The sequence below is a fragment of the Pontibacter chinhatensis genome, from assembly GCF_900113285.1.
GTDB classification, from domain to species: Bacteria; Bacteroidota; Bacteroidia; order Cytophagales; family Hymenobacteraceae; genus Pontibacter; species Pontibacter chinhatensis.
On record NZ_FOOT01000007.1, the window covers coordinates 1 to 115,343 of the forward strand.

Below are 115,343 nucleotides of genomic sequence, written 5' to 3' on the forward strand. Positions count from 1 at the left end.
CCGAACAGAGCCGTTAAGCCCGGGAGCGCCGATGGTACTGGGTTCACCCCCGGGAGAGTAGGTGGCCGCCAACCCCAACACACAAGGGGCAGCAGACAAACGTCCGCTGCCCCTTTTTTTGTGCCCCTGCCCTGAGCGCCGCCAACCCAAAGGCGCCTGCTACACTTGGCTGCTCTTTATCCACGGTTGCCAATCCTTCAACATCAATGCCTCCTTTATACTTTGGAGCTGGGTATCAACGCAAGCTTTCTATCGCACCTGTAACTGGCTGACCTTAGAAGTAGCAAGCTAGGTATGCATGTCGGAGTTCATCACCTGTAAATTCTATGATACTCAATTCGTACAAATACTTGATTCTTGCCATTGGAATGTTCTTAACTGCCTTTCTTCGCCAACACTGAGCAGGAAATGTTAGTATAGCTTTGGAGCTTATTGTTTTTTCTTCTGCTCCTCTTTAAATTGAGCTATGGCGTTTCTCTACCCTTCCTTCCTGTTTGCTCTTGCGGCTGTGGCAGTGCCCATCATACTTCATCTGGTGCAGCTAAGGCGTGCCAAAAGGGTGATGTTTAGTAATGTCAGGTTTATACAGGCCTCCAAGGATCTAACTGCCAGCCAGCGCAACCTAAAGGAACTCCTGATTCTGCTTTGCCGGATACTCTTCATCGTTTTTCTTGTGCTGGCATTTGCGCAGCCCTTCTTACCAGCAGCAGATGTTGCCGCTCCCGGTGATAGTTCGGATGTAGCTATAGTCGTGGATAACTCCTATAGTATGCAGAACCTCCAGGCTAATGAGAACCTGGCGCTGCTGAATGTAGCGACAGATAAAGCCAAAGCCATCACTGGCCTTTTTCCGGCTTCTACCTCATTTAGATTACAAACTTCTGATAACTTGAATCATGGAGCACCTGTCGAGAAAGGGGAGGTTGCGGCTATACTTGACGGAATAGATATGTCAGCAAAAAGCTTTGCACCAGGCGCGGCCTTCCGGGTACAGCCATCGCATTTGTTTATACTTTCTGATTTTCAGAAGAATAATTTCTCACCCGCAGTACTAGATGCTGCTGACTCCGCCACCCAAGTACACTTAGTGCCCTTGGAGGCTGCCAGCACATCCAATATCACTATAGACTCGGTTTATCTAGAAGATGAATTCCTGCGGCCCGGCGCGGAGAACAGGTTGTTTGTGCTACTTTCGAACACAGGGGACGAGGCAGTGGAGGACGTGCCCGTAAAATTGTATCTGCAGGATCAACAGGCAGCCGCCTTAAGTATAGATTTACCTGCAAATCAGGCTACACAGGCCGTAATGACATTCAAAATAACAGGTAGCAGCACGGTAAACGCGTATGTGCAGGTGGAGGATTACCCTGTAGACTTTGACAACACCTACTACTTTGTCCTGGCACCCTCTTCTCCCATCAGCATTGTAGAAGTTACTGATAATCCCCAGTCAGAATTAAGGCAGCTTTATCAGAGCGAACCCTTTTTCAAGTTTACCGCCTTCCGTACCAACTCCATTGATTATGCCTCTTTTGCCGCTGCCGATATCGTTATTTTGAACGGTATTCAATCCATGCCTGCGGCTTTAGCAGCAACAGCGGCTAACTATGTGAAGGAGGGAGGCACCTTAACCGTCATTCCACCCAATGGTAACGAAATCGGCGCCTATACCACACTATTCCAAAACCTGAATATACCTGCCTCCTTCACTGGTGCGGGTAAAAGCGGGGCTAAAACAACACTAGCCACACCCGATCCCAACAATCCTTTTTTCAGAAGTATCTTCTCTGATTTTAATGCGGAGATGCAAATGCCTGCCGCCTCCAGAAGTATAACCTGGAGCAGGGCTTCGGATGATATTTTAAAGTATAGAGGCGGCGCGCCTTTTCTCTCACGCTTTGACAGAGGGAGTGGAGCTGTTTTCCTGATGGCCGCTCCCCTGAACGAAGATTATAGCACGCTGCCAAATCACGCCCTGTTCGTGCCCGTTATGTATAGGTTGGCCATTGGAAGCTACAAACAGGTGCAGCAGCTAGCCTATACATTAGGCGGCGGAACGGTGCAGTTGCCCGCGCCAGCACATGTTAAGCGCGAAGGGGTGTATGAACTGGAAAAAGATACCATGGCCTTTATTCCGGAGCAGCAGGTGAGAGGGGGCCGTCTATACTTCAATGTACCGCCAGACATGAACGAGGCAGGGTTTTATACTTTGCAGCGGCAGGATTCAGTTCTGACGACGCTCGCCTTCAACTATGACAAGCAAGAATCCTACCTGCAGCAGTACAGCCCGGATGAGTTGCGCAGCCTGGTTGGGAAAGACCGATCAAACGTGCATGTTTATGACTACGGGGACGCTTTTTCTGTGAAGGGGGAGTTCGAAAAACGATATTTTGGCGTCAAGCTTTGGAAATATTGCCTAATATTGTGTCTGTTTTTCCTGATGGCCGAAATAGCACTTATTAGATTCCTCTAACATGAAAGTTCTTCTTCAAGCAGCAACCATTTACAACCTCAACTCTGAGTATCACCTTCAGCAACAGAACATCCTCATCGAGCAGGGCATAATTACCTACATTGGCCCGGAGGCAAAGGAAGCAGACAAAACTGTAGCCGCAAACGGGCTTTGCGTGTCAGCGGGGTGGGTAGATTTGCAGGCATTTTCCGGTGAGCCCGGCTTGGAGCACAAAGAAGATCTGGAGAGCCTGGCATTGGCAGCGGCAGCGGGTGGTTTTACAGAGGTATTGCTGTTGCCTAACACCGAGCCTGTCGTGCAGACGAAAGGAGCTATCAACTACATTAAAAGCAAAAGCCACGCCCTGCCTGTCACGCTGCTGCCTGCCGCCGCCATCACGGTGAACGCAGAAGGCAAAGACCTGACCGAAATGATTGACCTGCACCAGTCCGGGGCGGTTGCTTTTACGGATGGCACGAGCCCTTTGCAGGGAGCAGACGTGCTGCTGAAGGCGCTGCAGTACATGCAGCCTTTTAACGCTCTGCTGCTGAACCGCCCGGAGCACAAGCGCCTTACCGAGAATGGGCAGATGCACGAAGGCGAGGCCAGTACCCGTTTGGGCATGAAGGGCATTCCGGCACTGGCAGAGGAAGTGACCGTAGTGCGTGACCTGCAGCTGCTGCGCTATGCGGGTGGCAAAATGCACTTCTCGCTTATCTCTACCGCCGCTGCTGTGGAGGCTATCCGGAAAGCGAAGGCCGAAGGATTGCAGGTGACCTGTGATGTGGCCAGTTACCAGGTGGCGTTTACCGACGAAACCATCGAGCCGTTCGACACCAACTATAAAGTAACACCGCCCTTCCGTAGCGAGGCCGATGCGGTGGCCATAAAAGAGGGCTTGCTGGACGGCACCATTGATGCCATGGTATCAGCACACATGCCCCAAGACGTAGAAGCCAAGAAACTGGAGTTTGATCTGGCCGAGTTTGGCATTATCAACCTGGAAACAGCCTTTGCTGTGGCAAATACAAGTATGCAGCTGCCCCTGGAAACGCTTATCGAAAAGTTAACGACTAACCCACGGCGTATACTCGGTTTGCCGGAGGCTACCCTTAAGGTAGGGGAGGCCGCAAAACTTACCCTTTTCGCTCCGGAGCAAGTATGGGTGCCTGCAGTGGAGCAAAGCAAATCGAAGTCGCATAACAGCCCTTTCTTTGGGCGCGAGCTAAAGGGCAAGGTGCTGGGAACAATTCATAAGGGGCAGCTGGTTCTCAACGATTAATTTTAATATATTTATACTTATATTAGAAGGCTTAAAAGCAGGTTTGGCCCGGAAGCGAAGACTATGTTTAATCAAACTATTGTGCGGATAGGGGTACGCTATGGCGTACTGGGCGGGCTTGTTTGCTTTGCTTTGGTAGCCATCTTATACTTTGTGGGCTACAATCCTTTCGGGGATGTGGGGCGCATTTCTTACCTGCCTATCCCGTTCTTCGTCTTTATGGCTATCCGAAACTACAAAAAGTATGTGGAGTCGGATCTTACCTTTGGCAAGGGGTTTAGGGTGGGGCTGGCCGTGGCGTTTTATACAGCGCTGACCTCGGCCTTGCTGGTGCTGGCCCTTATCTACCTGATTGGTCCGGAGATACTGCAGAACCATATTGCCGAGATGCGGGCTATCCTGGAGGAGACGCGCGAGCAGCAGGTACAGATATTAGGTGAGAAGTCATACAACCAGGTGTATGAGGGACTTGGCGAATTAACCCCGACGTGGCAGGCAGCAGATTTCTTTTTGTGGAGGTTGATAGTGGGTAGCATTTTTGCGCTGGTGGCAGCCGTATTTTTCAGAAAATAACTACAACTAAACTCATATGACAACCATGACTGAAAAACAACCTTCCGTAGGAGCTGCTGCCTTAAAGTGGGGCTTCATCTTTGGCCTTATTGGCGTCGTGTATACACTGGTGCTGATGGTGGCAGACCTGATGATGAACCCGTGGCTCTCCAGCCTGACGTACCTTATAGTTGCTGCGGGCATTGCAGTGGCCATGAAGAACTACAGGGAAGAGAACAATGGTTTTATGTCCTATGGGCAGGGTTTGGGTATCGGCGCTATCGTGTCGTTTCTATTTGGCCTGGTGACAGGGATATTCTCCTGGGTGTACACCAACTTTATTGACACGGAGTACATGAGCCGTATGATGGAGAAACAGCGCGTGCAGATGCTGGAGCAGGGCCTGACCGACGAGCAGATCGACGCAGCCATGGCCCTTACTGAAAACTTCAAGGGACCACTTACGGCGATATTCGGCTCAGCGATCGTTATGCTGATTATTGGTTTTATCTTGTCGCTGATTATCGCTGCCATCATGAAGCGAACACGACCGGAGTTTGAATAAATAGATGCAATACGCTTATGATATTTCGGTAGTAGTTCCCCTCTTTAACGAGGAGGAGTCGCTGCCAGAGCTCGTGCGCTGGATCAGAAGGGTGATGCATGCGCACGAGTTTTCTTATGAGGTTATACTGGTGGACGACGGCAGCACCGACCGCTCCTGGGACGTGATAAACGACCTGAGCGAGGAGGACAAGGCCGTAAAGGGCATCAGCTTTAACAGAAATTACGGCAAGTCTGCCGCGCTGAACGAGGGCTTCCGCCGCTGCGAGGGCGAGGTGGTGATTACCATGGACGCCGACCTGCAGGACAGCCCGGAGGAGATTCCGGCGCTCTACGACATGATCAAGAACCAGAAGTATGACCTGGTGAGCGGCTGGAAAAAGAAGCGCTTCGATCCTCTGAGCAAAACCATCCCCACAAAGTTATTTAATGCTGCCACGCGCAAGCTGTCGGGCATACAGCTGCACGACTTTAACTGCGGCCTGAAAGCTTACCGGCAACTGCTGGTGAAAAGTATAGAAGTGCACGGCGAGATGCACCGCTACATACCCGTTATCGCCAAGTGGAACGGGTTCACCAGAATTGGCGAGAAGGTGGTGCAGCACCAGGAGCGCAAGTATGGCACCACCAAGTTTGGGCTGGAGCGCTTTGTCTACGGCTTCCTGGACTTGCTTTCGATTACCTTTGTGTCCCGCTTTAAAAAGCGCCCGATGCACTTCTTTGGCTCCTTTGGCACGCTTATGTTCGTGGTGGGTTTGGGCATCACCCTGTGGCTGATTGTGCAGAAACTATTTGGCCTCTACTCCGGAGGCCGTGTGCGCGACATCGTGGACCAGCCGCTGTTTTTCCTGGCGCTGGTGGCCGTTATATTGGGGGTGCAGCTCTTTTTGGCCGGGTTCCTGGCCGAGATGATTTCCATTTCCTCCAGCAGGCGCAACGAATACCTCATTCGGGACAGGGTAGGGGCTATCAAAAAGTAAATGGCAAAGCGGGTAACCATAGTGGGGCCAGCGCACCCCTTGCGGGGCGGAGGCATGGCTACCTTTAACGAGCGGTTGGCCTACGCCTTTCAGGAGGCTGGCTGTGAGGTGGAGATCGTTACTTTTAGCCTGCAATACCCCTCTTTCCTTTTTCCTGGCAAGAGCCAGTATACTTCGGAGCCCGCGCCTCCTGGCCTTAGTATAAAAGTGCTCATCAACTCTGTTAACCCGCTGAGTTGGTGGCGCACCGGCTGGTACATCAAAAAACAGAAGCCAGACCTGGTGGTGTTCCGCTATTGGCTGCCCTTTATGGGGCCGGCGCTGGGTACCATTGCCCGCATCATCCGCCGCAACAAGTATAGCCGCCTCCTGGCTATTACCGATAATGTGGTGCCGCACGAGAAACGCCCCGGCGATGTGCCCTTCACCAGGTATTTCCTCGCCTCCTGCCACGGCTTCGTCACCATGTCGCGTTCGGTGCAGCAGGACCTGGAGCGCTTTGAGCCCGCCAAACCCAGCGAGTACCTGCCGCACCCGCTGTATGATAATTTCGGAGAGGCCGAGACGAAGGCAGCTGCCTGTACTGCCCTGGGGCTTGATCCAACGTATAACTACCTCCTCTTTTTCGGCTTCATCCGCGCTTACAAAGGGCTGGATTTGCTCTTACAGGCCATGGCCGACCCACAGGTGCAGGAGCTGCAAAACCTGAAGCTGATTGTGGCAGGGGAGTTTTACGAAGACGCTTCGCCCTACCTTCAGCGCATCAAAGAACTGCAGCTGCAGGACAAACTCATCCTTCGCACCGAGTTTATACCTAACGCGGAGGTGCGCCACTACTTCTGCGCTGCCGACCTGGTGGTGCAGCCTTACAAGCACGCGACCCAGAGCGGGGTAACACAGGTGGCCTATCATTTTAACAAGCCGATGGTGGTAACGCGGGTAGGCGGCCTGTCGGAGCTTGTGCCTGACAGGGAGGTAGGCTATGTGGTAGAACCGCAGCCACAGGCCATCGCCGCGGCCATACAGCAGTTTTACACTTCCGGGCAGGCAGCCATACTTTCAGAGAACATCACCAAGTATAAAAAGCGCTTCAGCTGGGACCGTTTTGTGAAGGCCATTTGGGAGCTGGCAGAGAAAGTGAAAGTATAAGTATAGCTTTCCGCTTTTCTGCTGACAAAGTATAACGCCGGCTTCTCTGCAAGCCAAAGTATAGCGTGTAGATTGGGCGCTCTTATAAATAGGGATAACTGAAGAGGAAGTATGAAAAATGTGTTGGACGAAAATTGTCTAAACATTAAATATTACCTATTTTTATTTTTTATTGTGCCTGCTGACCTATGCCAAAAATCTTACTCCCATACTTTCTTTCCATATGCCTTATCGTTTGCGCCCCGGTGGCCAGGGCACAAACAGTAAAACAGGACAGCAGTTTTGTGCAGCAGGCAGTCGCTGAGTTGGCGCAAGTATACCAGGACAGTATCGGGCTGCAGAGCCACCTCTACTCAGGCGCCGAGTACACCAGCCTGGCCAAGCATTACATGGAGGGCCATCCATACTTTAAGACCAAATCCTTCGAGCCAGGGACCGTGCACTACGACGGCGTTGAGCTGCGTGACGTGCGCCTGATGTATGACGTGGAGCAGGATGAGTTGGCTATTATCTATCCCGGCACCGGCTATATCATTAAGCTTGTGAAACAGTTGGTAACCGGCTTTGAGTTAGGGGGCGAAACGTTTCAGAAGCTGGCACTAGATAGTACGGCTTCGCCCTCCAAGGCAACATATTACAGCGTGCTGCACGATGGGCAGGTAAAGGTGCTCGCGCATCGCCGCAAAGTAGGGCAGGAGCGCGTGACGTCGAAAGGATTTGAAGGGGAGTACCGCGTGGAGGACAGGCATTACCTCTTTAAAGACGGAGCCTACCACACCATCAGCCGGAAACGCTCTCTGTTAGGCCTGCTGCAGGATGAGAGAAAGCAGCTAAACACCTTTATCCGGGAGAACAAACTCAAGTTCAGAAAGCAGCATAAAGAAGCCTCGTTTGTAAAGGTCGCCCGGCACTACGACTCCCTGAAACGATGATGTGTTTGGCCGCGCCTTTGATTCACCCTCACCCACGAACAGCTATGCCCCGGTTTTACGCTAAGTTTATACTTCTTTTCCTACTCCTGGCTGGGGCTATACTTCCCGGCCTTGCGCAAGAGCATAGGGAGCCAACCGTCACAGGAAATTATACCAACTCGCCTTTTCAGGATTTTGTGGAGGACCTGGAAAAGCAGACAGCCTATACTTTCTTCTTTGATCCTGTGGCGGTAGATAGTATCACCGTGACGCTACAGGTGCAGGGGCAAGCTCTGAGCAAGGTGCTGCGGCAGGCCTTGCAGGGCACGCAGCTGCATGCGGCCGTTACAGCGCAGCGGCAGGTATTCATTACCCGCGAACGGCCCATACTCACGAGCCTGCCGGACAATTTCTTTAACCAGGGCAGCAACCAAGTTGAGGCAGAAGCACCGCAACTGGCTGAGGCATACCTCCCGCAACAGGTAAACCGCAGACAGGCAGCCTCCGAGCTGAAGCTGTACGAGATCGGTACACCGGGCGGCAAGGCTGGCAGGGCGAACCTGGCCGGCACCGTGCGCGATGCCAAAACCGGGGAAGCCATCATCGGGGCTTACGTCTATGTCGAGTCTCCCACAATTGGAACAGCCACCGACCAGTACGGCTACTACTCGCTGACCTTGCCTGTGGGCCGCCATGAACTGAAGCTGCGCGGCATTGGCCTGAAAAACACCCGTCGGCAGGTGCTGCTGCACAGCGATGGCAAGCTGGACATAGAGATGGAGGAAGAGGTGCGCACACTGAAGGAAGTGCTGGTGGAAGCCGAGAAAGACCGCAACGTTTCGGGCCTGCAGATGGGCCTGGAGCGCCTCGATATCCGCACCATCAAGCAGGTGCCCACAGCCTTTGGCGAGGCGGATATTCTGCGCGTGGTGCTCACGCTGCCGGGTGTAAAATCAGTGGGAGAGGGAAGCACAGGTATGAACGTGCGCGGCGGCTCCACCGACCAGAACCTGATCCTGCTCAACGATGCCACCATCTACAACCCCTCGCACCTGTTCGGCTTTTTCTCGGCCTTTAACCCGGATGTCATAAAATCGGTGGAGCTGTACAAGAGCGCGGTGCCGGCTAAGTATGGCGGGCGCCTTTCTTCGGTGCTGGAGGTAGCCACCCGCGAGGGCAACAAGAAAGAGTTCTCCGGCTCCGGCGGCATCGGCCTGCTTACCAGCCGGTTCACGTTGGAAGGGCCTATCGTAAAAGACAAAACTTCTTTCCTGATTGGGGGCCGCACCACCTACTCTGACTGGATCCTGAAACAGCTGCCGGACAAGTCGTTTAAGAAAAGCGAGGCCTCGTTTTATGACGTAAACGGCCACATCAGCCACGAGATAGATAACAAGAACAGTTTATACTTTACCGGCTACCTGAGCAAAGATCGTTTTAAGTTGGCGGCCGATACCCTCTACCGCTACCAAAACCAGAATGCCAGCATCAAATGGAAGCACAACTTCCACAACAAACTCTATAGCGTGCTTACCGGCACGCACAGCCACTACAGCTACGATATCTCCAACGAGGAGAACGCGGTGAACGCCTCGCGCCTTGCCTTTGGCATCGACCAGTCGGGGTTGCAGCTGGACTTTAACTTCTTCCCCAATTCCAAACACACGGTGGATTTTGGAGCCAGCTCCATTCTCTACCACGTTACGCCAGGCTCCCTAACGCCTAACAGCAGCGAGTCGATGATTAGGCCAGACAAGGTGCAGCGGGAGCAAGCCTTGGAAAGCGCGATCTATATTTCTGACAGGTACGATGTGAGCCAGCGCCTGTCGCTCTCCTTTGGGCTGCGTTACTCGATGTTTAATGCGCTGGGGCCAAGGGAAGTATACAGCTATGCGCCCGGCCTTCCGAAAACGCTTTCTACCATCACCGATACCCTCTCGTATAGTGGGGGCAAATCCGTAGCCACCTACCATGGGCCGGAGTTCCGGTTCTCGGCAAGGTATAGCCTGACGGACAACTCCTCGGTAAAGGCTAGCTACAACCGGCTGCGCCAGTACCTGCACATGCTTTCCAACACCGCCTCCATGTCGCCGACCGATACTTGGAAGCTGAGCGACCCCAACATAAAACCGCAGGTGGGCGACCAGGTGGCGCTGGGCTACTACCGGAACTTCCGGGCCAACACAATTGAGTTCTCAGTGGAGGGATACTACAAGTGGATGCAAGATTTCCTCGACTACAGAAGCGGGGCCTCCATCATCATGAACCACCACATTGAAACGGATGTGGCCAATGCCGAGGGGAAAGCCTACGGTGTGGAGGTGATGCTGAAGAAAGCGACAGGCAAACTGAACGGTTGGGTAAGCTATACTTACTCCCGCACAATGGCGCGTCTCAACGATCCGGCCACCTCTGAGGTGATCAACGGCGGCAACTGGTACCCGAGCAACTACGACAAGCCGCACGACTTTACCCTGATCAGCAACTACCGCTTTAGCCAGCGTTTCAGCACCTCGCTGAACTTTACCTACAGCACCGGACGGCCCATTACCCTGCCCATGGCCAAGTACTACGACGGCACAAGCTACCGCATCCTGTACTCCGATAGGAACGAGTACCGCATCCCGGACTACTACCGGGTGGACTTGGCCATGAACATTGAGGGCAACCACAAGGTACAGAAACTGGCCCACAGCTCCTGGACGCTGGCCGTGTATAACCTGACCGGGCGCAAAAACCCTTACTCGGTATACTTTAAGTCCGAGAACGGCAGGATAAGAGGGTATAAAATGTCGGTTTTCGGGCAGCCGATCCCGACCATTACCTACAACTTTAAGTTTTAATCGCATGAAATTCCGTTACTGGAACGCTATACTTGGTTGGCTGCTGCTGCTCGCGGGCGGTTGCGTGGAGCCTTATACGCCTGAGGTGCTAGAGGCCCCGAACAGCTTCCTGGTGGTCAATGGCTTTATTAACGCCAACGGGCCTACCACCATCCAACTTCTCCGGACTCAGAACCTGAGCGAGGAAACCATGCCACCTGCCGAAGCCCGGGCCTTGGTGAGAATCGAGTCTGACAACGGAGAAGGCTATACCCTACAGGAAACCGGCATTGGCAGCTACACCATCGGGGCGATGAACCTTAGCCCGCTGCAGCAATACAGGCTGTATATCCGGACCTCCAACGGGAAAGAGTATGCCTCCGACTTTGTGGAGGTGAAGCAAACCCCGGCTATTGATGAGGTAACATGGGCTCCGGTAGACAACGAAGTACAGATCTACGTGAGCTCGCACGACCCCAACAACAACACCTGGTATTACCGCTGGGAGTTTGAGAACACCTGGCAGTTCAGGTCGGCTCTTTTCTCCAACTTTAAGTATGCCAACGATACGGTGGAGTTTCGCACCGATGCCGATCCGCCCATCTATCATTGCTGGAAATCGGCAAACTCCACTTCTATCCAGCTCAGCAACTCTGTCAGACTGAGCCAGGATGTGATCAGCAAGTATAGACTACTTTCCATCCCTTCTGGTGCTGAGCAGTTGGGAATAAAGTATAGCATTCTGGTAAAGCAGTATGCCCTCACGCGCGATGCCTATGAATACTGGGAAACGCTCAAGAAGAACACCGAAAGTATGGGCACCCTGTTTGACCCGCTGCCCTCGCAGCTAAAGGGAAATATCCGCAGCCTGACTGACCCGAATGAGCCAGTGGTAGGGTTTGTATCGGCGTCTACTACGCAGGAGAAAAGGATATTTATCAACAGCAGGGACCTGCCGCGGGAATGGCGGCTTTTTAACCCTATCTGCCAGCCCGATACCTTCCTCTTCTCCAGAGACAAGGTGGCTGACTATTTCAGTGGTGGGAGGCTGATACCACTGGATGAGGTGTATCCGGAAGGTTCTCCTTTCCCCGTCGGGTATACTTACAGCAACCTGAACTGTGTCGACTGCAGAACCCGGGGTACGAATGTAAAACCAGCTTATTGGGAATAAATGATGAACCTCAGACAAGAACCACGGGAGCATCGTCATCCCGCCGGTAAGCCGTTTTACCTGCCGGCCATACTTGCGCTTATACTTTGCCTGAGCGTTAGCGGCAAGGTAGCAGCGCAGGCAAACGGCATTACAAGTATAACCCAGGACCTTGACGCCCACCGTAGGAAAGCACCTCAGGAAAAGCTGTTCCTGCACCTCGACAGGCCGGTGTACGCCTGCGGCGAAACCATGTGGTTTAAAGTATACAGCGTGGATGGCACACTGCACCGGCCACTGGATTTAAGCAAGGTAGCCTACGTGGAGGTGCTGGATGCAGGGCAGCGGCCCGTGCTGCAGGCCAAGGTAGCGCTGAACGACGGTACGGGTAATAGCTCCTTTATACTTCCAGCCAGCCTATCTTCCGGTAACTATACCGTGAGGGCCTACACGAACTGGATGAAGAACGCCGGCCCGGACTTCTTTTTTGAGCAACCGGTCACCATTGTCAATACGTTCAGGCAGTTAGAGGCACCCGGCACCCCGCAAGCGCCAGGCTACGCGGTTCAGTTTTTCCCGGAGGGCGGCCATTTGGTGGCTGGTATCCCTGGTAAAGTAGCCTTCAAGGCCGTGGAAAAAATCTCTGGCAAAGGAGTAGCCTTTACAGGAGAATTGCAGGACCAAAGCGGCGGGGTTATCGCCACGTTTGAGCCGCACAAGTTCGGCATGGGGCACTTCACCTTCACCCCGGAAAAGGGGATGGACTACACGGCTGTTATCACGCTGGGCAACGGGAAAACCATCCGGCAAGCGCTGCCCGCTGTGCAGGACCGGGGCTACGCCATGCAACTGGAGGAGGCAGATGCTGGCAGCTTGAAAATCACCGTTAGCCAGGCAGGCGTGCAGGGAGCGCGGGTATACTTGCTGGGCCACGCCCGGCAGCAGGTGGCTGTGGCCGAGGAGGCCGTAGTAAACGAGGGGAAAGCCATTTTCCTGGTAGAAGAAGATAAACTGGCGGATGGCATTACCCACTTCACCGTTTTTACGCCGGAGAGGCAGCCGGTGTGCGAGCGGCTATACTTCAAGCGGCCCACGCAAGCGCTGCAGCTGGAGCTTACGGCTAACAAGTCTACCTACGGCACACGCGATAAGGTGGCGCTGGACCTGATGGCACAGACAGCAGCAGGAACAGCATCCAAAGCGAACCTGTCTATGGCTGTATACAGGCTCGACTCGCTGCAGCAAAGTATAACCGGAGACATTGAAAGCTACCTCTGGCTCACCTCCGATTTGAAGGGCTCAGTTGAAAACCCTGGCTACTACTTCTCCGCGGCAGGCACCAACGATCGCCAGGCCATGGATAACCTGATGCTGACCCATGGGTGGAGTCGATTTAAGTGGGAAGACATGATTGGAAAGCAGCCAACGCCGCTGCAGTACCTGACCGAGTATAACAGCCACCTGATACAAGGTCGGGTCACGCACAGAACCAACGGAGCACCCGCCCCGGGCATCGCCACCTACCTTTCCTCGCCGGGCAAACATATCCGTTTGTACAACACGATTAGCGGCACCGATGGCCGGGTAACCTTCGAGGCAGTTAATTTCTTTGGCGAGCGGGACATCGTGGTGCAGAGCGACTTTACCAAAGACAGCACCTACCATTTTGAGATCTTTAGTCCCTTCTCCGATACCTATAGTGCCCGTAAACTTCCGGCGCTTAACCTGACCGAGCAGCTGGTGCAGGAGCTTACACTGCGGCACGTACAGACGCAGGTGCAGCATGCCTTTGTGGGCAGCCGCGCAAACGGAGTAATGGCAGCTTCCTCAGATCCCACCACCTTCTACGGCACTCCTGACGAACGCTACTTTCTGGACGATTACAAGCGCTTCAGGGTGATGGAGGAAGTAATGCGGGAGTATGTGCCAGGCGTGTTAGTGCGCAGGCAGAGTGGCAGGTTCCGGTTTATGGTGATGAACAGGCCCTTCCGAAGCGTTTTCCAGAACAACCCGATGGTGCTGCTGGATGGCGTGCCGGTGTTTGACATTGATAAGATCATGGCTTTCGACCCGCTCCAGGTGCAGCGCCTGGACGTGGTGACAAGTCGCTTCCTCAACAGAGGGCAGGTGTATGAGGGCGTGGTGAGCTACACCACCTACAAAGGTGATTTGGGAGGCTTTGAGCTAAATCCGAAAGCATTGCTGCAGGCCTACGAGGGGCTGCAACTGCAGCGGGAGTTTTATGCCCCCACCTACGAAACACCGGAGCAGAAGCAAAGCCGCCTGGCCGATCTGCGCAACCTGCTGCACTGGGAACCTGAGCTACAACTGGAGATAGGCCAGCAGCAGCAAACGCATTTTTATACTTCCGACCAAACCGGAACCTACCTGGTAGTCGTGCAGGGCCTGACCGAAGACGGCCATATCGGAAGTAAGGTGCTTACCTTAAGAGTAGTCCAGCCATTGGTAAGAAAGTAACATGTCGTTGTAGATGATCATCACAGAAAAGTATAGCCAGCTGGCGCCCGAGGTTAAAAGTATACTGAGCCGGCTGGTAGAGGAGGAGTTTGGCCATGTAGCCTTTGTGCAGGAGCGTGTGTGGGCCCAACCGGATTGGGTGCTCATCCAATATGACAACGAGGAAATTGCCACCTTCTGCCATATCGTAGTGCGCGAGGTAAGTATGGACGGCACCACGTATACAGTAGCTGGCCTCAACAACGTCATCACGCCCAAAACACACCGGGGCAAAGGCTATGCAAGTGAGGTGGTGCGCGAGGCAGGTAAATTTGCTCTTCAGGAGTTAAAATGTTCCTATGGACTGTTGCTTTGCGCCGACGCCCTGCTGCCGTTCTATAACCGCCTGGGCTGGTACAGCGTGGAGGGCGGTGAGCTATACTATAGCCAGCCTTCCGGCGAGCAGCGCTACGACTCCAACTCCATGTTGCTGCCGCTAACGGGCCAGCCAAACTTCCATCCCATACACATCAACCTGAACGGGTTACCTTGGTAATTTCTGTTTTTAACAATTTGTTGCTGCCGCCTGTTCTGCGGGTGTTTATACTTTGGAAGCCAATGCTTTACTTTGCACGGCAAGTATAAACACGAACTAAAACTATGGAAAAAGAACACTACACCTTGGTGCTGGGCGCCGGGGGAAACATAGGAGGCAAAGTGGCCCGCGCGCTGCTGCAGCAAAAGGCTAAGGTAGGCGTGGTGGGGCGCAGCCGTAACCGCCTGGCGGATTTTGAGGGCGAGGCCGAGCTGCTGGAAGGCGACTTTAACGATGACTCGTTTCTGCGGCATGCATTCCAAAAAGCCAATAGCCTGTTTCTAACCGTGCCGGACGAGGCTTTTGCCGACGTTTCGGCCACGGCCCGTCGGCTGGCCAGGTTGCTAGCGGGTACGCCAGTGACGCATATTGTGAACATCAGCAACAGCATTGTCCGGAAGGCGGGCCAATCTACCCGGCTGGTCGCGCTGGAGCAGGAACTGAACGCACACCTGCCACAGCACCTGCTGCACCTGCGCTGCGGCAACTTTTTCGAGAACCTGAACTGGGGACTGCACACACCTTATGCCCCTGACCTGAAACTGCCTTACATTTCCTCTTACGAAGTAGCCTACGAGGCCGCCAGTCACCTGCTGCAGCAGGGCTTCTCGGGCAGGCAGGTAAAAGCCTTGCTCGGCGAACGCGACTATAGCATGAAAGAGCTGGCCGCTGCAGCTGGCGTAACCTACCAGCAGTTGCCCTATACTTCAGGGAACATCCACTTTTACCAACCCTTTAACGAGGGGAATTTTGAGGTGGAGCCACGAACGGAGAAGTATAGAACAGGCAGAGACGCACGTTTTACATTAGCCTACTTTTTGGAACATGACCTGCAGTTAAGCCAGGTATAATCCCCTTATGGATTCAGTTATGTGCAACGGAACTACTTACCAAGTAGTGTAAACTCCCCTCCTTGGAGGGGGTAGGGGTAGGTTTGAAAGCAAAATGATGGCACATTTGCACAACTACCAGATAGTGGTATAAGGCCTTCCCAGAGCATAAAAAGCATCGCCCCGGCAGTTTCAGCTACCGGGGCGATGCTTTTTACTACATATAGTTCAGGCTCAGATCAGTTGCTCTACGCCAGTATAGTTAAACGGAGAGATTTTCTTTAGCTCGGCTTTCACCTCATCGCTCACCTGCAGCGTGTCGATGAACGTATGGATGCGCTCCTCGGTCATCTTCTCGTTTTTGCGGGTCAGCTCTTTCAGGGCCTCATAGGGTTGCGGGTAGCCCTCGCGGCGCAGCACCGTCTGGATGCCCTCGGCCACTACAGCCCAGTTATCCTCCAGGTGCGCGTTCAGGGCGGCCTCGCTCAGTTCCAGCTTGCCAATACCCTTCTCCAGCGACTTCAGGGCGATGAGCGTATGCGCCAGCGGCACGCCCACGTTGCGCAGCACCGTAGAGTCCGTCAGGTCACGTTGCAGGCGTGAGATAGGCAGCTTGGCCGACAGGTGCTCTAGCACGGCGTTGGCGATGCCCAGGTTACCCTCAGCGTTCTCAAAATCAATGGGGTTTACCTTATGCGGCATGGCTGAAGATCCAACCTCTCCGGCTTTAATCTTCTGCTTAAAGTAGCCCATGGAGATATACTGCCACACGTCGCGGGAGAAGTCGAGCAGAATCGTGTTCAGGCGCTTCAGTCCGTCGAAGTAGGCGGCCAGGTTGTCGTAGTGCTCAATCTGGGTCGTGTACTGGCTGCGGGTCAGGCCCAGCACGTCCTGCACAAAACGGTTACCAAACTCAGGCCAATCTATACCTGGGTAGGCCACATAGTGCGCGTTGAAGTTGCCGGTAGCGCCCCCAAACTTGGCTGAGAACGGTACTTGGGCCAGCAGGTTGAACTGGCGCTGCAGGCGCTCGGCAAATACCATAATTTCCTTACCTAAGCGGGTAGGGGAGGCCGGCTGCCCGTGCGTGTGCGCCAGCATCGGCACATCCTTCCATGTATGGGCCAGTCCCTCCAGCGTCTGAAGTATGGCCTGGTAGGTTGGCAGCAGCACCCTTTCATGCGCCTCGCGCAGCGAGAGCGGAATAGCAGTGTTATTAACATCCTGAGAGGTAAGTCCAAAATGAATAAACTCCTTGTGCTCGCTCAGCCCCAGCGCGTCAAACTTCTCTTTCAGGAAATATTCTACCGCCTTCACATCGTGGTTGGTGGTTTTCTCTGTCTCCTTAATAGTCAGGGCATCCTGCTCCGTAAAATTGTGATAGATAGCGCGCAGGTCCGGGAAGAGGCTGTGGTTTACCTCCTGCAGCTGTGGTAGCGGCAGCTCGCAAAGCGCGATAAAGTACTCCACCTCTACCAGCACACGGTAGCGGATCAGGCCAAATTCTGAAAAATAGGGGGCAAGGTCGCTGGTGTGGCGGCGGTAACGACCATCCACCGGCGATATAGCAGTGAGTGTTGTAAGATTCATAGTTCGGGATGTGGTTCTCCTCTTCAAAGATACGCAGCTTTCTACACGTAGCCAATTATGGCGCGGCTGTTTATACTTCTCTCCAAGTATAAATTCCGGCAACTACGTCTCCAGATGCAATAAATCGGCTTTCGGGAGGGTTAAAGACTTGTGCTGCAACTATTTTGGCATCAAGGTTGTGGCTAAGTACCTGTCCTGCACATCCTATCGCTGCCGGAACCGTAATAGGGGTTGTGGCGGTATATAGTTCAATTTAGGGATGACTATATAGAAAACAGCTTTATTTAAAAGCACTGCCTTTTTACAGATCTTATTCTTTAATTCGCACTGGATTATACCTTGGACCATCGTTTGAAAAATAAAATACTGATTTGGGCCGGCGGCGTGCTGGCCTTCTTTGCACTCCTGTTCATCCTTCTTTTCGCCTTCAGGAGCAAACTCTTAAGTTATACCGTAGACCGCGTCATCACCAAGGTGGAAAACCGCTATCCGGTGGACATGCACATCAACAAGGCTGAATTTGTAGACTGGAACTCGGTGGTGCTGAGCGATATCAGCCTGGTGCCGCACAACCGCGACACCCTCTTCACCACCGACAGCGTGTACGCCACAGTCGGGTTCCGCTCCCTATTAAAGGGCCGTATCGTGTTCAAGCGTCTGGAGGTGAGCAACGGCTACCTGACTGCCGTGAAACGTGGCGATGAGACGAACTTTGACTTCCTGTTGAAGAAGGACGAAAAGACACCTGAGCAGCCTAAGGATAGCACCGCCGCCGGCCGTAACTATGGCCAGTTGCTCAACCGCCTCATTGAAACTGCCTTCGATAACGTGCCGGACCAGGTTGACTTTAAGAACCTGAACGCCTCCTACGCCTCCACCAGCCGCAACATCGACATCAGGATGCCTTACCTGCTTATCGACAAAGGCAACATCGAGTCGGATGTGTACATTAAAACCGACTCGCTGGTAAACAGCATGCACGTGAAAGGCACCATCGACCCACGTGATTACAACATCTCCGCCAGCCTATATGCCACGGATACGGCCGGAATACGCCTGCCCTATGTTAAAGAGCGCTTCGATGCCACAGTGGCCTTCGATACGCTGCACCTGAGCCTGACGGATAAAAAATACCGCAACGACAACCTGACCGTTCGGGGCAATGCCATGGTGAACAACCTGGTGGTGAATCAGCCAAAGATTGCCTCAGAGGATGTGCACGTAGCGGAGGGCGAGGTGGATTACGTGGTAACCATTGGGCCAAACCTGTATGTGGTGGACAGCCTGACGGAGGTGCGCGTGAACAAAGCCAAGGCCAAAGTATACGCGGCGTACCAGAACCGGCCTTCCCGCATCATCGACCTGAAAGTGAAGAGCGATGAGATACAGGGAACCGATTTCTTTGCCTCGCTGCCTACAGGGCTTTTCGAAAACCTGGAGGGGATACAGGCCGAGGGCTGGCTGCAGTACGACCTGAACTTTCACGTGGACCTGGACAGCCTGGGGCAGGTGGTGTTCGACTCTGACCTGGATGCCTCCGAAGACTTTAAGATTGTGAAGTGGGGCAACACCAACATCGAGAAGATAAACGGCTCGTTCACGCACACCATGTACGAGTATGGCAAGCCAATCCGCACCTTCACGGTGGGCCCGGCCAATCCGTTTTACGCGCCACTGCATACCATATCGCCCTACTTGCGCAATGCCATCCTTACCGCCGAGGATGCCGGCTTCTACAGCCACAACGGCTTCCACGAGGAGGCTTTCCGGCAGGCTATCATCAAAAACCTGAAGGAGGGCGACTTTGCCCGCGGGGGCAGCACCATCTCCATGCAGCTGGTGAAAAACGTGTTCCTGACGCGCCAGAAAACCGTTGCCCGAAAGGTGGAGGAGGCCATTATCGTGTGGCTTATCGAGAACCTGGACCTGGTGTCGAAGAACCGGATGTTTGAAGTATACCTCAACATTATTGAGTGGGGGCCGGATGTGTATGGCGCCAAGGATGCCTCGCGCTTTTACTTCGGCAAGCAGCCGTCGGAACTGAACCTGGCAGAGGCCATCTTCCTGACCAGCATCATCCCGAGCCCCAAGCGCTACCGCGCCTCGTTTGACAGTGCAGGTAATTTGCGCAGCTGGAAGTCCGGTTACTACCGCCTGATTGGGGGCATCATGCTGCGCCGCGGCCTGATCTCGCAGGAGGAGTATGAAAACCTGTACCCGAACGTGCACCTCTACGGCCGTGCCCGCGATCTGATTGTGACGGAGCCGGATACGTCTGTGGTGGAGGAAGAAGAGATGAACCAGTTTGAGCTGGAAAGTATAGACATGCTTAATTTTTAGTAGAGCAAAGTATAAAAGCGCCGCCCCTGCAGCTGTTTAGTTGCAGGGGCGGCGCTTTTGTCAGCTGCGGATTATGTATACTTGCAAGAATGAAGAAGGAAGAAACTGTAACGCATGAGCCTGTGGGCCTGATTCCGAGGGCAAGCGCCTTAGCCTCCCGCGTGGGCCTGGACTGGTTTCTGTTGGCGCTGATAGGGATGATTGGGCTGGCCTACCTGTGGCCGGAGCTCGGCGTGGACCGGGAACCTATTTCCTTGAGCGATGTAGCCAACTATGGGGTGTCGCTGATTTTCTTCTTCTACGGGTTACGCCTGAGTCCTGAGAAATTAAAAGTAGGCCTGAGCAACTGGAAGCTGCATGTGGTGGTGCAACTGAGCACCTTCATACTTTTCCCGCTGCTGATTTTGCCGCTTTATACTTTTTTTAAAGACACGCCGCAGGAGTTGCTATGGCTCGGGGTATTTTACCTGGCCGCGCTGCCCTCCACGGTGTCTTCGTCGGTGGTGATGGTATCCATTGCTGGGGGTAACATTCCCGGGGCTATTTTTAACGCCAGCATCTCCAGCCTGATGGGTATCTTCATCACCCCGCTCTGGATGGGACTCTTCCTGACCACCAGCACCGAAGGCTTCGACATGGGGAGTGTGATGGGGAAACTGGTGCTGCAGGTGCTGCTGCCGGTAGTGCTGGGCATATTGCTGCACCGTTACTGGGGCGACTTTGCCGAACGCAACAAGGGTCGCCTCCGCGTATTCGACCAGATTATTATCCTGCTCATCGTGTTCACTTCCTTCTGCGAGTCGTTTGCCCGTGAGATGTTCAGTGGCTACAGTGCTGCTGATATACTTCTATTAGGCGCTGCCATGATAGGGCTGTTCTTCCTGGTATACTTCGTTATCATGGCCATAACCCGGCTGCTGGGCTTCGACCGCGGGAACCAGATTACAGCCATTTTCTGTGGCTCCAAAAAGTCGCTGGTGCACGGTACAGTTATGTCGAAAGTGCTGTTCCCGGGGGGCAATATGGTTGGCATTATCCTGCTGCCCATCATGATTTACCATGCCCTGCAACTGCTGGCCTCCAGCATCATCGCGCAGGCAGAGGCGAGGACGAAGGGTGTTTAGTAGTAAAGTATAAAGCTTATCAGGTTGCTTCTTAATATTGTGCTTGCAAGATTTGAGCTCTGATGACCTCGCGGTGTTAGGGGTATCGCGAGCGTCTGGCGTTGGCTATACTTTATACTTTGTCTGAATCAGGATTTGCAGGATGAAAGGATAATCAGGATTGCTTTACCGGGTCCAACCACCCCTTTATCCCCTCCTTATCCAAGGCGGGAAATTTCTGTTAACGATTACACCCCTATGGTCCCCTCCAGGGGACAGTTTCTGTATTACTATTTTATACTTTCCTTTCCAGTAGTAAAAGCAGCAGCTATCGACCTTATCCCAGCCTTTGGGTTGAGCGCCTCGAGAGGTTCCGGTGCCCGGAGGGCATTGCGACGCCAGGAGCAAAGGAAATGTAGACAGCGCGATGCCCGAAGGCGAAGCCTCCCGGCCTGCGAGGGCACCAAAGCTAGAGATGCAACGATAGGTTGGTGGGAACTAGAGGATGAACGGCAGCCAGTAAGGACAGCTTGTGTCCAGTTGCGGGAAGCGGGGGCTAGGAAAGCATAAGCTGGCAAGTATAAAGGTATAGCCAAAGTATAAAATCCTGTTCATCCCCAAATCCTGCTAATCCTGGTGCAGACAAAGTATGGCCTAAGTATAAACCTAAGTGGATTCGGGAATCTACACCCTTCCTCAATACTATAAAAACAAAAAGCCCCACCTGCAAAAGCAGGCAGGACTTTTAAACTATAGAAATCGCAGCTTTAAGCCATTTGTTTTTGATGCTCCGCTCTCAGCGCTGCTTCTTCCTTATCCAGCAGCCGCTTGTCCAGAATGAACGGGCCGAAGGGCAGGAGGGAAGCGATGAAGCCGGCCGCCAGCTTTTTGAAGCCCCAGTTGTGCGCCAGCGTTACCTGCAGCAGGGCCAGCACATACAGCACGAACAGCACACCGTGTGCCCAGCCAACGTACTTCACAAACAGCGGCATATCAAACATATACTTTAAAGGCATGGCTATACCCAGCAGAAGCAGGTAAGAGATTCCTTCGTAGATGCCTATCGTGCGCAGGCGGGAGATGGGAGTTTTCATCAGAGCTATTTTCTTGATAATTGATGTTGTTTTGCAACACTACAAAAGTACAAAACGTGCCCTACTCTCGCTGCAAAATTCGACAAAAGTATAGTTCCGGCAGCCAGTCGGCAGCAAAGCCGCGGGTTAAGCTACTCCTGCGAAACTCGTGTGGCTACAGCAGGGTTAGCGAATACTTCGTTCTGGATACCAAGCGAAAAGCCGTGGATAGCGTCGAAAATAGCCCGCACGAACTCTTCATCCAGGCCTATGTCGCCGGCGGCTTTCAGCCTGTTCTCGATCAGCTGCTGCCAGCGGCCCGACTGATAAATGTCCAGTGCATTGGCGCGCTTATACTCTCCGATGCGCTTCGATACATCGGCGCGCAGGAACAGCACGTTCAGCAGTTCGTGGTCCAGCTTGTCGATGAGGGAACGCAGGTCCTGCAGCTGCTCGGGCTGCGCCACACGCTCGCTTTCCAGATCCAGCACGGTCAACAGCTTATCCAGCCCGCTTGGCGTTACCTGCTGCGAGGCATCGCTGAGTGCTACGTCCGGGTTAATGTGCGTCTCAATCATGAGGCCATCCGCACCCAGGCGCAGTGCCTGCTGGCTAACAGTTTCCAGCAAGTCGCGGCGGCCGGCAATGTGGCTAGGGTCGCAGAGCAACGGAATGCCAGGGGCCAGCGAGCGGATTTCCTGGATGGTTTGCCACTTGGGGTGGTTGCGGTATGGTTTGTTGCTTGGCGTTGAGAAGCCGCGGTGGATAAGCGCCAGGTCTGTGATGCCCGCCTGGTTGAGGCGCTCCAGCGCGCCCAGCCATAGTTGGATGTCCGGGTTCACAGGGTTCTTCACCATCACCGGGATGTCTGTTCCACGCAGCGCATCGGCAATTTCCTGCACCGAGAAAGGGTTAACCGTGGTGCGGGCACCCACCCACAGGATATCCACGCCATACTTCAGCGCTTCCTCTACATGCTGCGTGTTGGCAACCTCCACAGTAGTTAACAAGCCTGTTTCCTGCTTCACGGTCTGCAGCCACTCCAGTCCTACGGTGCCTACGCCTTCGAACATACCCGGACGGGTGCGGGGCTTCCAGATGCCTGCCCTGAAAATGGAAACGCGGTGATCTTTCTTCAGCTCCCGTGCCGTCTGCAGCATCTGCTCTTCCGACTCTGCGCTGCAGGGGCCGGCAATTACGGTTGGCAGTGGTCCGCCGTTCAGGATTTTTGTCTTTGCTACTGTGTTAAGGTTAGATGTGGTACTCATGATTTATAGTTGTGTTAATGATTTCTTAGATGATTTTACTTTGTTAATGGCTTCCTGAAGCTGTGTTTCGGGGCAGCAGAGGGATACCCGCAGGTAACGCTCGCCTTGGCTGCCGAAGATTTTGCCGGGCGTCAGGAAAATGCCCTGTTCGTACAGCAGCTCGTCGAGGTAAGCTTCCACGTCGCTTACCTTCTCCGGCACGCGGGCCCACACAAACATGCCCACCTGGTGTGGCTGGTATGTGCAGCCCAGCTCTTGGAGCAGGAGGTGCGCCAGTTGTTGCCGTTTGGCGTAAGCGCTGTTGCGCTCCGAGTGCCAGCTGTGGCTGTTCTGCAGGGCTGCCACGGCGGCTTCCTGCACCGGCAGCAGTTGCCCGGAGTCGAGGTTGCTTTTCACGGCAAGTATGGCGGCCAGGTATTCTGGTTGTCCCAGCACCATGCCCGCGCGCCAGCCCGCCATGTTATGCGATTTGCTCAGCGAGTTTAGCTCCAGGCAGTTTGCCTTTGCCCCGGCTATACTTAGCAGGCTTAGCGGCGTTTGCTCGTGCAGCACCAGGCTGTAGGGGTTGTCGTTGATGAGCAGTAGGCCGTGCTTTTGGGAGAACTCCACCAGCCACTCCAAAGTATGCGTGGTGGCTGCGGTACCCGTGGGCATGTGCGGATAATTGATCCACATGATTTTCACGTCTTTCTTTGCCACCAGTTGCTCCAACTCTTCGCGCTGTGGCAGCCAGCCGTTTTCCTCCTCCAAAGTATAGCTAAGGATTTCTGCCCCCGCCAGACGTGCTGCCGAAGCGTAGGCTGGATAGCCCGGATTGGGCACCAGCACCTTATCGCCCGGGTTGAGGAAAGCCATGGAGATATGGAAAATGCCTTCCTTCGAACCGGCCAGCGGCAGTACCTCCTGCTCCTGCAACTCTACCTGGTATTGGCGCTGGTACCAGGCCTGTATTGCCTGCCGTAGCTTAGCTGTACCATTGTATGGCTGATAGCCGTGGCTGCCCGCCTGCTGCGCCGACTGCGCCAGCGCCTGTATCGTTTCGGCAGAGGGAGCCATGTCGGGGCTACCGATGCCGAGGTTGATGATGTGCCTGCCCTGTGCCTGCAGCGCCCGCACCTCCGCCAGTTTTCGCGAGAAGTAGTACTCCTGCACGTGCTGTAATCTGTCTGCCTTGGGTATGATCATGGTCTTAGAGTATGGCTGCGGTTTCTTTGGTGATGGTGCTCGTATCTGGTCGTACCGCCTGCTTGAGTATTCCCAGCACCTGTAGGTCCTCTACCAGTGGCCTTACCTGTGAGATGGCCTGTTGCAGATGCGATACATGGGGCGCTTCTACCTCTGCCACCAACTGGGCTCTTCCTTCTCCGGCAGGCAAAGTTTGCAGGAGCGTCAGCTCTACCTGGTGCTTTTGCAGCAGGCTCAGGAGCAGGGTGAGCGTGGAAGTATGGATCGGCTTCCGGAACACCACAATGGCCTTGTCTGCATCAGCGGGTTCCTCGGGTTGCTCGCGCAGCAGCAAAAAGCGGGTGTGGTTTTGCGGGGAGTCCGCGATGTTTTCGGCAAGTATCTCCAGGCCGTACAGTTCAGCGGCAGCTCTGCCGGCAATGGCTGCCGTAGCCCGCAAGCCTTGTTCCTGTATGGCCTTGGCGCTGTCGGCCGTGTCGTGGGTTACCTGGGGCTGCAGGTGCGGGTGCTGCTGCAAAAAGCCTTTGCACTGCGCCAGTGCCACCGGGTGCGAGGCCACGGTGCGGAGCTCGGCTATACGTTGGCCCGGCAGCGCCATCAGGTTCTGGTCGATGGGTAGCCAGAGTTCTGCCGTAATGTGCAGGCGGTGCTCCTGCAGCAGGGCATAGTTGGGCAGCAGGCTGCCGGCCAGCGTATTCTCAATGGCCATTACCGCTGCATCTGTCTCGCCCTGCTGCAAGGCAACGCAAAGGCTGCTAAAAGTATCGCGGTGCGCTACCTCTAGGGGCATGCCGGGGAGCAGCTGCCGTGCGGCTGCATCGTGGAAGGAGGCGGGGCCACCCTGTATGGCAACTCTGGACTTATTCATGGTTAGATGGTTGGGGTAAAAAGAAAAAGCCCCGCTTGTGGCGGGGCTTCTCTGGTTTATACTTGGTTCATTTCACAAACACAATAGCATTACCTCTGGAGCCCCGGCGGAGTACCAAAAAAGTAAAAGCTAAAGTAAAAAGTGTTGTGCGACATGATCTTTGTTACAATCTCTGCGGCTAAAGTAGTGGCTGCAGTTTATATATCCTACTAAAATTTAATTTTTTATGCTACGGCCGTGGAGCCTAAACCACTTTGTGGGCTTCTGCGGTGCTGCTGCAGCGCCTCCTTCAGCGACTTCACAAAGCTGCTGTCCATCTCAGTATAGTCGTCCCGCTGCAGCCAGGCATCCAGCTCTTTCTGCCAGCCGCTTGCCTGCTGCAGGCCCTCCTGCACATCACCCATCTGGTGCAGGCTGATTTTCTGCGATACCTCACGGCGGCGCAGCAACAGCTCTACCAGGGCCTTGTCCATACTGTCCATCTGCTGGCTCAGGTCGTCGAGCTGCTCTACCAGGTGGTTCGTGCCCTCCAGCTTCACCTTGGTCCTGATGGCGTTGATGAGCAGTTCCAGTTCCTGCGGCATCAGCTGCTGCTGCTTGCTGCTAAGCGCTGCTGACGGGTTCATGTGCGACTCGAACAGCAAGCCATCCACACCCAGGTCAACAGCCTTCTGGCTAACCGGGTACAGCAGGCTGCGGCGTCCGGCAATGTGGGCCGCATCGCAAAGTATGGGCAGCTCCGGGTGCATGTCCTTCAGCTGCAGCATATAGTCCCAGCGCGGGTGGTTGCGGTAGGGGTACTGCTCGTCGGCGGCAAAGCCACGGTTTATCAGGCCAAGGTCGGTGATGTCGGCCTGGTTCAGGCGCTCCAGGGCACCCAGCCACAGGCCCAGGTCAGGGTATACCGGGTTGTTTACCAGCACTGGCATGTTGGTTCCTTTCAGGACAGCAGCAATCTCTTCCATGGCGAAAGGGTTAACCGTAGCGCGGCCGCTGATGCTGAGGATGTCTACGCCATACTTCATGGCCTCCTCGGCGTGCTGGGCGTTGGCCACTTCGCAGGTGGTGCGCAGGCCGGTTTCTTTTTTCACCATGTCGAGCCACTGTAGTCCCACCGTACCGACACCCTTGAACGAATTCGGGCGTGTGCGTGATTTCCAGATACCCGCCCTTAGTACGCTAATGCCCTGAATGGACTTCAGCTGCTGGGCTGTTTTGAGTAACTGTTCTTCGCTCTCGGCACTGCATGGTCCCGCAATCAGCACCAGGCTGCCGTCTACATGTCGGAAGCTGCCTTTCTGTGCTACATTGATGGGTGTTCTACTTGCTCTCATGGTTTTGGCATGTTAAAAAATTCGGTTTTTTTGGTTTGGTTAAGTTTGAGATATGGTTTAAAACAAAAAAAGCCCCGCAATATGCGGGGCTCCCTTGGTGGTTTATATCCTACAACTTTTTTACAGCGCACAATACAATTACCTCGGAAGCCCCGTCTGAGGCACCTTAAAGGAATTGGTATAAATGCAAGCCATTAGTTGAAGCATGTCTTTGTTTGTATTTGTGGCAAGTATAAAGTATAAATGCCCAATAAGCAATCTTTTTGCCGGAAATATTTTTTGTGAGGCCCGGTTATTAGGCCTTGTTTTGCTTGATTATGAGGTGATTACCAAGTTTAAATCCTTAGGATAAACCTTAATAGCGATCGAAATGACGGAAGTAGCTGCTGAGCTTCATCTTGATCACGCCTAGCACAGCCTCCTTAAAAATCCCCTTCGACATTTTGGAAGTACCCTTGGTGCGGTCCGTGAAGATGATGGGAACCTCCTTGATCTTGAACCCATACTTGTAGGAGAGGAACTTCATCTCGATCTGGAAAGCGTAGCCTACAAAGCGAATTTCATCCAGCGGAATGGTTTCCAGTACCTTATGGCGGTAACACTTAAAGCCGGCCGTAGTGTCGTGTATAGGCATGCCCGTCACCAAACGCACATACCAGCTGGCAAACCACGACATCAGCACCCGGCTCATGGGCCAGTTAACCACGTTTACGCCCTGCACATAGCGGCTGCCAATAGCCACATCGTAGCCCTCGTTGGCGCAGGCGTCGTATAGACGGATGAGGTCGTCTGGGTTGTGGGAGAAGTCGCAGTCCATCTCGAATATGTACTCGTAGCCGTGGCGCAGCGCATACTTAAAGCCGTGGATATAGGCGGTGCCTAGGCCAAGTTTGCCTTGGCGGGTTTCGAGGTGCAGGCGGCCGGGATACTCCAGTTGCAGGTGGCGCACGATATCGGCGGTACCATCCGGAGAGCCATCATCAATAATTAATAGCTCAAACGGGTGGCTCAGCGACATCACCTTGCGCACCATCGCCTCTACATTCTCCCGCTCATTGTATGTTGGGATGATCACCAACGCGTCTTTCATGCCGGCAAATATAGCTAATCAGCTATTGTGGGCATGGCGTAAGGTAGAATTAATTTTGCAGGAGAGCTCTTTGGCAGCCCGGATGCAATCGGGCACCGACACTCCAGAGTACCAGTTGGCAGCGATAAACATGCCTTCCTCCTCCAGCGTCTGCGCCATCTCGTGGGCATCCTCAATATGTATGTCGTACTGTGGAATAGAGTGGTGCCACAGGTGCGTGTACTGAAAGATGGGGCTGTCGGCCGTGATGCCGTGCAGTTCTTTCAACTCCTGATGCACCTGCTGCAGCAGCGTGTCCCGCTCGGTGAGGGCCAGGTGCTCTGCCTGCGCTCCTCCTACAAAGGTGGTGAACAACACCTCGTGAGGGCGGCAGCGGCCACTGAACAGGGAGCTGTTCCAGATAGACCTGACAGAAAACGCATCCTCCGCCACCGGGTGTATCGCTCCAAATCCTGTCGGAGGTAAGCCGATGTCGCGGCTGTTGTATACCGAGTGCACCACCGCAAGCGGCGGGTAGTGGACGTTTTGCAGGGCAGCGGCCATGCCCGGGAAAGTATACTGGAGCAACTCGGCGGCCCTGGGTGCTGGCAGGGAAAGCACCAGCAGGTCGTACTCCCTGGTGTCGGTTTCGGTGGGGGAGGAGCAACTGATGATATACTTGCCTTCGTGGCGGGTAATCATGACCACGCGGTGATCGGTGTGCAGCGAAATAAGCTTATCGGCAATGGCTTCGGGCAGGGTTTGCATGCCCTCTACAAAAGAGAACGGACTCAACTGTTCTGATATCTGCTGGTGTTGGAACAGCCCCTTCAGCACAGAGCCGTACTCCAGCTCCATTTCCTTTAGCTGCGGAAACACTTTCTGGACGAGTAGTTTATCAGGATTTCCCGCGTAAAGCCCGGACACAAGCGGGTTGACGGCATAATCCAACACACCGGCTCCAAAACGGCGCTTAAAAAACTCAGAAACGGTTTCGTAGCGGTTATCTTCGGGTGGGATGTACCTTTCCTGAAGGATGCGGTAGCGTGTTTTCCAGGAGAAGCAGGTGTTGGAGAGCAGGCAGAATGGGGAATATGGCAATTGCCTGTATGCGCCGTCGCGGAGCACAAACTGCTGGTGACTGCCAACCGTCGCCGGCAGCACCTGGTCCTCCAGCTTCAGTTCCCGGATCAGCTCACTTATCTCGGCAGAGGGACGAATGGCGTTGGGACCAAGCTCCAGCAGGTAATCCTCGGTTCTGACAGAGCGGATATTGCCACCCACCCGGCTGCCCGCTTCAAACAGGTCGTAGGGTATGCCCAGCTTTTGCAGATAGTATGCCAGCGCCAATCCCGAAATCCCCGCCCCGATAACCGCTACCCTCATCTACCTTCCTCCTGTCTGTTTATACTTCTGATACCTGTTCTTGCCGGTTGCTCGACGCGGCCGTTACTCCCTTAAACGTTTAATTACGTAATTTAGCGCTTCACTCATAAACCAATGCCGCATGCAGCAGCAAAAGTGCGTTTTTCTGGACCGTGATGGTGTGCTGAACCGCGAACGGGGCGATTACACCTATGCTTTGGAAGATTTTGAAGTACTGCCCGGTGTGCCGGAGGCGCTAAGGTTGTTGAAGAAGAACGGCTACCTGCTGATAGTGGTTACAAACCAGGGCGGCGTGGCCAAGGGATTGTACAAAAAGGATGATGTGCTGGCCTGTCACCAAAAGCTGCAGGACGCCTGCGACTCCCTCATAGACGCGCATTACATGGCGCCCGGCCACCCGGATTACTCTGCCTCCCTCTCCCGCAAACCCAACAGCCTGATGCTGGAAAAAGCCATTGCCAAGTATAACATTGATGTGGAACAGAGCTGGATGGTGGGAGACTCGCTAAGGGATTTGGAAGCCGCCGAAAAAGTAGGGGTGAAGGGAATTCTGGTGGGCGACAAGTATAAACCCGGCGCGCACGCCTGGCAACTGGCCGACCTGTGGGAAGCGGCGCAGTTTATACTTGGGAAGGCGGCTGAGGCGGGCTGTTAAAGTATAAACTTATACTCTGGCAGCCACTCATGTTGAACTAGGGTGCAGTTACCTACTTGTGAGGGGATAGTATAAGCAACAGGTCTTAGCATTGATTAAATATTCTATATATTTAGCGCATGCTATACTTTTGTCGTTTCCTTAAGCGTTTGCCGGTTTGTCTTTTGTTACTGGGCCTAATCTTCAGCGGGTGCAGCAAACATGGCTATGTTAATCTAGATTATCCGCTGCCGCCCCAAGTATACCTGCCGGAGGGCGTCAAGACGATCGCGCTGGTGAACAGGTCGCTCACCAGGCCGGAGGATAAGCAGGGGCAGGTCCTGGAATCCATTGTGACAGGAGAGATCTCCGGCTCTGACCGACTGGCTTCCGATGAGAGTCTGAAAGGCGTATTCGATAGGATTAACGGGTACAGGGACATGCAGACTGTGATCCCCCCGCAAACCCGGCTCTACGGCACAGGCACCCGCGAAACGCCCGAACTGCTTGACTGGGAACTGGTAAGAAGCATCTGTGATGCCAGCAACGCAGATGCCTTACTCGTGCTCGAAACCTTCGACTCCAACTCCGATGTGCTGCTGTCGACAGTTACCAACCGTGTAACAGCGGCGCTGGGTAACAATGTCCCCATACCTGCTGTCCCAAATCAGATCAGGGTAAATGTGCTCGCTTTCTGGCGCTTGTATGACCCCGTCTCCAAAACCATCATCGATCAGCACCAGGCCAAAAGCTTCCTGACCTTTAACGGGGTAGGCAGTAATTTAACGCTCCCTCCACCCGAAGCCCTGCATAACACTGCTTACGAGGCCGGGCGTAACTACATCGAGCGTTTTTTGCCGGGGCATTATACTGTCAAGAGAGACCTCTACAAAAAAGGAAAAGGGGCCAGCAAACAGGCGTTCAAGGCGGCGTTCAGGAGCTCCGAAGTAGCCAATTGGCGAGGCGCTATGGACAGTTGGAGCGCCATACTTGCCCGGGCAAGCCGCAAAAATGCCGGGAAGGCCTGCCTCAACATTGCCGTCGCGCACGAGGTGCTGGGCAATACCGACCAGGCGCTGGAGTGGGCAAAGAAGTCGTACGAGGTGTATGGCAACAAGCTTGGTAGAGATTACACGAAAGTATTACTCAACAGAAAAAGTTTGGAGTAGCTTCAGTTGCAGAAGAGGGCTGGAGTTGGAGCTTGATAGAACATTAAAATTTAAAAGTGGAAGATGAGCTTTTGGAGGAAAATTTTTAACCGAGCAGGTAAAGGAAGCAATATTGTTGAATCAAGCGATACCAAGTTAGTAGGGTTGGGTTCAGTTAACATTATGGACTTGGAAAAGCTTATAGCGCCTCTCATAAGGGCTGCAACAAAAATAGAAGTTCAACCAGCATCAAGGCCGCCTGAGAACGCGCAATTACTTTCTCATTTTGGAGGCCAGCCATACTTCGAGAAAGGGGAGAAGTGGCCTTTGACGAGGTCTGGAAGAAATATGCAATTTATCTTTCAAGTCTTTAACGAAGAGGGGCTGGAACTACCACAAGAAATTAAGCTTATCCAGTTTTTTTACGACTGGGAGGAGTTTCCGTGGGATACAACAGATGATGGCTGGCTTGTTAAAATCTACAAGGAGCTCGATGTTGAAAATATAGTGAATATCCCAAGACCTGCTGAACTAGATGAGTCGAAATACTGTGCGATAAAATTTAAGCCAATAAAGTCCTTGCCTGATTGGGAAGGGATCGATGCGGTTTGTGATAAGGCTTCTGCAGTGTCCTGTGCACTTAACAGCGAAGAGCCGTGGGATGCTTATGAGAATGCGGTTAAGAGGTTGGTTGGAGAAGAGGATTACCTGAGCCAATTAGGAGGGTATCCCAAATGGGTACAGGGGGAAATCACTCCTAAAAATAAGAATGGAGAGCATATGAAGTTGCTGTTTCAAATTGATTCTGAAGAGAATGCAGAACTAATGTGGGGCGATGTAGGGTTGATATACGTTTTCTATGATGAGAAATCAGGAGAAACCGCTTTTAACTTGCAATGTCACTAGGTAGATTTCCCTACAGATGGGGATGAAGACATAGAGTATATCCAGTATCAATGCTTGCTTCCGATACGCTAAACAAAAAAACCGGCACAAAGGCCGGTTTTTGTATGTATGGTCTAGTTGTTCGCGAGTAGGGGGAGTTAGATGCTGGCTTTGTCTGTAGCCACTTCCTCGGCAGAGGCTGTTGCCACCGGCGCTTTTTCCAGTGCAGGAGTTTCTACAGAGGCGTAGTTGTAAGCCGGGCAGTAGGTTTTGCAAGAGGCCATGACCATTGCCAGGCACAAGCTACCTAATAGAATAACTTTCTTCATGATATAGTAATTAGAAGGGTTTCGAACCAAAAATAGTATAAATACTTAAAAAGTAAAAAACTGTTACGAAAAATATAGGCGAACCCTTATACTTCGTAACCCAGTATACGCATCATCGACTCGCTGGTTTGCTCCGGTGCAAATTGCCAGTGCTTCAGCGCTCCATTCTCATCTCGATCTATCAAAATATGCTGTGGAGACGGAATCAGGCAGTGCTTAATGCCGCCATAACCACTCAGCTGTTCCTGGTAGGCGCCCGTGTGGAAGAAGCCAATGTACAGGGGCTCACCTTTGGGTATCTTCGGTAGGAACACCTGGTAAGAGTGCATTTCCGAATTGTAATAATCCTGGCTATCGCACGTCATGCCCCCTAGTTGTACTTTACGGTATTCCTTGTTCCAGTGGTTCACGGCCAGCAGTGGCCAGCGCTGGTTCAGAGCCCATGCATCCGGCAGATTCGTGATAAACGAGCCGTCGATCATGTACCAAAGCTCCTTGTCGTTCTGCAGCTTCTCATCCAGAATCGAGTAGATGGTAGCCCCACTCTCGCCCACTGTGAAGATGCCAAACTCGGTAAAGATGTTCGGCTCCGGCACACCTTCATCCTCACAAATACGCTTGATGGTGCGCAGGATCTCCTCGGTCATGTAGCGGTAATCGTAATCCGCCTGGATAGAGGTTTTGATCGGGAAGCCACCTCCGATGTCAATCGTGTCCAGCTCCGGGCACAGCTTCTTCAGCTCGCAGTACTTACGTACAAAACGGCTAAGCTCCGACCAATAGTATGAGGTGTCCTTGATTCCGGTGTTGATGAAGTAGTGCAGCATCTTCAGCTCAAAGCGGTCGTCCGGCTTTATCTGCTGCTCATACAGGTCTATCACGTCGTTATAGCGCACACCCAGGCGCGAAGTATAGAACTCAAACTTCGGCTCCTCGTCCGAGGCCAGGCGAATACCCAGCTTCGTCTTCACGTTTATGTGTTGTTTGTAATAGTCGATCTCGCCCAGGTGGTCGAGTATCGGCATGCAGTTTACAAAGCCCTCGTTCACCAGTTCTGAAATCCAGTGGCGATAGCGCTCGCGCTTAAAGCCGTTGCAGACGATATACGTGTTTTTGTCTATCTTACCTTTCTTGTAGAGAGAGCGTATAATCTGCATATCGTAGCCCGATGAGGTTTCGATATGGATGTCGTTTTTCAGGGCCTCCTCTATTACAAAAGAGAAATGCGAGGCCTTGGTACAGTAGCAATACGTATAAGTGCCCTTGTAGTCAAGCTTCTCCATACTCTCCCGGAACAAGGTTTTCGCCTTCTGTATCTGCGAACTTATCTTCGGTAGGTATGTCAGCTTCAGGGGTGTTCCGTACTGCTTAATGATATCCATCAGAGGGATGCCGTTAAACAGTAACTCGTTATTCTCCACCTTAAATTCTTCTGTCGGGAAGTCAAAAGTTTGGTGAATAAGGTCGGTATATTTATCCATTCTGTGAGTTAGGGGAAATTAAGAAAACATGCAATATTGATTGTATTTTACCATCTTTGCAAAAAGTTTGTTATAAAACTATGAAAAAAGTAAAGCTGATAGAAGTGAGGTCTGAGTTGGGGGCTGGCACACGTGGCGCCAGCATGGGGATAGATGCCTTACGTGTCGCCTGCTGGGACAAGGGATCAGATTACTTTAAGCGCTTCAACTCTATCAGCGTTCCGGATTTAAACTATACGTTATTCGATCCGGATGTTTTTCCGTATGCCCACCGCATCGATAGCATCCTGACCGTGCAAAAGAACATTGGCCGGGCAGTAGAACAAACTATTGCCATGGATATGTTCCCGCTCGTTTTGTCCGGTGATCATTCTAACGCACATGGTACCATTGCTGGTATAAAAGCCGCCTACCCTGACAAGACGTTGGGTGTTATCTGGGTGGATGCGCACGCCGATATCCACTCGCCTTATACTTCGCCATCGGGCAACGTGCACGGCATGCCGCTGGCCATGGCCCTGAACATCGATAACCTGGAGCGCCAGATAAACGACCCTTCGCCGGAGGCCATCTTCTTCTGGAACTCGCTTAAGAAACTGGGCTTTGACGGGCCGAAGCTGAAGCCGGAGCACCTGGTATACGTCGTGGTGCGCGATACCGAGGAGCCGGAGGATTACCTGATCGAAAAATACGGTATCAAGAACTTTACCTACGCCGAGCTGGTGAGCAAGGGCGCCGCCACCGTGGCCCACGAGGCCCTGGACCGCCTGCGCGACTGCGACATCATCTACGTGTCGTTCGATGTGGACAGCCTCGACTCCAAATTCTCGAAAGGCACCGGCACGCCGGTAGAAGTGGGCCTGACGGTGCAGGAGGCCAAAGAGCTCAACTACCACCTGCTGCAGGACCCGCGCGTGGTGTGTTACGAGATGACTGAAATCAACCCAACCCTGGATACCGAAAACACGATGGCAGAAAATGCCTTCGATATACTAGAGACAGCCACCGAGGCTATCTTGCAGAAAGAATCTAAAAGTACAGCCATACATTAATGCAACTACAAAATGCCATTAGCCAGCGCATCAGCCAGGCGCTGCATGCTCTGTTCGGAATCACTGTTGATGCTTCACAAATCGCCCTGCAACCCACCCGTAAGGAGTTCGCCGGCTCGTTCACGTTCGTTACCTTCCCCTACACCAAGCAGGTGGGCAAAGGCCCTGAGCAAATAGGGCAGGCGCTGGGAGAGTACCTGCGGGAACATGCCGCCGAAGTAAAAGACTTTAATGTAGTGAAAGGCTTCCTGAACCTGGAGGTGCAGGAGAGCGAGTGGCTACGCCTGTTTAAGGGCATCATGGAAGACCCGACTTACGGCTATGGCGCTCCAAGCGACCGCAATGTGATGGTGGAGTACTCCTCGCCAAACACGAACAAGCCGCTGCACCTGGGGCACTTGCGCAACAACTTCCTGGGCTACTCCGTGGCTGAGATTCTGAAAGCCAACGGCCATAAGGTGATGAAGGTGAACCTGGTGAACGACCGCGGCATCCATATCTGCAAGTCGATGCTGGCCTACGAGAAACTGGGCCACGATGAGACGCCTGAAACCAGCGGCCTGAAGGGCGACCACCTGGTAGGAAAGTACTATGTGCTTTTCGACAGAGCTTACAAAGAACAGATTGATGCCCTGGTAGAGCAGGGGATGGACAAGGAAGAGGCCAAGAAGAAAGCCCCCTGGATGCTGGAGGCGCAGGAAATGCTGCTCAAGTGGGAGCAGGGCGATGCGCATGTGGTAAACCTGTGGAAAACGATGAACACCTGGGTATACGCCGGCTTTGATGAGACCTACCGCACCATTGGGGTCGATTTTGACAAATACTATTACGAGTCGGAGACTTATACTTTAGGCAAGGCCCGCGTGGAGGAAGGCCTGGAGAAGGGCGTGTTCTTCAAGAAAGAGAACGGCTCTGTGTGGGTAGACCTGACCGGCGAGGGGCTGGACGAAAAACTGCTGTTGCGTGCTGACGGCACCTCGGTATACATCACCCAGGACCTGGGCACGGCCGAGCTAAAGTATAACGACTTCCCGTACGACCAGTCGGTGTATGTGGTGGCCGATGAGCAGAACTACCACTTCCAGGTACTGAAGGCAACCCTGAAAAAGCTGGGCAAGCCCTATGCAGACGGTATTTTCCACCTCTCGTACGGCATGGTGGACCTGCCATCCGGCAAAATGAAATCGCGCGAAGGCACGGTGGTTGACGCCGACGAACTGGTGCAGGAGATGGTGGACACGGCACGCCAGCAAACCGAGGAGTTGGGCAAGATTGAAGGCTTCACCGAGGAGCAGGCGCAGGAGCTGTATCATACCCTGGCCATGGGCGCCCTGAAGTACTTCCTTCTGAAGGTAGACCCTAAAAAACGTATGCTCTTCAACCCGCAGGAGTCCATCGACTTCCGGGGCAATACCGGTCCGTTTGTGCAGTACACACATGCCCGCATCTCCGCCATCCTGCGCAAGGCTGGTGAGATGGGCATCAAGTATGACCCGGCGGCCTTTGAGAATTTCGAGAACCTGCACGAGGTGGAGCAGGAGGTAATCACACAGTTGGTGAACTTCCCGGCGGTGATAAAAGAGGCAGGCAGCCTTTATGCACCTTCGATTATCGCCAACTACGCTTATGAGCTGGCTAAAGCCTATAATCGCTTCTACCAGGAAATCTCTATCTTTAATGAGACTGACGAGCAAGCCCGTAGCTTCCGTATCGCCTTGTCGGCCATGGTAGCCCGCTTCGTGCGCGAAAGTATGAAGCTGCTGGGTATCCAAGTGCCGGAGCGGATGTAAGACTAAGATTTTTACGATTGTAAGATTCTAGGATTACTGAAAAGTCCCCCTTTGAAGGGGGTAGGGGGATGATAATCGTGCACCTATATGCCAAGCAATTCTCACTATAACAAAGGCCTTAAAACTTTAGCTAAAAGCCTTCGAGCAGAATCTACTAAAGCAGAGGTTAGGTTGTGGTGCGAGGTATTAAGCAAAGGCAAAACGGGTTACACTTTTCTTCGTCAGCGGCCAATTGACAATTATATTGCCGACTTTATGTGCAAGGAGCTAAAGCTTATTATAGAAGTTGATGGTTATTCGCATAATTTTAAGGTTGACGAAGACGGGGAACGGGATAAGAATTTAGCGAGGCTAGGCTATACCATACTAAGGCTTTCGGATGAGGAAGTAATGAAAGATTTGGCTAACGTAGAACGTGCGATACACGCCTGGATAAAAAAATCACAGATGTAAATCATCCCCCTACCCCCTTCAAAGGGGGACATATGAAAAAAATAGCTTCATCATACTTTAAAAGCCATAAAACAATCTATATGAAAAAGTTGCTCAAACTTTTGGCGCTGGTGCCTGTATTAGGAGTGATGGTGTCTTGCAACAACGGAACAGCTGCAGACGCTGAAACAACAACTGATAAAACTATGGCAACAGCATCAACTCCAAACACCAACACGCAAACCAGCGACTTTTATACTTTCAAGATGAAGACGCTGGATGGCAAAGAGGTGGATTTCTCAAAGTATAAAGGCAAGAAAGTGCTGCTCGTGAACACGGCCTCCGAGTGCGGTTACACGCCGCAGTACGAAGACCTGCAGAAGCTGCACGAAACGCACGGCAACGAGGTGGAGGTGCTGGGCTTCCCGGCCAACAACTTTGGCGGGCAAGAGCCCGGCTCGAACGAGGAGATTGCCTCTTTCTGCCAGAAGAACTATGGCGTAAGCTTCCAGATGTTTGAGAAAATCTCGGTGAAAGGAGAGGACCAGCATCCGCTCTATACCTGGCTGGCACATCATGCGCCGGGTAAAGAGGAGCCAGGCTGGAACTTCTGCAAGTACCTGGTGGACGAGAACGGGAACGTAGTGGCTTTCTATCCATCCAAGGTAAAGCCGATGGACAAGGAGCTGTTGAGCGCTATACAGCAATAAGTCTATGCCTGGCGTAAACATCCGTTTTGGTCAGGCTTATTATAAGAATAGGTTTTGAACACTTCGCAACACACCGCACACCAAAGTCCAGGTCTGGTAAAGGCTTGGATTTCGGCTTTTAGGCCACGCACCCTTCCGCTGGCTTTTTCTTGTATCGGCATGGGCGCCTTTATAGCGGCGGCCAACGGGCATTTTAACGGGGCTGTAGTGGCCCTGTGTGTGCTGACCACGCTTTTCCTGCAAATCCTTTCCAACCTGGCCAACGACTACGGCGACTCCAAACACGGGGCTGACAGCGTGCACCGCGAGGGGCCGATGCGGGCCGTGCAGGCAGGCCACATTCTGCCTGAGCAGATGAAGAAGGGCATGGTGGTGTTTAGCCTGCTCTCGCTGGTATCCGGTTTGCTGCTGCTGTGGGTGGCTTTCGGTACGGAGGGCATGCTGCTGTTTTTGCTGTTCCTGGTGCTGGGGCTGGCCTCTATCTGGGCGGCTATTAATTATACCGCCGGCGACAAGCCTTACGGCTATGCGGGTCTGGGCGATGTTTTCGTATTTATCTTCTTCGGGTTGGTCGGCGTACTGGGCACTTACTTTCTGCAGGCGCAGACGCTGGAACCCTCGGTTATACTCCCGGCCCTGGTGTGCGGCTTCTTTTCGGTTGGGGTGCTCAACGTCAATAACATCCGCGACATCAACTCCGATATACTGGCCGGCAAGCGCTCTATTCCCGTGCGTATCGGCCCGAAAGCTGCGCGTGTGTACCATGTGTTGGTATTGCTGGGTGGGGTGCTGAGCGCTTTTGCCTACGTGCTGCTGAATTACCATAGCCCCTGGCAGTTCCTGTTTATACTTGCCCTGCCGCTGGTGCTGGTGAATGGGGTAAACGTATGGCGCAAACAAACCTCTAAAGAACTGGACCCTTACCTCAAGCAAATGGCTATTACCACGCTGCTGTTTGTGCTGCTGTTTGGGCTGGGGCAGGTGTTGTAGGAAGTATAGAGAGTAGAAATACCTCTTTATCTAACAGCCCATTGGAGTCCTAATGATAGCATCTGCGTCTTGTTTTTATAGGCAAATTTTCTTCTTGGATAATGATTGTTCCAGTACACACGCTCTATATAAGCATCGGTAATATCAAGCATGTAAGTATAACCAAGAGTTAGCTTTGTGTTAGTGCTTAGCTTATAGTTAAGCGAAGCTCCAGGGCTCAAACTTACTGTGGCGAAGCTCGTGTTGCTAGAAACTCTGTCTGGGCCGACATAGCTTTTATCCAATAATCTAAGGTTTACAGCAGGACCAAATTCTAAACCTAACCCTAGTTTTTCGTTTCCGGTGAGGGGCACATTAACTCCGGCAGCTAGTGGTACTGAGAGATAGTAAGTCTTTAGACGATCTCTGTAGTAGACATTAGTGTTTTCCTGTGGATCAACTTGTTTTTTAATGAAACTAATGCCGGTTCTCAGGTAAAGTTCACTTGTGAACTGCTTTTGTAGTTGAAAGTTGACAGCGTAGCTCTTATTGTTTTCCTGCTGTATGGCTTGATCAGACTCCTTATTTTTATCTACCCTTGACCCATAGACGTTATTCTTTACATACCCTACGCTGACCGACAGAAAGAGAGGCTTCTTTAAGGAGGTAGTGTCTGAAGCAAACACTTTCGTACTCGTTAAGCATAATAAAATTGTTAGGCTAAGTATAATCCTGTAATGCATTCTTTTAGTCTGAAAGTAGCTGCTTTTACGTGTCTGACCGAAAAAGAGGAAAGAGCCCCGTCAAACATAAAAGGTGCAAATGTAAGCATTATTAGAACGCCACAGGTCTGAGATCAGTAAAAGATTAACTTATTGGCTTACAGAATTACATTGGGTTCAAAGAGTCGAGTTCAAGTATGGTTTAAAGTATAGCCCGGCCGCTCACCGTTTCAGCCAAACTATACTTTATACTTTCAGAAATTATTTACCGCCTCCGTTGCTCTATGTATTGGTGTTTACAAACTCAATCGCCTTTTCAAGTACCTCATCTTTCCCCTCAATGATTCCTTGAACTGTTGGTTTGACTTCAATATCGATTTTCACACCCTTTCTTTGTGTTTCTGTATTGTCCGGGTAAAAAATGCCGATGCCAGTTATGGCTGTTTTATGACCTCCCACCAATTCAAATACACTAACATTTCCATCGGCTCCTGAAGTCTGACTTCCTATCGTGGTTACATTGTCGCCTGTTTGTAGCCCCATTATGGTGAATTCAGCATGGCTTTGAGCCCTTTCATTTACTAATAAGACAACTTTGCCTTTATACTTCAAGTCACCACTTTGGCCAATTTGGTCACCATTCCTCCAAATGAATTTTCCGGGATAGCCCAGGTCAGGGTAGATGACTTTGTAAAAGTCGTTTCTTTTAGAACTGATGTAATTTGCTACAGAGCGAAAAGTACCCTTTGGATGATTTCTGATATCGAAGATGATGGCCTTGGTGCCCTTCAGCGCTTCCATTATCCCTTCAACATCCTTTAGCTCCAGTCTGCCCATATCAACGTAGCCGATATTGCCTTTAAGGATTTTGAATTTCTCAGCTTCCTTTGCCTTGGGGTTCAGCTCATCCAACAGATACCTTTTGATAGTTTTGGTAGCTGTTTGGTTATTTCTGATAAATTCAATCTGCACAGAGTCAGAGGAGCCATTGAAGATGGAATGAAACGCGTTTAGTTTCTTTCTTGAAATGTTGGAGCCGCTAATGTATTTCTCTTTCTGGCTAAAAATGCCTTCAACTTCCTGACCATCAACTCTGGTAATGATATCACCAATTCGGATATCGTCTACTCTAGCCAAGAAGTCATTGTAGAAGCCTGTGATTATTGCTCTTTTGTCTATCAGCTTAAAATGTGCTGGCATCCAATAATGGCCGAAGTAAGCAGCTATCGTGTCGTTGTAATATCCTGCGTGGCTATCGTCAATGCTTACTACCAATTCAAGTATAGCCAACTGATACTCGAGCTCGGTTTTGGGATGTAAAAACTTCGGAATCATGTTACTCAAGACTTCATCCCAGTTGGTGTCCATCTGGTACTTGTATGGGAAAAAGTATTCGACAATATTCCAATACCGGAATAGCGTGAGTAACCTTAGGTTTTCATCATTCCAGCTGAAGCCTTTGTAGTTGATCTCATTGGTCACCTCAATGTTGCCGATTTTTTTGCCGGCAGACACATAATACTTTTTGCCTTGATGCCTGTTCTGCTCAACGTGCTTAAGCCTTTCAGTAAGCTCAGCTGTAAAAACCTGGTTTTCCTTTATCCAGCTTAAGTCGAAGTTCCTGTCAAAATACTCAAGGCTGCTCTCTTGCTTACAGTTCTTGCAAGCTTTCACTCTTCCAAGATTATCCAACCAAGCGATGTATACTTGAGACAATTCTTCTTTAGTAGATGCAGCCTTGACCTTTGGCAAAACCTTGAATAACTCATCGTCCCATTTGAACTTTCCGCTAGCAACATGGGGATGATAATATTTCAGAAAGTCCCAAATCTTGGCAGTTGCCGCTAGTTTTTCTGTTTCAGATAAACTGTTATGAGCATGGGCTGTTTTGAAACAAATTAGTATGCTCAGAAAAAGGAGGATGGTGTGCTTCATCTTTGCGTTGGTGGTAACGTTTCTCGTGCAGCCGATGGACGAAGCATAGCTGAGCATACAGGCTGCACCTTGTTGGGCTATCGTTATTCTATTTTAATCTTCTGCAGTTTCCTGCTCGCCTTTTTATAGAGTACAACTGCTATTATTCCCGACCATCCTCTATTGATGTATACTTCCTTGGGTTCTTCATCAAATACAGCTATTTCTTTGACCGTCTCTTCAGTTAAAAGCTGAAGCAGCTGCTCGCGTGAATTGTCGCTTAACGTTTCTGTTATTGCAATACCATCTATGACTAAGATTGGAACAGCTATAATTCTTTCACTTGATTCATTTTGAGCAGGTTGTGGCACAAAGAACCTTTCCTTAACCATCAATAGCTGCTCGGCTTTGTCTACTGATCTTAAGGTTTTTAACCATTCCTGATTCTTTTCTTTTGTCATTTTCAATGACGTAGCCTGCCCATATATGGAAGCTATGATGAAGCAGAAGAGAAATGTTAGTATGACTTGTTTCATTTATTTCGAATGCAGCCCAACTCCCAGCTAAACGGAAGTCTATTCGGCTTATCTGCAATATGTGGTGGGTGACTGAACTCCTCCGCTAGTACATGTATAAAACCACTTACAAAAAGTATAGCCCGACAGCTTGCTGAGCCAGGCTATACTTTATACTTTCAAAAATTAATTACCGCCTCCGCCAGAAGTGCTCTCGCCGCTTTTCAGGTCGTCGTTGCGAATGCCTCGCTTGGTGCGTTTGATGTCTTCTTTGAGCTTGCCGAACCTGTAGTTAAAGCCGATGCTAGCCCGGCGGCGCACATAACTATATTCGCTGCGCTGCTCAAAGTTCAAGCCGTTCACGTCGCTGTAGCCAGTAAAGAACTTACTGAAGGGGTTTTGCACCGAGAGGCTGATGCTGGCCTTTTCGTCTTTGAGGAAACCTTTGCTAAGCGAAAAGCCGTTCCAGAACTGCCCGGCCGATTTGCCCTGCAGCATCACGCGCGGCGCGTAGTAGCCCAGGTTTACGCCAGCCCGCCAGTTTTTCTCGAACCTGTAGTTTACATAACTGTAGACGTTCCCGCTGATACCGCTGTTCTCCAGGTCCACGCCGCCTATATTTCCGCTGAGTTGGCTGTAAGACATAGAACCGTTTAAATTCATGCTGAGCTTCTTGAAGAACGTGGCGTTGCTGTTGATGGAGAGGGTGGTTGTGTTGTTCCTGCCAATGTTACCGTAGGTGGTGCTGCTCACCGAGTCGGCGGGGTTAAAGGTAGTATAGCCCTGGATGGCGTTGTTGGTAAACGTATGGGTTAGGGTGCTGTTCAACGACTTTCCGTTTTTGAACATGCTGTGGCCCAGGCTGAAAACGTGGCTCGTGGCCGCCTTCAGCCTCGGGTTACCGAAGGAGATGGCTTTTTCGTTCTGTCTGTTCACGTATGGGTTCAGGTACCACAAGCTGGGCCGCTCAATGCGCTGGGTGTAGGACAACTTCAGGGAGGCCATGTTCTTTAGCGTGCGCGTCAGCGTTGTGCTTGGGATCAGGTTCAGGTAGTCCCGGTCGGCCACCGAGCCCGATGACTTGAAGTTGGCATCCACCACGGTTTGCTCCAAGCGTGCGCCGGCCCGTACGCCCCATTTCTTGTAGCGCAGGCTGGCCGAAGTATAAGCGGCGTAAATATTCTGGCTGTAGTCAAACTCGTTCGTCAGGCTTGGCACCTCTACATAGGTGTTTGTTTCGGGGTTATAGTTGCGGTAAAAGTAGTCGCTGCCATTATCACGAAGGATGGTTTTAGCGCCCACCTCCAGAGTGTGCTTTTTAAACGGATGCACATAATCTATCTGAGCTGTCTGCTCTACGGACTTGCCCTCGTTCTGCGTGCGCGTGCCGGCAGGGCCCCTGTAATTCAGGGTAGGCACAAACTCCAAGTCAGTGTCGTCGGTGTTGAAGTTGTCGCCGATTTTGTAAGAAAGGGTGAGCAGCTGTTCTTTGTTGCGCTTAAACGTGTGTTGGTAGTCCAGTCCCACCTCGTAATTGCCCCAGGAGCCGTCGCCATAGTTGTTGCGCTCGAAGGCCTGCGTGAGGTTGCGGTCCATGCCAAGTTCCTCCACTGTCTGCAGGTACACCGACTCAAAGTTGCTCTTGCTCACACCAAGCTTGGCTGTAATCAGGTTCAGCGTGTCTATCTCGTAGCTCAACTCGCTGTTGAAGTAATTGTACTGACTTTTGTTATTACCCTTGCCCTGCTGCCGCAAGGTGGTGCCCAAACTTTTTTCGCGTCGCTCAAAAGAATTATAGGAGTCGGGGCTGGTGAACTTATTGCTGCCGCCGTAGGCCGATATACCCAGCTTGCCTACTTTCGCCCGGATGTTGGCGGAGCCAAAGCGGCTGTCCGGGGTGGCCTGCGAGAGGTAAATGCTGCCGTTGTAGCCGTTCTGTGGCTTATCGTGCGTGATGACGTTGATGATACCGCCAATCCCCTCAGCATCATACTTGGCGGGTGGGTCTGTGATAACCTCGATGCGTTTAATGGTGTTGGCCGGCATGCTGCGGAACACATCTTTGGGATTGCGGGCAAAGAGGGTAGAGTTTCTGCCGTTTACCAACACCCTGAAATTGCTGCTGCCGTTGAGCTGTATGTTCTCTTCGGCATCGAGGCTGAGCATGGGCACCTTGCAGAGCATCTCCAGGGCCGTGGTAGTCTTGCTCTCCGGGTCGAACTCCACATTGTAGCCGATTTTGTCGATGTCCTGGGTCACGAGCAGTTTCTCGGCGGTAACCTGCACCTCCTGCAACTGCTTGGCCGAGGCGGCGATACGCAGCTTGCCCAAGTCAGCGGGTTTGCCTGCCTCCAGTGCGGGCAACTGCATGGAAAAGGGCTTGTAGCCTACATAGGTAAGTATAAGTTTGTAAGGCGTCAGGGGCAGGCCGGTCACTTCAAAACTGCCATTGGCTTGTGTAAAGGTTGTTTTCAGAGCCTCTTCTTTGTCAGGAGGGCTAACTACGACGGTCACGTAGCTGAGGGGAGCCTGGGTGGTTGAGTCTACCACCACCCCTTTGATAGTTCCGGATGGAGGGCTTTGCGCCTGAGAGATAAGGCAGGCCAGAAGGCACAAGGCCAGCAGGAGAGTTTGTTTCATGTATCATATAGTTTAAAGTGAGCGTGCTGTGATTCACCAAGTATAAGCCGGCCTATACTTATACTTTCAGGAACACTCACATTAACCTCCTACAAACGACTAGCTGCTGTGCCTGTCTCTGCCCTAAAAGTTGTGTTTGGTAAGATAACGATAATCAAGGCAATATAATATATGAATCAGAAAATATTGATAAGATAAATTATATAACAACAGGCATAAATGCAGCAGATGTTGCGTGCAGCCTCCTCAGAAGTATAGGCCGAGATCAAAAAAGCCGCCCGGTTAAATCCGAAGGCGGCTTTCTTATTTTATACTTTATACTTATTGTATCTGGTGGCTCTGGATGATTTGAGCTCCATGGTGCAGCAAATCTGCCTTAGCCTTCTCATATCCCTCCGGGCTGATGGCGCGCACGGCATCCTCCAGGTAGTATACTTTAAAGCCTTCTTTCAGCGCATCCTTCGCCGAGAAGTATACGCAGTAATCGGCGGCGAGGCCAGTCAGATGAACTTCGGTTATACCTTTGCCGCGCAGGTAATCGGCCATACCGGTACTTTTCAGGTGGCCGTTATCATAGAAGCCACTGTAGCTGTCGATGGCAGGGTCGGTGCCTTTGCGGAAAATGGCTTCGATGCGGTGATGCTCCAGTTCTGCCGAGAACTCGGCGCCTGCCGTGCCCTGCACGCAATGGTCCGGCCACAGTACCTGTTCCAGCCCGTTCAGCTCTATCACGTCAAAAAGGTTCTGCCCGCTGTGCTGCGAGGCAAAGCTCTTGTGGTCGGCCGGATGCCAGTCCTGGGTGGCTACTACCAAATCATAGTTTCCCTGGATGCTGTTTACCAGGGGTATAATGGCATCTCCTTCCGGCACGGCCAGGGCGCCGCCCGGAAGAAAATCATTCTGTATATCAATTAAAAGTAAAGCACGCATACCTATACTTGTGTGTTGGCAGGGGCGCTGCTGGCTGCGCTGCCACCCTTGTTCTTATTGCGGTTGCGGTTCCTGTTACGGCTCCTCTTCTTGCCCTGGTTCTCGCCTCCCGGCTGTTCGGCTAGTTTCACCGGTCTGTCGCTGCCCTCAGCTTTTGGCTGAGCGCCTTCCGGGCGCGGTGCTCCGGGTTTCTTGCCTCTGTGGTGCTTGCTGCGGTGGCTGTTAGCCTTGCTTCCTGCGCCGGGCTTGTTGCCGCCGCGGTGCCGCGGGCTGCCGCCGTCTCTGCGTGTAGGGTCGAAGGCAGGGCCGGGGCCGAAATCGTCCGGAAGGGGCAGCTTCGGCAGCTCGCGCTCGATCAGTCGCTCTACCTTCTGCACCCGGAACATGTCCTTCTCGTTCACGAATGTGATAGCCATACCCGTAGAGGCGGCACGTGCGGTACGGCCCACGCGGTGCACGTAGTCCTCAGCGTCCTGCGGCATGTCAAAGTTCACCACATGGCTCAGGCTGTCGATGTCGATGCCTCTGGAGAGGATGTCAGTGGCTACTACAATCTGGTATTGCTTGTTCTTGAAGCCCTGCAGTGCCTTCTCGCGCTCCTCCTGGGTCATGTCCGAGGAGATGCCTTCCGCCGTGAAGTTCATCTTCTTCAGCGAGCGCACGATGGGGTTCACGTTGGACTTGCGGGACGTGAAGATGATCATGCTGTGCACGTCCAACTCGCGCAGCAGGTGCTCCAGCAAAGGCAGTTTCTGGTTGTCGTAAGTCAGGTAGAGGCGCTGGTCGATGCCTTCGGCTGGCTTAGAGATGGCCAGGTTCACCTCAGCGGGCTGCTGCAGAATCTGCTGGGCCAGCTCCCTGATTTTGCGCGGCATGGTGGCCGAGAAAAGCAGCGTCTGGCGCTGCTTGGGCAGTTGGCTGATAATCTTGATCAGGTCGTCCATAAAGCCCATGTCCAGCATTTTGTCTGCCTCGTCCAGCACCAGGTGGTTGAGTTGGTCCAGCTTTACGTAGCCCATGGCCATGTGCGAGAGCAGTCGGCCGGGCGTGGCAATGATAATGTCGGCGCCCGTGGTCAAGGCGCGTTTCTGCTGCTCCCAGTCATCGCCTTTGTTGCCGCCGTAAATGGCAATGGAGCTAACGGAAGCAAAGTAGCCGAAGCCCTCTACCTGCTCATCAATCTGTTTGGCCAGCTCGCGGGTAGGCACCAATATAAGGGTGCTGGTGTGCTCGTAGCCCTGGTGGGAGATACGGTCGATGAGGGGCAGTAGGTACGCTGCGGTTTTGCCCGTACCGGTCTGGGCGCAGGCAATCAGGTCTTTTTGCTCAAGGATCAGCGGAATAGCCTGCTGCTGTACGGGGGTAGGGTTGTTGTACCCCATAGAGTCGATGCCCGTCAGCACATCCTCGTGTAGGTTAAAAGAATGGAAGTCCAATGTGTTTATTGTTTGGTTTAGTACATGGCGGCCATCTTTTTCCATCAGCCGCTTTTTCTCAGTAAAGATACTATAAATCCGGTGACTAAAAATATATGCATTTTTTCAAATATTTTTTAGGACAATGTTGTGAGAAACTAATACTTGTATTATGTTTACATAAAATTGGATGGCGGGTGTGGCATGGTTATGGAGTTGAATTGTAATAATACAATTTAGCTGGCGGTGAAATTGTGTCTAAAATTGGCTTGGAAGCTAATAATAGCTAATTCATATATTTTAATATTATGTTTTACATAGATATAATTATAAAATACTGAAACATTGCCACCGGGCAGGCGTAAACAACATCAAAGCAACTAAAAAGCATAACATCACAAAAAATATATATTAACTCCAAAAGTCATGAAAAAAGCTATACAAGAGTCGCCAAATCTATTTCTGTTGGTAGGCCTTAATATTATAAATGCGATCTTCATGCTGCTGGCTTAACAGCGGTGTCTGGGAATGATATAAAACTTTAAAGGAAGGAGCGGCCCCCATACAGGGCCGCTCTTTTTTATGCCCTCCGGTTTAAATTTGCTTAATTTGTTCATGGACGGGGATTTTCAGCCTCGCATTAGCATTTGTTTAAAGTATTGAAAGAAGTATAGCATTATGGCAGGACATAACAAGTGGTCGCAGATAAAGCGCAAGAAAGGGGCCCTGGACGCCAAACGCTCAAAGATTTTTACCAAGCTCATCAAGGAAATTACGGTAGCCGTGAAAGTGGGCGGCTCCGACCCAGACGGCAACCCGCGCCTGCGGCTGGCCATTCAGTTAAGCAGGGCCGCCAACATGCCCAAGGATAACATAGAGCGCGCCATCAAAAAAGGGGAGGGCAGCGACGCCGGCGATTACCATGAGGTGACCTATGAGGGCTACGGACCCAGCGGCGTGGCCGTCTTCGTGGAGTGCCTGACCGATAACATCAACCGTACCGTGCAAAACCTGCGCACCATGTTCAATAAGAGCGGCGGCAGCCTGGGCACCAGCGGCTCTGTGGAGTACCTGTTCGACCGCAAAGGCGTGTTTGTGGCCAAGCTAGACCCTGAGCAACCTGTAAACGAAGACGAACTGCTGCTGGACCTGGCCGACGGTGGCGCTGAGGAGGTGGAGTTTGAGGAGGGCTACGTGACCATCTACAGCGCCATGGAAGATTTTGGGGCCATGCAGAAGAAGGCGGAAGAACTGCAGCTGGACCTGGAGAGCGCCGAGCTGCAGCGACTACCCCAGACCACCGTGAAAGTGGAAGACCCGGAAGTAGTGCGTAAAGTACTCAAGCTTATAGACGCCCTCGAAGACGACGACGATGTGCAGAAAGTATACCATAACCTGGAGTTGAGCGAGGAGGTACTGGCAGAACTGGAATAGCCCCAGGAAAGTATAAACATAGCCGCAGCCATTGGTCTGCGGCTTTTTGTTTGAGGATTTCGCAACACATGACACAACCGATATTCAAAGACATGCTGGTGCTGGAGCTGGCAAGCGTGCTGGCCGGACCAAGCGTAGGGCAGTTTTTTGCCGAGCTGGGCGCGCGGGTGCTGAAGGTGGAGAACGCCGCCACCCACGGCGACGTAACCCGCAGCTGGAAACTGAAGGCCGAACCCGCCGACACCGATACGTCCGCCTACTTCTGCGCCGCTAACTGGGGCAAAGCCTCCCTGGCCTTGAACCTGACAGAGCCGGAGCAGCTACAGCAGCTGTATACGTTGGTAGCACAGGCCGATGTGGTGATAGCCAGCTACAAGCCCGGCGATGCCGAGCGGCTGCAGGTAAATTACGAGGTGCTCCAATGCATAAATCCGCGCCTGATCTACGGCCATATCACCGGCTACGGCCCCGACGATGCCCGGGCCGGTTACGATGCGGTGGTGCAGGCAGAGAGCGGCTTTATGTACCTCAACGGCGATCCAGGCGGAGAGCCGCTCAAGATGCCCGTGGCCCTGATGGATATCCTGACGGCGCACCAACTGAAGGAAGGGCTGCTGGTAGCCTTGCTGCAGCGGGAACGCACGGGGCAGGGGCAACTGGTGCAGGTGTCGCTGCTGCAGGCAGCTGTGTCGGCGCTGGCAAACCAGGCTACCAACTACCTGGTGGCGGGGCAGGAGCCGCAGCGGATGGGCTCCGAGCACCCCAACATCGTGCCCTACGGCTCGGTTTATACGTGCCGGTGCGGGGGTAAACTCGTGCTGGCCATCGGTGACGACAGGCAGTTCCGGAAGCTGTGCGCTATACTTGGCGCTGAAAGTATAGCCATCGATCCAAAGTATAAAACCAACTACGAACGGGTGCAACACCGGCAGGAGCTAAACCAAATGCTGCACCAGCTGATTGCCCAGCAGGACCGCGGGCCTTTATTGCAGCAGCTCCACGCACAGCACGTGCCGGTGGGGGCAGTATATACAATCCCTGAGGTATTTGCGCAGCCGCAGGCCCGGCAGCTGTTACTGCAGCATCCCGGCAGCAAGCCCGGCTTACGGCAGGTAGCTTTCAGGCTGCAGGGGCAACAGGAGCTGGATCTGAGCCCGCCGCCAACGTATGATAACTACCTTAGTTAAAGTATAAAGCGGCCGGTAGGAGGTTTTTAATCAGCATTTTATACCTTGCAGGTCAGGCCGAATCAAACAAAGTAGCCTGAACAGGTGTAAAATAAACCTGGTACACCCATTGGCGAACAAGTTACTATGGAAGACAGAGAAGAAAAGATAGAGGATAAATTAGAGGACAGGCTCGATGATATTGTAAACGGTCTGCACCACAAGTCTAAAACCAAACAGGCTATTTTCCGCAACACCGTTAGGGCCTTCGAGAAACTTAAGGTGATTGCGCAGGAACTGGTAGACGAGCTGACGGAGCGGGTAACGCGGCACGATGCCGACGTGGTGATTGAATACCGTAGCGTAAGCGAGCACGAGTTTCAAATCAAGTTCTCCGGCGATCTGTTGGTGTTTGTGATGCACACCAACGTCATCACCTTCCCCGACGATTACGAGATCATGCGTAACGATTATGTGGATGAGGACTTCAGGAGAAGGTTTTTCGGGCACATCATGGCCTACAACTTTATGGCCGACACCATCAAGTATAACCGCCTCGACGACCCCGGTTACCTGATCGGGCGCATGCTCATCAACATCGAGAACCATTACTGTATCGAGGGCGTGAAGCAGCTGGACCTGCCACAGGAGCGGATTAGCAACATTGCCAAAAACGTGCTAAGCGACAAGGTGCTGCGGATAATTATTGAGAGCGCCATGGTGGCCGCCGTTAACAATGACTTGATGGGACAAGACGTGAGTGATATTGAGCGCATTACGCTGAAGCAGAAGCTGGAGAACACCCACCTCACCAAGCCGCGCAAGCTGGGCTTCCAGATAAGTCCGGAGCTTACGAACTAGCAGCTATACTTTATACTTCCATAAAAAGTATAAAAATGGCCCGGGCAGCACCCGGGCCATTTTTTCGTCAATCTTTAAACTAAACTCTTTGAAATCTTTTAGGGCAGCTAGGCCCTACGCTACTTCCACTGGCTCCTCGCGCAGTTTATGAAGGGCTTGCTCTATCTGTGGCAGGCTCTCCAGCAACTGCTCGAAGCTCTCGATGCAGAAGTACTGGCTCTGGTAAGTCTCTTTGATGTAGGCCGTGTCCAGGATCTGCTGCACGTCAAAATCATACTTTATACTTTGCTCCGACACTGACAACTTACTCTCGCCGACAGAGGAGAGGATGCCTGCGCCATAAATATGGGCTTTCTCACCCGGCTTGCGGAACAGCCCGAACTCGATGGTGTACCAGTAAATGCGCGTGAGGCGGTCGATGATGTCGGGGCGGTCGATGTGCTGCAGCGCCAAGGCCGACAGTTTGGCCAGGAACTCGCAGTAAACCGGTATGGTGAGCAGGGGCACATGGCCGAAAACGTCGTGGAACATATCAGGCTCCTCCAGGTAGTCGAGTTGGTCCATCCTTCTAACCCACACCGTGGCCGGGAATTGCTTGTTCGCGATGAGTTTGAAGAACAGGGCATCGTCCACAATGCCGGGGGCTGCCACTACCTCAAAGCCGGTCAGGGGCTTTAGGCGCTGGTTTACCTCCGCAAAGTTGGGAATGCGGTCGGGCTGGAAGTTTACGAGCCGCAGCCCCTCAAAGAACTCAGGAATAGCCTTATCGGGCAGGTTCTCGATCTGGCGCTGGAAAAGGATAGCCCATACGTTATGATTCTCCTCTGTGTAAGTGCTGTAGTTTTGTGTCAGGTTCATGTTTTTATACTTTGATGATGTTAGAAAAGGCTGAAAAAAGAAAAAAGCAGGGGCTTGAGCCGCTGCTTTGGCAGGTTCACCGCTGGAGGAGCCGCTGCTCCTTTAACCGAAATGTCAGGTGGTGGTGATTGCCTTAGCCGCGGGTGCAGTAATAGCGATAATAATAGCTGTAATAGCTATACACGCTCAGGCAATAAGAATAGGCAGTAAACAGCAGCGCCATGCCAGTAGAAGCTGGCGTAGGAAGTGTAATCGCTATGGCTGCTGGTTTATGCATGTTATTTTTAGTGATTGCAAGAATGCAAACTTCTGGATTAAACGCAATTTATACCTGAAGGTTTATATAGCAGGGGGTAAAGTTTATACTTTGGTTATACTTCTATACTTTGCTAGTTTATACTTTCATAGCTCCTGCTTTCTTCTGCTTAAACTAAGCTATCCTTACTAGCTGCTGTTCATCCTCTAGTTCCCTCTTACCTATAGTTTCATCTCTGGCTTTCTGCCCTCCCAGGCCGGGAGGCCTCGCCTTCGGGCATCGCGCGGTGTTCCCTCCTTGCCTCGCTTCGCTCAGCATGCCCTTGGCGGGCACCGGATCTCACAAGGCGCTCCACCCAAAGGCTGGGAATCATTCGATAGCCACTCCCACTGATGTCATCTCGACCTTTGGGAGAGATCTAGTTAGAATTCCCGATAGATCTCTCGCCCTGCTCGAGATGACAGGGTGAGCAGCAAGTATAATTCCCCTCCTCGGAGGGGTAGGGGTGGGTTGATTCTTGTAGGGACAGGTCGCGACCTGTCCGCGTAAGGACAGCAACTACTAAGCTTATACTTCAGCCATCGTAATCACAGGCTCCCCTCCTTGGCCAAGGAGGGGCAGGGGTGGTTGGACTCGGTATTGCTAATCTTTCTACCTTATCCTGCGATAGAACTACTCAGTAAAAGCAGACATGCACTTAGAAGAATAGGAGCAGATAAAGTATAGATTGTAATATTTGCCTTTATTCCTGCACAGACCGTATAAAAAACCAGAAGTATGAGGGTAAAGTATGGAGGCAACCGGTATAGGAAAGTATGGCCGCTGCGGCAGAGAATTGTTGCTCTTGCTGCTGATGGTGCTGGCTGCCTGCACCTCGTCGCCTTCTGCTTCAGACAAACCCAAAACAGAATATGTCATCATACTGGTGATAGACGGCACGCGCATGTCTGAAACTTGGGACTCCGTGCCTGGCCTTATCCCCAACATGTCTACCGTCCTGAGGCCGAAGGGTGTTTTCCTGCCCAATTTTCTCAACGATGCCTATACGTATACCAACTCCGGCCACGCGGCCATCACGACGGGCGTAAACCAGCCCATCGACAACTATGGCAACGAGTTTCCGGCCAACCCCTCTATCTTCCAGTACTTCCTGAAGCGGAGCGGCAAGCCTGCCACGGCGGCCTGGATTGTATCAAGCAAGGACAAACTGCACATACTGGCTAACACCAGCAGGCCTGGGTGGGAGAACACGTATCAGCCGTCGGTAAATGCGGGCGTGAACGGCCCCGGCACCGGCTATCGCATGGACTCTCTAACCCTGATAGAGGTCAAGCGCATCCTGACGACCCACAAGCCAAACCTGATGCTCATCAACTTTATGGAGCCCGACGGCTTTGCCCATGCCGCTAACTGGCCCAACTACCTGCGCGGTATCTCCCGGGACGACAGGTATGCTAAAGAGCTTTGGGACTTTCTGAACGAAGACGAGACCTTCCGGGGCAAAACCACCCTGTTTATCACTGCTGACCACGGGCGCCACCTGAATGGGATAGACGGAGGGTTTGTGGACCATGGCGACAGCTGCCCCGGCTGTCAGCAAATTTACCTGCTGGCGATGGGCCCGGACTTCAAACGCGGAACCGTCGAGACAAGGCATACCCTGATCGACCTTGCTCCGACGGTGGCCCGCCTGCTTCACTTCACCATGGACTCGCTGGTGGTGGTGCCGCGCGTAGATACCACCTATGTAACCTCCCCGGCCGACAGCGCCCAGGCAGCACTTGGGCAGGACTCCATCCGGCTGGAGATTGTGATGGATACGACCGTGCTGAAGGCCAGGGTGATAGAAGAACTCTTCAAATAACCTTTGCGCCTCTCCGGAAAGTATAAATTTTAAGCCGCTGAAAGTATGAAACCGTGGCTGCTATACTTCCTGCTTCTTTCGCTGCTGCCCGGCACGCACGCGCCTCTCCGGGCTCAGAATGATAGCACTATACATGCTGCCTCGGAAGAGAAGCTAGCGGACAGCCTGCGGGCGCTGCAAAACCCGCTTTTCCTGAGTGAGGAGGTGCTGCATTTTACCTTGCGCATGGATGTGAAGACGGTGCTGCGGGATGTTGACGATGACCGGAAATCGCATGAGGCGGTGCTGGTTTACAAAGGGGCAGATGGGGCGGAGGTGGAGGAGAAGCTGAAGGTGAAAGTGCGCGGCAAGCGCCGCCGCGACCCCTCGGTCTGTAACTTTCCGCCGCTGCAGCTCAACTTTTCGCGCAAAACCGTGCAGAACACAATCTTTGGAAAAGTGAACAAGCTGAAGCTGGTCACGCACTGTATCAACGATGAGTATGTGCTGCGCGAGTACCTGGTCTATAAAGTATACAACACCCTGACCGAGGCTAGTTTCCGGGTGCGCCTGTGCCGGGTGCAGTACGAGGACCAGAAAGGCAGGCGCGACACAGAGACCGGCTACGCTTTTCTGATTGAGGATGATGATGTGATGGCCGCGCGCAATGGCGCAACCGTGGTGCCGGAGCAGGCGCTGGTGCGTATGGACCGGGCGGAAACGGTAGCCATGGCCCGGGTAGCATTCTTCCAGTTTCTGATCGGGAACACCGATTGGTCGGTGCCTTACCGCCACAACATCGATTTGCTGCAAACCGATCCCTTGTCGGCACCCATCCCCGTACCCTTCGATTTTGATTATGCCGGCATCGTGGGCACGCCCTATGCTACTCCGCCCCCGGAGTTGGGCATCGGCTCGGTGCGGCAGCGGCTTTTCAGGGGCTATACTTTCCCGGACGAAGTATACGCGCAGGTGCGGGAACTATTCAACGAACGCAGGCGAGCCATTTATGGGGTCTACCAAAGCTTCCCGCTGCTGGACAGGCGCTACATCCGGCAAACCACCAAATACCTGGATCAGTTTTACGAGGTACTCAACAACCCGCGGGATTTTCAGAATGCTTTTGTGAAGCAGGGGCAAAAGAACCTGCGCTCTGGCGTGGTGGTGAAAGGGCTGGAAAAATAAACCCCTTCCTGCTCACAGGAAGGGGTTTATACTTATACTTTATACTTCTTACATTAGCTCGGCCAACTCTAGCCACCGGAATTCCTTTTCTTCCAGTTGCTCGTTTATACTTTCCAACTCCGCGGCAAGCGCATGCAGTGCCTCATGGTCCGTAACGCCGCCGTTGTTCATGGTGTCGATGATCTCAGCTTTGCGGGTTTCGAGGCGCGCTATTTCTTTCTCCAGCTGCTCGTACTCCTTTTTCTCGTTGTAAGTGGCCTTGCGCTTGTTGTTTGGCTGCTCCGGCTTTTTCTCTGCAACAGGCGCGGGTGTTGCCGCTTTGGCCTCATCCTGCTGTAGCTTGTCCTGTTTCTCCTGCTCCTTCTGCCACTCGCGGTAGTCGGAGTAGTTGCCTGCAAAGTTGCGGATCTTGCCCTCGCCCTCAAACACGAACAGGTGCTCCACCAGGCGGTCCATAAAGTAGCGGTCGTGGCTTACGATGATCAGGCAACCGCCAAAGTTGAGCAGGAAGTCTTCCAGGATGTTGAGCGTGATGATGTCCAGGTCGTTGGTGGGCTCGTCGAGGATGAGGAAGTTCGGATTTTTGATGAGCACGCGCAAGAGCTGCAGGCGGCGTTTCTCGCCACCGCTCAGCTTGCTTACAAACGTATACTGCTGCGGGGGAGCAAACTGGAAATGCTGCAGAAACTGGCTCGCTGTAATCACCTCGCCGTTTGCCATCTCCACCACCTCGGCAATCTCCTTCACGATATCAATCACGCGCTGATCCTCCTTATACTCCAGCTCATCCTGGGTGTAATAGCCGAAAACAGTGGTCTGGCCGGCCTCGATAATACCAGAATCAGGCTGTAGCTTGCCCGTGAGCATGTTCAGGAAGGTTGATTTGCCGGCGCCGTTGGGACCAACAACCCCAATACGGTCCTTCTTCTTGAACACGTAGCTGAAGTCGTCCACAATCTTCTTTTCCCCAAAGGATTTGGAGATGTGCTCCACCTCGATGATTTTGCCGCCCTGGCGGGTGGTTTTAACCGATAGCTCCAGCTGCGGTCCGGCAGTCTTTTTGGCGGCCTTTTCCTTCAGCTCCTCGAAAGCATCCACCCTATACTTGGCCTTGGTGCCGCGGGCCTTCGGCTGGCGGCGTATCCAGTCGAGCTCCTTTCGCATCAGGTTGCGGGCTTTCTCGGTTTCTGCCGCAGCGGATTGCTCGCGCTCGGCTTTTTTCTCCAGAAAGTAGCTGTAGTTGCCCTTGTAAGTATAAATCTCGCCGTTTTCGAGTTCGGCTATCTCGTTGGCCACCTTATCCAGGAAGTAGCGGTCGTGGGTCACCATCAGCAGGGTGGTGTTCTGCGTGCTCAGCATCCCCTCCAGCCATTCGATGGTGTCCAGGTCCAGGTGGTTGGTGGGCTCGTCCAGGATGAGCATATCGGGCTCCTCTATCAGCACACGGGCCATGGCCACGCGCTTGCGCTGGCCGCCGGAGAGGTGCTTTACCTTGGCGTCGAGGTTGGTGATGCCCAGCTTGGAGAGGATCTGCTTCACCTTTACCTCAAAGTCCCAGGCCTGCAGCTCGTCCATGCGCTCCATGAGCTTCTGCATTTTCTCGTCGCCGGTATTAGGGTTGGCAATGGCAGCCTCATACTCTTTTATCAGCTGCAGCGTCTCGTTCTGCATAGCAAAAATGGTCTGCTGCACGGTCAGCTCCTCGTCGAACTCCGGGTTCTGGCCCAGGTAGCCGATGCTGATTTCCTTACGCACGCTTACACTTCCCTCGTCGGGGGGAAGTTTGCCGGCCAGTACGTTAAGCAGTGTAGTTTTGCCGGAGCCGTTTACGCCCACCAGCACCACGCGCTGTCCCTGGCTGATGCCAAAGCTTAGGTTTTTGAAAAGCCATCGGTCGCCGAAGCTTTTAGAGATGTTTTCTGCGGAAAGGAAATTCATAACTACAAAGTTAGCGATGTGCGGCCACAAACGGTAATGCCGCCGCTACAAAGCCGAAAGTATAAAGTATAAAAAAGGCCGGCCCTGCGGGGCCAGCCTTTCCTGATACGGTTAAAGTTTGTTTTTAAAGCACGTTATCCTGGGTTGCATGGCGTCTGGCATACGACTCGCTCGGCTTGCGGTGGGTTGTCAGCGATGCCAGGATGGAGAACACACCACCTACAAGGTGAGGCATGTAAACCTGGTCGTCAAAGTTAAGCAACCAGGGCGATACAGCCAGAATCACACCCAGGGCAAAGTCTACCATCAGGTGCGACTGCATCGGAACCTTGTGTATCAGGCCCACCTCAAAGTCGGTGAACACGGTTTGCAGTAGCACCAGTATGCCTGCCACCACCATCACCCAGGTAGCCGAGTTAACGTCGGAGAAACCGAACAGCCATGGGGCTGCTATAAAAATCAGCCCTACCACATAGTCAAGAACCCCGTGGAACCGGGTTGGAATAAATCTCATAAAAACCTCCTTTCGTAATTGGTTTACAGCCTATTATACGAGTGGTTCAGGTTTTATATGAGAAATAGTGCAATTTTTTTAGGTAAACGGTTACTCATTCACCACCAGCGTACGCGCCAGGTAGTCGTGCATCATCTGGTGCCTGCGTGAATTGACCATGAGCACAAAGCCCAGCCCAAACGGCAGCAAAGACAGGATTTTGGTAAAATAACGCAGGTTAGCCTGCACAAACCCAATGGGTTTGCCGCGCAGATCGGTCACGCGCATGCCCAGCGTATACTTGCCGATGGTGGCCTGTCTTTGGGAAGATTCCAGGAAAGTATAGTAAGCCCAGTGCAATATCGGGAAGAAGGGGTTCAGGAAAACCTCTTTGGCAGCCAGCAGTAGCTCGCTTACATCTATTTTACCAGCCAGTACAGATTCCCAGGAGTATACATGCTGCGGCGCACTGCTGAAGCCGTATACAACCAAGGTGTAAATAAAGACCAGCAGGGTAGTATCCACCAGAAAAGAAACGAAACGGGCAGGGAGCGTGCCATATAAGGCGGAGCGTTTAACCGTGGGTGCGGGCGATAGCGTTATCGTGCTTTGCATGTGCAATAGGGTATAAGGTTCCGAAGGCCTGTTGCAGGGCCTGATGCTCATTTCTTCACTCCAAAGCTGGAGGGGCTCCTTTGGTAAGGTTAGCTACCGCAAAGAGTAACTAAGTGTGGCGTAAGTTGAAGTAGATTAAAAATAATAGATTGTAATTTACCAATCAATAGCTTGCATAATATTTATTTATATAAACTATCCTGTTAGCAATTTAACTTTTTGCAGTGAGTATAAATTCAAAAAGGTTACAAGAATTTGTGAGTGTACGTATTTTGGTGGTGAATGACCTAAACAGCCGGCTTTTCATTAATTTAGCCCATCATGAAGCAGGAAAAGAGCGAGAGACCAATAGGGGTTTTTGACAGTGGAATAGGCGGACTTACAGTGGCTCAGGCGATTATAAATGTGCTGCCGCAGGAGCGCATTGTATACTTTGGGGATACGGCCCACCTGCCGTACGGCGATAAGTCTACGGCAGCCATTCAGGCCTATTCGGTTAAGATATGCGACCTGCTGATCCGGCAGCAGTGCAAGGTGATTCTCATTGCCTGCAACTCGGCCTCGGCTGCCGCTTATGAGCTGGTAAAAGAGTATGTGGGTAGCAAAGCCAAGGTGCTGAACGTGATAGACCCGATTGTGCACTACGTCGGGCAGGCCTACCCGAATAAAACGATTGGCTTGATTGGCACGAAGCAAACTGTCAACTCCAATGTGTACCGCAAAAAAGTAGATGCGCTGGATAAAGGCATCACCCTCCGGTCGGTGGCGACGCCGCTGTTGGCTGCCATGATCGAGGAGGGCTTCTTTAACGACTCCATCTCCGAGAGTGTGATCAATGCTTACCTATCAGACCCGCAGTTGAAAGGCATGGAGGCACTTATACTTGGCTGCACTCACTACCCGCTCATCAAAAAGCAAATCGAGGCCTATTACCAGGGCAGGGTAGATGTGCTGGATGCGAGCCAGATTGTGGCGCAGCACGTAAAGGAGTACCTCGAGCAGCACGACCTGGCCGCCAGCCAGCGTTCCGGCGACCATACCTTCTACGTTTCAGACTTTACCCGCTCTTTTGAGGAGAGCACCCGCATTTTCTTTAAACGCAAAGTACACCTGGAGCATTATCCGCTGTGGGAGTAGGGGAGTTTAGGAGTTAGAGAGTTTGGGAGTTTGAAATGATGCCTTCTGCCGCGAATCTCTTCCGCTGTTCCGGACATCCTTATCCGGGACAAAAACTGCTGCGGACATCCTAATCCGCGCAAGCCATACTTTGTACCTTAGCTATACTTTAATACTTGGCTATACTTCCATTCACTCGCTGGCGCGAGTTTGCAACCCGTGCCTACCTATGATGTTGGGTTTGTAACCCAACTGGCTCGCAGAGCCATACTTATACCTTAGCACTAGCTTATACTTCTGATATACTTTCCTAGCCGCTGCTTCCCGCAACCTGAACCAAGCTATCCTTTCTAGCTCCCGTTCATCCTCTAGTTCCCATAGACGTCTCGTTTCACCTCATACTTGGTGCCCTCCCAGGCCGGGAGGCCTCGCCTTCGGGCATCGCGCTGCTTTCGCTTCCTACCCTCGTACCTCGGGCTGCCTCGCTTGCGCTCGTCACCGGAACCTCTCGAGGCGCTCAACCCAAAGGCTGGGATAGGTTCGATAGCTGCTGACTCTGCTATGGAACAGGAGCAGAGCTCCCCTTCTTGGCTAAGGAGGGGTAGGGGTGGTTGGACCCGGTACTGCTGAGACTCGCTTGCCTGAGACAAGGAACCTCCTGCCCCTGCTGTCATCTCGACCCTCGTGAGGCGAGAGCCGAAGAGAGCCAGCGTAGCTGTGAGGAATCTAGTTAGAATTCCCGATAGATCTCTCGCCCTGCTCGAGATGACAAGGAATGATTAAAGACCAGACTGTCCCCTCGAGGGGACCATAGGGGTGTTTACACTTTAACTATGAAACCTATACTTCTGCATAAGTAAAAACAGACTCCCCTCAGCCAAGGAGGGGTTAGGGGTGGTTGGACCCGGCACTACAAAACGCCCTTCCCTGTTTTTAGGGGAGGCCGGGGTGGGGTTAATACGCAGCCAGATGTAGTTGGACCTTGCACCTCCTAACCCCCTCAACCCAAGTATAAATCCAGCCGAACTCAGGAGCTTACACGTAAAAAGCGTATCTTTATAAGCCAATCAAGACGAACCCTGATGAAGAAGAAGTACCTGACCATAGGAGACCTGAAGCGGAACGCCTTTATCGTGGCCGCTGCTGCCTGCATGGGCCTGACCAGCTGCGGACCGAATACCCAGAACGAGGAGTGGAAAACCGGTGACGAGGTGAAAGTGCCGGATGGTGTTATCACAGAGCTTACCGAGGAGGCGCCTGACCAATGGAAAATCACCGACGAGCGCACCACGGCTCCCGGTAAAAGTATGGCCATTCTGAAGTATAACGACGGGCGCGTGGACACACTGCAAGGGCTGGAGCTGGAAAACCAACTAAAGGCGCTGGCCGATAACCAGCAGGTATACCAGCAGGGTGGAGGCTTTGGGATGGGCAATGTGCTGTGGTGGAGCGCGCTGGGCTATATGGCAGGCCGCACCATGGGCCCGCGGGCAGGCTATTACGCCAACCCAGGGGTGATGAACAACACGGCCGCCTGGCGCCAGGATGTGCAAACCTACCGACAGCAGTCCACCGCGCCACGCACCGGCCGAAGCGGCTACTTTAGAGGCAGCGGCACCGGTACCGGCGGCTAAGTTATACTTTACTTTAAGAATTAATGCTGAATAAGGACAAGTTAAGCGTTCGCCTGGAGCCCCATTCCGGCGACATAGACACCGCTGTGCGCGGACTTGGCTGGGAATGGTGCGTGGAAGACGGCTGCGCCAACTACGTACCCGGTGAGGCGGTGGTGCTGCCGGAGCAGGAGGCCGATGCACTCTTAGAGGCTGCCGGAACCCTGTACGAGATGATGGTGAACGCCGTACCCGACGGACTTCCGGATGAATTTCTAAAAGTGCTGGGCATCCCGGAGAACCTGTGGGAGCTGCTGCGGCAGTCCTGGAACGACGAGCGGCACTGGCATTTGTACGGCCGCTTCGACCTGGCCCAGACGCCTGAAGGCCCCAAGCTGATCGAGTTCAACGCCGATACCGCCACCTCCATCCCTGAAACCGCCGTGGTGCAGTGGGCCAGCCTGGCTGCCGCCGGTAAGAACGAGGCGCGGCAATATTCCGGGCTGTATGAGACGCTGGTCGAGCAGCTCAAAACCTGGCGCATGCTCAACTCCGACCTGGCTCCAGCCTTGCTGCTCACCTACATCGGCAGCAGCGCCGAAGACGATGCTAATTGCGCTGTGATTGCACAGGCCGCGAACGAGGCAGGTTTTGAGGCGCACCTCTGCCCGATTGACCAGGTGAACATCTCCACAGAAGGCGCCGAGAAAGGCGTGTGGGCGCAAATTGGTGCCGAGCAATGGCGGCAGTTTCCGTTTCTGTTTAAACTTCTGCCCTGGGAGCAGATTGCCTGGGAGGAGCCCGAACTGCTCGAGAGCCTGACTTACCTGGCCAGTATGCGCAATGTGGTTATCGCCAACCCGGCTTATACCTTGCTGTTTCAAAGCAAAGGCATGCTGGCCTGGCTTTGGAAGGCGTACCCGTATCACCCGCTGCTCCTCGAAACCGACCTGTCGCCCCTCCACGGCAAGTATATCCGCAAGCCATACTTCGGGCGCGAGGGCCAGAGCGTGGAGGTAGTAGATAAAGTAAGTATAACTAAGGTACGGGGCGAATACGACAGTCAGCAGCAAGTATACCAGCGCTGGTGTGAGCTGCCCGAAGACAATAAAGGCTATACGTACCAGGCCGGCGTGTTCTGGGCCGGGGAGGGCTGTGCGATTGGCTTTAGAAGGGAGAAAGGCATCATCACCAACCTCTCGCAGTTTGTGCCGCACCTGGTGGAATAATTTATACTTTACTACACACAATGACGATAGAAACAGAGGAAGAATTGGCCGGTATGCAGCAGGTAAGCGAAGCCGTTGCCGTTACCCTCAAGAAAATGCGCGAGTATACCAAGCCGGGCATTACCACGAAACAGCTCGATGAATATGGTTACGAAGTGCTGCAATCTTTTGGGGCGAAGTCCGCACCCAAAATTACCTACGACTTTCCCGGCTATACGTGCATCAGCATCAACAACGAGGCCGCGCACGGCATCCCTTCCGAGAGCACGGTGCTGAAAGAGGGTGATTTGGTGAATATTGACGTGTCGGCGGAGTTAAACGGCTTTTATGCCGACAATGGCGGCTCTTTTATACTTGGCAAGGACGTGCACGGGCTGAAAAAGCTGGTGGATACCTCCGTGAGCGCGCTGCACAAGGCGCTAAAGGAAATCAGGGGCGGAAAACGAATCTCCGAGATAGGCAGAATTATCGAAATGGAAGCCAAAAAGAATGGCTTTAAGGTAATCAAGAACCTGGTGGGCCACGGGGTAGGCAGAAGCCTGCATGAAGCTCCAAACGAGATTCCCTGCTTTTACGACCGCTACAACACGCAGCGCTTCCGGAAAAATACCGTGGTTGCTGTCGAGACGTTTATCTCCACCAAGGGCAGTTATACCCACGAGAAAGGCGACGGCTGGACGCTCTTGGCTGAACGTGGTGGCTATGTGGCGCAGCACGAACACACCATCCTCATCACCGACGGCGAACCGATTATCCTGACCAAAGCAAACGGGATATAACCCGCTGCACAGCCTCTAGCAGTTTATACTGCGCCCGGTAGTAAAGATTTAAGAATCTGAAGATGTGGTGATTTCTGAAGTATAGCTATACATTACCCTTGTGCCTGTTGGTCTTTTGCTGCAAGCAGGTGCAGCAGGAGGAGAAACAGGTAGAGATTCCTTTCACACAGGATGATATTACCCAAATCTATAGCTTGGCTTTTGATTCTTTGCTTGGGCATTCGGATAGATGGTTAGATGCAAAGCCTGTAATGGTTAACGATAGTGTAGTTGTGGATGTAATCTTTAGCCCGGAAGATGAACCGCACCATTTTACTGATAGATTATTTTCAGAAGAAAGATATACAGCTAGTGGGAAAGATCTCTTAAAGAAATATGATGGATTCGAAGAAGAGCAGTTCAGAGTAATAATTGCGGATAGTACCTGGAAATTCTATAAGATTGTAGAACCTGGCAGTTTGAATACTTCTTTTAAGTATAAGCTAGTACCTGTGCTGAAAGGTAAAGAATCATATTACGCAGGAGATACCTTAGGTGCTGTTTGGTTGAATAATATTGCTTTCAATAAAAGTGCTGATCATGCTATTGCAGTAGTACTTTTTACTAAAGCTCCGGATTGGGGATTTGAAGAAGCATACTTCTTCACAAAAGAGAATGACAAGTGGAGGGTTGTCGGGCAGAACAGTCTGTTGATCTGGTAAAGTTCTATTTGCAGGAGTTGGTCGCGACCTGTCCGCACAGCACCAATAGCTATGAATCTTATACTTTTAAATTGGCAGTTGCAGACTCCCCTCCTTGGACTACCGAGAACACGAGTTTGAAGGTAGCGAGCGCAGCTCTGAGGGGCAGGGGTGGTTGGCCCGGGTACTCAGATAATCCTGCCCATCCATAAATCCCGCAAATCCTAATTCTGACAAAATTCTATTCTCCAAATTATACCCTACCTTTGCGGGGATAAAGACAAACGCTATGCTCGCTTTTCTGCTGACCTTAGGAGCCTTGCTGGGAGTGGTGATTGCGCTGGCCTATGCCGAGCGCAAGGTGGCCGCTTTTATGCAGGACCGCATGGGACCCACCGAGGCGGGGCCGCAGGGCTCGCTGCAGGCGGTAGCCGACGTGCTGAAGCTGCTGCAGAAAGAAGACATCGTGCCGGCAGCAGCCGATAAAGGCCTGTTCAAGCTGGCGCCTATCCTCATCTTTGCCGCGGTTTTCGCAGGCTTTGCCGTGATTCCCTTCACACCGGACCTGGTGCCGGCCGGTATTGGCATTGGCGTATTTTACCTGCTGGCCATTATTTCGCTGGATGTGGTGGGGCTGCTGATGGCCGGCTGGGGCTCGAATAACAAGTATGCCATGCTGGGCGCGATGCGCTCGGTGGCACAAATTGTGTCCTATGAGATTCCGGCGGGGCTGGCTATACTTTCGGTGGTGATGGTGTGCCAGTCACTGGACTTCCAGGAGATTAGCTACCAGCAAGGGGCGCTGATGAACCAGTTCCCGGGACTGGAGTATGAGATGAACTGGCTTTTCGGCATTGAGGCCTTGGGTATCAACACCACTACCATCGGCGGCATCACGACCTGGAACATTTTCCGGGCACCTATACTTTTAGTAGCCTTTATCATCTACTTTATCGCCTCGCTGGCCGAGAGCAACCGCGCGCCCTTCGACATCCCAGAGGCGGAGTCGGAGCTGGTGGCGGGTTTCCACGTAGAGTATTCGGGTTTCCGGTTTGCGGTGCTGTTTCTGGCTGAGTATAGTATGATGGTGCTGGTATGCCTGGTGGCCGTAGTGCTTTTCCTGGGAAGCTGGAACACGCCTTTACCGAACATTGGCCCCGTGGCGCTGGCCTACTGGACTTCCGGCACGCCTGGCGAAATCTCAAGTATACTGTGGGGCATTTTCTGGTTGCTGAGCAAGACCTTTATACTTTTATTTCTGCAGTTGCAGCTCCGCTGGACCTATCCGCGCCTGCGCGTAGACCAGCTCATGCACCTGTGTTGGAAAGTGCTCACGCCGGTAGCGCTGGCCGTGGTTTTAATAGCCGGCATCTGGCGGTTGTTGATGATTTAAATTAGACTCAATAGAGGGAAATCATATACAGTTGATAGCAGGTTAATGCACAAGTTTATAGAGGCACTCAGGAAGAGATTGCAGGAGCCACTACCCGGTGAAGCTGCTCATAACCTAATGTCAAGTATAAACCGGAATAACCTTAAACTCAGAGCAAAGCCGGATAGCCAGACGAAAGAAAGCGCTGTACTGATATTGTTTTACCAGGATGGAAACAAAATAAAGCTGCCACTTATCCTGCGGCCTGTTTATGCGGGCGTACATAGCGGCCAGATAGGATTGCCTGGAGGCAGAAGGGAAGAGACCGATGCAAATTTCTACGAAACGGCCTTAAGAGAGGCACAGGAAGAAATAGGCATCAACCCGGCAGAGGTCACGGTTATTGGCCACCTGAGCGACCTCTTTGTATTTGCCAGCAACCATATGGTGCATCCGGTGGTGGGCTATATGGAGCAAAAGCCGGCTTTTTTGCTGGACCCCAGGGAAGTGGACCAATTGATAGAAGTACCGCTCTCCACGCTGCTCGATACAAGCATCAGGGGTATTACGAATTTTGTAGTATCTGGCAACATCGAGATTTCTGCGCCTTATTTTGGTGTTGATGGCCATACAGTCTGGGGTGCTACGGCTATGATGCTGAGTGAGTTGCTAAGTATAATAAATGAGCTGGAAGAGGATGCACGCTGAGTGCTTTGAGCTCTTAATTCAAATTTATTAACTTGAACGAAGTGAAAAAACATACAGGTTTTGGGTACGTGGTGAAGTCGCTGGTGAGCGGACTTGGCCTGACGTGGCGGCACTTTAAGAACGCCCGCAACCGCCGCACACCGGAGTATGTGTCGGACGAGAACTACTTTAAGCAGCCCGATGGCATGGCTACGCTCAAGTACCCGTACGAGGCCATTCCCGTGCCCGATAACGGCCGCTACCGCCTGCACAACGAGATTGACGACTGCATTGTCTGCGACCTCTGCGCCAAGATATGCCCGGTAAACTGCATTACAATTGAGTCGGTAAAGGCAACGGAAGACATTGGTATGACCTCCGACGGCACCAAAAAACGCCTCTACGCCCAGGTGTTCGACATCGACATGGCCAAATGCTGCTACTGCGGCCTCTGCACCACCGTTTGCCCCACCGACTGCCTCACCATGACGCCGGTGTACGATTTTGCGGAAGTAAACATCAAGAACATGGTCTACCACTTCACCGACCTCACGCCCGAACAGGCCGAGGAGAAGAAGCAGTTGCTGGCCAAGCAGCAAGAGGAGATGGCCGCCGCCAAAGCAGCCGCGCTGGCGGCGAGGAAGCAGGGGTAAAGTATGATTCAGGTTGATGAGATACTTGAATTTACAAGAGCTTATACTTCTAGTAATAAAGTACAAGAAGAGTCCGATATCTATGACGATTTAGATTTGGCTGGGGACGATTTCCATGATTTTATAGAGCATTTTGCTGCCAGATACGAAGTAGATTTAACTGCCTATTTGTGGTATTTCCATGCTGATGAGGAAGGCTTGAATTTGGGATCTTGGTTCTTTAAGCCACCTTATGCAAGAGTAAAGAGAATTCCTGTTACACCCAAAATGTTAACCAATTTTGCAAATAGTAGGAAATGGACGGTTAAGTATCCGGAGCATCATCTACCAGAAAGAAGATATGATTTACTCTTCAATCAGATTGTTTCAGTTATTATGCTTTTAGTGCTGGCTATACTTCTGCTATACAAATATTGGGGATAATTGATAAATGTTAACTGATAACTGAAAAGATGCTTTTCTACCTCTTCGCCATACTTGCTATACTTTCGGCAGCCTACGTGGTGCTGACGCGCAACCTGCTGTATGCTGGGTTTTCGCTGCTGATAACCTTGCTAAGTATAGCTGGCATTTACGTGCTGCTGTTTGCCGATTTTATAGCTGTCACGCAACTAATGGTGTATGTGGGTGGTGTGCTGGTGCTTATATTGTTCGGCATCATGCTCAGCAGCCGCGTGCACAACAAGTCGGTGCTCTCGGAGAGCGTGAACAAAGTATGGGGCACGCTGGTGGCCGGGCTTATACTTGTCGGGCTGAGCTATGCCATACTGAAGGCGAACGTTGCCTCGCTGCCCTGGCTGCAGACCTCGGAGGTAGATGTGCTGGGCAATCAGAAAAGCAGGGTGCAAAGTATAGGCATTAAGCTGATGACCGATTTTGTGGTGCCCTTTGAGCTGGCCTCGCTGCTGCTGCTCATCGCCCTGATGGGTGCCGCCTATGTTGCCACCGAAAAACAGAACGCATAAGTATGGAGCAGATTCCCTTAGAGCATATTTTACTCCTGAGCGCGGTCCTTTTCAGCATCGGTGTATTGGCTGTTATTTCCAAGCGCCATGCGGTGGTGGTACTGATGGGCATTGAGTTGATTTTTAATGCCGCCAACCTCAACCTGGTCGCTTTCAGCCGCCATGATCCCACGTTGCTGCAGGGCCAGATGTTCTCCCTCTTCGTAATCCTGGTGGCCGCTGCCGAGGCGGCCGTGGCGCTGGCCATTGTGCTGCGGGTGTACCAGTACTTTAAAACAGCCAACCTGAACGAGGTGTCGACGCAGGAGTAACTTTTCCTGCCGCAAGTTTTCAACTTGTGGCTTTGCATAATGTTGAGTTTGTAACTCAACTGGGGCGGAGGGCCAGGTTATCTACTAAAGGGCATCCCGATTTAAGTACTCATTTATACTTTTCTGCTCCGCAGCTGGCTTAACTATCCCTGAAATCTCCCCCAAAGTATACTTATAAGTTTAAAGCAATATAGTTAACTTTGCCCGCTGTTTGCTGGCCCCGGCCATGCCTATCCGTAACAAAACCAGAAGTATACTTTGGAGCTATCCGAACTCTTAAAGCCTTTGGCGGGCACACCCCAAACCACCACCGCGCTGGTGGTGCTGTTGCTGCCGCTGCTGGGTTTTCTGGTGCTGTTTATGTTGGGCAAACGCCTGCCGCGCCAAGGCGACTGGCTCGCTATTGGGCTAACGGCCGTAGCGTTTATACTTTCCGGGTGGCTGTTTTGGCAGACCTGGAACACGGCTACGTTTCATACGCGCACTACCTGGTTCAGTCTGCCAGGTAACTCCCTGACCGATTTTACGGCAGGTATTCTGCTCGATAACCTCACGGTGCTGATGCTGGTGATTGTCACTTTCATCTCGCTGCTGGTGCAGCTGTTTTCGATGGGCTACATGCACGGCGACAAGGGCTACAGCCGCTACTTTGCCTTCCTGGGCCTGTTTACCTTTAGCATGTTGGGGATTGTGCTGGTGGACAACCTGCTGCTGCTGTTCATGTTCTGGGAGCTGGTGGGACTTTCCTCGTACCTGCTCATTGGTTTCTGGTTTCATAAACCGGCGGCGGTGGCGGCCAACAAAAAAGCTTTCCTCGTCAACCGCATCGGCGATATCGGGCTGCTGCTCGGGCTGTTCGCCTTCTATACTTATTTCCGCACCTTCGATTTGGAGGCGCTGCGCCTGCTCATCGGGAACGGTGTCTGGGAGGGTGGCAGTTTCGTGACGACCTATACGTTGAATAACCAGGAGTGGCTGGTGGAGCTGGGGCCGGTCTTCCTGACGGTGGCAGGGCTGGGGCTGTTTATGGGCTGTGTGGGCAAGTCGGCGCAGTTTCCGCTGCAGGTCTGGCTGCCGGATGCCATGCAAGGACCAACACCGGTTTCGGCGCTCATCCATGCAGCTACCATGGTGGCGGCTGGGGTATACCTGGTGGCGCGTTGCTATGCTTTTTTTACGCCGGAGGCGCTTACTGTAATTGCCCTGGTAGGTGCTATAACAGCCCTGATTGGCGCTCTGGTGGCACTCACGCAGTATGACATCAAAGCCGTGCTGGCTTTCTCGACCATCTCGCAGCTGGGCTATATGGTGATGGGCATGGGCGTAGGCGCACACGATGCGGCGCTGTTTCACCTGTCTACCCACGCCTTTTTCAAGGCCGCGCTCTTCCTCAACTCGGGCATCATCATCCACGCCATGCACAGGGGCCTGCACCAGCACCACCTGTCCCTCGACGCGCAGGACATCCGAAACATGGGCGGGCTGCGCAAAGCCATGCCACTCACGTTTTATACGTACCTGGTTGCCGCTGCTGCCCTGGTGGGCTTGCCGCTGTTCTCAGGATTCTTGTCAAAAGACGCCATTCTTTCCGGTAGCTGGGCCTGGGCGCAAACCATGGGAGGCGGTTTATACTTTGTCATTCCGGTAATAGGGTTCACGGTCGTGCTGCTCACGGCTTTCTACATGGCGCGACACATGTGGTTTATCTTCTTCGGCGAGTTCAGGGCAGCATTTCCGGTGCAGGACCTGCGGCTGAAGGCAGGGCAGGAGATAGAGCGCGAGATGCTGTTGCCGGTGATCCTGCTGGCTATACTTTCGCTGGGCATTTTCTTCTCGCTCAACCCATTGAGTTTCGGCGGCAGCTGGCTCCTGCAGGGCATCAGCCTGGAAAACCTATCCACGTCTTACATTTTATCCGATGAACTGGTGCAGGCGGTGATAGCGCGCGATGCGGCCAACCATACGTTGCACCTGGTGTTCGGTATACTTTCCACTTTGCTCGCGGCAGCGGGTATTAGTTGGGCTATTCTAAAGTATAAAAGCAGAACAGCAGAGCAGTTTCTGCACGAGCAGCCGCAGGGCAGGCTGGCGCAATTCTCGCAGCAGCATTTCCGCCTCAACGAGTTTTACAATAGAACTTTTGTGCAGCCCACGCTTCGGCTAGGCCACCAGCTGTACCGCATCGACATAAAAGTTATTGACTATGTGCTAAACAATGGCAGCAAGGCGCTGGTGATCCTGGCTAAGTTTATAGCCTGGGTGGACCGCTGGGTAGTGGATGGGCTGGTGTGGCTGGTGGGGGCACTCTCAAAAGTAATGGGGCGTGTGGGCCGCGGGCTGCAGAACGGTAAGGTGCAAAGTTACTTCGCCTACTCGCTATTCGGATTTATTTTACTGATGCTATATATCATCCTGTTTTGATAGTACCTTTGGGAGTAGGATTTACCAATCAGCTATTAACAAGCAACAATAAGTACAGTTGAACGATTTTATACTCACTAGCCTCATTTTTACACCCTTATTGGCAGCGCTTGTCATCTTGCTGTTGCCGGTGCGCCTGCACAAGCCCATAAAGGCAGTGACCTTGCTGGCGGCCCTGGTGCAGATGGGGCTGGCTATACTTTTATACTTCCGGTTCGACGGAGGCGCGGCGGCCAACGGACAGATGGGTTACCAGTTTGTGCAGAAACTCAACTGGATAGGCTTCTCGCTCGGCAACCTGGGGCGTTTTCAAATCGACTACTTCGTGGGCGTGGACGGGGTGAGCATCAGCCTGGTGCTGCTCACGGGCCTGGTGGGCGTGATCGGGGTGATCTCCTCCTGGAACATCACCAAAAATGTGAAAGGCTATTTCCTGCTCTACCTGCTGCTGCTCACCAGCGTGATGGGCTGTTTTCTGGCGCTGGATTTCTTCCTCTTCTACCTCTTCTTCGAGTTCATGCTCCTGCCCATGTACTTTCTCATCGGCATCTGGGGCGGCCCGAAGCGCGAATATGCTGCTATCAAGTTCTTCATTTATACGTTGGTGGGCTCCCTTTTCATCCTGATTGTGATGATCGGGCTTTATACTTCGGTGATTGATCCGGCGGCTACGGCCGTGCAGATGGGGCTGCTGGAACAAGGGCAAGCGGCCAGTGCCGAGGTGCTGACGCAGGTGCAGCAAATGCTGCAGCGCAACCAGATCAGCAACTACAACCTGGTGCATACATTCAGCATCCCAGCCATGATGGAGCCGGCCAACTTTATCCCGAACAGCCTGCTGCACGTGCTCTCGGGAAGTATACTTTGGGACATGCCGCTGCGCTTTATTGCGTTCCTGCTGCTGTTTGCCGGGTTTGCCATCAAGGTACCGTCGGTGCCGGTGCACACCTGGCTGCCCGATGCGCACGTAGAGGCGCCCACGCCCATCTCAGTGCTGCTGGCGGCTATACTTCTGAAAGTGGGCGGTTATGGCCTGATCCGCATCGTGTACCCTATTTTCCCGGATGCCGGTACCTACTTCTCCATACTTGTCGGGGGCCTGGGCGTGCTGTCGATTATCTACGGGGCGATGAACGCACTCGCCATGAAGGATCTGAAGAAGCTGATTGCTTACTCGTCGGTGTCGCACATGGGCTTTGTGCTGCTGGGGCTGGCCACGCTCACCAACGAGGGCGTGAACGGCGCCATCTACATGATGTTTAGCCACGGCATTATCTCGGCCATGCTCTTTTTGGTGGTGGGCGTGATTTACGACCGTGCCCACGACCGCATGATCCATAACTTTCGGGGCCTGGCCAACGCCATGCCGGCTTATACTGCCTTTGTGGTGGTGGCCTTCTTCGCCTCACTGGGGATGCCGGGCTTCTCCGGGTTTATCTCCGAGTTATTGGTGCTGGTGGGCGGTTTTGGCGCGCCGGAGGCCACAGGCCTGTTGCCGCGCTGGCTTACCATTGTAGCGGTATTCGGCCTGCTGCTGAGTGCTGCTTACTACCTGTGGGCGCTGCAGCGCATGTTCTTCGGCAAGTTCTGGATTTTCCCGGAGCTGCGCCAGAATGCCCTCATCACCGACCTAAACGCGAGAGAGTACCTGATGCTGGTGCCGCTGGCGGTGCTGGCCCTGGTCTTCGGCATTTTTCCGCACCTGCTGCTGGACAAGATTGGCCTGACAGTGAACGGTTACACGGAGATGGTGCTGCTGCGCGGACAGGAGCAGCTGGGTTTAATTATATCAACATTACAGAAATAAGTGAACGAGCAGGCGGTATACTTGTCGGATAAGCTGGATGCCATACTTGCCGGGGCGGGCTCGCTGCTGCCGGAGTTGGTGCTGGCCGGCTTCTTTCTGCTGCTTGTCACGCTCGACCTGTTCAAAATGCCAAGTATAAAAAGGCTCTTGCCCTGGCTGGCCCTGACCGGCTTGTTCTGGGTGCTGGTGCTGCAGGTGCTGGGCGGCTATACTTCCGGCGACGAGCCTTTCCTGGATTTACTGCTTTCAGATGGGATGGCCCGCTTTGGGGGGATTCTCTTTAGCGCGGCAGGTATTTTTACCGTGCTGATGTCCTTGCAGCACCCGCGGCTGGAGAAGCTGCAGGAGGGCCGCGGCGAGTTCTATGCGCTTATACTTATCTTGGTGCTAGGCCTCAACCTGATGGCCAAGTCGGTGAACCTGCTGATGGTGTTCCTGGCCATTGAGCTGGTTTCCATTGCCTCCTATATCCTTACCCTTACCTTTAAGCAGGAAAAACGTGCCGTGGAGGCTGGTCTTAAGTATGTGCTGTACGGTACGCTGTCGGCTGGCGTGATGCTGTACGGTATGTCGTTTTTCTATGGCCTGACGGGGACGCTCAACTACGCCTCGGAGGACTTTGCGCTGGGGCTGCTGCAGGCCGACACGCTGCTGGTAACAGTGGCGGCGGTGCTGGTGCTGGCCGGATTTTTCTTTAAAATCTCTGCGGCCCCTTTTCATTTCTGGGCACCGGATGTGTACCAGGGCGCACCGATGCCGGTGGTGGCGCTATTCTCTACTGGCCCCAAGATGGCCGGTATCCTGGTTATACTTCGCTTTGTGGAGAACTTTACCGACGCCGAAGCCTTTGCCGACGTGCAGCTGCTGCTGGGAATAGCGGCGCTGGTAACACTAGCCATCGGTAACTTTACGGCCCTGTGGCAACGCACACCCCGCAGGCTGCTGGCCTACTCTTCTGTATCCCATGCCGGGTTCCTGCTGACGGCGCTGCTGGCCTTTGGCACGGGCTATACGTCCAGTGTGCTGTTTTACCTCACGGTGCTGCTGTTCATGAACTTTGGTATCTTTCTGCTGCTGCAGGTGGCCGAGGAAAAGTATGGCGTTCAAACGCTGGAGGATTTTTCGGGGTTGGGTCGCTTGCTGCCATACTTCGGGGTGATGTCCGTGCTCTACTTGCTCTCGCTCACGGGGCTGCCGCCGCTGGCCGGTTTTATGGGCAAGCTCCTCATTTTTAGTAATGTGTGGGAGGCCTATACTTTGTCAGGAAACAGCATGCTGCTGGCGCTGTTAATCATCGGAATCCTGCTGACGGGGGTGGCGCTTTTTTACTATATCAAGATACCATACTACCTTTTCTTCAAAAGGAATCAATCTCACGAAAATTTAGTTATTTCACCGTCAGATAAACTGATGCTGGCACTGTTCGCCTTGCCGCTGCTGGTCTTTTTCTTTAAACCCGACCTGCTGCTGCACTGGATAGAGCAATTACTGGCCCAGACACTTTAATGCACATATGAGCGACGCAATTAAGCACGAATGTGGTATCGCCCTAATCAGGCTCCGAAAACCAATCAGTTATTATGCCGACAAGTATGGCACTCCGATGTACGGCATCAACAAGCTGTACCTGCTCATGCAGAAGCAGCACAACCGCGGCCAGGATGGTGCGGGCGTGGCCAGCATCAAAATCAACGCGCTGCCTGGCATCGACTACATCAGCCGTTTCCGCTCTGTAAAAACCCGCGCCATTGACAGCATCTTTGGCAAAATCTCCAAGGAGTACCGCAAGCTGAAGGAGAACTACCCCGACCAGGTAGAGGATGTGGAGTGGGTGTGGGAGAACCTGCCTTTCCTGGGCGATGTGTACCTGGGCCACCTGCGCTACGGCACCCACGGCGTGAACAGCGTGGACAGCTGCCACCCGATGGTGCGCGAGAACAACTGGCGCAGCCGCTCGCTGGCCGTGGCCGGTAACTTTAACATGACCAACGTGGACGAGCAGTTTAACAAACTGCTGGACCTGGGGCAGCACCCCAAGCATAAATCCGACACCATCACCGTACTGGAGAAAATCGGCCACTTCCTGGACGAAGAGAACCAGATGCTGTTCGACGAGTTCAAGAAAGGCGACTATACGAACAAGGAAATCACCACGCTGATTGAGCAGCACCTGAACCTGCAGCGCGTGCTCAAGCGTGCCTGTAAGGACTTTGACGGCGGCTACGCCATGGCTGGCCTCACCGGTTTCGGCTCCTCTTTCGTGGTACGCGACCCGAACGGCATCCGCCCGGCTTACTACTACATGGATGATGAGGTGGTGGTAGTAGCTTCGGAGAAGCCTGCCATCAAAACCGCCTTCGGCATAGAGTATAACGAGATTAAGGAAATCGCCCCCGGCCACGCCCTGATTGTGGACAAGGCCGGCAACCCGGAGATGAAGGAGATTGTGGAGCCGCGCGAGAAACTCTCCTGCAGCTTTGAACGCATTTACTTCTCCCGCGGCAACGACCCGGAGATTTATACCGAGCGCAAGAACATGGGTAAACTGCTTTGCCGGCAGATTCTGGAGGCCGTAAACTACGACCTGAAAAATACCGTGTTCTCGTATATTCCCAACACCGCCGAGACTTCATGGTTGGGTATGATGAAGGGTATCGAGAACCACCTGCGCGATTACCGCAAGCAAGCCATTCTAAACCAAAAACTTACAGAAGAAGAACTCGACGAAATCCTGCAGTTTAAGCCACGTGCCGAGAAACTGGTGATAAAAGATGTAAAGCTGCGTACCTTCATTACCGACGACGACAGCCGCAACGACCTGGTAACGCACGTGTACGACACAACCTATGAGGTGGTGAAGAAAGGCGTGGATACCCTGGTGGTACTCGACGACTCGATTGTGCGCGGCACGACGCTGGAGAAGAGCATCATCAAAATGCTCGACAAGCTGGAACCGAAGAAGATCATCATCGTGTCCTGCGCGCCGCAGATCCGCTACCCCGACTGCTATGGCATCGACATGTCCAGAATGAAGGAGTTTGTGGCTTTCAGAGCCCTGCTGGACCTGCTGAAAGACAGGGGACAATCGCATAAGGTGCAGGAAACCTATAACAAGTGTGTGGCCGCGGCCGGCACACCTGCCTTTAAGCAGACAAACTTTGTGCAGGAACTCTACAACATGTTCACGCATGATGAGATTTCAAACAAAGTAGCCCAAATCGTAAAAGCACCGGACGTGAAGGCAGAGGTACAGGTGATCTACCAGACCATTGAGGACCTGCACCAGGCCTGCCCGAACCACAAAGGCGATTGGTACTTTACAGGCAACTACCCAACTCCAGGTGGTACAGGCGTCGTGAACCGCGCTTTCATGAACTACATTGAGAATAAATCCGGAAGGGCTTATTAAGAAGTATAAAGTATAAATCTATACTTAAACCGGCCGCTGCATCGAATGTAGCGGCCGGTTTTGTTTTAGCAGTTAAATTTCCGCTGAGCCTATGCTCATAACGTTGTTTGGGATATCCAAGTCTGGAAATTTCCTGCAGCGAATTTCTCTTCCAATTGCTGGCGCGGGTTTGCAACCCGTGCTTACCTATGATGTTGGGTTTGTAACCCAACTGGCTTGAAAAGCCATACTTTATACTTTAGCTATACTTCTTATACTTCCCCATTTAGACTTTTGGTCTATACTTTCTAGCCGCTGCTTCCCGCAACTTGACACAAGCTATCCTTACTAGCTGCTGTTCATCCTCCAGGTTTACAAACCTATAGTTGCATCTCTGGCTTTGGCTCCCTCAAGGCCGGGAGGCCTCGCCTTCGGGCATCGCGCGGTGTACATTTCCTGCCCTCGTACCTCGGGCTGCCTACGGCACCGGAAATCTACAAGGCGCTCAACCCAAAGGCTGGGAAGCATTCGATAGCCACTGCTGTTGCTGTCATCTCGACCTATGGGAGAGATCTGAATAAAATTCCAGATAGATCTCTCGCACTGCTCGAGATGACAAAGAATAGAGCAAGTATAATTCCCCTCCTCGGAGGGGCTAGGGGTGGGTTTACACCTGTACAAACTCCCTCCCCTGTTCTTAGGGGAGGGTAGGGGTGGGGTGAAATACCCCTCCTTAGCCAAGGAGGGGCCAGGGGTGGTTGGACCCAGTATTCACCCAAACCACCAAAGAAAATCCCCCTCCTCATTAAGCCTTCAGCAGCAACAACAGTCAAAGGTGGCAATTTCGGGTGCAGAGGAGCTGATATAGCAGGAAAACCATACTGCGATATAGCATTTTACCTGCCTGATGCTTAACTTGATATCCGAAACTTGTCTAAACCTTAAACTTTTATTCCAACCTTACGAATGAAGAAAATTCTAACCATTGCAGCCTGTCTCACCTTCAGTGCAGGCGGTGTGATGGCGCAGCAGACCTTTCCGCGGAACGGCGTCTACGACGAGCGCGCCGGACTCGTGGTCTTCACCAATGCCACCGTCCACACCGACTACAAAACCACTATTTCTAACGCCACCCTCGTTATCCGCAACGGCAAAGTAGAGGCCGTGGGCACGAACGTAAAGGTGCCGGCCGGAGCCGTGGTGATGGATGCCGCCGGTAAGCACATTTACCCTGGCCTGGTGGATATGTACAGCGACTATGGCCTGCCGGAAGTGAAGGTAGAGCGCCGCAACTGGCGTGCTGCCCCGCAGATGGAGTCTACCAAGCAGGGCGCCTATAACTGGAACGAGGCTATCCGCCCGGAGACAAATGCAGTAGAATTGTTTAAGGTAGATGCCAAGAAAGCCGATGAACTGCGCAAGCAAGGCTTCGGCACCGTGCTGACGGTGCACCGCGACGGTATTGCCCGTGGCACGGCTGCCCTGGTAACATTGGCCGAGAAACGCGAGAACGAGGTGGTGCTGAAAGACAAAGCCGCCGCCGCCCTTTCCTTCGACAAAGGTACGTCCAAGCAGGATTACCCGAACTCACTGATGGGTTCGGTAGCGCTGCTGCGCCAGACCTACCTCGATGCCCAGTGGAATGCACAAAATCCGCAGAAAGAGCAGAATATTTCCCTGCGGGCCTTTACACAGGCAAACAGCTTCCCGCAGATTTTTGAGGCTGACAATAAGCTGAACATTCTGCGTGCCGATAAGGTGGGCGATGAGTTTGGCAAACAGTATATCATGAAGGGTGCCGGAGACGAGTACCAGATGCTGCCGCAAATTAAAGCCACCAACGCACCTGTTATCCTGTCGCTGGCTTTCCCAGACGCTTACAACGTGGAGGACCCGTTTGATGCCCGCCGTGTGGCCCTAGAAGACATGAAGCACTGGGAAATGGCCCCTGCCAATGCGGCCCTGCTGCAGAAAGCGGGCGTAACCATCGCCTTCACGGCCCACGACCTGAAAGACAAAAAGGACTTCCTGCCCAACCTGCGCAAAGCCGTAAAGTATGGCCTGAGCGAGGAAGAAGCGCTGAAGGCCCTGACCGCTACACCTGCTAAACTCCTGAGCGCAGATAACCTGGTGGGCAGCTTGAACAAAGGCATGCTGGCCAACTTCATTATCACCTCCGACAATCTTTTCTCGGAAGACGGCGTGATTCTGGAGAACTGGGTACAGGGCGAGCAGTACAAAGTATCCGACCTGCCCACTGATTACCGTGGCGTTTATACCTTAAAGCTGGGTAACGACACCGGTCGCAAGCTCCTGATCAACGGTTCCGCCGAGAAACCGGAACTGCAGGTAATTTCTAAAGACACGGTAAAAGGCAACCTGAGCATCAAAGGGAACCTGGTAACCATCTCTTTTGCCGAAAGCAAAGACAGCAAGGAGAGCATCCGCCTGAGCGGCTGGGTAGCCGGCAAAAACCTGCAGGGCGAAGGCCAGTTGCCAAATGCTTCTGCTGTAAAATGGCTGGCGTCTTACTCCGAGGCCATGACCGAGCAAGCCAAGAAAGAGCGCGCCAAGAAAGAGGCGGACACTGCGATCGGAAGTATGATTTTCCCATTCCGCGCCTATGGCCAGCCAGAGCTACCGAAGCAGGAGACCATCCTTATCAAAAAAGCCACTGTTTGGACAAACGAGAAAGAAGGCAAGCTGGAGAATGCTGACGTGCTGATCAAAAACGGCAAGATTGCCAAAGTTGGCAAGAACCTGAGCGAGTCCGGCGCCAGGATTGTGGATGGAACCGGCAAGCACGTCACGCCAGGCATCATCGACGAGCACTCGCACATTGCGCTGCATGGCGTGAACGAGGGTACCCAAGCTGTTACCTCTGAGGTGCGCATGGCCGATGTGGTGAATCCGGAGGATATTAACATTTACCGCCAACTGGCCGGTGGGGTAACCACCTCGCAGCTGCTGCACGGCTCGGCTAACCCTATTGGTGGCCAGTCAGCCATTATTAAACTGCGTTGGGGCAAGAGCGCCGACGAGCTGCTGGTAGAGAACGCTGACGGCTACATCAAGTTTGCGCTGGGCGAGAACGTGAAGCAATCGAACTGGGGCAGCACGCAGACCATCCGTTTCCCGCAGTCCCGTATGGGTGTGGAGCAGGTGTTTGTGGACGCCTTCCAGCGTGCTAAAGAGTATGAGCAGGCCTGGAACACTTACAACAAGCTGAGCAAGCGCGACAAAGCCAAAACTCCGTCTCCGCGTCGCGACCTGGAACTAGAGGCGCTGGTGGAAATCCTCAACGAGAAGCGCTTTATCACCTGCCACTCGTACGTGCAGTCCGAAATTAACATGCTGATGAAAGTGGCCGAGGATATGGGCTTTAAGGTGAACACGTTCACGCACATCCTGGAAGGCTACAAAGTGGCCGATAAGATGAAAGAGCATGGCGTAGGTGGCTCTACCTTCGCCGACTGGTGGGCTTACAAGATGGAGGTGAAGGATGCGATTCCGCACAACGCCGGCATCATGAACCAACTGGGCATTGTAACGGCCATCAACTCTGACGACGCCGAGATGGCCCGCCGCCTGAACCAGGAGGCTGCCAAGAGTGTGAAGTATACCGGCATGAGCGAAGAGGACGCCCTGAAAATGGTGACCCTGAACCCGGCCAAGCTCCTGCACCTCGACGACAGAATGGGTAGCATCAAAGCTGGCAAAGACGCCGACGTGGTACTGTGGAACGAGCATCCGCTTTCTATCTACGCTAAGCCGCTGAAGACCTTTGTGGATGGCATTGCCTACTACGATGTGGAGCGCGACGAGCAGATGCGTGTGGATCTGGAGAAAGAGCGCGTGCGTTTGATTCAGAAGATGCTGCAGGCCAAAGCCGGTGGTGCCAAAACGCAAAGCCCTGTGAGCAGAAGAACCCAGGTGATGCACTGCGAGGAAGTAGAGCACAGCGAGGAAGAGGCGTATTTTGCATACTAATTGTTAGTTGTTGCTTGTTAATTGTTGCTCTCGAATTTTGAACAATAAGCAATCAACAATCAAAATTTCAACAATTCATAAAATGAAGATTCATAAAAGATATATATCCGCTTTGGTCGCGCTGCTGTTTGCAGTGCCGGCAGTGGCACAGGTGCCTGCCCCTGCGCCCAAGCAAAGCAAGCCCGTGCTGCTGAAGGGTGCTACCCTGCACGTAGGCAACGGTCAGGTGGTGGAAAATGCCGCTGTAGGTTTCGATAACGGAAAGATCACGTATGCAGGTCCGCAGAGCGGGGCTAACCTGAGCGGCTACGAAGTAGTGGACGTAACGGGCCAGCACATTTACCCGGGCCTAATCCAGCCAAACGCGGCGCTTGGCCTGAACGAGGTGGAAAGCGTACGCGCCACCATCGACTGGCGCGAGGTGGGGGAGATGAACCCGAACGTGCGTTCAGTAATCGCCTATAACACAGATTCCGACATTATCCCGACGGTACGCGCCAATGGTGTACTGATGACGCAGGTGACACCAGTTGGTGGCACGATTGCCGGTACATCGTCTATCGTACAGCTGGACGCCTGGAACTGGGAAGACGCTATCGTGAAGGCAGACGTAGGCATGCACCTGAACTGGCCAAGCATGCTCATCGAAACCGGCAACAGACAAGCCGACGAGCGCCTGCGACGTATGGCTGAGGAGCGTGAGAAAACCATGCTGGAGCTGGATAAGCTGTTCCGCGAGGCAGCGGTTTACAAATCAGGCAAGCACGACAGCCAGAACCTGAAGCTTGCCTCCATGACCGGCTTGTTCGACGGCACGCAAAAGCTGTATATCCACGCCAACTATGGCAAGGAGATGATTGAAGGCGTGAACTTTGCCAAGAAGCACGGCGTGAAGGAAATTGTGGTAGTAGGAGCCCGCGATGCGGTAGCCGTGGCCGACTTCCTGAAAGCCAACAACGTTTCTGTTATTTACTCCGGCGTGCACGCCCTGCCATCCCGTGCGGAGGAGGATGTGGACATGCCATACAAAACGCCATACTTGCTGCACCAGGCGGGCATCCCTTTTGCGTTGGACTATGATTTGGCCATCCACGGCATCCGTAACCTGCCGTTCATCGCTGGCACAGCTGCTGCCTATGGCCTGGACAAAGAGCAGGCGCTGGCCTCTGTTACGCTCAACACCGCCAAAATTTTGGGTGTGGACAAGCAGGTAGGTTCTGTGGAAGTGGGCAAAGATGCAACGTTGGTGGTATCCGCTGGCGACCTGCTGGACATGCGCACCAACAATGTGACGCACGCTTTCATCCAGGGCCGCAAGATAGACCTGACCGACAAGCAGAAGTTCCTCTACGAGAAGTTCAACACCAAGTATAAAGACCAGCAACAGCAGGTTCCGGCTGGTGCTACCTCCTCATCAGCAGGTAAATAATTTATACTTGCTTATAAAGTATAAAAGCGGGTTGCCATATATGGGCAGCCCGCTTTTTTTATTGCTCCTCACTTAGCACAGCAACAGGCGCTTGCTTGAAAACCAGTGTCTGCTCCAATAAAGGCAAGTTTTTCACATCCCGTATCTGGAGGCTAACCTCGGTTTCCGTATCGCCCCAGGCAATTTGCATCACCCCGAAATTCAGTGCCCCGATTTGCTCGCCCACCCGGTAGCGGTTGCCGCCTTTGCTGGGCTTGCGGTGGTGCGTCATGCCGCTGGAGGTAATTTCATAGACGGGCTGCTCATACCCTTGTAGTTCTATTTTGGCTAACTCGCCTACGTGCCGGTCACCGGAAAGCAGGATGGGATTGGCAGGGCGGGTAGTTTCCAGCAGGCGAAGCAGGCGCTTGCGGGCATTGGGAAAGGCTGTCCAACTAGTATAGCTATACCCGGTGGGGAGAATCTGCATGCTGCTGGCGATGATGTTGATCTGTGCATCGCTGTCAGACAGTTCCTCTTCCAGCCACTTCCACTGATCTTCCCCCAATACATCGCCGCCATAGTTGGGCAGGTACAGGCCGAAGAGTCTTCTGAACGGGTCGAGGTGGTAGCGGGTGTCGAGCAGGAAGATTTTTACTTTCTGGTTGCCCTCCCCCAAAGTATAAGTGCGGTAAATGCCTTGCTGCTTGCGTACCGGGGCATCGGCTGGCGCGCCCATGAAATCGAGGAATAGCTGCTGGCTTTGCGCTTTCTGGCTGTAACTGGCGGTGGCGTCGTTGTGCCCGAAATCATGGTCATCCCAGGTGCCGGTTATAGGGGTAGTCTTGATCAGCGCCTGGTACCCGGGGTGCTGCAGCTGGCGGTTATACTTGCTAGCCAGCGTATCCATGTTGTGGGTATCGCCATAGATGTTATCGCCCAGCCACACCCACAGGTCAGGCGAGGCGGCTACCACGGCAGGCCACAGCGGCTGCGGCTCGTCCTGGCTGTTGCAGGAGCCAAAGGCAATGGTGGTGTGTTGCTGGGCCAGCAGCTGGAAGGGGAGCAGGCATAGAAGCACGGCTACCAGCATGCGGCAACCTGAAGTTGGCTTGTCAGTTCGCATAGTGTTTCTACTACACCACCAGGGAACGGAATGTTCCAAAAAACAACCCCTGTGCCGGGGGCGCAGGGGTTGTCCAACAAAATTAACAAACAACAACTACTCTAAAACTGACGCCAGCAGTGAGCTAAATGGCAGTAAAGCCGTCGTGGCATCTGTTTAAAAGTATAAAATTAATCTATCAGGAACGAATCTCTCAGATGAACGCACCTTTTGCATCGACAGAAAGTAGGTGCCCTCTTCCTAAACCAAGGAGAGCAGGTGTAAGCGTGTTACCACCGGCAAAACCCAACGTATAAAGCGCGGGTGCGTTTATAGGGAAAGAATACATCATAAACAGTACAACTATGGAAAGAAACGAAAGAGATAACAGGAGACACCACGATTCCGACAATAGATCTAACCGCCACGACGGCTTTCAGAATTACCGCGACCGCTACAGCAACCGCCACGGCAACTACTACGGCATGCACGACGAGCACGCGGAGTACCGCGACGTGCGCAGCTCCAACCCTGACCCTAACTTTGGCTACAGAAGCGGAGGCCCTGTGGGCGGCTATGGCGCCAGCAGCCACCGTGGCGTAACGGAGCGCAGCGAACACTACCGCTACGGCGATCCAAACCCTTACATGGGCGACCGCCGCAACCAGCGTGGCGGGTATGATCGCGACAGTGGTATAAATTGGGAAGAGCGCGATGTGTACGGCACGTACGGCAACCCGCGCAGCACCAACTACAGTGCCGGAAGCAACTACAGCCGCCAGGACAACAGCTACCAGTACGGAGGGCAGGGCCGCCGCTACGAAGACTTCAACACGGACGAGAAGATGTACAGGGGCCGTGGCGACCATGGCTATAACATGCTGGGCATCGATGCCTACTATGACAGGGGCGAGCATCCGGAAAGGCGCTCTGACAATGATTTTCGTGGCAGCGACTACCAGCGCGAGTACTATAACCGGCACCACAGCGGCGATGACGAACGCTACCGCGGGGAGATCCGCAGCAGCAACCGCAGCGATAACTACGACTACAGCCAGCGCAGCAGCCGTTACCGCCGTCCCGGCGAAACATCCGGACCTGATTACGGCGCTCACTCCGGACCAAGCGCCTACGGTGATAAAACGACAAGGGCATAGAACAACGCCCGGGAGCAAGAACGATAAAGCCCACGGCCTGGCCGTGGGCTTTACTTTTGGCATACCTAAGCACGCTAGCTGCGTACTAGGAAGGAAAATTTATAAGTTAACTCGGCAGAAAAATGATCAGAAAACGAACACCTATACTTTGGGCGATAGCCTTATTATGCTTGCTAACAGCCGGAGCCTGCACCATGCAAAAACAAAGCACTGCCGCTGAGGCGGACAGCATCCTGGGTGCTTATTGGGTCCTGTTGTCCCTGGAGGGGCAGGATGTGCAGCGCCCGCAGAACACCCAAACAGCTTATGTGCGCTTCGAGGAAGGCAAAGCCCGCGTGGTTGGCTTTACCGGCTGCAACAGGTTCTCGGGCAAGTATGAATTAAGCGGGCAGAAGCTTAGCATCTCCAACCTGAGCTCCTCCCGGATGACATGCCCGGAAATAGAGCAGGAGAACAAGATGCTTGACTTGCTTGGCCAGGTAAGTAGTTTCCGGATTGCCGGCGACCTGCTGACCCTCTACGCCGGTGAGACAGCTGTGGCCACCTTCCGGGCCGGTAACGAGCAGGAAGATCTAAACCTGCGGCGCGATGGGGCTATCATTATTGATTAGGCCGTTCCCGCGCCGGCCTTAGCTTAAACCTGTGTCTTCAGCAGCAGCTCATTAAATTTCTCCAGCAAGTTGATGTACTTGCGCTGCAGGTTCACCAGTTCCTGCTCGCAGTCGCGCAGGTTGCTGTGCTTGTAGGTGGTTTCCTGCGGCTCGCTGTCGAAGGGCAGGAGCAGGTTGGTGCTCATTTGCGGCTGTGCCTTTGGGGCCTCTTTTTTCACAGTTTTACTCAGGTGTGGGAAATCCTGTGCAAAGTCGTGGTGAATCACCTCGCCCAGCTTCAGGATAAAGCTGTATGGGATGCTGGATTCTTTAAACTTGTTGTAAAGCGTTTTACGGCTGATGCCCATTTTTTCGGCCACTACACCAATGGCCACGCCGCTAGCCTTTATGGCATCTCTGATAACCTCGCCTCTGTGTACATTTGTCTTAACCATCGCTACTGTCCTTTTCCTGATATGTGTAAGTGTCTTTTGCTTTACAAAAATAGGTAATCACTATGTACGAAATGTGAATGTGGACAAATATTACACTGATGTGGAGAGTGGAGGAGGCTCTGTTTGCTAAACTGGTTAATTAACAGCGGTTTATACTTTGCTATACTTGCGGCCGGGCACGGTTTATCTACATTTCCATACTTTATCCACACCCGAAAATGCCCGTTTGCCCGCGCCGGCGGGTGGTAGCTGGCTGGTTTTAGCTGTAAACACGTTACTCCCGGCGCTGCGAGGAGGTACACAGGAAGCAGACTTTGCAACACCAGAATTTCACGCAGCGAAACATATGCTATACTTTCAGAAGCTCAATGAGCAGGAGAGAAGGTAAGGCAAGGAGCCAATTTTATACTTTACGGGCCAGTTGCAATGTGTAAAACCTGTGCCTGAGAGGGTAAGCTGCAGGCGCTAAAGTATAAAGCTAGCTACACATTGGCAGTAGACTGTTACATACCAGGGAAATTTCCTAGATTACTTACAGCTAGTAGTATAGCGCCAAAGTGCTGTGCTTAATTCTGCGCAGGAGCTATAAAAGTATAAAGCCTGTGCCCAAGGTTACGTAAATTGGGTAAACTATACACTTATGCAGCAAAACACCATGGTAGGGGTCGATATCGGCACTACCAGCACCAAAGTCGTGGCTTTTTCCCGGGCCGGGGAGGTGCTCTATCAGCAGTCGCAGGAGTACCCCATCGTCAGCCTGGAGCCGGGGCAGGCGGAGCAGGACCCGGAACTGGTGCTGCAGGCCGCGCTGAACACGCTGGGCGCCGTAGCCAAATGGCTGCAGGAGCAGGGGCATGCGGTGGACGGCGTAAGCTTCAGTAGCGCCATGCATAGCCTTATTTTGGTAGATGCCGACGGCAAGCCACTCACCAACTCCTACACCTGGGCCGATTCGCGCAGCCATACGTTTGCCGATGACATAAAGAGCAGTGCGGTAGGCCACAAGATATACCTGCAGACCGGCACGCCGGTGCACCCCATGTCGCCGCTCGTGAAGCTGTGCTGGCTGCGGAAGGAACAGCCGGAGGTGTTTAAGCAGGCCGCTAAATTTATCGGGATAAAGGAGTATGTGCTGCACCGGCTGTTCGGCGAGTATAAAGTGGATTATGCTATCGCCTCGGCCACGGGGCTCTTCCATATCTTCGAGTTTGCGTGGCACCCGGATGCGCTGCAGGTGGCAGGCGTAAACCCGGACCAGCTGCCCGAGCCGGTGCCGCCTACTTATACCTTCAAAGGCCTGCAGGCAGCGGACGCCGCCGCACTCCACCTTCCTGCCGACACGCCTTTCGTGATTGGCGCCAGCGACGGCTGTCTGGCTAACCTGGCCTCCCATGCCGTGCGCCCCGGCGAGGCGGTGGTTACCATTGGCACCAGTGGCGCCGTGCGCATGATGGCCAACCAACCCGCCACAGATTTGCAGGAGCGGGTGTTCAGCTACATTCTGGATAAGGACCACTTTGTGCTGGGCGGGGCAGTGAACAATGGCGGCGTGGCGCTGCGCTGGTTCCGGGATACGTTCTATGCTGCCGAAACCCTGGAGGCCACACGCAAAGACCAGGACATCTACGAGCTCCTGGACGAGGTGGCCGGAAGTATAAAACCCGGCGCAGAGGGACTGCTGTTTCTGCCTTACCTGCTCGGCGAGCGGGCACCTATCTGGGATGGCGCGGCACGGGCGTGCTTCATTGGGGCGGGGTACAACCACAAGAGGGCGCACTTTCTAAGAGCCGTGATGGAAGGGGTGATCTACAGCGTGAACAGTGTGGTGCAGGCGCTGGAGCAAACGATTGGCCCAGTTTCCTGCATTTATGCCAACGGCGGTTTTTGCTTCTCGGAGCTGTGGGTGCAAATGCTGGCCGACGTAACCGGCAAGAAAGTGCAGCTAACGGAAACGCGGGAGGGGTCCGCCTTCGGGGCAGCCATCATGGGCATGTACGCGCTCGGCTTGCTGCCCTCGCTGGAGGCTGCTGAAAGTATGATACGGGTGCGCAGCACGTTTGAACCTGATCAGAACACCCACGAAACCTACGCCAGGAGCTATGCCATATTCGAATCACTGTACCCGAAACTGAAGGAGAGTTTTGTGCAATTAAGCAAAGTATAGGAAGGGAGGCATAGAAACAAAGAAGCCAGAAATCCTTTGGGTGGAATCTCCGGCTTCTTTGTAATCTATTTTCAACTTTTAGCCATACTTATAAACGGGAAGGCATAGGAAAGGTTATGAAAAGATGAAAAATTTATTCAATCTATTTGGTGAAAAAGTTCGGGGAGTATAGAAATCTTCGTTTATGAGCTATAAACGGGGTTTTTGAGTGTTTGAAAGACGCGAAAAATTGTGCAAATTTTTTTACGGTCATCTACCAAAGTATAACCTTAGAAATCGTAGAGTACACCCACACTTAGGTTAAAGGTGTTCAGGGATTGGCGGTGTCGGAGCGGATCGCCCTGCGTGTTCAGCACCTCGAAAACAGGCTTGGTGTAGAGCATCTTTCCTTCCAGGCTGATGAGGAAAGGTTTGGTGATAAAATTGACGCCGCTGCCCCAGCCCCAGGCCGCTGCCGTGGCCTTGTCGGCGGGCATCCGGATAGCGCCATAAGTAGTTTGCACCTGCCAGGAGGCGCTGCGGTTAAAGGCGGCACCTGCCGAGCCTTTCAGGTATACTTCCATCACCTGCCGCACGGGCACTTTAAAGTATACATCGGCCAGCGTAAACCAGGAGCGCCAGGCCTCGGAACTTTTTCCTGTTACCAGTTCATCGTCGGGCTCCACAAAGGCATCCAGGTCGTAGCGGTTGTGGCGGTAACTCACCGAGGCGCCGACGCCCACATGCGGGCCAAGGCTGTAGCGGTAACTGCCGGTCAGTAGCAGCCCGTCGCGGACAAAAGCCGGGTAGGCATCATCAAAATCAGCGTCACCGAAGTTACCACTCCCTAAGGCACCGCCCACCTGCAGGCTCACCAGGTGTTGTTTCAAGGGCTCGGCCTCCGTTTGGGCAAGGGACGGCAAAGTCAGTAGCAGCAGCAAAGTAAACAGTATAAGGCGCTTCATGGCAAGTATGGCTTAGTGCAGCAGGTCCTGGTGCTCGGGGTGTTGCGCGATGTGCTTTTTCACGGCTACGCAGGTGGCGATGATTTTCAGGTTGTGGCGGCGGGCGTAAGCCAGGGCTGTGTTGATGAGCTCCTGCGCCAGGCCGGTGCCGCGGTAATCCTCCGGCACAAAAGTATGCGTCAGGTCCAGCACGCCATCCTCAGGTTTGGCGTAGGCCAGCTCGGCTTCCTCGTCCTGCTCCAGCCGGGCCGTAAACTGCTGGTATTTCTCTTCGTGAATGATCTCGTATGTCATACTTTAAAATGTTAAGGTATAGCGCCGCCTTTCCCCCGACTCCAGCGTCAGCACGTCTTTTTTTGTCATTCCGGTTCCGGCCTTTGAAGTATACACCACTACGGGTATGTCTGCAGGCACGTATACTTCCCCCCTCAGGTATCCCCAGCGGCCGTCAAAGGCATAGGTGCAGCTGTCGGTATCGGTGGGGCTTAGTTTATACTTTACCAGGGCCTGGTAGCGCTCCTGTGGCGGCTGTTCAGGGTCCTGGTTGTCGGTGGTAAACTCCAGTAAAGCGAAGGAGGCGATGGTATAGTTTTGGATGATAGTCGTGTCGCGGGCGAGGCTTCGAGGGTACCACAGGTTGTCGGCTTTGCAGCCAAGGTAGGCATCCAGATCCTGGTTAGCCTCTATCAGAAAATAGCCTTTCTCCAGTTCGCTGTCGCGGAGCAGGAAGCGCAGTTCGTAGTTCCCGTTCATATCGGTGGTGGCAGTGGCTTTTTCGGTGGTGTAGGCTGGCTGCAGGTAGCCGTCGTTGCGCCACTTGATGCGCAGCGTGGTGCCGGCAACCGGTTGCCCGTTCTGGTCGCTTACCCGGCCCTTGATAACGGTGCAGGAGCCGGGGCAGTACTTGCTGACATAGTCATACTGGTGGAGGTCGCAGGAGGCGAGGCAGCAGACAAGGCAAATCAAAACAAAGTATAAACCGGCGTGTGTTTTCATGTGATGGTGCCTTTGGGATTTACCTGCAATATATGCATTTCAGAATGTAAAATTTTATGTTTCTGAACGGATAAGGTGCAGAAAGATAAGTGGATAGGCCTTTATCACCAGGACCCTTTCAGCAGAAGTATGGTTGCAACTAGAAAGTATAAATCCATACCCGTACCTTTGCACCCGGAAACAGCCTCCTGCCATGCACCGCCATTTTATACTTTTCAAACCCTACGGCTACATCAGCCAGTTTATCAGCGAAACCCGGAAAAAGAAAGTTTTGGGCGAGCTGTACGATTTCCCTGAAGGCACTATGAGCATCGGTCGCCTGGATGAGGACAGCGAAGGGCTGTTGCTGCTGACAACGGACGGCAAAGTGAGCGAGGCGGTGCGCAGCACCAAGGTGGAGAAGGAGTACTACGCGCAGGTGGATGGCGTGATTACCGAGGAGGCGCTGCAGCAACTAAGGCAGGGCATTGCCATCCGCACCGAAAAAGAGTGGCACCAGACCAAGCCCTGCCGGGTGCAGCGGCTGGAGGCCACGCCCGAACTACCCGATCGCGCCAAGCGCATCCGCGACGAACGCCACGGCCCCACCAGTTGGGTATCCATCACCCTCACAGAAGGCAAGTTCCGGCAGGTGCGCAAAATGACCGCCGCCATCGGTTTCCCGACGCTGCGGCTGGTGCGGGTGCGCATCGGCCACATCACCGTAAGCGAAATGGGTGCCGGCGAGGTGCGGGAGGTAATCGCCTTTGATGTAGGCTGAATTTATGCCTTGCGGCCCCCTGCCTGGCGCTTAAGCGGAACGAGCAGGTACTCCAAGCCGTTAGTTTTAATCTCGAACATGGTAGCCAACTGCATGCCCAGCTTGCCCGGCGGAAAGCCCTTGCTGGCAAACCACTCCAGGTAGGAGACAGGCAAATCGCAGAGGAGCGTGTCTTTATACTTGCCGAAGGGCATGCGGTGCAGTACGAGTTCCTGCAGGATGGAGGAGTTGGGTTGAGCTGATGGGTCTTGCATGACCGGCAAGGTAAACAATCCGAAACATTGTGCCAAGTTATAGGTTATATACCTCTGCGCTGCTGCTGCAGAGACTAATTTATGTTGTAACTTTGACGCCTTTTCTGAATAATATACATGACGCGAAAGCAATATTTTGTAATCATACTTATCCTGGGCTCGCTGGCCACTATCAGTCCTTTCTCGATTGATATGTACCTGCCCGGCTTCCCGGCCATTGCCTCCGATTTAAAAACCACCATAGCGCAAGTGCAGCTATCGCTGACGGCATACCTGGTGGGCATTTCGGTGGGGCAGCTGCTGTACGGGCCGCTCCTGGACCGCTACGGACGCAAAAAGCCCCTGTATGTCGGGCTGTTTATTTATATCCTCACGTCGCTGGCTTGCGCCTATACCGAGTCTATTAACTCCTTTGTGCTGATGCGCTTTCTGCAGGCCATTGGGGGCTGCGTGGGCATGGTGGCGGCGCAGGCGCTGGTACGCGATATCTTCCCGGTAAACAAAACGGCACAGGCCTTCTCACTACTCACGCTGGTTATTGCCGTCTCGCCGATGGTGGCGCCTACGGTGGGAGGCTACGTGACGGCGGCCTTTGGCTGGCACTCGGTGTTCGTGATACTTGCCGTCATCACGGCCCTGATCATGCTGGGCGTATACTTTTTCCTGCCGGAAGGACGACCTGCCGATCCCTCTATTTCCCTGAAACCGAAGCCAGTACTGAAGAGCTTTATCTCGGTGCTGAAGCAGGAGCAGTTTCTGCTTTACACGCTGGCGGGCGGCATTGCCACGGCGGCGCCCTTTGCCTACATTGCCGGCTCTGCCGACGTGTTCATGAATATTTACAAGGTGAGCGAGCAGGAGTATGGCTGGATCTTCGCGTTTCTGGCCTTTGCCATGATCGGCTCCACGCAGCTTAACCACTTTATCCTGAACAGGTTTAAGAGCGAGCAGGTGATCAACTTTACCCTCTTCTACCAAACTGCGGTGGGTATCCTGCTGGTGGTCGGTACATACTATGGATGGTTCAGCATAATCAGCCTGATTGTGCTGCTGTTCGTTTTCCTGACCGGACAGGGGCTCCTCAACCCGAACGCTACGGCACTCTCCCTGGCGCCTTTCAGCAAGAACACGGGCAGTGCGGCTGCCTTGCTGGGCAGCTTCCGGATGGCGATGGGTGGTTTGATGTCGGCGGCGGTAAGTGTGATGCACACCGGAACGGCCTTGCCGATGGTCAGCGTGATGGCGGGTTGCTCAGTAATAGGGCTGGTGCTGCTGTTGCTGGGCCAGCGCACCATACGCTACCGCGCCAGCCGCCGCGCCGTGGAGGAAGGTACTTCTGTGCTGCTGTCGACGGGGCAGGAGCGGTAGGGGTATAGTTTATACTTTGGCTATACTTGCTGGTTTATACTTTCCTAGCCACCGCTTCTATTCTGCTGTTCCGGACATCCGTGTTCGGAACTAAAGCTGCTGCGGACTTCCTAGTCCGCGTAAAGTTTACTTTATACTTTTGTACCTTCGGCTATACTTTGGCAGTAGCTGATATACTTAGGCTATACTTTATACTTGCTAGTTTATACTTTAATAGCAACTGCTTTCTGCAACCTGACACAAGCTATCCTCTTTAGCCACCGTTCATCCTCAGCCTTATAAACCTATTGTTTCATCTCTGACTTTGGCTCCCTCAAGGCCGGGAGGCCTCGCCTTCGGGCATCGCGCTGTCTACATTTCCTGCCCTCGTTCCTCGGGCTGCCTGCGGCACCGGAAATCTAGAAGGCGCTCAACCCAAAGGCTGGGAAGCAGTTCGATAGCCACTGCCACTGCTGTCAGCTTGACCATAGAATTCTAGAGAGAATTCCGAATAGATCTCTCGCCCTGCTCGAGATGACAGAGAAAGTATGAGGTATAAACCCACCCCCAGATCCTCCTCGGAGGGTCTGGGGGTGGGTTTATACTTGTAGGGACAGGTCGCGACCTGTCCGCGCGAGGACAACAGCTATAGAACTTATACTTTGGCTAGATCAGCTACAGATTCCCCTCCTTAGACTACCAAGAACGGGAGTTCGAAGGTAGCGGGCGCAGCTCTGAGGGGTAGGGGTGGTTGGACCCGGCACTGCAGAAATCCCACTTCTTTCAAGATGATGCGAAGGTTAGTATTGTACTTGAGCAACCGTGTTTAAACCTGGTAAACTAACCTAAAAGCGTTCCTACTCCTTCGTCATCTCAATATGCGGTATGCCATCCTCATCGTACTCGGGGCCGGACTGCACAAAGCCGAAGCTCTCGTAGAAACCTTTGGCGTATACCTGCGCCCCGATTTTAATAGGGCCGTGCCCGTGTAGGCGGTAGCATTCCTCAATCGAATAATCCACCAAAATCCTGCCCAGGCCTGTGCCACGTACTTCCATGCTGGTCACGATGCGGCCGATAGACATGGCGTCGGGGTAGGAGAGGCCGGGCGGCACCAGGCGCGAAGTGGCTACCAGTTCGCTGTCCTGGTAGAGCAGCAGGTGCTGGCACTTCTGGTCCTTGTTGTCCATATCCAGGAACACGCAGGTCTGCTCCACTACAAACACCTCGCTGCGCAGGCGCAGCATCTCATACATTTCGTGCGGGGTAAGCGCATCAAAGGCTTTACTTATCTTGGTAAGGCTCATGCCGGGCGGTCTAAATCAGAAATACAGGTTGCAAAGATAGCATACATCCCGCACCTATAAACACAAAAAAGCCGCTGCATTGCTGGCAGCGGCCTTCTTTATACTTTATGCGCAGGTACAAACGGGTGCCTGCGTTATACTTGCGTTTGCTATTGCGACCATTTGGTTGGCTGGCGGTCCCAGCGGTGGGCTTTCAATTCCTGCAACAGCTCCTGGGACAGGCCCTTGCCGTCGCTGGAGGCCAGGTTAGACTCCACGTGGTTGTTTTTGCGCATGCCGGGGATGGTGGTGCTCACGTGCGGGTTGCTGAGTATAAAGCGCAGAGCCATCTCGGCCATCGTCATACTTCCGGGTACCAGCGGCCGCAGTTTTTCGGCACGGTCCACGCTGCTGTGCAGGTTTTCTGGCACAAAGTAAGTGTTGCGCCAGTCGCCCTCGGGGAAGGTGGTGTCTTTGGTGAGGTTGCCGGTCAGGGTGCCCTCGTCGAACGGAACGCGGGCGATGATGCCGACATCCAGCTTTTCGCAGAGCGGGAAAAGTGTATCCTCAGGGGCCTGGTCGAAGATGTTGTAGATTACCTGCACGGCGCTGATGTGGCCGGTGCGCAGCGTGTTGAGCACATTCTCCGGCTCCCAGCGGTTCACGCTGATGCCCATGTGCTGTATCTTTCCATCGGCCTTCAGTTGCTCCACAGCGCGTTGCCACTCCTCATGCTCAGCCCAACTGTCTTCCCACACATGAAACTGCTGCAGGTCTATCGTTTCCACGCCCAGGTTTTTAAGGCTCTTCTCGGTATACTCGATGATGTGGCTTGCCGGGAAAACCTCCTCCAGCTTAAACTCGGGCCGGGAGGGCCAGGTAAAGTTCTTGGGCGGGATTTTGGTGGCCACGTAAAGGCGCTTGTCCGGGTGGCGCTTCAGTAGCTTTCCCAGCAGTTGCTCGCTGTGCCCTTCGCCATAGCCCCAGGCTGTGTCAAAAAAGTTGCAGCCGCGCTCCACGGCCAAATCCAGCGACTGCTCCGACTGCCGGTCATCGGATTCTTTCCAGCCGGCCATGCCCCACATGCCATAGCCTACTTCGCTTATGTTCCAGCCTGTGCGGCCAAATCGTCTGTATTTCATAAGTGTGTCTTTTGATAGGATTCTAAAGTACGAAAAAGCTGGAGAAGAAGTATGGCTGCTTTTACTTAACCAGGAAATCACCTGCTTCCCTGCAAAGTAGAAGCTCCGCCTTCCATGCTTTAGAAAATGTCCCTGGTAGGTGCTCCGTATTTATAGGAGGTTTTTCCTTTCGGCAGAAACGTGGCAGAGCGGCTGGATGGCGGTTAACCAGAGCGTTTCTTTCTGAAATGTAACCTGTTGCTGCTGAAAAGCTTATACGTACATGTAATCTTAAAGGAATAGAAACTATGGCTACAACAAGATGGGTAACAGACCCGATGCACAGCGAAGTACAGTTTAAGGTAAAGCACCTGATGATCACCACCGTAACCGGTTACTTCGGACAGTTTAACGTGGAGGTAGAGACAGAGGACGAAGACTTTACCAAAGCCACAAAGGTCCTGTTTAAGGCGGATGTGGACTCGATCAGCACCAACAACGAGCAGCGCGACACGCACCTGAAGTCGGCAGACTTTTTTGATGCGGCCAGCCACGGGCAGGTAAAGTATGAGGGCAAAAACTTTGAGAAGGTAGGGGAGAATGAGTATAAACTTCACGGCGACCTCACCATCCGCGGCACTACCAAGCCTGTAACCGTGAACGTGGAGTTCGGTGGCATTGTGGTAGACCCCTACGGACAGACCAAAGCCGGCTTTACCGTGACCGGAAAAATAAACCGCAAAGACTATGGCCTGATGTGGGATGCCGTGACAGAGGCCGGCAGCGTGGTGGTAAGCGATGAAATAAAGCTCAACTGCGAGATACAGCTGGTGAAACAGTAGGCGAAAGTATAAACTACCCTTTCAGGAAGTATAAAGTATAAAGCTCCGGGCGCATGGCGCAGGAGCTTTTATACTTTCCCGGGGCTATAGTTTCTGTTTTGGCTACAGGCAACGTATAGCAAGTATAAAGTATAGCTGCTACCCCGTCAGCACGTGCCGGCGATTTCGAAAAGCAGTTGCGCTTCAGAAGCAGCTGGCTAAACCCGGCAGGGGTCGAAATAAGGGGATTGATGCAGCCATTTTCTAAAACTTTCGTTGTCGGAGGAGAGGCTTGGGGCAATTGCAATTTGCCCCGGCAAAACAGGACAGCGCATCATTATTTCTTACATCACTGGCATGTGCACACACATAGCAGGCATATGCCCTAAAACATGAGCAGATTAAACCGTTATCAACTGGCGTTTTTAAAATGGCGAAAGAAGCAGAGCAACAGCCGTGTGATGCCTTTTGTGTTGAGCGTGGTGGTCGGCTCTATTGTCGGGCTATCGGCCATCCTTATCAAGACCATCATTTTTTACTTTGAGCAGTACGCGGTATACTTTGCGCCCAAGCTGCTATACTTTCTGCTGCCGCTCATTGGCTTCCTGCTCGTAACGTTCATCAACCGGAACATCTTCCAGAAAACGGCCTACTTCGGCGGGGCGCGCCACGTGATTGACGCCATAGAGAACCACTCTTCCATTATCAAGCTGCGGCTGGTATACTCTAAGTTTGTCACCACGGGCCTGACCATTGGCTTTGGCGGGAGTTCCGGGGTGGAGGCGGCCATTATCTCGAGCGGGGCGGCGGTGGGCTCCAACGTGGGGCGTTTTCTGGGGCTGGGCTACCGGCTGCGTACCCTGCTTATCGGGTGTGGCGTGGCGGCGGGCATCTCGGCGGTGTATAACGCGCCCATGGGGGGCTTCATTTTTGCCCTCGAAACCATACTTCCGGAGTTTACGCCCACCTTGCTGATACCCTTGCTGGTGGCGGCGGCGGCCGGAAAGATCCTGTTCGAGTTCATCATGGGCGAGCACCTGCGCTTCCAGGTGCCCCTCACCGACTTTACCTACGAGCAGATTCCGCTTATCGTACTGCTGGGGGTGTTGGGCTACCTGATGTCCAATTACCTGCTCAAGACCTACAGCTACTGCGCCATGTACCTGTCGCGCATAAAGAATGCGTACATGCGGGCGCTGATAGGGGGCATTACGCTAGGCTGCATCATCTACCTGCTGCCGCCCATGTATGGCGAGGGGTACGTAAGTATAAATGCCCTGCTCAACAACGAGGAGCGCTCGCTCTTTGTCAACTCGCCGCTGGCGGTGCTGCCGAACACGGTCTGGTTCAACCTCTTCTTCTTCTCGCTGATAACGCTGGCAAAGCCCATCAGCACGGGTATCTGCGTTAACTCAGGCGGTGAGGGCGGGTACTTTGCCCCTTCTATTATCACAGGTGGCTTGCTGGGCTTCCTGTTTTACAAGGTGGCAGAACTGGTTTTTCCTTTCTATGAGCTCAACCAGGCCACGTACATCTTCCTGGGCATGGCCAGTGTGTTTGCCTGCATCATGAACGCCCCGGTGACAGCCATCTTCCTTGTGGCCGAGATCACGCAGAGCTACCAGTTGTTTGTGCCGCTGATGCTGGTGTGCGCGGTTTCCTATTTTCTGAAGTATTACATCGAGAACCTGAGCCGCAACGTGGTGCAACCCAAGGGCCAGAGTAAGGCGCTGCGCGTGGATCGCATCCTGTTAAACCAGTTGAACATCAAACAGCTGGTCGAAGATGGCGGAACGGCGGTGACGGAGGATGCCGCGTTCCGGGAGGTGGTGGAGAGCTTCGCCAAATCGAACAAGGGCGTGCTGCAGGTGCTCGATGAAAAAGGCATGCTCAAGGGCATCATCACCCTGAACGACTTCCGGCAGCGGCTCGGGGACACCTCTAATTACGACACCATACAGGCCCGCGATCTGATGCACCCACCGGAGGCTGTGGTGGAGATAGACGAGCCCGCCGCCGAGGTGCTCGATAAGTTCGATACCCACAAGCTGTGGTCGTTGCCGGTGGTGCGGAAAGGCAAGTTCAAGGGCTTCATTTCCAAGAGCCGCCTGCTGACGCAGTACCGCAAGGAGCTGACCAAGGTTAACAGGTTTTTCTGACGGATATTTTGGGGGGTGGCAGCACCTGGCCCTGCGGCTTAGGTAGCAGGCACCGGAGAGAAAAGCCGTTTTCTGCTATATAGAAACGGTTTTTTGCTGAAAAAAGCGGATTGCCATAACAATAGCAACGGATACTGCGTTTGAACTGGAATAATAACAATAACTCTAAATCAGAATATAAACTATGGATGCAAACGAGCTAAAAAGAAAAGCAGATTCGATGAACCCGCAGAAAGAAGAAGGTCCTGTAGCCGCAGCAATAGAAGAGTATACCGCCCGTATACCATCTGATATGTACCTATGGGCTGCCCTGGGTTCTATGGCAATTTCAGCCACGCTTAAAGTAATGAGAAAAGACGAAGAAGCACTGTTTGTAGGCCAGTGGGCCCCATCATTCCTGCTGCTGGGAGTGTATAACAAACTGGTAAAGCAACTTGGCAAAGACAAGTATACTTCTTAGGATTTATCACCATCAATACACAAAAAGAGGAAGCTAACTGCTTCCTCTTTTTGTGTATAGGGGCCTAGCTTTCGTCAGGCTCCCGCTGCCTTACCCGCTTATACTTTATGGCAATCTCCGATGGGGCGATGGCGCGCTTATGGTAGTCAGCATACGCCTTGGTCACCTCGGCACCCAGCATGAGGATGACAGCCGAGTAAAACACCCACAGCAACAGCACCACGAGCGAACCGGCTGTGGCATAGATGCCTGTAATCTTCACGTTCTCCAGTATCAGGTTAATCACCTCCTTGCCGAACAGGAAAAGCACAGAGGTGATAATGCCGCCAGAGAGCGCATTTTTCCAGCCTACCTGCGCATCTGGAAGCACTTTGTGTATAGCCGTGAAAAACATCAGCATCATCAGGATATTAAAGGCCGTGTTGATGGTGCGAATGGCAGGGCTCAGGTACTCCTCGAACAGATCCTGTAACTGCTCGCTGTAAATGCTCAGCACCATCTCCAGCAAAATACTGGTCATGAACAGGAAGCCGAGGCTGGCCACAACCAGCAGGGTGGGCACCCGGTGCTTTAGCAGGGTCAGGTAGTTTACCTGGTGCTTTACCCTTACCTGCCACACCGCGTTAAGCGCTTTCTGAACAATGAAAAAAATGATCGTGGCGCTCTTGATGATCACGGCCAGACCAATGACGATGCCCCAGAAGCTGACCGGAATATCCGTCAGGTTGGCCAGCACCTCGCTCACCTGTGTGGCCGCCTCCCGGCTTATCAGTTCCTCTATGTGCTTTACCAGTTTCTGCTGCACGGCAGCCTCCGTAAAAAAGAGAGAGCCGAAAAATGACAGGAAAATAAGTATGGCCGGTAACGAGAATATGGTGAAGAAGGCGATGGCGGCGCTATACACGATAGGCTCGCCTTGCTGAAAGTTCTTTTTGGATTCCTTAAGTATTTGCCAGCTTGTTTGCAGGAGCGTCTTCAATCGTTTTGCGTTTGGTAAGGACTCATTTAACGCGCAGGTGCCCGGCAGGTTCTCGCTTTGTGCGGCAAGTAAAAAGGAATTTGGAGGCAGGCGGTAAGGCGGGTTGCACGTTACAGTGCCCTATCGAAAAGCAGCCTTTTGGCAAGTATGGCAGGCGCCACTCCGGAACAATCCTGCCGGGAAACGTAACAGATAACAATGTTTGGTATTAACGATATTCCTAAATTCTTTCTGGCCTTCTTCCTCGTGCTCCCGGTTATCTCTTTTATCCACGAGGCAGGCCACGTGTTTTTCGCTTGGCTGATGGGGGGCAGAAACATCAAAGTAACCGTGGGCACCGGAGATGTGCTCTTTCGCCTGGGCATGCTGGAAGTGCGCAAATATTACTTCTGGTACGGCCTCTGCTCTTTCGACAACCTGCGGCGCAACCACCGTTTGGCGAATATCCTCATCTTTTTGGGAGGAGTGCTGTTTAACGCAGCATCGACGCTTGTTGCGATGTACCTGGTGGAGGAAGAGGTGGTGGAGCCCGGCATGCTGACATACCAGTTTACATACTTTTCGATGTACTACATTTTCTTTGCGCTGCTGCCCATGCCTTACCCCGATGGCACCTACAGCGACGGCAAAGTTATACTTGATTTGATCCGGAATAAGCCCGGCATCCGGGAAAGCATTTATCGCATTACGTGGGATAAGGAAAAGGAGCAGTGGCAGGTGCTGGATCACAGTAAAACGGTTGTGGAGAGTTTCAGGGAGGAGGAAGAGGCCCTGGCCAGAGCGCATGAGCTGGCACAACAAAATCGCCCGAGCCGCCTGATCAACACCAAGAGCGGCGAAGAGGTTGAAATATGCAACTACCCGCGGGTGCCGCTGTAAGGCTCCCGGCTTTTATACTTTGCCAGCTATCCGAACAGGTTAATTTCCCGCCTTACACATCTACCTGCACCATGCTCCGTAGGTATAGGCACCAAAACCACTACTGATTCTATGATTACAGCGATAGTTAGTTTTCTGGTGATGCTTAATCCTTTTGCCCTCTTCCTGTACCTCAAGCCTGTGATGAGCGACCTGTCGGATGAGGATTTCCGGTCTGTATTCATCAAAGCCAGCAGTATCTCCTTCGGCATTTACCTGGTGTTTCTGCTGCTCGGCGACCTGGTGTTTCAGAAAGTGTTCCGCATCGACTTTGAGTCTTTCCGGATATTTGGCGGCGTAGTGCTGTTCTCCTTTGCTTACATCTTCATTGTGCAGGGCAAGAAGGCCTTTATCCAGATAAAAGGCGACTTACACGACCTGGCCTCAGAAATCGCCCTGCCATTTATGGTGGGCGCAGGTACCATATCGCTCACGGTGCTGATGTCGGAGCAACTGGTGCTGTGGCAGGGGGTGGTTTCGCTGGTGATCATCATGCTGATAAACTTCGCCACGATTATGGGGCTTAAAAACATGCGCCGCGGTATGCGCTCCAAAAAGGTGCAGCTTGCCTTCGACAAGAACATGGAGCTGCTGCTGCGCATCAACGGCTTCTTCCTGGGCGCTATCGGCATCGACATGATCGTGACCGGCATACGAAACCTGGTCACCACCGAGATACTCTAGCAAGTTCCTGGTTGTCGTTACCCTCGGGGCTTTTTTATCACCTCGCCGGAGTATACCAGCCAGAGCGGAATGTGGATGTCTGTGTTATACATCTCGGTTGGCACGCTGCCCAGGCTAAGCGAGGGCAGCGGGTTGTTGCCCTTCAGGCCCAGCACCAGCAGATCGTGGTGCCCCTTCTCCAGGTGCAGCGTGATGCGCTCGGCTATGCTTTTGTTCGCGGCCCGCACTAAGGTATAGGGCACGCCGGCTATCTCCCGCTGGCGCTTCTGCAGGTCGGCAAACTTTGCCTTCACTATTTCCTCTGCTTTTTTGACAGCCTCGGCTTCTGAAATCAGCGGGAAAAACTGCGTTGGCAGCCGGTACACGTGCATGATCTCCAGCTGTAACCCTAACTGGTCCGAGAGTTCTTTGCTGAGCCGGAGCGCGTGCACCGAGGTATCCGAAAAGTCTATCGGCACCAGTACCTTCCTGACGTTGAAGCTGGCCGTTTCGGGAAACACGAGCACGCTGCACGGAAGGATACGCAGCAGTTTGGTGCCCAGGGCCCCGGTGCTTTTGTCGCTCATCTTCTTGCCCAGCAAGGTCAGGTTTATGCCGTAGCGCTTTACCAGGTCAGCAAGTATAACCTCGGTGTTGGGCTCCTCGCTTACCAGTATCTCATAATCGGCAGTGTTACCAAACTGCTCGGCTACGATATCGGAAATGTTGCCCTCCACCTCCTGGCTCAGGTCTATATCGCCGAGCATCTCCCGGAAATCGTCGGCGAGCTCGTAGAGGCGGATGTTGTGCACGAAGTATACTTTGCGCACCTGCAGCCGCTCACAAATGGAGCGGGAAAAGGCAACCAGTTTCTCGTCTATGTCGCTCAGGTCGAGGCAGACCATCATGGCATCTATCGTAATCATAATATGTCAGGGTTTGGTGGTGTAGGATTGTCTTTTCTGGCTTCCACTGTTCTGGCGGCGTCCTGCCTTTGGGCACGTTTGGCCAGCATTTCGGCTACCAACTGCTGGTAAGCTTTGCGCTGTTGGGTTCTGCCGAGTTTTGATTCTTCCTCGGCTTCCTCGTCCAGGCCCCGGTACAGGCTGTAGCACATGAGCAAAAGTATAATGGCAAACGGGAGGCCGGTAATAATAACAGCCGTTTGCAGGGCCTGCAGGCCGCCGCCAACCAGCAGCACTGCGGCCACCGCGCCGCCGGCCAGTGCCCAGAAAACGCGTATGCCAACCGAGGGGTTGGGGTTGCCGCCGGAGGTCAGGCTCACGACCACCAGCGAGCCGGAGTCGGAGGAGGTGACGAAAAAGCCGGCCACCAGCAGAATGCCAACCACCGAAAGTGCGGTGGAAAAGGGCAGCTGCTCAAAGAACACGAACAGGGCGGTGGAGATATCGGCTGCCACGGCATCGGCAATGGTTGTGTTGCCGGCCAGGGTTTCGTGCAGGGCGGTGCTGCCGAAGGCCGTCATCCACAGAAAGCAGAGGAGCGACGGAGCAATCAGTACGCCAAGTACAAACTCTTTTATCGTTCTCCCCTTGGATACCCGCGCAATAAAGATGCCCACAAACGGAGCCCAGGAAATCCACCAGGCCCAGTAAAACACCGTCCAGCCGCCTTGCCAGTTGCGGGTAGAGTAGGCCTCGTTCCAGAACGAGAGCTGCATGAAGTTACCGATGTAGGAACCGGTGTTCTGCACGTAAGAGCCAAGTATAAAAACTGTAGGCCCCAGTACCAGCACGGCCACCAGTATAAACAGGGCCACCCGGATGTTCCATTCGCTCAGGATGCGTACGCCCTTGTCTACGCCGGTTACCACGGAGATGGTGGCAATACCCGTGATGACGATGATAAGGATAATCTGGGTGGTGATATTGTTAGCAATGGCAGGGAATACATGGCTCAGGCCGGCCGCCACCTGCTGTACACCAAAGCCAAGCGAGGTTGCCAACCCAAAAAGCGTTGCAATCACGGCCAGAATATCGATCACGTGCCCCACCACACCGTGGATGCGTTCCCCCAGGAACGGGTAAAAGGCAGAACGCACTGTTAGCGGCAGTTGCCGGTTATAGGTGAAAAAAGCCAGCGCCAGTGCCACGAGCGCGTAAATAGCCCAGGCATGCAAGCCCCAGTGCAGGAACGTGAAGTTCATGGCCTGCCGCGCGGCGGCGGGTGTACCCGGCTCTCCGAGCGGCGGTGTCTGGAAGTGGTTGATTGGCTCAGCAATACTCCAGAAAAGCAGGCCGATGCCCATGCCGGCGCTGAACAGCATGGCAAACCAGGCCGAGGTGCTGAACTCTGGCTTCGCGTCCTTGCCGCCCAGCCTTATCTTGCCAAAGCGGCTAAAGGCCACAAAGAAGCAGAAGGCAACGAACAGGTTCACGCAAAGTATAAACAGCCAGCCCATGTTGGAGGTCACGGCTGCCTGCGTGTCACTAAAAAACGCCTCGGCATCCTCCCTGAAAATCAGTACCAGGGTAATGCTTACTACCAGGAACACGATGGATGACCAGAACACGGGGCCGTTTACCTCCATCCCCATTGTCTTTTTTACATCACTCTTTATTTTATTCATGCATGCTGTTTTTAACTATTAGAAATAGTACCCCATGTTAATATTGAAGCGCATGTGCCACTTGGTATCGCCTGGCGTGCCGGCGGCAAGGGCGTTCGTCCACTCAGGGCCTAACCAGGGTTGGTTGTAGCCAAAGGCGGCATCGGTGTAGATGTACATCGGGCCGGCCGTAAACAGCGCGCCCAGCACGTTCATGTGGGCATTTTCGTAGCCGCTCACGCGCTTGTTGTAGTAGCCATAGTTGTTGTAGATGTCGATGCCCTGCAGCAGCTTGGTATCAATGGGTATGTGGTAAGCGACCCCGGCCGTGTATACTTCGCCTTTGTTGGCTACATTGTAGTTGGCTCCGTACGCGCCCATCTCTACGTAGTCCAGGTCGTTGTTTGTGGCATAATTGGGGTTAAAGCGATAGAGCATGGCCTGCAGCTTCACGTTCCAGGGGCTGTGGGCTGTCTTGTACTCGTAGTGTATGGCGCCTGCGTAACGGGTGCCATTGCGCTCGGTGTCGAGGTTGTAAAGCAGGCCGCCCTGCAGCGAGAAGCCCACCTCATGTGCCAGGCTGTCGCCCAGCCGCCGGATCACCTTAAAGTCAAGCTGGTTGTTTTCTTTGTTGCGGCCGGTTACGTCGTAGGAATATCGGTTCGGGCTGGGGTCGGTTAAAGCGAAGACGAACTCCTCGGCGCTTTTATAGTAGGCTGCCTGCCACTGCCAGCGGCCCGCGTCATGGATATACTTTACGCCCATGTCATGGTCATCCTCAAAGCCTATGTAGTAGGTAAGGTTGAAAAACCAGTTGTTGGAATTGTACTGCTGGATGCCAAAGGGCACCTGGTTCAGCCCCACCTGTAGCTGTGATTGCTCCGAAAAGTCGTACTGGAACCAGGCCTGCTTTAGAAAGGAACCGCCGAAGGCCTGTGAGTAGTGGCGGAACTCGGCATTCAGCTTGATGCCCCTATACTCGGCCTCAGCGTTGATGCGGAACATGTCAAACCCGAAATCGCCGCCACGGTCCAGTTGATCTTCTTTCCAGGTAGAGAGGTTATAGTTAAAGCGCACCGCGCCGCCCAGTTTCAGGTATGGCTTCTCCTCAGGCTTCTCCTCCGGGTACTGCGCCAGGCAGGCGGTGTGTAGCAGCAGGAAGAGGGGCAGGCATATAAGTATCCGTTGTGGTAAAGTTACTTGCAAAGGCACCTCAGTTAGTATTGTGTACAACTATACTTATGACGGTGCGAGGTAGTAAAAGTTGCTTTGGGTGAAGAACGGAGGGGTAGGAGGCAGCAAAAGTTATACTTTGGCACAGGTAAGAAGCTGGAGGCGCTGGCACGGCTAAGGCCCTGGTACAGATGCCTTAACCACCGGTACAGCGTTATCTGCCTCTCGAAAGGCTACCTTCACGCAATATGCGCAGTCTACGGGGCAGCCCGTGTTATATTCTGCCGGAGGAAGCGTAAGTACTATAGTATGATGTATAGGAAATATGTAAAACAAACATACTGATATAAACTATGGAAACAACCGCAGTACACGTAGGAGGTGAAATCAGGGCTGCCAACGAAAAGTTTATGCAAGCCTTTGCCGAGGGCAACGCTGCTGAACTGGCCAATTTGTATACGGATGAGGGAATGCTGCTGCCCGCCGGCATGGAGGCGCTTAGTGGCAAGCTGGCCGTGCAGGAGTTTTGGCAGGGTGCCATGAACATGGGCATAAAAAGCGTAAAGCTGGAAACGGTGGAAGTACAGCCTTGCGAGAACACAGCTATCGAGATGGGGAACTATACCTTGAGCGGCGAGGGAGGCTCTCTGGTAGACAAGGGCAAGTACATCGTCATCTGGCACAGGCAGGATGGCGATTGGAAACTGCACAAAGACATCTGGAACACCAACCTGAGCGCTACCTGAAGTATAAAGTATAAAGGCGCTGTAAACTTTATACTTGCAGGACCTTTATACTTTAGTGGCAGAGGAAGTATAAATAGCCAAATCGACTCAAAAATTAGCCTAACTTGTAGCGTGTAAGTGTATTGCAGAAAATATGGGAACCGCCGAAAGCTCAGGAGTTAGTGCGAAAGAAGTCTTAAGGAATGATTTTGTGGTGGTGCGCTACGCCGAGGCTGACTCGCTGCTGCTGATTGATTGGAACAGACAAATAGAGCCCGAGGAACGCCAGGCTGCTTTCCTGTGGTGTATCCAGTTTTCAGTGGATGAACAGGTAAAAAACTGGCTGATTAACGACGAGGAAATTTTCATCATCACCTCCGAAGAAAGGGAATGGGTAAGCCATACTTTCACACGCCTGGCTGCTGAAGCGGGCATCCGCAAAGTAGCGGTGTTTGTGCCCGAGGATTTTTATAGCGGCCTGCAGACCCTAACGGATTTTACGCAGGACGCCCAGGAAATTTACAGGCAGTTCGGTGTAACGGAGCACGAGGTGTTTACGGATTACAGCATGGCTCTGATCTGGCTCAGATCCTCTACTGAAGTATAAGAAAGCGGTTCTATCAAAGAAAAAGGCCCTGCAAACAGCACGCTTGCAGGGCCTTTGTTTTAACTGCGCGGCAAAGTATAAACCAGGCCCGCGCAGGTGTTTTACTTTTTAGACTGAGGGCCCGGTACCGGGAAGCCGCGGTCACGCATCAGCGCGTCGATTTTGGCGTCGCGGCCACGGAACAGGCGGTAAGCCTCTGCCGGGTCCATCGCGTTGCGTGGAGCGAACAGGTATTTCACCAGCTTGTCAGCCACTTGCTTGTCGTAGAACCCGCCTGGTGCTTCGGCAAAAGCCTCAGAGGCATCCGAAGTCAGCACGTCCGCCCACAGGTAGCCGTAGTAACCCGTAGCATAGCCCTCGCCAGAGAACACGTGCGTGAAGTGCGGGGTGCGGTGGCGCATCACGATCTCCTTCGGCATGTTCAGCTTGGTCAGCGTCTCGCGCTCAAACTTGTCCGGGTCCAGGTTAGTAGGGTCGGCCAGGTGCAGGTGCATGTCCATCAGGGCAGAGGCCAGGAACTCTGTCGTAGCGAAGCCTTGGTTAAAGGTAGCGGCCTTCTCAATTTTGGCCACCAGCTCTTTCGGCATCGGCTCACCGGTCTTATAGTGCTTCAGGAACTGGTTGATCACGCGGTCAGTAGACAGCCAGCGCTCCAGCAACTGCGACTGGAACTCAGTGTAGTCACGTACGCCGCTGTTCAGGGTCGGATACTTCACGTTAGACGCCAGGAAGTGCAGCGCGTGGCCAAACTCGTGGAAGAACGTCTCCGCATCGTCCCAGGATACCAGCACCGGCTCGCCCGGGGCAGGCTTCACAAAGTTGGAGTTGTTCGAGGAAAGAACCGTTTTCTTGCCGTCAAACGTGGTGTGGGCGCGGTAGGTCGTAGCCCATGCACCGGAGCGCTTGCCCTGGCGCGCGAACGGATCGAGGTACCACAGGCCGATGTGCTCACCGGTTGTCTTGTCGGTCACTTCCCATACTTTCACATCCTCATGGAACACCGGCACAGAGCCCTCCGGCACTGGCGTGAAGTTGAAGTTGAACAGCTCGCCGGCCGTGTAGAAGATTGCCTGCGTCAGGTTGCCCAGCTCCAGGTACTGCTTCACCTCATCGGAGTTCAGGTCATACTTGGCCTGGCGTACTTTCTCGGCGTAGTAGCGGTAGTCCCAAGGCTCGATCGTGATCTTGCTTTTGCTTGTTTTGTTGGCGATGGCCTGCATGTCGGCCACCTCTTCCTTGGCTCTGGCAGTGGCTGCAGGCCACACGGCCAGCATCAGGTCCATGGCCGCCTGTGGGGTTTTGGCCATGCGGTTTTGCAGGCGCCACTCGGCAAAGTTATCATAGCCCATCAGCTGCACGCGCTCACGGCGCAGTTGCAGAATCCTGGTGATGTTCGCGTTGTTGTCGTTGGCATCGCCGTTATCGCCTCTTGAGTAGTAGTTCTTCCATACTTTCTCGCGCAGGGCACGCTGGTCAGAGTAGGTCAGGAACTGGTCCATGCTGGAGCGGGTGTTGGTGATGGCATACTTGCCTTCCTGGCCGTTATCGGCAGCAGCTTTGGCTGCGGCTTTCACAAACGACTCTGGCAGGCCGCTCAGCTGGTCTTTGGTGATGTAGACGATATACTTCTCCTCATCGGCCAGCACGTTGTTCGAGAACTTGGTGTACAGCGAGGAAAGCTCTTTGTTGATGGCGGCATAACGCTCCTTTTTCTCCGGGCTCAGGTCAGCGCCTTCCATGGCAAAGCCCTCGTAAACGAGCTGCACCACGCGCTGCTGGTCAGCCGGAAGCGGGTTTTTCTGGGCGTTGTCATACACCGTTTTGATGCGCTGGAACAGCTTCTCGTTCTGGGAGATCTTGGAGTTGAACTCAGAGATCTTCGGAGCCATCTCAGCCTGTACTTTCCGGAACTCCGGCGTGGACACGTTGCTGCTCCAGATGCCGTAGTAGGTGAACACGCGGCCCAGTTCCTCCCCGGCTCTTTCCATCTCCTCGATGGTGTTCTCGAAGGTAGCAGGCTGTGGGTTGTTGGCAATTGCTTCAATCTCAGCCAGGTTCAGGGCCATAGCCTTCTCCATGGCAGGCTTCAGGTCGGCCAGGTTCATCTTATCAAATGCCGGCACGCCACCGTATGGGCCTGTCCATTCTTTCAGAAGCGGGTTGGTTTCTTCCTGCTTTTGCTCCACGGCCGCCTGTGTCTGCTGCGACTGCTCCTGCGTCTGCACCGAAGTACAGTTGGTCAGGGCCAGTACAGCCATCAGACTACCGGCTGTTATGATTTTCTTTTGCATAGGTAGTTTGGGTGAAATTTATACTTTAGGGATTTAACTGTTAAATTTTGAATAATCGGCAGCACAAGTTACTAAAAATGTCTCAGGAGTCTTTCCCATCCCCGATAGAAATAAACTTATACTTTAAAAGTATGCGGCTGATGTTTGGTAATATGCTGTAAAAAGTCTTACTTGAGCCGGATAACTATGATACAGCACAGCAACTTCTATTACTATTATTATAGCATAAGCCTCTCCCGGGACTTAGGCATGGGTTGCTGTTGACTTTCATCTGACACCGAAACCTTCTTTGAGTCCTGGCCCTGCCGGGACTTTTTTGTTTATCCCCACTGTACACCGAAACACAGCAGAAACATGAAAATTGTAACAATCATCGGGCTTGGCCTGATAGGCGGCTCCGCAGCCCGCGACCTGCGCTGCGAAGGCTTTGCTTCCAATATCATCGGGGTGGATCAAAACCCGTACCATGCCAGCACCGCCCTGGAACTGGGGCTGGTGGATGAGGTGCTGCCGCTGGAGGAGGCGCTGGGTAAATCGGATGTGGTGGTGCTGGCTGTACCGGTCAATGCCATTTCCGCACTGCTCACAACCGTGCTGGACCAGCTGCCTGCGCAGGCTACACTGATTGACTTTGGCTCTACCAAGGGCGTGCTTTGCGAGCAGGTGCGAAACCACCCCAAGCGCGGGCAGTACGTGGCCGCCCATCCGATTGCGGGCACCGAGAACTCCGGCCCTTCCGCGGCGCTGGAGCATTTATACCTGGGTAAAACCAACATTGTCTGTGAGCGGGAGGCCTCGTCGGAGGGGGCGCTGGCCACAGCTATGGCACTTTTCGGGGCGCTGGGGCTGCAAACAGTTTTCATGGATGCCGAAACGCACGACAAGCACCTGGCTTACATCTCGCATTTGTCGCACGTGAGCTCCTTTGTGCTGAGCATGACGGTGCTGGACGTGGAGAAGGCCGAGAAAGATATCTTTGGCCTGGCCGGCAGCGGTTTTGCCTCCACCGTACGCCTTGCCAAAAGCTCTCCGGCCATGTGGGCACCTATTTTTGAGCAGAACAGCGCTTTCCTGGGGCAGGCCATAGAAGAGTACATCTCGATTCTGAAGCGCTTCCAGCAGCACCTGCAAAACGGCGAAACAGACAAGCTGTACGAAATGATGGAGCACGCGAACAAAATCAGGCCGGTGCTGGAAGGCAAAAGCAAAACGCCCGCCTCCTGACACATGGCCAAAGGTTCATGTATTGCCTGAGGATGAGGCTGGTACGATCTCTGCCTACAACTATACTAAATTCTGTAAACTTACGTAGAATGAATTGTACCATCAGCTTCGACCACCATGCACACGACAATTTTCAGATTTGAGGAGGGCAGTCCGTTTGTAGATGCCAGGCGCCCGGTGCGCAACGAGATACACGACAGGCTGCTGTGGCAGGCCATCCGGCTGGCTAAATCGGGCAAAAACGTGCTGAAAGACGGACTTATCATCTATACTCCCATACCTGCCTATCTGCAAGGGCCCACCACCCTGGAGGTTTACTGGGATTTTGAAAGCCCCGAAGAGTATGATGCACTGCCGCGCGCAGCCTCGTAGGAACGCTGTAACAAAGGCCGTACATCTAATCCTTTTTTCTGAACCTCAACGTATACTAGCACATGAACCTCAACCTATTCAACACCCACACCCTGGCAGGAAGACTGGAGATCATCTGGGCGCACGGGAACTTTATCGCCAACCGTGGCAGGAGAGGCTACCGCATCGAGTTGTACGACCTTGGCAATTTCTTTGCGGAGATCTGGTATAACCCCGAAAACAACTATATCAGCCTGGTGCGCGGCTTTATCAGCAAGCGGGCACTGGAGCCTTACATCCAGCAGGTAGACCTGATGGAGATGTTCGACTGGTAGCATATTTTCCTAATTTATACTTTGCACAGCATCCCCTGCTGGTGTAGTGCTATCCTTTTGCAGTTCCTGCAGCCTTCCCCATTCCTAACTTTAGCAGCTGTTGCTGCGTATAATCCCGCCTGATCAGGGAAAAACGCACATGTTTTCTTAACTTGCAGGTACATGTGTACTTATACCACCAACAGCCATTAGATGAACATCATAAGGAACCTCAAGATCAGGGACAAGCTCATCCTTTTACTTTCACTGCTGCTTCTTCCGCTTATTTACCTTATTTTTTCTATTGTTTCCGTTGAACTGGAGGAAAGCGCCGCTCTGGAACAGGAGATGGTGCAACTGCAGGAGTCTGAGAAGATTTCCAGCTACCTGCATCGCATGCAGGCCGAGCGCGCCCGCATACTGGGCGCTGTATCCGGCGATACCACCATGCTGCTGCAAGCCAAAAACTACCGGCTTCAGACGGATGCCGCCGAGCGGGAGCTGACAAACTTCTTGCAGGGCTCGGGCCGCACCTTGCCGGAAATGGCAGACATAAGCGAGCTGAAAAAGTACCGGACGCAGCTGGACCAGCAGAAGCTTGATGTACAGGATTACCGCGACTTCTCCGCCGGCGTGATTTTTAGCTTGCTCAACCGCCTGGAGGATAACGCCACCGGCTCGGGCAATGCCGTGCTGGCACGCCAGCTCGAAACCTTCCGCCAGTTGGTGGAGGCGAAGATACAACTTGGCAGGGCCCGAAGCTTAATGGCCAATGCCATTAACACAGGCACCTTCACCTACCAGGAGTATGCCAACATCCGCTCCCAGATAACGGCTTACGACAGAGCCCTGAGCAACTTCAGCCGCCAGGCTGGTACGCAGGCCATGGATGATGTGGAGAAGGTGCTCACCTCGGATAGCTACCAGGAAGTATCGGCCATACTGCAGGCCATTGAGGCGAGCCCGCAATTGGATCTGAACGCCTTCGACTCGAACAAAACCTTCTCCCTGTTCACAAAAAGTATAGAAGACCTGCGGGATGCTGAAAGTGGCCTGATTGAACGGATCCGGGCAGACATAGACAGCCGCATTTCTGCCAAGCAACAAATGGTAAGCGTGCTTATACTTGTCTTTGTCCTGATTGCGGCACTTACCACTGCACTCTCCATTTACATCATCAACCTTATCTCTGCCTCGCTGGCAAAGCTGAAGGTAGCTGCCGATCGCATCAAATTGGGCGCGGTAGATGTGGAGATTGACGTGGAAAGCCGGGATGAGATTGGCAGCGTGGCCTCTTCCTTTAAGGGGGTGCTGAACAAGACGGTGAACCTCTCGGAGGTGGCGCAGGCTATCGGCGAGGGACGCTACGATGTGGAGGTGCAGGCGCAGAGCGAGGAGGACGTGCTGAGCCATGCCATCCATAATATGAAAATCAACCTGCAGCGCTTCACCACAGAGAGCTCCAGCCGCAACTTTATACTTACCGGGGTATCGGAGCTGAACAGCCGCCTGAGCGGGGAGGCCGCACTGAACACCGTTTCTGAGAAGGCCATCTCCTTCATCAGCGACTACACAGGCTCTGAGGCGGGCGTACTGTACCTGCACCACAACGACGGCAAGCTTACGCCTGCTGCCTGTTACGGCGTGCCGCAGGACTGCTCCAGTCTGCCAGCCTTTGAGATTGGGCAAGGAAAAGTAGGGCAGGCCGTGCAGCAGCGCCAGGTAAAGTTGCTGGAAAATGTTGCCGTTGAGCACCTCAGAATCAAATCCGGATTGGCCGAGATGCATCCTGCCTCGGTGATCATCGTGCCGCTATACTTTGCCGATACCCTTATCGGGGCACTGGAGCTTGCCTCCCGGAACCCGTATGCAGAGCTGCAGCAGCAGTTTTTAGCCGCCATTTCGGAGCGGGTGGCCGTTCTGATTTATACTTTAAGACAGCATCTGCAAACGCAGGAGCTCCTGTACGAAACCCAAAACCAGGCCGAGGAACTGGAGACGCAGCAGGAAGAGTTACGCCAACTGAACGCCGAACTGAAGGCCTCGGAAGAGGAGCTGCGCGTGAACCAGGAGGAGCTGCAGGAGAAAAACGCCGAGCTGGAGGAGAAGGCGCAGCTGCTGGAAGAGCAATACGAGGCGCTCGGCGCTAAGAACAAGGCCCTGGAGGACGCCCGCGCCGCCATTGAGCTGAAGATGCAGCAGGTGGAGCAGGTGAGCAAGTATAAGAGCGACTTCCTGGCCAACATGAGCCACGAGCTGCGCACCCCGCTCAACAGTATACTTATACTTTCCAGGCTGCTGGCTGATAACATGGAAAACACGCTGTCCAAGAAGCAGATAGACCATGCCCAGATCATCCACAAATCGGGCAACGACCTGCTCCGGCTCATCAACGACATCCTGGACTTATCTAAAATAGAGTCGGGTAAGGTGAAGCTCGATACCGAAGAGGTCAAGCTGCGCGATATTTCCATGGTGCCGCTGTTCCGTGAGGTAGCCGCCAAAAAGAAAATCCGCTTTACGGAGCATATTGAACCGGGCAGCTCCGAAAGCATCGTTACCGACCGCTTCCGGTTAGAGCAGATTCTGCGCAACTTCATCGGCAATGCCCTCAAGTTTACCGACGAAGGGGGAGAGGTAACGTACTCCGTCTCACCGGTAGCAGACAGGCGCAAGTTCCGCTCCGAGCACCTGCGTAACCATAGCGACATCCTGGCCTTCTCGGTGCGAGATACGGGCATTGGCATCCCTGCGGACAAGCAGGAAATCGTGTTTGAGGCCTTCCAGCAGGCGGACACCTCTACTACCCGCAAGTATGGCGGCACTGGCCTGGGGCTCACCATCAGCAAGGAACTGGCCACGATTTTAGGCGGCGAGCTGATGCTGGAAAGTGAGCCGGGCAAGGGCAGCACCTTTACGTTATACTTGCCGCGGGTGCCGCAGCAGGTTAATGGCAGAAAGCCAGAGCCAGCCCCTGTGGTCATGCCGGTTGCACATACGTCTGTAGCCACCACGGTGCAGGAAACCACCCAGGAGAAGAGCCAGGGTGTGGGTCAAATCCTGCTGGACTTGGAGCGCCAGGACAAGCAGGACATCAAGGTGCTTATTGTAGAGGATGACAGAGGCTTCAGCGATATTCTGGCAGATTTTGCCAAGGCCAAGAACTTTGAAGTATACCAGGCTCATACCGGAAGGGAAGGCCTGAAAATGGCGCTGGAGAAGAAGCCTGATGCCATGCTGCTCGACATTCAGCTGCCGGACATGAGCGGGTGGGATGTATTAAAGCAGGTGCGCGAAACAAAGGAGCTGCGCCACCTGAACGTGCACGTGATGTCGGCCTACGACAGGGAAGTGCTGGGCGAGCACGCCGAGAACGAGGAGTACCTGCCCAAGCCTGTTACGCTCGAGATGCTGAACAAGGCCTTCAGCTCCATTGTGCAAAACTCCGGAGATAAGATAGAGAACATCCTTATTGTGGAGGACAACGAGATAGAGAACAGGGCGGTGGCCGAGCTGCTGCTGGCGCATGGGCTGAAGTCTACCTCCGCTTACTCGGCTGAGGAGGCAGAGCAGGTGCTGGCCAAGCAGAAAGTAGACTGCATTATCCTGGACCTGAACCTGCCGGGCATGAAAGGCTACGACTGGATGAAGAAAGTCAAGTCGCAGAACGGGTTGGCCGATATTCCGATCATCATCTACTCGGGTAAAGACCTGAGCAAGGAGGAAGAGGCGCAGCTGAAGAAGTTCGCCAACACAATCATCATCAAAAACGAGTACTCTTACCTGCGCCTGCTCGATGAGGTGCAGCTGTTCCTGCACAAGGTGAACCAGAAGCTGCCGCACGGCCGGGAGTTTAAGATGAAGCTGCATGTGCCGGAGGAGGTGCTGCGCGGCAAGAAGGTGCTGGTGGTGGACGACGACGTGCGCAACATTTACTCGCTGAGCAGCCTGCTGGAACTGCATGGCATGGAGGTGGAGGCCGCCTATGATGGCCGCGAGGCGCTGGAGAAGCTAAACGCCGAGCCAGATATGGACCTGGTGCTGATGGACATCATGATGCCGGAGATGGACGGTATAGAAGCCACAAAACGAATTCGGGCAATCTCTCGTTTTAAGCAACTCCCGATTATCGCCCTCACAGCAAAGGCCATGAAAGAAGACAGAGAGAAATGCATAGAAGCGGGTGCTTCTGACTATATACCAAAGCCAGTAGATACAGATAAGTTACTGACCTTAATGCGGGTTTGGTTGTATGAAGCTTGAGTATGAAAAGCTCTTCGAGCAGGAGGTAGAGGCGCTGATTGAGGAGATTCACACCCAGTACGGGTACGACTTTAGCGGGTATGCCCGGGCCTCGGTTTACCGCAGGATAAAGCGTTTTCTGGGGCAGAAGCACTTGCAAAGCGTGGATGCGCTGCGCGAGAAACTGTTCTCCGACAGCTTTTTCTTTGAGAATTTTCTGCAGGAGGTAACCGTGAACGTGACGGAGATGTTCCGTGACCCCACATTTTTCCTGTCGTTGCGCGAGAACGTGCTGCCCATCCTGAGCACTTACCCTTTCATTAAGATTTGGGATGCCGGTTGCTCTACAGGGGAGGAGCTTTTCTCGCTGGCCATACTTTTAGAGGAGGAGGGATTGCTGGGGCGCACCAAGATCTACGCCACCGATATTAACCAGAAGGTGCTGATGCAGGCCAAGGAGGGGATCTTTTCGGCCTCTAACATGGCGGCCTATACATCGGCCTACTATGCAGCCGGGGGCAAGCGCGAGTTCTCCAGCTACTACACCAGCAACTATGGCAGTGTTAAGTTCAGCTCGCAACTGGTGAAAAACGTGGTCTTTTATCCGCACAACCTGGCTACAGACAGCTCCTTCAACGAGTTTCACCTGATTATTTGCCGCAATGTGCTGATATACTTTAACCGCCAGCTACAGGACCGCGTGCTGCGCCTCTTCGACGAGAGCCTCGTAAGCCTGGGATACCTGGGGCTGGGCAAAAAAGAGACCCTGATCATGTCAAGCATCAGCGGCAACTACGTAGCCGTGGATAAGAATAACCGCATATACCGCAAAACAAACTGATGGAGCCCAGGTTAAAGTTGGTGGCTATCGGAGGGTCCTGGGGCGGAATCAAGGCTTCCCTTTCTATTCTGGAAGGCTTGCCCGCCGATTACAGCATTCCTATTCTGCTGGTGCTGCACCGTTTGCGCAACCAGGAAGGAAACCTGCAGGAGCTGCTCGACAAAAAGCTGCGGCTGCGGGTGTTGGAGGTGGAGGACAAAGAGCCCTTACTTCCGGGACACGTATACCTGGCGCCCTCCAATTACCACGTACTTATTGAGCGGGACCATACGTGCTCGCTCGACGACTCGGAGCTGGAGAACTACTCACGCCCTGCCATTGACGTCACTTTTACGAGTGCGGCCGACGTTTTTGCTGAAAATACGGTCGGTGTGCTCCTTAGTGGCGCCAGCAAGGATGGAAGTTCAGGATTAAGCTATATCTTTGACAATGGAGGTATTGCCATAGCTCAAGACCCTGCCGAAGCCGAAGTGGCCGTTATGCCACAGGCGGCCATTGACAGGGTACCTGGCTGTAAAGTAATGAATGTAGCGCGCATAAAGGAGTTTTTGCTTTCCTTACATGAACACTGAGCACGATTTAAAACCGTTGATGATGCACACCAACCTGCATCCGGTGAAGGTTCTGCTGGTAGACGACAAGCCTGAAAACCTTGTCAGCCTGGAGAGTCTGCTTTCGGACGAGGATGACCGTATCACCTACCTGTTTGCAAACTCCGGCGAGGAGGCACTGAAGATAGCCCTGCAGGAAGAGCTGGCGCTCATCATGCTGGATGTGCAGATGCCCGGCATGAACGGCTACGAGGTGGCTCGTTACCTTCGCAATATTTCCCGCACCCGCGATATTCCGATTATCTTCGTTACCGCCATCTCTGAGCAGGAGGCACACGTGATAGAGGGCTTTGAGGCAGGTGCCGTTGATTTTCTCTTCAAGCCGCTGCACCCCTTTATTACCAAGGCGAAGGTAGAGGCCTTTGTGCGTTTTTACGTGCAGAAGAAAGAGCTGGAGCGCGCCAACATAGAAGCCCAGAGCCTTAACCAACTGCTGGAGGAGCGGGTAGAGGAACGCACGCGCGAGCTCATCAAAGTAAATAAAGACCTTGATAACTTTGTTTACACCGCCTCCCACGACCTGAAGGCCCCAATCAATAACATCGAGGGGCTGATGGTTGCCCTTCAGGAGACGCTTGAGGAAAAACAGCTGGGCCTGGATCAGGTAATGCCTATCATGGATATGGTGAACGATGCCATCGGCCGGTTTAAGAGCACATTGCTGGATTTAACGGAAGTAGCCAAGCTACAGCACCAGGATACAGTGGCGGCGCCTGAAACCGTAAATTTCAAAGAGTTGCTGGAGGATGTGAAAGCCCACATCAAAGATCTTATCAAGCGCTACGACGCTACCGTGGTGGATGACTTCTCGGACGCGCCGGAAATGGTGTTCTCCCGGAAAAACCTGCGCAGCATACTCTACAACCTCGTTTCCAACGCCATCAAGTATAGCTCGCTGGACCGCAGGCCCGAGATTAGGATCACGACCTCCGTGGCAGGGGAGTATACGCTGCTTTCGGTGCGCGACAACGGGCTAGGCCTTCGCAAGCAGGACCAGGAAAAGGTGTTTGGCATGTTCAAGCGCCTGCACTCCCATGTGGAGGGCACCGGGGTCGGGCTGGCCATTGTAAAAAGAATCGTGGAAAACTGCGACGGCAAAATTGAGCTTGAAAGTGAATTAGGGACCGGTACCGAGTTTAAGCTCTACCTCAAGTAAAGCGCTTTTAGTCTGATATCTTCTTTGTTGCGTTCTTGCAGGGGAGGCGGTTTTGCGCCTGCCTTTTCTCCTCGTTTGTAGCCGGGAAAGTATACCCAACTCACACATTCTAACTCAGGTCGATATACCCTGCAACCCTGCCTCCCCAATCCGGAAAAACCCAAGCCGAACTTAACGGCTGCTGCAAGTATAACTCCGTAAAAATTAAGGCAGCCAGCAACTCATAAGTATACTTCATTCATACTACCTCAACCCATGGAACAACCAACCCGCGATAAGCAAGCTATTCAGCACCTTTATAATACCATTCTTCCAGCCCTGGCAGAGCAAATCCACCAGAGCATCCTGCCCATACTTCCTTTGTTCGATAGCTTCGGGCTGGAGCGGGTGATCGACACCTGGACCAAAGACCCGGCATCTGACGCCGACGAGGTGATAAGCGTGGAGAAGGGCAACGTGCAGCAACTGGGCCTGAAGCTGCGCCTGGAGGGGTTCCAGAAGCCCGGCGTAGAAACCTTTGATCTGACCAAAGACGTACTCTTTAAACTGGAATACAGCAGCTATACCGTGGGCCCGGACAAGAACACCTCCTGGCTCGAGAAACCGTACCTGCAGCGCTGGGATACACAAGAATATAAAGACATAGCCAGCAGGTGGAGCGAAGAACTGATAGACGACCTGACACAGCGCCTTGAAAAACTAACCTGATTTATACCATGCCACAAGCCGCCGCAGCCAAAGGAATTACCTGGTTATACGTGATACTTTTGCCGCTTTGCCTGGGCATTCATACTTCGTGCCAGGGCCAGCAGCAGCAACAGCAGGTAACCGGGGAGTATACCTACCAAAAACCAAGCAGCGGGGGCACGGGCAAAGTATACATGGGCCGTGAAATTGCCGCCATGATCAGTCCGGCAGGAGGAGCGTGGCTGGCACGCGAGACCAGGGAGGAAGAGGATCATGCTCAGCAGGCCATCGAAAGTATGGAGCTCCGGCCTAACAGCGTGGTAGCCGACATCGGGGCTGGCGTGGGCTTTTATACCTTGCAAATTGCGCCCAAAGTACCCAAGGGCAAAGTATACGCCGTGGAGGTGCAGGATGCCTTTGTGAAAACCCTGCAGGAGCGCAAGCAGGAGCTGGGCCTGACGAACATGGAGGTAGTGAAAGGCGGCACCAAAACCACCAACCTTGCCGCCAACTCCCTGGATCTTGCCTTTATGGTGGATGTGTACCACGAACTGGAATACCCCCGCGAGGTGCTGCAGGACATCTACCGGGCACTGAAGCCCGATGGCATACTTTTGCTACTGGAGTACCGCGCCGAAGACCCCGACCTGAACGTGAAGGAGCTGCACAAGATGAGCGCCGCCCAGGTGAAAAAGGAGCTGGAAGCCAACGGGTTTATACTTTACCGGAAGGAAGATTTCCTGCCAAGGCAACATTTCATCATGTTCCGCAAAGCT

The 115,343-nt window shown here is 53.2% G+C and carries 98 protein-coding genes and 1 pseudogene (1 of these 99 running past the window's edge); 65 read left to right on the forward strand and 34 right to left on the reverse strand.

The genetic code is table 11. The features are described from left to right. The first annotated feature begins 466 nt into the window (after positions 1–466). The 12 genes from BM040_RS17650 (at position 467) to BM040_RS17705 (ending at position 15,768) form a co-directional block, all read left to right on the forward strand. A complete protein-coding gene (locus tag BM040_RS17650) occupies positions 467–2,473 on the forward strand; it encodes a BatA domain-containing protein (RefSeq protein WP_092104343.1) in 2,007 nt (668 codons plus the stop codon). A gap of 1 nt (position 2,474) precedes the next feature. Then, a complete protein-coding gene (locus BM040_RS17655; RefSeq protein ID WP_092104345.1) occupies positions 2,475–3,734 on the forward strand; it encodes a dihydroorotase in 1,260 nt (419 codons plus the stop codon). A 63-nt stretch (positions 3,735–3,797) separates the two neighbouring features. Next, positions 3,798–4,307 (forward strand): DUF4199 domain-containing protein, encoded by a 510-nt coding sequence (locus BM040_RS17660; RefSeq protein ID WP_092104347.1) that lies wholly within the window; start codon positions 3,798–3,800, stop codon positions 4,305–4,307. Positions 4,308–4,332: 25 nt separating this feature from the next. Then, positions 4,333–4,851, forward strand: coding sequence for a DUF4199 domain-containing protein (locus BM040_RS17665; RefSeq protein ID WP_092104582.1), 519 nt, complete (start codon positions 4,333–4,335; stop codon positions 4,849–4,851). Between the two features lie 4 nt (positions 4,852–4,855). Next, positions 4,856–5,830, forward strand: a complete 975-nt coding sequence (locus BM040_RS17670) for a glycosyltransferase family 2 protein (protein ID WP_092104349.1) — start codon at positions 4,856–4,858, stop codon at positions 5,828–5,830. Beyond that, the gene (locus tag BM040_RS17675; RefSeq protein WP_092104352.1) at positions 5,831–6,979 is read left to right on the forward strand and encodes a glycosyltransferase; all 1,149 of its coding nucleotides are present in this window, start codon (positions 5,831–5,833) and stop codon (positions 6,977–6,979) included. 188 nt (positions 6,980–7,167) lie between these two features. Continuing rightward, entirely contained in the window at positions 7,168–7,911 is a 744-nt protein-coding gene (locus BM040_RS17680; RefSeq protein ID WP_139217842.1) for a hypothetical protein, read from the forward strand. A gap of 44 nt (positions 7,912–7,955) precedes the next feature. Beyond that, complete coding sequence (locus tag BM040_RS17685; RefSeq protein ID WP_092104357.1) at positions 7,956–10,733, forward strand: TonB-dependent receptor; 2,778 nt, start codon at positions 7,956–7,958, stop codon at positions 10,731–10,733. Between the two features lie 4 nt (positions 10,734–10,737). Beyond that, a complete protein-coding gene (locus BM040_RS17690) occupies positions 10,738–11,886 on the forward strand; it encodes a DUF4249 domain-containing protein (protein ID WP_092104359.1) in 1,149 nt (382 codons plus the stop codon). Positions 11,887–11,889: 3 nt separating this feature from the next. After that, a complete protein-coding gene (locus tag BM040_RS17695; protein ID WP_175491112.1) occupies positions 11,890–14,343 on the forward strand; it encodes an MG2 domain-containing protein in 2,454 nt (817 codons plus the stop codon). Between the two features lie 13 nt (positions 14,344–14,356). Beyond that, entirely contained in the window at positions 14,357–14,878 is a 522-nt protein-coding gene (locus tag BM040_RS17700; protein WP_092104364.1) for a GNAT family N-acetyltransferase, read from the forward strand. 104 nt (positions 14,879–14,982) lie between these two features. After that, positions 14,983–15,768 (forward strand): NAD(P)H-binding protein, encoded by a 786-nt coding sequence (locus BM040_RS17705; RefSeq protein ID WP_092104366.1) that lies wholly within the window; start codon positions 14,983–14,985, stop codon positions 15,766–15,768. A gap of 213 nt (positions 15,769–15,981) precedes the next feature. Here the strand turns inward: BM040_RS17705 and purB are convergent, their stop codons facing one another. Beyond that, positions 15,982–17,337: an adenylosuccinate lyase gene (gene purB / locus BM040_RS17710; RefSeq protein WP_092104368.1), complete on the reverse strand. Its 1,356-nt coding sequence runs from the start codon at positions 17,335–17,337 to the stop codon at positions 15,982–15,984. A 351-nt stretch (positions 17,338–17,688) separates the two neighbouring features. On the opposite strand from purB, the gene BM040_RS17715 reads away from it, so the two are divergent. Both BM040_RS17715 and BM040_RS17720 read left to right on the forward strand, forming a co-directional pair. Beyond that, the gene (locus BM040_RS17715) at positions 17,689–19,677 is read left to right on the forward strand and encodes a biosynthetic peptidoglycan transglycosylase (RefSeq protein WP_092104370.1); all 1,989 of its coding nucleotides are present in this window, start codon (positions 17,689–17,691) and stop codon (positions 19,675–19,677) included. A gap of 89 nt (positions 19,678–19,766) precedes the next feature. Then, on the forward strand, positions 19,767–20,801 hold the full coding sequence (locus BM040_RS17720) for a bile acid:sodium symporter family protein (RefSeq protein ID WP_175491113.1): 1,035 nt from the start codon (positions 19,767–19,769) through the stop codon (positions 20,799–20,801). A 746-nt stretch (positions 20,802–21,547) separates the two neighbouring features. Here the strand turns inward: BM040_RS17720 and BM040_RS17725 are convergent. From BM040_RS17725 to hemG, 7 genes are all read right to left on the reverse strand, one after another. Continuing rightward, a complete protein-coding gene (locus BM040_RS17725; protein ID WP_092104372.1) occupies positions 21,548–21,874 on the reverse strand; it encodes a DUF3817 domain-containing protein in 327 nt (108 codons plus the stop codon). 131 nt (positions 21,875–22,005) lie between these two features. Continuing rightward, positions 22,006–23,121, reverse strand: a complete 1,116-nt coding sequence (locus tag BM040_RS17730) for a chorismate mutase (protein WP_092104374.1) — start codon at positions 23,119–23,121, stop codon at positions 22,006–22,008. A gap of 3 nt (positions 23,122–23,124) precedes the next feature. Next, positions 23,125–24,306 carry a pyridoxal phosphate-dependent aminotransferase gene (locus BM040_RS17735; protein WP_092104376.1) on the reverse strand — a complete coding sequence of 394 codons (1,182 nt, stop codon included), beginning with the start codon at positions 24,304–24,306 and terminating at the stop codon, positions 23,125–23,127. Between the two features lie 4 nt (positions 24,307–24,310). After that, the gene (locus tag BM040_RS17740; RefSeq protein ID WP_092104378.1) at positions 24,311–25,174 is read right to left on the reverse strand and encodes a prephenate dehydratase domain-containing protein; all 864 of its coding nucleotides are present in this window, start codon (positions 25,172–25,174) and stop codon (positions 24,311–24,313) included. Positions 25,175–25,398: 224 nt separating this feature from the next. Continuing rightward, a complete protein-coding gene (locus BM040_RS17745) occupies positions 25,399–26,508 on the reverse strand; it encodes a 3-deoxy-7-phosphoheptulonate synthase (protein ID WP_245756285.1) in 1,110 nt (369 codons plus the stop codon). A gap of 355 nt (positions 26,509–26,863) precedes the next feature. Next, on the reverse strand, positions 26,864–27,598 hold the full coding sequence (locus tag BM040_RS17750) for a polyprenol monophosphomannose synthase (protein ID WP_092104380.1): 735 nt from the start codon (positions 27,596–27,598) through the stop codon (positions 26,864–26,866). Between the two features lie 18 nt (positions 27,599–27,616). Then, complete coding sequence (gene hemG, locus BM040_RS17755) at positions 27,617–28,963, reverse strand: protoporphyrinogen oxidase (protein WP_092104383.1); 1,347 nt, start codon at positions 28,961–28,963, stop codon at positions 27,617–27,619. Positions 28,964–29,084: 121 nt separating this feature from the next. Between hemG and BM040_RS17760 the strand changes: the two genes are divergently transcribed. The 3 genes from BM040_RS17760 (at position 29,085) to BM040_RS17770 (ending at position 31,651) form a co-directional block, all read left to right on the forward strand. After that, the gene (locus BM040_RS17760; RefSeq protein ID WP_092104385.1) at positions 29,085–29,618 is read left to right on the forward strand and encodes a D-glycero-alpha-D-manno-heptose-1,7-bisphosphate 7-phosphatase; all 534 of its coding nucleotides are present in this window, start codon (positions 29,085–29,087) and stop codon (positions 29,616–29,618) included. Between the two features lie 164 nt (positions 29,619–29,782). Continuing rightward, complete coding sequence (locus BM040_RS17765) at positions 29,783–30,766, forward strand: DUF6340 family protein (RefSeq protein ID WP_092104387.1); 984 nt, start codon at positions 29,783–29,785, stop codon at positions 30,764–30,766. 63 nt (positions 30,767–30,829) lie between these two features. Beyond that, complete coding sequence (locus BM040_RS17770) at positions 30,830–31,651, forward strand: DUF1963 domain-containing protein (protein ID WP_092104390.1); 822 nt, start codon at positions 30,830–30,832, stop codon at positions 31,649–31,651. A gap of 137 nt (positions 31,652–31,788) precedes the next feature. Here the strand turns inward: BM040_RS17770 and BM040_RS21845 are convergent, their stop codons facing one another. Further along, complete coding sequence (locus BM040_RS21845; RefSeq protein ID WP_175491114.1) at positions 31,789–31,959, reverse strand: hypothetical protein; 171 nt, start codon at positions 31,957–31,959, stop codon at positions 31,789–31,791. 86 nt (positions 31,960–32,045) lie between these two features. Beyond that, a complete protein-coding gene (locus tag BM040_RS17775) occupies positions 32,046–33,440 on the reverse strand; it encodes a type III PLP-dependent enzyme domain-containing protein (protein ID WP_092104392.1) in 1,395 nt (464 codons plus the stop codon). 80 nt (positions 33,441–33,520) lie between these two features. On the opposite strand from BM040_RS17775, the gene BM040_RS17780 reads away from it, so the two are divergent. From BM040_RS17780 to BM040_RS17800, 5 genes are all read left to right on the forward strand, one after another. Further along, positions 33,521–34,492 carry an arginase gene (locus BM040_RS17780; RefSeq protein ID WP_092104394.1) on the forward strand — a complete coding sequence of 324 codons (972 nt, stop codon included), beginning with the start codon at positions 33,521–33,523 and terminating at the stop codon, positions 34,490–34,492. Next, positions 34,492–36,282 (forward strand): arginine--tRNA ligase, encoded by a 1,791-nt coding sequence (argS, locus tag BM040_RS17785; RefSeq protein ID WP_092104396.1) that lies wholly within the window; start codon positions 34,492–34,494, stop codon positions 36,280–36,282. The genes BM040_RS17780 and argS overlap by 1 nt, the downstream gene beginning before the upstream one ends. Positions 36,283–36,369: 87 nt before the next feature. Further along, a complete protein-coding gene (locus BM040_RS17790) occupies positions 36,370–36,735 on the forward strand; it encodes an endonuclease domain-containing protein (protein ID WP_092104399.1) in 366 nt (121 codons plus the stop codon). 185 nt (positions 36,736–36,920) lie between these two features. Beyond that, on the forward strand, positions 36,921–37,424 hold the full coding sequence (locus BM040_RS17795) for a glutathione peroxidase (protein ID WP_245756286.1): 504 nt from the start codon (positions 36,921–36,923) through the stop codon (positions 37,422–37,424). Between the two features lie 54 nt (positions 37,425–37,478). Then, complete coding sequence (locus BM040_RS17800) at positions 37,479–38,414, forward strand: 1,4-dihydroxy-2-naphthoate polyprenyltransferase (protein WP_092104404.1); 936 nt, start codon at positions 37,479–37,481, stop codon at positions 38,412–38,414. A gap of 26 nt (positions 38,415–38,440) precedes the next feature. Here BM040_RS17800 and BM040_RS17805 read toward each other — a convergent pair whose 3' ends face one another. The 6 genes from BM040_RS17805 to BM040_RS17830 all read right to left on the reverse strand — a co-directional run bounded on the left by BM040_RS17805 (position 38,441) and on the right by BM040_RS17830 (position 46,595). Then, positions 38,441–39,079 (reverse strand): outer membrane beta-barrel protein, encoded by a 639-nt coding sequence (locus tag BM040_RS17805; RefSeq protein ID WP_175491115.1) that lies wholly within the window; start codon positions 39,077–39,079, stop codon positions 38,441–38,443. A 318-nt stretch (positions 39,080–39,397) separates the two neighbouring features. Beyond that, complete coding sequence (locus BM040_RS17810) at positions 39,398–41,050, reverse strand: S41 family peptidase (RefSeq protein ID WP_175491116.1); 1,653 nt, start codon at positions 41,048–41,050, stop codon at positions 39,398–39,400. Positions 41,051–41,133: 83 nt separating this feature from the next. Next, positions 41,134–41,565 (reverse strand): hypothetical protein, encoded by a 432-nt coding sequence (locus BM040_RS17815; RefSeq protein ID WP_092104411.1) that lies wholly within the window; start codon positions 41,563–41,565, stop codon positions 41,134–41,136. A gap of 165 nt (positions 41,566–41,730) precedes the next feature. After that, positions 41,731–44,184: an outer membrane beta-barrel protein gene (locus BM040_RS17820; protein WP_092104413.1), complete on the reverse strand. Its 2,454-nt coding sequence runs from the start codon at positions 44,182–44,184 to the stop codon at positions 41,731–41,733. Between the two features lie 321 nt (positions 44,185–44,505). After that, the gene (pncA, locus tag BM040_RS17825) at positions 44,506–45,114 is read right to left on the reverse strand and encodes a bifunctional nicotinamidase/pyrazinamidase (protein ID WP_092104415.1); all 609 of its coding nucleotides are present in this window, start codon (positions 45,112–45,114) and stop codon (positions 44,506–44,508) included. Positions 45,115–45,116: 2 nt separating this feature from the next. Beyond that, the gene (locus BM040_RS17830; RefSeq protein WP_394333092.1) at positions 45,117–46,595 is read right to left on the reverse strand and encodes a DEAD/DEAH box helicase; all 1,479 of its coding nucleotides are present in this window, start codon (positions 46,593–46,595) and stop codon (positions 45,117–45,119) included. Positions 46,596–47,207: 612 nt separating this feature from the next. Here BM040_RS17830 and BM040_RS17835 point away from each other — a divergent pair. From BM040_RS17835 to BM040_RS17845, 3 genes are all read left to right on the forward strand, one after another. Further along, positions 47,208–47,963 carry a YebC/PmpR family DNA-binding transcriptional regulator gene (locus BM040_RS17835; protein WP_092104417.1) on the forward strand — a complete coding sequence of 252 codons (756 nt, stop codon included), beginning with the start codon at positions 47,208–47,210 and terminating at the stop codon, positions 47,961–47,963. A gap of 68 nt (positions 47,964–48,031) precedes the next feature. Then, positions 48,032–49,150: a CaiB/BaiF CoA transferase family protein gene (locus BM040_RS17840; protein ID WP_092104419.1), complete on the forward strand. Its 1,119-nt coding sequence runs from the start codon at positions 48,032–48,034 to the stop codon at positions 49,148–49,150. 126 nt (positions 49,151–49,276) lie between these two features. Next, positions 49,277–49,990 carry a hypothetical protein gene (locus BM040_RS17845; RefSeq protein WP_092104421.1) on the forward strand — a complete coding sequence of 238 codons (714 nt, stop codon included), beginning with the start codon at positions 49,277–49,279 and terminating at the stop codon, positions 49,988–49,990. Positions 49,991–50,104: 114 nt separating this feature from the next. On the opposite strand, the gene BM040_RS17850 is transcribed toward BM040_RS17845, so the two are convergent. After that, positions 50,105–50,848: a phenylalanine 4-monooxygenase gene (locus BM040_RS17850; protein ID WP_092104423.1), complete on the reverse strand. Its 744-nt coding sequence runs from the start codon at positions 50,846–50,848 to the stop codon at positions 50,105–50,107. A 1,046-nt stretch (positions 50,849–51,894) separates the two neighbouring features. On the opposite strand from BM040_RS17850, the gene BM040_RS17855 reads away from it, so the two are divergent. Then, positions 51,895–52,968, forward strand: coding sequence for an alkaline phosphatase family protein (locus BM040_RS17855; RefSeq protein WP_092104425.1), 1,074 nt, complete (start codon positions 51,895–51,897; stop codon positions 52,966–52,968). A 45-nt stretch (positions 52,969–53,013) separates the two neighbouring features. After that, a complete protein-coding gene (locus BM040_RS17860) occupies positions 53,014–54,132 on the forward strand; it encodes a hypothetical protein (RefSeq protein WP_245756287.1) in 1,119 nt (372 codons plus the stop codon). A 48-nt stretch (positions 54,133–54,180) separates the two neighbouring features. On the opposite strand, the gene BM040_RS17865 is transcribed toward BM040_RS17860, so the two are convergent. The 3 genes from BM040_RS17865 to BM040_RS17875 all read right to left on the reverse strand — a co-directional run bounded on the left by BM040_RS17865 (position 54,181) and on the right by BM040_RS17875 (position 57,178). Continuing rightward, on the reverse strand, positions 54,181–56,070 hold the full coding sequence (locus BM040_RS17865; RefSeq protein WP_092104594.1) for an ABC-F family ATP-binding cassette domain-containing protein: 1,890 nt from the start codon (positions 56,068–56,070) through the stop codon (positions 54,181–54,183). Positions 56,071–56,194: 124 nt separating this feature from the next. Continuing rightward, positions 56,195–56,584, reverse strand: coding sequence for an SPW repeat protein (locus BM040_RS17870; RefSeq protein ID WP_092104427.1), 390 nt, complete (start codon positions 56,582–56,584; stop codon positions 56,195–56,197). A 90-nt stretch (positions 56,585–56,674) separates the two neighbouring features. Next, the gene (locus BM040_RS17875; RefSeq protein WP_092104429.1) at positions 56,675–57,178 is read right to left on the reverse strand and encodes an RDD family protein; all 504 of its coding nucleotides are present in this window, start codon (positions 57,176–57,178) and stop codon (positions 56,675–56,677) included. A 321-nt stretch (positions 57,179–57,499) separates the two neighbouring features. Between BM040_RS17875 and murI the strand changes: the two genes are divergently transcribed. The 17 genes from murI (at position 57,500) to BM040_RS17960 (ending at position 79,618) form a co-directional block, all read left to right on the forward strand. Further along, on the forward strand, positions 57,500–58,315 hold the full coding sequence (murI, locus tag BM040_RS17880; protein WP_092104431.1) for a glutamate racemase: 816 nt from the start codon (positions 57,500–57,502) through the stop codon (positions 58,313–58,315). 1,061 nt (positions 58,316–59,376) lie between these two features. Continuing rightward, a complete protein-coding gene (locus BM040_RS17885) occupies positions 59,377–59,928 on the forward strand; it encodes a Cj0371 family chemotaxis-regulating polar lipoprotein (RefSeq protein ID WP_092104433.1) in 552 nt (183 codons plus the stop codon). Positions 59,929–59,951: 23 nt separating this feature from the next. After that, positions 59,952–61,136: a glutathionylspermidine synthase family protein gene (locus BM040_RS17890; RefSeq protein WP_092104435.1), complete on the forward strand. Its 1,185-nt coding sequence runs from the start codon at positions 59,952–59,954 to the stop codon at positions 61,134–61,136. A gap of 20 nt (positions 61,137–61,156) precedes the next feature. Then, entirely contained in the window at positions 61,157–61,915 is a 759-nt protein-coding gene (map, locus tag BM040_RS17895; RefSeq protein WP_092104437.1) for a type I methionyl aminopeptidase, read from the forward strand. 128 nt (positions 61,916–62,043) lie between these two features. Beyond that, positions 62,044–62,616, forward strand: coding sequence for an exonuclease/endonuclease/phosphatase family protein (locus BM040_RS17900; RefSeq protein ID WP_175491117.1), 573 nt, complete (start codon positions 62,044–62,046; stop codon positions 62,614–62,616). Positions 62,617–62,884: 268 nt separating this feature from the next. Then, positions 62,885–63,988, forward strand: coding sequence for a complex I subunit 1/NuoH family protein (locus tag BM040_RS17905; protein WP_092104442.1), 1,104 nt, complete (start codon positions 62,885–62,887; stop codon positions 63,986–63,988). A gap of 117 nt (positions 63,989–64,105) precedes the next feature. Then, positions 64,106–64,675 (forward strand): NUDIX hydrolase, encoded by a 570-nt coding sequence (locus BM040_RS17910; protein WP_245756288.1) that lies wholly within the window; start codon positions 64,106–64,108, stop codon positions 64,673–64,675. Positions 64,676–64,716: 41 nt separating this feature from the next. After that, on the forward strand, positions 64,717–65,307 hold the full coding sequence (locus BM040_RS17915; protein WP_175491118.1) for a NuoI/complex I 23 kDa subunit family protein: 591 nt from the start codon (positions 64,717–64,719) through the stop codon (positions 65,305–65,307). A 3-nt stretch (positions 65,308–65,310) separates the two neighbouring features. Next, positions 65,311–65,730: a DUF1493 family protein gene (locus BM040_RS17920; protein ID WP_092104447.1), complete on the forward strand. Its 420-nt coding sequence runs from the start codon at positions 65,311–65,313 to the stop codon at positions 65,728–65,730. 29 nt (positions 65,731–65,759) lie between these two features. Beyond that, positions 65,760–66,272: an NADH-quinone oxidoreductase subunit J family protein gene (locus BM040_RS17925; RefSeq protein ID WP_092104449.1), complete on the forward strand. Its 513-nt coding sequence runs from the start codon at positions 65,760–65,762 to the stop codon at positions 66,270–66,272. 2 nt (positions 66,273–66,274) lie between these two features. Next, positions 66,275–66,583 carry an NADH-quinone oxidoreductase subunit NuoK gene (gene nuoK / locus BM040_RS17930; RefSeq protein ID WP_092104451.1) on the forward strand — a complete coding sequence of 103 codons (309 nt, stop codon included), beginning with the start codon at positions 66,275–66,277 and terminating at the stop codon, positions 66,581–66,583. Between the two features lie 258 nt (positions 66,584–66,841). Beyond that, positions 66,842–69,004, forward strand: a complete 2,163-nt coding sequence (gene nuoL, locus BM040_RS17935; RefSeq protein WP_092104453.1) for an NADH-quinone oxidoreductase subunit L — start codon at positions 66,842–66,844, stop codon at positions 69,002–69,004. Positions 69,005–69,062: 58 nt separating this feature from the next. Next, a complete protein-coding gene (locus BM040_RS17940; protein WP_092104455.1) occupies positions 69,063–70,811 on the forward strand; it encodes a complex I subunit 4 family protein in 1,749 nt (582 codons plus the stop codon). Beyond that, positions 70,812–72,317, forward strand: a complete 1,506-nt coding sequence (locus tag BM040_RS17945; RefSeq protein WP_092104457.1) for an NADH-quinone oxidoreductase subunit N — start codon at positions 70,812–70,814, stop codon at positions 72,315–72,317. A gap of 7 nt (positions 72,318–72,324) precedes the next feature. Beyond that, a complete protein-coding gene (locus BM040_RS17950; protein WP_092104459.1) occupies positions 72,325–74,220 on the forward strand; it encodes an amidophosphoribosyltransferase in 1,896 nt (631 codons plus the stop codon). Positions 74,221–75,165: 945 nt separating this feature from the next. Then, positions 75,166–78,189 (forward strand): amidohydrolase family protein, encoded by a 3,024-nt coding sequence (locus tag BM040_RS17955; protein ID WP_092104461.1) that lies wholly within the window; start codon positions 75,166–75,168, stop codon positions 78,187–78,189. 82 nt (positions 78,190–78,271) lie between these two features. After that, the gene (locus BM040_RS17960) at positions 78,272–79,618 is read left to right on the forward strand and encodes an amidohydrolase family protein (protein WP_092104464.1); all 1,347 of its coding nucleotides are present in this window, start codon (positions 78,272–78,274) and stop codon (positions 79,616–79,618) included. Between the two features lie 58 nt (positions 79,619–79,676). Here BM040_RS17960 and BM040_RS17965 read toward each other — a convergent pair whose 3' ends face one another. Then, positions 79,677–80,723, reverse strand: a complete 1,047-nt coding sequence (locus BM040_RS17965; protein ID WP_092104466.1) for an alkaline phosphatase D family protein — start codon at positions 80,721–80,723, stop codon at positions 79,677–79,679. Between the two features lie 344 nt (positions 80,724–81,067). On the opposite strand from BM040_RS17965, the gene BM040_RS21850 reads away from it, so the two are divergent. Beyond that, positions 81,068–81,859, forward strand: coding sequence for a hypothetical protein (locus BM040_RS21850; RefSeq protein WP_092104468.1), 792 nt, complete (start codon positions 81,068–81,070; stop codon positions 81,857–81,859). 122 nt (positions 81,860–81,981) lie between these two features. Continuing rightward, complete coding sequence (locus tag BM040_RS17975; protein WP_092104470.1) at positions 81,982–82,470, forward strand: META domain-containing protein; 489 nt, start codon at positions 81,982–81,984, stop codon at positions 82,468–82,470. A 23-nt stretch (positions 82,471–82,493) separates the two neighbouring features. Here BM040_RS17975 and BM040_RS17980 read toward each other — a convergent pair whose 3' ends face one another. After that, positions 82,494–82,904 (reverse strand): hypothetical protein, encoded by a 411-nt coding sequence (locus BM040_RS17980; protein ID WP_092104472.1) that lies wholly within the window; start codon positions 82,902–82,904, stop codon positions 82,494–82,496. A gap of 640 nt (positions 82,905–83,544) precedes the next feature. On the opposite strand from BM040_RS17980, the gene BM040_RS17985 reads away from it, so the two are divergent. Then, on the forward strand, positions 83,545–85,068 hold the full coding sequence (locus BM040_RS17985) for a gluconokinase (protein WP_245756290.1): 1,524 nt from the start codon (positions 83,545–83,547) through the stop codon (positions 85,066–85,068). Between the two features lie 269 nt (positions 85,069–85,337). Here the strand turns inward: BM040_RS17985 and BM040_RS17990 are convergent, their stop codons facing one another. From BM040_RS17990 to BM040_RS18000, 3 genes are read right to left on the reverse strand one after another with little or no spacing between them, the layout of a single operon-like run. Then, the gene (locus BM040_RS17990; RefSeq protein WP_092104474.1) at positions 85,338–86,012 is read right to left on the reverse strand and encodes an outer membrane beta-barrel protein; all 675 of its coding nucleotides are present in this window, start codon (positions 86,010–86,012) and stop codon (positions 85,338–85,340) included. A gap of 12 nt (positions 86,013–86,024) precedes the next feature. After that, positions 86,025–86,306, reverse strand: coding sequence for a GNAT family N-acetyltransferase (locus tag BM040_RS17995; RefSeq protein WP_092104476.1), 282 nt, complete (start codon positions 86,304–86,306; stop codon positions 86,025–86,027). A 3-nt stretch (positions 86,307–86,309) separates the two neighbouring features. Further along, positions 86,310–87,008 (reverse strand): carboxypeptidase-like regulatory domain-containing protein, encoded by a 699-nt coding sequence (locus BM040_RS18000; RefSeq protein ID WP_139217845.1) that lies wholly within the window; start codon positions 87,006–87,008, stop codon positions 86,310–86,312. Positions 87,009–87,201: 193 nt separating this feature from the next. On the opposite strand from BM040_RS18000, the gene BM040_RS18005 reads away from it, so the two are divergent. Then, a complete protein-coding gene (locus tag BM040_RS18005; RefSeq protein WP_092104480.1) occupies positions 87,202–87,768 on the forward strand; it encodes a pseudouridine synthase in 567 nt (188 codons plus the stop codon). Between the two features lie 2 nt (positions 87,769–87,770). On the opposite strand, the gene BM040_RS18010 is transcribed toward BM040_RS18005, so the two are convergent. Next, entirely contained in the window at positions 87,771–88,022 is a 252-nt protein-coding gene (locus tag BM040_RS18010; protein ID WP_092104482.1) for a DUF3820 family protein, read from the reverse strand. Positions 88,023–88,139: 117 nt separating this feature from the next. Here BM040_RS18010 and BM040_RS18015 point away from each other — a divergent pair, with 117 nt between their 5' ends. Beyond that, positions 88,140–89,390, forward strand: coding sequence for a multidrug effflux MFS transporter (locus BM040_RS18015; protein ID WP_092104485.1), 1,251 nt, complete (start codon positions 88,140–88,142; stop codon positions 89,388–89,390). Between the two features lie 836 nt (positions 89,391–90,226). On the opposite strand, the gene BM040_RS18020 is transcribed toward BM040_RS18015, so the two are convergent. Both BM040_RS18020 and BM040_RS18025 read right to left on the reverse strand, forming a co-directional pair. Beyond that, positions 90,227–90,676 carry a GNAT family N-acetyltransferase gene (locus BM040_RS18020; protein ID WP_092104487.1) on the reverse strand — a complete coding sequence of 150 codons (450 nt, stop codon included), beginning with the start codon at positions 90,674–90,676 and terminating at the stop codon, positions 90,227–90,229. Positions 90,677–90,825: 149 nt separating this feature from the next. After that, positions 90,826–91,797: an aldo/keto reductase gene (locus BM040_RS18025; protein ID WP_092104489.1), complete on the reverse strand. Its 972-nt coding sequence runs from the start codon at positions 91,795–91,797 to the stop codon at positions 90,826–90,828. 287 nt (positions 91,798–92,084) lie between these two features. Here BM040_RS18025 and BM040_RS18030 point away from each other — a divergent pair, with 287 nt between their 5' ends. Next, a complete protein-coding gene (locus BM040_RS18030) occupies positions 92,085–92,618 on the forward strand; it encodes a YceI family protein (RefSeq protein WP_092104491.1) in 534 nt (177 codons plus the stop codon). A gap of 13 nt (positions 92,619–92,631) precedes the next feature. Here the strand turns inward: BM040_RS18030 and BM040_RS21605 are convergent, their stop codons facing one another. Beyond that, on the reverse strand, positions 92,632–92,904 hold the full coding sequence (locus tag BM040_RS21605; protein WP_139217846.1) for a hypothetical protein: 273 nt from the start codon (positions 92,902–92,904) through the stop codon (positions 92,632–92,634). A gap of 85 nt (positions 92,905–92,989) precedes the next feature. Between BM040_RS21605 and BM040_RS18035 the strand changes: the two genes are divergently transcribed. Together BM040_RS18035 and BM040_RS18040 are read left to right on the forward strand one after the other, a co-directional pair. Next, positions 92,990–94,756, forward strand: a complete 1,767-nt coding sequence (locus tag BM040_RS18035) for a chloride channel protein (protein WP_092104493.1) — start codon at positions 92,990–92,992, stop codon at positions 94,754–94,756. A 184-nt stretch (positions 94,757–94,940) separates the two neighbouring features. Continuing rightward, positions 94,941–95,216, forward strand: a complete 276-nt coding sequence (locus tag BM040_RS18040; RefSeq protein WP_092104495.1) for a hypothetical protein — start codon at positions 94,941–94,943, stop codon at positions 95,214–95,216. A gap of 64 nt (positions 95,217–95,280) precedes the next feature. Here the strand turns inward: BM040_RS18040 and BM040_RS18045 are convergent, their stop codons facing one another. Then, the gene (locus BM040_RS18045; protein WP_175491119.1) at positions 95,281–96,195 is read right to left on the reverse strand and encodes a YihY/virulence factor BrkB family protein; all 915 of its coding nucleotides are present in this window, start codon (positions 96,193–96,195) and stop codon (positions 95,281–95,283) included. Between the two features lie 198 nt (positions 96,196–96,393). Here BM040_RS18045 and BM040_RS18050 point away from each other — a divergent pair, with 198 nt between their 5' ends. Beyond that, entirely contained in the window at positions 96,394–97,074 is a 681-nt protein-coding gene (locus BM040_RS18050; RefSeq protein WP_092104499.1) for a site-2 protease family protein, read from the forward strand. 111 nt (positions 97,075–97,185) lie between these two features. Beyond that, positions 97,186–97,797, forward strand: coding sequence for a MarC family protein (locus BM040_RS18055; protein WP_092104501.1), 612 nt, complete (start codon positions 97,186–97,188; stop codon positions 97,795–97,797). A 17-nt stretch (positions 97,798–97,814) separates the two neighbouring features. Here BM040_RS18055 and BM040_RS18060 read toward each other — a convergent pair whose 3' ends face one another. The 3 genes from BM040_RS18060 to BM040_RS18070 are packed head-to-tail and all read right to left on the reverse strand — an operon-like array spanning position 97,815 to position 101,551. Further along, positions 97,815–98,702, reverse strand: coding sequence for a universal stress protein (locus tag BM040_RS18060; RefSeq protein ID WP_092104503.1), 888 nt, complete (start codon positions 98,700–98,702; stop codon positions 97,815–97,817). Next, entirely contained in the window at positions 98,699–100,366 is a 1,668-nt protein-coding gene (locus BM040_RS18065) for a BCCT family transporter (protein ID WP_092104505.1), read from the reverse strand. Before BM040_RS18065 ends, BM040_RS18060 begins: the two co-directional genes overlap by 4 nt. A gap of 18 nt (positions 100,367–100,384) precedes the next feature. Beyond that, positions 100,385–101,551, reverse strand: coding sequence for a hypothetical protein (locus BM040_RS18070; RefSeq protein WP_245756291.1), 1,167 nt, complete (start codon positions 101,549–101,551; stop codon positions 100,385–100,387). Between the two features lie 320 nt (positions 101,552–101,871). Between BM040_RS18070 and BM040_RS18075 the strand changes: the two genes are divergently transcribed. Continuing rightward, complete coding sequence (locus BM040_RS18075; protein ID WP_092104507.1) at positions 101,872–102,264, forward strand: YybH family protein; 393 nt, start codon at positions 101,872–101,874, stop codon at positions 102,262–102,264. 133 nt (positions 102,265–102,397) lie between these two features. Further along, the gene (locus tag BM040_RS18080; protein ID WP_139217847.1) at positions 102,398–102,850 is read left to right on the forward strand and encodes a hypothetical protein; all 453 of its coding nucleotides are present in this window, start codon (positions 102,398–102,400) and stop codon (positions 102,848–102,850) included. A 101-nt stretch (positions 102,851–102,951) separates the two neighbouring features. Here BM040_RS18080 and BM040_RS18085 read toward each other — a convergent pair whose 3' ends face one another. After that, positions 102,952–105,141 carry a M3 family metallopeptidase gene (locus BM040_RS18085; protein ID WP_217646796.1) on the reverse strand — a complete coding sequence of 730 codons (2,190 nt, stop codon included), beginning with the start codon at positions 105,139–105,141 and terminating at the stop codon, positions 102,952–102,954. Between the two features lie 351 nt (positions 105,142–105,492). Between BM040_RS18085 and BM040_RS18090 the strand changes: the two are divergent. From BM040_RS18090 to BM040_RS18130, 9 genes and pseudogenes are all read left to right on the forward strand, one after another. Continuing rightward, a pseudogene (locus BM040_RS18090) lies at positions 105,493–106,365 on the forward strand (prephenate dehydrogenase); the annotation flags it as partial. 117 nt (positions 106,366–106,482) lie between these two features. Beyond that, the gene (locus BM040_RS18095; protein ID WP_092104513.1) at positions 106,483–106,737 is read left to right on the forward strand and encodes a hypothetical protein; all 255 of its coding nucleotides are present in this window, start codon (positions 106,483–106,485) and stop codon (positions 106,735–106,737) included. A 62-nt stretch (positions 106,738–106,799) separates the two neighbouring features. Then, positions 106,800–107,051 carry a hypothetical protein gene (locus tag BM040_RS18100; protein WP_092104515.1) on the forward strand — a complete coding sequence of 84 codons (252 nt, stop codon included), beginning with the start codon at positions 106,800–106,802 and terminating at the stop codon, positions 107,049–107,051. A gap of 192 nt (positions 107,052–107,243) precedes the next feature. Beyond that, a complete protein-coding gene (locus BM040_RS18105; protein WP_092104517.1) occupies positions 107,244–111,293 on the forward strand; it encodes a response regulator in 4,050 nt (1,349 codons plus the stop codon). Continuing rightward, positions 111,283–112,113: a CheR family methyltransferase gene (locus BM040_RS18110; RefSeq protein WP_092104519.1), complete on the forward strand. Its 831-nt coding sequence runs from the start codon at positions 111,283–111,285 to the stop codon at positions 112,111–112,113. The genes BM040_RS18105 and BM040_RS18110 overlap by 11 nt, the downstream gene beginning before the upstream one ends. Further along, on the forward strand, positions 112,113–112,685 hold the full coding sequence (locus BM040_RS18115; RefSeq protein WP_092104521.1) for a chemotaxis protein CheB: 573 nt from the start codon (positions 112,113–112,115) through the stop codon (positions 112,683–112,685). Before BM040_RS18110 ends, BM040_RS18115 begins: the two co-directional genes overlap by 1 nt. Then, positions 112,675–113,880 carry a sensor histidine kinase gene (locus BM040_RS18120; RefSeq protein ID WP_092104523.1) on the forward strand — a complete coding sequence of 402 codons (1,206 nt, stop codon included), beginning with the start codon at positions 112,675–112,677 and terminating at the stop codon, positions 113,878–113,880. Before BM040_RS18115 ends, BM040_RS18120 begins: the two co-directional genes overlap by 11 nt. Before the next feature lie 255 nt (positions 113,881–114,135). Beyond that, positions 114,136–114,588 carry a hypothetical protein gene (locus BM040_RS18125; protein WP_092104525.1) on the forward strand — a complete coding sequence of 151 codons (453 nt, stop codon included), beginning with the start codon at positions 114,136–114,138 and terminating at the stop codon, positions 114,586–114,588. Between the two features lie 8 nt (positions 114,589–114,596). Continuing rightward, positions 114,597–115,343, forward strand: partial view of a class I SAM-dependent methyltransferase gene (locus BM040_RS18130; protein WP_092104527.1) — the 5' portion only. It continues 9 nt past the right edge of the window; 747 of the gene's 756 nt are visible here — the first part of the coding sequence; its start codon is at positions 114,597–114,599; its stop codon lies beyond the right edge, outside the window.

Excerpts from the sequence above, each read along its gene's own strand:
- BM040_RS17650 (WP_092104343.1), top strand. The coding sequence starts at position 467 with ATGGCGTTTCTCTACCCTTCCTTCCTGTTTGCTCTTGCGGCTGTGGCA.
- BM040_RS17655 (WP_092104345.1), top strand. The coding sequence starts at position 2,475 with ATGAAAGTTCTTCTTCAAGCAGCAACCATTTACAACCTCAACTCTGAG.
- BM040_RS17660 (WP_092104347.1), top strand. The coding sequence starts at position 3,798 with ATGTTTAATCAAACTATTGTGCGGATAGGGGTACGCTATGGCGTACTG.
- BM040_RS17665 (WP_092104582.1), top strand. The coding sequence starts at position 4,333 with ATGACTGAAAAACAACCTTCCGTAGGAGCTGCTGCCTTAAAGTGGGGC.
- BM040_RS17670 (WP_092104349.1), top strand. The coding sequence starts at position 4,856 with ATGCAATACGCTTATGATATTTCGGTAGTAGTTCCCCTCTTTAACGAG.
- BM040_RS17675 (WP_092104352.1), top strand. The coding sequence starts at position 5,831 with ATGGCAAAGCGGGTAACCATAGTGGGGCCAGCGCACCCCTTGCGGGGC.
- BM040_RS17680 (WP_139217842.1), top strand. The coding sequence starts at position 7,168 with ATGCCAAAAATCTTACTCCCATACTTTCTTTCCATATGCCTTATCGTT.
- BM040_RS17685 (WP_092104357.1), top strand. The coding sequence starts at position 7,956 with ATGCCCCGGTTTTACGCTAAGTTTATACTTCTTTTCCTACTCCTGGCT.
- BM040_RS17690 (WP_092104359.1), top strand. The coding sequence starts at position 10,738 with ATGAAATTCCGTTACTGGAACGCTATACTTGGTTGGCTGCTGCTGCTC.
- BM040_RS17695 (WP_175491112.1), top strand. The coding sequence starts at position 11,890 with ATGAACCTCAGACAAGAACCACGGGAGCATCGTCATCCCGCCGGTAAG.
- BM040_RS17700 (WP_092104364.1), top strand. The coding sequence starts at position 14,357 with ATGATCATCACAGAAAAGTATAGCCAGCTGGCGCCCGAGGTTAAAAGT.
- BM040_RS17705 (WP_092104366.1), top strand. The coding sequence starts at position 14,983 with ATGGAAAAAGAACACTACACCTTGGTGCTGGGCGCCGGGGGAAACATA.
- purB (WP_092104368.1), bottom strand. The coding sequence starts at position 17,337 with ATGAATCTTACAACACTCACTGCTATATCGCCGGTGGATGGTCGTTAC.
- BM040_RS17720 (WP_175491113.1), top strand. The coding sequence starts at position 19,767 with ATGAAGAAGGAAGAAACTGTAACGCATGAGCCTGTGGGCCTGATTCCG.
- BM040_RS17725 (WP_092104372.1), bottom strand. The coding sequence starts at position 21,874 with ATGAAAACTCCCATCTCCCGCCTGCGCACGATAGGCATCTACGAAGGA.
- BM040_RS17730 (WP_092104374.1), bottom strand. The coding sequence starts at position 23,121 with ATGAGTACCACATCTAACCTTAACACAGTAGCAAAGACAAAAATCCTG.
- BM040_RS17735 (WP_092104376.1), bottom strand. The coding sequence starts at position 24,306 with ATGATCATACCCAAGGCAGACAGATTACAGCACGTGCAGGAGTACTAC.
- BM040_RS17740 (WP_092104378.1), bottom strand. The coding sequence starts at position 25,174 with ATGAATAAGTCCAGAGTTGCCATACAGGGTGGCCCCGCCTCCTTCCAC.
- BM040_RS17745 (WP_245756285.1), bottom strand. The coding sequence starts at position 26,508 with ATGAGAGCAAGTAGAACACCCATCAATGTAGCACAGAAAGGCAGCTTC.
- BM040_RS17750 (WP_092104380.1), bottom strand. The coding sequence starts at position 27,598 with ATGAAAGACGCGTTGGTGATCATCCCAACATACAATGAGCGGGAGAAT.
- hemG (WP_092104383.1), bottom strand. The coding sequence starts at position 28,963 with ATGAGGGTAGCGGTTATCGGGGCGGGGATTTCGGGATTGGCGCTGGCA.
- BM040_RS17760 (WP_092104385.1), top strand. The coding sequence starts at position 29,085 with ATGCAGCAGCAAAAGTGCGTTTTTCTGGACCGTGATGGTGTGCTGAAC.
- BM040_RS17770 (WP_092104390.1), top strand. The coding sequence starts at position 30,830 with ATGAGCTTTTGGAGGAAAATTTTTAACCGAGCAGGTAAAGGAAGCAAT.
- BM040_RS21845 (WP_175491114.1), bottom strand. The coding sequence starts at position 31,959 with ATGAAGAAAGTTATTCTATTAGGTAGCTTGTGCCTGGCAATGGTCATG.
- BM040_RS17775 (WP_092104392.1), bottom strand. The coding sequence starts at position 33,440 with ATGGATAAATATACCGACCTTATTCACCAAACTTTTGACTTCCCGACA.
- BM040_RS17780 (WP_092104394.1), top strand. The coding sequence starts at position 33,521 with ATGAAAAAAGTAAAGCTGATAGAAGTGAGGTCTGAGTTGGGGGCTGGC.
- argS (WP_092104396.1), top strand. The coding sequence starts at position 34,492 with ATGCAACTACAAAATGCCATTAGCCAGCGCATCAGCCAGGCGCTGCAT.
- BM040_RS17790 (WP_092104399.1), top strand. The coding sequence starts at position 36,370 with ATGCCAAGCAATTCTCACTATAACAAAGGCCTTAAAACTTTAGCTAAA.
- BM040_RS17795 (WP_245756286.1), top strand. The coding sequence starts at position 36,921 with ATGGCAACAGCATCAACTCCAAACACCAACACGCAAACCAGCGACTTT.
- BM040_RS17810 (WP_175491116.1), bottom strand. The coding sequence starts at position 41,050 with ATGAAGCACACCATCCTCCTTTTTCTGAGCATACTAATTTGTTTCAAA.
- BM040_RS17815 (WP_092104411.1), bottom strand. The coding sequence starts at position 41,565 with ATGAAACAAGTCATACTAACATTTCTCTTCTGCTTCATCATAGCTTCC.
- BM040_RS17820 (WP_092104413.1), bottom strand. The coding sequence starts at position 44,184 with ATGAAACAAACTCTCCTGCTGGCCTTGTGCCTTCTGGCCTGCCTTATC.
- pncA (WP_092104415.1), bottom strand. The coding sequence starts at position 45,114 with ATGCGTGCTTTACTTTTAATTGATATACAGAATGATTTTCTTCCGGGC.
- BM040_RS17830 (WP_394333092.1), bottom strand. The coding sequence starts at position 46,595 with ATGGAAAAAGATGGCCGCCATGTACTAAACCAAACAATAAACACATTG.
- BM040_RS17835 (WP_092104417.1), top strand. The coding sequence starts at position 47,208 with ATGGCAGGACATAACAAGTGGTCGCAGATAAAGCGCAAGAAAGGGGCC.
- BM040_RS17840 (WP_092104419.1), top strand. The coding sequence starts at position 48,032 with ATGACACAACCGATATTCAAAGACATGCTGGTGCTGGAGCTGGCAAGC.
- BM040_RS17845 (WP_092104421.1), top strand. The coding sequence starts at position 49,277 with ATGGAAGACAGAGAAGAAAAGATAGAGGATAAATTAGAGGACAGGCTC.
- BM040_RS17850 (WP_092104423.1), bottom strand. The coding sequence starts at position 50,848 with ATGAACCTGACACAAAACTACAGCACTTACACAGAGGAGAATCATAAC.
- BM040_RS17855 (WP_092104425.1), top strand. The coding sequence starts at position 51,895 with ATGGAGGCAACCGGTATAGGAAAGTATGGCCGCTGCGGCAGAGAATTG.
- BM040_RS17860 (WP_245756287.1), top strand. The coding sequence starts at position 53,014 with ATGAAACCGTGGCTGCTATACTTCCTGCTTCTTTCGCTGCTGCCCGGC.
- BM040_RS17865 (WP_092104594.1), bottom strand. The coding sequence starts at position 56,070 with ATGAATTTCCTTTCCGCAGAAAACATCTCTAAAAGCTTCGGCGACCGA.
- BM040_RS17870 (WP_092104427.1), bottom strand. The coding sequence starts at position 56,584 with ATGAGATTTATTCCAACCCGGTTCCACGGGGTTCTTGACTATGTGGTA.
- BM040_RS17875 (WP_092104429.1), bottom strand. The coding sequence starts at position 57,178 with ATGCAAAGCACGATAACGCTATCGCCCGCACCCACGGTTAAACGCTCC.
- murI (WP_092104431.1), top strand. The coding sequence starts at position 57,500 with ATGAAGCAGGAAAAGAGCGAGAGACCAATAGGGGTTTTTGACAGTGGA.
- BM040_RS17885 (WP_092104433.1), top strand. The coding sequence starts at position 59,377 with ATGAAGAAGAAGTACCTGACCATAGGAGACCTGAAGCGGAACGCCTTT.
- BM040_RS17890 (WP_092104435.1), top strand. The coding sequence starts at position 59,952 with ATGCTGAATAAGGACAAGTTAAGCGTTCGCCTGGAGCCCCATTCCGGC.
- map (WP_092104437.1), top strand. The coding sequence starts at position 61,157 with ATGACGATAGAAACAGAGGAAGAATTGGCCGGTATGCAGCAGGTAAGC.
- BM040_RS17905 (WP_092104442.1), top strand. The coding sequence starts at position 62,885 with ATGCTCGCTTTTCTGCTGACCTTAGGAGCCTTGCTGGGAGTGGTGATT.
- BM040_RS17910 (WP_245756288.1), top strand. The coding sequence starts at position 64,106 with ATGTCAAGTATAAACCGGAATAACCTTAAACTCAGAGCAAAGCCGGAT.
- BM040_RS17920 (WP_092104447.1), top strand. The coding sequence starts at position 65,311 with ATGATTCAGGTTGATGAGATACTTGAATTTACAAGAGCTTATACTTCT.
- BM040_RS17925 (WP_092104449.1), top strand. The coding sequence starts at position 65,760 with ATGCTTTTCTACCTCTTCGCCATACTTGCTATACTTTCGGCAGCCTAC.
- nuoK (WP_092104451.1), top strand. The coding sequence starts at position 66,275 with ATGGAGCAGATTCCCTTAGAGCATATTTTACTCCTGAGCGCGGTCCTT.
- BM040_RS17950 (WP_092104459.1), top strand. The coding sequence starts at position 72,325 with ATGAGCGACGCAATTAAGCACGAATGTGGTATCGCCCTAATCAGGCTC.
- BM040_RS17955 (WP_092104461.1), top strand. The coding sequence starts at position 75,166 with ATGAAGAAAATTCTAACCATTGCAGCCTGTCTCACCTTCAGTGCAGGC.
- BM040_RS17960 (WP_092104464.1), top strand. The coding sequence starts at position 78,272 with ATGAAGATTCATAAAAGATATATATCCGCTTTGGTCGCGCTGCTGTTT.
- BM040_RS17965 (WP_092104466.1), bottom strand. The coding sequence starts at position 80,723 with ATGCGAACTGACAAGCCAACTTCAGGTTGCCGCATGCTGGTAGCCGTG.
- BM040_RS21850 (WP_092104468.1), top strand. The coding sequence starts at position 81,068 with ATGGAAAGAAACGAAAGAGATAACAGGAGACACCACGATTCCGACAAT.
- BM040_RS17975 (WP_092104470.1), top strand. The coding sequence starts at position 81,982 with ATGATCAGAAAACGAACACCTATACTTTGGGCGATAGCCTTATTATGC.
- BM040_RS17980 (WP_092104472.1), bottom strand. The coding sequence starts at position 82,904 with ATGGTTAAGACAAATGTACACAGAGGCGAGGTTATCAGAGATGCCATA.
- BM040_RS17985 (WP_245756290.1), top strand. The coding sequence starts at position 83,545 with ATGCAGCAAAACACCATGGTAGGGGTCGATATCGGCACTACCAGCACC.
- BM040_RS17990 (WP_092104474.1), bottom strand. The coding sequence starts at position 86,012 with ATGAAGCGCCTTATACTGTTTACTTTGCTGCTGCTACTGACTTTGCCG.
- BM040_RS17995 (WP_092104476.1), bottom strand. The coding sequence starts at position 86,306 with ATGACATACGAGATCATTCACGAAGAGAAATACCAGCAGTTTACGGCC.
- BM040_RS18000 (WP_139217845.1), bottom strand. The coding sequence starts at position 87,008 with ATGAAAACACACGCCGGTTTATACTTTGTTTTGATTTGCCTTGTCTGC.
- BM040_RS18005 (WP_092104480.1), top strand. The coding sequence starts at position 87,202 with ATGCACCGCCATTTTATACTTTTCAAACCCTACGGCTACATCAGCCAG.
- BM040_RS18010 (WP_092104482.1), bottom strand. The coding sequence starts at position 88,022 with ATGCAAGACCCATCAGCTCAACCCAACTCCTCCATCCTGCAGGAACTC.
- BM040_RS18015 (WP_092104485.1), top strand. The coding sequence starts at position 88,140 with ATGACGCGAAAGCAATATTTTGTAATCATACTTATCCTGGGCTCGCTG.
- BM040_RS18020 (WP_092104487.1), bottom strand. The coding sequence starts at position 90,676 with ATGAGCCTTACCAAGATAAGTAAAGCCTTTGATGCGCTTACCCCGCAC.
- BM040_RS18025 (WP_092104489.1), bottom strand. The coding sequence starts at position 91,797 with ATGAAATACAGACGATTTGGCCGCACAGGCTGGAACATAAGCGAAGTA.
- BM040_RS18030 (WP_092104491.1), top strand. The coding sequence starts at position 92,085 with ATGGCTACAACAAGATGGGTAACAGACCCGATGCACAGCGAAGTACAG.
- BM040_RS18035 (WP_092104493.1), top strand. The coding sequence starts at position 92,990 with ATGAGCAGATTAAACCGTTATCAACTGGCGTTTTTAAAATGGCGAAAG.
- BM040_RS18040 (WP_092104495.1), top strand. The coding sequence starts at position 94,941 with ATGGATGCAAACGAGCTAAAAAGAAAAGCAGATTCGATGAACCCGCAG.
- BM040_RS18050 (WP_092104499.1), top strand. The coding sequence starts at position 96,394 with ATGTTTGGTATTAACGATATTCCTAAATTCTTTCTGGCCTTCTTCCTC.
- BM040_RS18055 (WP_092104501.1), top strand. The coding sequence starts at position 97,186 with ATGATTACAGCGATAGTTAGTTTTCTGGTGATGCTTAATCCTTTTGCC.
- BM040_RS18060 (WP_092104503.1), bottom strand. The coding sequence starts at position 98,702 with ATGATTACGATAGATGCCATGATGGTCTGCCTCGACCTGAGCGACATA.
- BM040_RS18065 (WP_092104505.1), bottom strand. The coding sequence starts at position 100,366 with ATGAATAAAATAAAGAGTGATGTAAAAAAGACAATGGGGATGGAGGTA.
- BM040_RS18075 (WP_092104507.1), top strand. The coding sequence starts at position 101,872 with ATGGAAACAACCGCAGTACACGTAGGAGGTGAAATCAGGGCTGCCAAC.
- BM040_RS18080 (WP_139217847.1), top strand. The coding sequence starts at position 102,398 with ATGGGAACCGCCGAAAGCTCAGGAGTTAGTGCGAAAGAAGTCTTAAGG.
- BM040_RS18085 (WP_217646796.1), bottom strand. The coding sequence starts at position 105,141 with ATGCAAAAGAAAATCATAACAGCCGGTAGTCTGATGGCTGTACTGGCC.
- BM040_RS18095 (WP_092104513.1), top strand. The coding sequence starts at position 106,483 with ATGCACACGACAATTTTCAGATTTGAGGAGGGCAGTCCGTTTGTAGAT.
- BM040_RS18100 (WP_092104515.1), top strand. The coding sequence starts at position 106,800 with ATGAACCTCAACCTATTCAACACCCACACCCTGGCAGGAAGACTGGAG.
- BM040_RS18105 (WP_092104517.1), top strand. The coding sequence starts at position 107,244 with ATGAACATCATAAGGAACCTCAAGATCAGGGACAAGCTCATCCTTTTA.
- BM040_RS18110 (WP_092104519.1), top strand. The coding sequence starts at position 111,283 with ATGAAGCTTGAGTATGAAAAGCTCTTCGAGCAGGAGGTAGAGGCGCTG.
- BM040_RS18115 (WP_092104521.1), top strand. The coding sequence starts at position 112,113 with ATGGAGCCCAGGTTAAAGTTGGTGGCTATCGGAGGGTCCTGGGGCGGA.
- BM040_RS18120 (WP_092104523.1), top strand. The coding sequence starts at position 112,675 with ATGAACACTGAGCACGATTTAAAACCGTTGATGATGCACACCAACCTG.
- BM040_RS18125 (WP_092104525.1), top strand. The coding sequence starts at position 114,136 with ATGGAACAACCAACCCGCGATAAGCAAGCTATTCAGCACCTTTATAAT.